Source organism: Streptomyces sp. NPDC051976 (assembly GCF_040680795.1).
Taxonomy (GTDB): Bacteria; Actinomycetota; Actinomycetes; order Streptomycetales; family Streptomycetaceae; genus Actinacidiphila.
Map to the genome: position 1 here is coordinate 173,014 of NZ_JBFAXL010000006.1, position 112,434 is coordinate 285,447.

A 112,434-nucleotide genomic window follows, 5' to 3' on the forward strand; every position below is an offset into this window, starting at 1 on the left:
CCGCCCGGCCATGCCGTGGCCATCTCCTGCAACAGCGGCCAGGACTCGCCGAGTTCGGGGCCCGCGGCACGCCGGGCCACCGGCAGCGGATAGGGATCGTTCAGCCGCCGTACGCGTACCTCGGACTCCCACTGCCCACGCACGGCAACCGCCAACTGGTCAGCACTGGTTTGCGGCGTGTGCCGGGCCGCGGCATCCAGCCGCCCGGACCGGAACGCCGCCCACGACAGATACAACCCGCCCAGCGACGGCAGCACCGCCGCCGCCATCTGCGGCACCCCCAACCCGAACCCGTACGCGACCAGCAACGCCCCGGCCAACCCGCCCACCGCAAGCACCAGATAGACCAGACCGTCCCGCCGGGCCCGCGCATCCGTCCCCATGACCGCGAGTATTCAGCGCCCGCCACCGGCCGGACCCACAACATCCCGCGGCGTCCCACTCCCGAGTGAACACGCGCTGGGCGAGGAGTCGCTTGCCGCGGTTCGCATAGGGTGACTCCGGCTGCCGGCACGTGCGGGCGCCGGAACGGAAGGCAACCCCCGTGAGCGCGCGTTTCGAGGAGATCGACTGGCGCCCGACGCCGATGGGTGTGATCAGCCTGCGCCGCCGCCGCGACCCGGCGACGGGCGAGGACATCCATGAGGTGAAACTCGGCGACGAGTTCCTCATGTCCAGTCTCTTCACGGCAGGCGAGATCGCGCTGACCGACCTCGGCCTGGCGGGCCTCACCGCCACCCAACTGGACGTGGTGGTCGGCGGGCTCGGCCTCGGCTACACCGCCCGGGCGGCGCTGGACGACCCGCGGGTCCGCTCACTGATCGTCGTCGACACCCTCGGCGAGGTCATCGACTGGCACCAACGCGGGCTGGTGCCGCTGGGCGCCGGGCTGTCCGCGGATCCCCGCTGCCGACTGGTGCAGGGTGACTTCTTCGCCATGGCCACCGGCCCCGACGGCTTCGATCCGCAGGATCCGGGGCGCCGCTTCCACGCCGTCCTGCTGGACGTCGACCACTCACCCCGGCATGTGCTGCACCCGCGCCACGCCGCGCTCTACCGGCCCGAAGGGCTGCGCGCCCTCGCCGACAGGCTGCACCCCGACGGCGTCTTCGCCCTCTGGTCGAACGACCCGCCGGACGCGGACTTCACCGCGGACCTCGCCGACGTCTTCCCGGCCTGGGCGGCCCATGTCGTGGACTTCGACAACCCGCTTCAGGGAGGAACGTCGGCCAACACCATCTACGTGGCCCGGAAGGCGGCCACCCCGAACCCACCCGGCACCACCTGAGGCAGGTGCGGCCCCCTCAGCTTCCCGGCTGCCGAAGGGCCGCACACACCGGCCGTACACACCGGCCGTACGGCCGCGGGCAGTGGTCGCACCGACTGCCCGCAACCGCACCACCGGGATCAGCGGACGTGCACCGACACCACGTCAGAAGTGTGCAGGCGTACGGGATGCCGGTCGTTCTTGCTGGTCAGGCCGTACAGCACCGCGCGGAACCGCAGGGTCCCACGGCCCGCGGAGGTGCCATGCGCGACCACTCGCGTGTCGCCCCGGACGACGGCGCTGCAGTTCTCCTGGTGCCACCCCTCACCGAAGCCGTTCTCCTCCAGACACAGCTGATGCAGGTAGCCGGCGCTGTCGTCGCCGCCGTGCGCCGTGACGGTGATCGTCTTACCCACGTGCGCCGTACGGGGCGCCGTGATGTCCACACTGCCCTTCGCGAACGCCGGTACAGCGGCCACCGTCACCGAGGCCAGAGCCAGCGCACCGATCACGGCCCCCCGGCGTCCCCACGCCTTCATCCCGGTCTTCTTCGTCCTGGTCATGGACGTTCCCTCCCGCGGATCTCCCCGACATCGTGAGACCCGCACCCCTTGTGTGCGACAGCGCCCGATTGCGCCCTCGCCGATCATTCAGAGGGGCGTCTCCTGCTGCCCGTTGCGCCCGCCCGGCATCGTTACCGTTCCACGACAATCAGCGGATGAGTGCGATCAGAGCCCGATGCCCCGAAGGGCCGTAGTGGTCTTGCCGGTGCGTTCACGGAGGAGCACGCGCAGGGTGTTGGGGTGCTCGTAGCCGACCTTCCGGGCGATCGTCTCGAGGGACAGTTCGGTGGTGCGCAGCAGGTGGGACGCGCGTTCGATCCTCAGGTCCTGGATGAAGCGGATCGGTGAGGTTCCCAGGGTGCGCTGGACGGAACGCTGCAGTGTGCGGTTGCTGACGCCGATGGACTTGGCGGCGTCGGGGATGCTGATCGGCTCGGCGAGGCGTTCGCGGGCCCACCGTTCGAAGGCCGCGACGGTGGGGTCACTTTGGGCCAGAGCGCTGGGGATGGTGTACGCCGACTGGGACGGGCGTTCGTCGACCACCAGGTAGCGCGCCACCAGATCGGCCAATGCGGGGCTTCCCGCTCGGACGATCGCCAGCGCGAGGTCGACGTGTCCGAAGGCCGCACCCGCGGTGGTGACGCCGTCCGATGCGATGACCATGCGGCTCTGATCGAGCTGGACCTTCGGATACCGCGCACGGAAAACCGGTGCCAGCCACCAGGTGGTGGTGGCGCGCAGGTCGTCCAGGACGCCCGCTTCGGCCAGGAGGAAGGTTCCGGTGCAGGCCGAGGCCATGGCCGTACCGCGTTCGCGGGTGCGCGCGATCAGATTCCGGACGGGAAGCGTCTGATCACCGCCGACCTGGTCGAGCAGCGCCGCGGGGCGGCGTTCCGCAAGGGCGGGCACGATCAGAAGGTCCACCGCCTCGGCGTGCGCGAGGGGTTCGGCGGTGACCAGGTGTCCGGCGCCGGTGCGTACCTGGGGCTGGAGGCCGACCGTGGTCACGTCCCACGACGGAGGTTCGCAGATCCTCTCGCCCATCGCGCCGGCCTCCTCGCCCATCGCGTTGGCGCCGTCCAGTACGTCAAGGATCGCCGCGAGGCCGGAGTCGAACACCCCGTCGCAGACCAGAACCGCAACCTTCATGGCGTAAACACTATCAACGATGTCGTTTCTGCCACTGATGTGGCCACTGACCAGCGCCGTAGGTTCGCTGTGCGCCGGAGATCCGGCGGCTTTCCCACACAAGGAGTGACCACGATGAAGATCGGTCTGCTGGCACGTATCGAGGCCAGGCCGGAGCACGCCGACAAGGTCGAGGCGATGCTGCGCGACGCGGTGGCGTTGGCCGAGCAGGAGCAGCACACGGTGACCTGGTTCTCGTTCCGCCAGGACGCCACCACCTTCGGTGTGTTCGACACCTTCGACGACGAGCGGGGACGGCAGGGCCACCTGGAAGGCAAGATCGCCGCCGCGCTGATGGGAGCCGCGGAGACCATGCTCAGCTCGGCTCCGGTCATCACGCCGGTGGACCTCCTGGGGGTCAAGGTCTCCTGACGGACTCCCCGGCCGGGGCGATAGCTCCGCCAGAGCCGTGTCGCCGATGGTAATTTGCATCCGCGTTCGAGCATGGCCGGGCCATGCGGGTCGGTGGTCGGGACTGCCGAGGTGCCCCGGGTGTTGATCTCCTGGGCCGTCACGACGAGGAGAGTGCCCGTGGTTCCGACGTGGAGGATCGAGGCGTACGTTCGCGCCGGCGCGCCGGTCACCGCCCCGGTCACCAAGTTCGGAGGCCAGCCGGTGTGGCTCTCCGAGCCGCAGTGGCCGGTCAACGACGCATGGGACGAGCCGATGCGCTTCATCTGCCAGATCGAGCTCGGACCAGTGCTCGGCGACGTGGGGCGAGACAGGCTGGCGTACGTCTTCGTGACGCACGCGGAGCACGGCGACGAGACGTTCTTCGACCCCGACATCGCCTTTCCCGAGGAAGGCGCGAACGCGGTCATCGTGCAGCCCGGTGGCATCTACGGTGGTTCAACGCTCCCGAGAGCCACCGGGCCCAGCCTGTACCACGAGGATGGGACCGAGGCCGAGTACACCGTCCGGCTCCGGCCGGACACCGACCCCGACTTCCGTCCCCAGCACGACCACGGTCAGCCGCCGCCCGACGACCACGATCAGTACTGGGACCAGATCACCGGTGACAAGATCGGCGGAACACCGGCGTTCTTCCAAGGCGACGAATGGCCCGACGGCGGCCCCTGGACACTGGCGCTGCAGCTCGACCCCAACTTCCAGCCGTTCCACCTCAACCTCGGCGCCGCGCCTACCGCGTTCGCGTTCGTCTCGCCCGACGCCGAGCAAGGCCGGATGCTCATACAAGACACCTGACCCGGGGAGTGAATCGGGAAGCGCCCATCAGCTCGGCCGGGAGCGTGCTGCGGCCGGGGCCCGCCGGGCCGCCGTACAGGGGAAAGAAGAGGGGCCGACCCGGGACGTGCGGCCCGCCTGAGCGTCAGCCCACCTGACGTCTGATAGGGAATATCCCACGTGCCGCCGTCTTGCCCTCCAGGGGCGGCGCACAGGTGACACCCCGCGTTCGGACCTCGCGGCCCGGCACTGCTCACCAGCGCCGGCCTGGCGTCGTGCGACCGCAGGGCACCGGTCCTCTCCCCCGAACCCCACCGAACGAGGAAGCCCCCAGCCGTGGACATGAAACTCGAGGTCGTCGTGGTGCCCGTGTCCGACGTCGGCCGGGCCAAGGACTTCTACACCGGGCTGGGCTGGCGACTCGACGCGGACGTCGCCCCTGACGACTCGTTCCGGGTGGTCCAGGTGACTCCGCCCGGTTCACCGACATCGGTCATCTTCGGCACCTCGGTCACCGAGCAGGCGCCCGGTTCGGCACGCGGACTGCACTTGGTGGTCGATGACATCGAAGCCGCCCGCGAGGAACTGGCACGCCACGGCGCCGAGCCGGGCGAGATCTTCCATGACGCAGGTGGCGTCTTCCACCACGCCGGTACCGACGCCCGGGTACCCGGCCCGGCATCGGAGCGGACGAGCTACGGCTCGTTCCTGTCCTTCAGCGACCCCGACGGGAACGGCTGGCTGCTGCAGGAGATCACCGAACGCCTCCCGGGCCGGCTGGACCCCGCCACGACGGCTTTCTCCTCTGCCGACGACCTGGCCGCCGCCCTGCGCCGAGCCGCGGCCGCGCACGGCGAACACGAAGCACGCACCGGCGCGGAGGACCCGAACTGGCCGGACTGGTACGCCCGGTACATGGTCAGCGAACAGGCCGGCACGAACCCACCGCTGTGACCCCTCGCGACCACAAGGAGAACGCGATGTCGGATCCGTTGAATGCCGCGCTTTCGGGACAGGCGCCGGCGGCGCTCGCCGAAGACGTCTCTCTCGCGACGCCGCTGACCGCACCGCGTATCGCCGGCCGCGAGGCGGCCTCGGCCGCTCTCAGGGCGTACCAAAAGGCGCTCGCCAAGGGCGAGGCGACAGCCCGGCTCAAGGGCGGCGGGTTGGAGGGGGTGGTGTACAGCGCGAGCGCCGACGGTCAGACGGCGGAGATTCTGGCGCTGGCCGGGTACGACACCACGGGCCTGATTGCCACCGTCGACGTCTACGGTCGGCCGTGGCCGTACATGGCCGCGCTGCGGGAGGTGATCTCGGAAACGGACCCCGCGCTCGCGGATCCCGACCTCGGAACCGGGCCGTATACGCCGGAGGGGCCCACGCCGGTATGGGTCGAACACCCGGCCGTCCCGCCGCTGGCGCAGGATGTCACCCTGTACTCCCCGATCCTGAGCGAGGAGCCAACGGGAAAGGCCGTCGTCGGGCCCATCCTCGAAGCAGCGGCGCGCAGTTACAGCGACCTCAAGGTTCGCGCCGTTCTCGACATCGAGGGCCGATCGGGATTCGCCGTGGTGATCGACGAACTCGTGGACGGCCATGTGCAGCAACTCGTCGAGATGTTCACCCTCAACGCGGAGGGCGAAGTCGGGGAGATCCGCATCTTCACCCGCCCATGGCTCGTGACCGCCCACTTCCGCAAGAGGATGTACGCCCTGCTGAAGACCGATCTCGGACCCGAGTACTGGATGGGGCCCGATCCCGCAGGTCCCTTGCCCGGCTGATGGGTCCGCGTCCCCTACGTCACTGAACGATTCCTTCGTACGCGGGCGCGCGGCTATGCTCGGCGGCCGTGAACTCCATTCCCGACATCGATGACGGCGCCGGGATATCCGCGCGGCCGACCCCGCGCGCGGAGCCCGGCCCGGACACGGGAGGCGGTGTCGTCAGCGGTTCGGGCAGCGGCCGGGCCGGGACGCCGTATCCACTGGCCGTGCGCCTCGCGGCAGCGGTCCTCGGCGTCGCGGCCGCCGCCGTGATGTGCTGGAGCGGGCTCAACCATGATGTGCGGTATGTGCTCGGCGGGATGCGGGCGAGCGGGCGCGGAGGCATTCCGGCTTCGGGGACGTTCGTCCACCGGCCGCTGGCGTACCGCTACTTGCTGTCCTGGCTCGACCACCTCAGCGCCGGTCCCGTCGCCGCACGTGAGGCATGGATCCGGCTGCTGGTGATCGTCGTGACGGCGGCGGTGGTGTGGTGGCTGCGGGCCGGGCTCGCACGTCATCTGCCGCGCCGCGAGGCGAACGCGGTGGCCGGAGGTATCGGACTGGCGCTGCTCTTCGCGCCTGCCTGGGACTTTCTGCAGCCGGAGTGGGTGGCCGTGCTGCTCGCGGTGGCCGGACTCGCCGCAGCGCTGGTGCTCCGGCGCACCTGGGTCGCCGCCGGTGTCGCGGGCGTGCTGATCGCGCTCGTGACGCTGGTGAAATACACGACCGCGCCCACGGCGCTGTTGCCGCTCGGCGCGCTGATCGCGCTGGACCGGCGCCGCGGTTGGTGGACCACGGCGGCCGCCGCCGTCGCCACTCCGGTCGGTTTCGCGCTGGCGATCCTTGTCCAGCCGCGCGAGTGGCGGTGGTTCAACGAACTGTCCGCGCTCAACCCCGACACCCCGTTGCAGCACGGCCTGCACTCCGCCGACGCGCACGCGCTGATCACCACGGTGGGCACCGAGGCCCTGATGAATCCGGTGGTCGCGTTGCTGCCCGCCGCCGTGGTGCTGCTGGCGCGCGGCAGTTCGTCGCGTCGCGCCCGCTGGGCATGGCCACTGCTGACGGCAGCCGGTGTCACGGGCGTGCTGGCGGCGCTGGTGGTGCAGGGCCAGTGGTTCCAGTACCACGTGGCCGCACTGCCGGTGCTGGCCGCCGCGTTGTGCTCGCTCGCCGTCGCCCGCCGCCCGGATCTGCCGCTGCTCGCCGGGGCGTTGCTGCTCGGCCTCACCGTCCCGCTGATCGCCGGGCAGTCCTGGAACTGGCGGCACGCGCACGAGACGGCCGCGTACACGCTGGTCTGCGTGGTCGTGGTGGTCACGCTCATCGCGGCCTGCCTGCGGGGGCGTTGGGGTACGAAGCGGCGCGGGCAACAGCCGGTCCTGCGTGGCGCCTTGCTGCGCTACGCTCCCGCCGTCGCGATCCCGCTCGCGCTGGCGATCCCGGTCTGGCCGACCACACCGTACTCGTACGACACCCGGCACTCGACCTTCACGGCGATCGAACGCGCGCGCACCCGGCACGAGTTGGGTGACTGGATGACAGGTGTCCGGCACCGTATCGGCGCGGACACACCCGTCACCTACCTGGCCTTCGGCGACGTCGGCTATCTGCTCGGCAATCCCACCCACTGCCGGTACCCCACCCCGGACTTCCTCCAGCGCACCCGCTACGACCGGTCGATCACCAGCCAGGTCAGCTACCGGGAGAACCTCCGCTGCCTCGACGACCCCACCTCACGCTACGCGGTACTCGACACCTCCTGGTTCCCCCTGGCGCAGGTCGCGCCCCAGGCCGCCACAGCGATCCGCCACCGCTTCGACTGCGCGCACCCCGTCGCCGCACTGCCCGCCTTCCACCTGCTGATCTGCCCGCGCCGCTGAAGCGCGCCCGGGCACTGAGCCCCCGGCCGACCTCGCGCGAGGACGGCACCGTCGGGCCTACTCTTCGACCGGCAGACCGACCCCGCGGGCGAGCACGCCCAGGCTCCGGCGCAGCCGCTCGCGCTCGGCAGGGGAAAGCCCGGCGGCCAGCTCCGCGTCGATGGCGTGCGCCTGAGCGGCGCACTCCTGCAGCAGGGCGCGGCCGCCCTCGGTGAGAGCGAGCATCTGGCGGCGGCGATCGGCCGGGTCGCGCTCGCGCGCCACCGCGCCCAGCGCCTGCAGCTGGTCGGTCAAGCTCACCACCAGGCTCGGCGCCACGCCCATCGCCTGCGCCAGTTCCAACTGCGAGGAGGCCGCGCCCGCGTCGAGTGCGGCGAGCAGCGCGACGTGCTTCGGCTTGAGACCGCGATCCTCGATCGCGGCGGTGAAGCGCATGGTGGCGACCGTGCCCAGGGTGCCGAGCCGGAAGGACAGCGAGGAGGTCAGCGAAAGGGGGTTGACGGCGCTCATGACACCGATACTATCTCCTCAGAATCATTCAGAGCTCGAATCATTTGAGGCGTGATTGATATGAGTGGGACCGGGACGGCCGCACTGCCGAAGCCCCTGGCAGTGCCGCACTTGGAGACGGCGCGGCGGACCGCCGGGGGTGCGCGGTGACCGGGGGGCTGCGCATGGCCGACGACACGCTCGCCTTCCTGCTCGAACTCGCCGTCTACGCCGCCGCTGTCCGGTTCGCGCTCACCCGGCGGATGGCCCGCCCGGCCCGCTGGGCACTCGCCGTCGCCCTGCTGGCCGGCTACATCGCGGTATGGGCCCTGTTCGGCGCACCCGGTGCGGTCGTGCCGCTGCACGGGGCGGCCCGGGCGGCGCTGGACCTGGTCTGGTTCGGCAGCGCGGCCGTCCTGCTCCGGGCGACGAACCTGCGCCGCGCACCGATGGCATTCGCCGTGATCTATCTGCTGACCACCGCGGTACATCTGACGCTCTGACAGAGCGGAACGGCAGCGCGACCGGCCACGAGCCGGACAGCTCACCTCACTCGAACAGGGCGCAGTTGACCGCGTCCATGAGCAGCGCGCCGGTCTGGTGTTCCTGCTTGGTGAGGGTGGAGGTGGCGAAGAGGAAGGAGGCCGTGCGGTGGCCGGTGGAGTCGGTGACGTTGTAGGTCGCGTAGCCGGGGACGACGCCGACGTGGTCCCAGACCGTGCCGCACGGGGTCGTCGCGGTCTCGATGCCCAGCCCGTAGCCCAGTTGCTCCGGGTCCCCGGGTCCTTCCTCGGGCACGGTGGTGCGCATCTGCGCGAGTTGAGCGGCGGGGAGCAGGCGGCCGGACATCAGTGCGGCGTAGAAGCGGGACCAGTCGCGGGCAGTCGACACGATCGCGGCGTCCGCCCCGTCCGCTGTGACGTAGTCGCCGGTGACGTCCACGTGGTCGTCGTGGTGCGGTCCGGCGTAGTCCCTGAAGTCGGCCGGGACGCCCGGTGGCATGTGGGCGGCGTCGGGTTCGTAGCCGTGGGCGTGCTGGCCGTGCCAGGTGACGCCGGTGGCGTAGAAGGTGTGCCGCAGCCCCAGCGGCCGGGCGATCCGGTCCCGTACCAACGCCGCCAGGCTCTTGCCCGTGGCCTTCTCCAGAACGGCGCCGACGGCGATGTAGTTGGTGTTGCTGTAGGACCACTGCGTGCCCGGGTCGAACAGCGCGGGGTGCCGGGCGACCAGGGCCAGGATCTCCTGGGACGTCCACACATGAGGGTCGTGGCCGGTCAGGGACGGGGCAAGAGCGGGATCGTCGGTGTAGTCGAACAGCCCGCTGGTGTGGTTGAGCAGCATGCGCAAAGTGATCGCTCCGCCGTTCCGCACCTGGCCCGGCAGCCACTTGGCCACCGGGTCGCTGAGCGCGAGCCGGTGCTCGGCGACCAGTTGCAGGACGAGGGTGGCCATCATCGTCTTCGTGTTGGACGCTTCGCGCACCTCGTCGTCCGCCCGCAGCCGGTGGTCCTTCCTCGTCCAGGCGGCTTGCTCCGCGATCTCGATCGGCTTGCCGTGACCGTCGTCCACCCGCACGGTCACTCCGGGCATCCCCTCGCCCACCAATTCCCGTACCAGCGCCCGCAGATGAGCGCGCGTACTCTCCTGGCCGACGTGCGCGACCGGCGCGACCCGCGGGACCGTCCGGGAGCCGTCGGCCGCACTGGACGGAGCCGCCGCGAGGGGAACGGTGAGGGCCGCGGACGCCACAACGGCCAGTAACGCGCGGAGCCCGCTAAGGCGCGGGCGCCGCCGAACACGTACAACGACGCGCATCACATGCTCCTTCGTGAGTCAGTGTCTGTCACCACTGTCGAGCACGATCAGGGCACGCACAGGCGAACGCGGCACCTCGACGCGACGGACCCGTCGGGCCGCGTCGGGCCGCGTCGTCAGAAGGTGATCTCCACGGCGGCGATGGGATGGCGGCGGCGACGACCGGTCAGAGAGGAGAACACGTCGCCCAGCCGGGCCATGAGGTACTTGGCGTTCAGCAGGCGGCGGACCTTCTCCCTGCCGTCGGCGTCGAGCACGCGGCCGGTCCCGACCGCCTCGGCGGCACCGGGCTTGATCCGGCCCCGTACGTCGCAGACGACGACCTTGACCCGCGGGTCGTTGCGCAGCCGCTTGACCTTCCACGAGCCGGCTTCGGTCCACACGTACAGCAGCCCGTCGTCCACCACGTGCCACACCGGTGTGGCCACGGGGGTGCCGTCCCTGCGATACGTCGTCAGGCTGACGTAGCGGGCTCGCGTCAGTGCGCTCAGCGTGGTCGCGTCGAGTGCGGTCATAGGGGGTCCCATCGCGTGTGGAGGACATGCACGAAGCCGAGGGCCTTGTCGCCGACGACGACAAGGGTAAGCGGCCACGACGGCGAAAACGCCGACCACCCGACCGGGCAGGGCGTCAGCGAGCCGTCATCCGCAGAGCGCCGTCCATCCGGATCGTCTCGCCGTTGAGGTAGTCGTGCTCGGCGACCATGGTGACCAGGCGGGCGAACTCGTCCGGGCGAGCCAGCCGCTGCGGGAAGGTCACGCTCGCGCCGAGCCCGGCGCGGACCTCGTCGCTGAATCCGGCCATCATCGGGGTGTCCACGATCCCCGGGGCGATGGTCACCACCCGGATGCCGTGCTGGGCCAGGTCGCGCGCGGCGGTGACGGTCATCCCGGCCACTCCTGCCTTGGAGGCCGCGTAGGCGATCTGGCCCACCTGCGCCTCGAAGGCGGCGATGGAAGCGGTGTTGACGACCAGTCCCCGCTGACCGTTCCCGTCCGGCTCCTGCCGGGCGATCGCCTCGGCGGCCAGCCGCATCACGTTGAAGGTGCCCAGGAGGTTGACCTTGAGGACGGTGTGGAAGAGGTCGAGGTCGTGCGGGCCGCCGCGCCCCAGGATGCGGGCGGAGGGAGCGATCCCGGCGCAGTTGACCGCGAGCCGCAGCTCGGCGCCGTCGTCGGCGATCCGGACCAGCGCCTCGCGGACCGGCGCGTCCTCGGTGACGTCGGCGGCGAGCAGGGTGACGCCGTCGGGCAGCGGGCCCGCCGCGGCCACGGCCTTGTCCAGGTCCAGGCCGTAGACGGTCGCGCCGCGTGCGGCCAGCGCGGCGGCCGTCGCCGCACCCAGGCCCGAGGCCGCTCCGGTGACCAGCGCGGCGGATCCGGCGATGTCCATGTGTCTCCTCGTAGCGTGAAAAGTGTCGGTCGGGACAGCCCTGGGGCGGGCCGTTGTCACAGGCGGCCCGGCGGCCGCCACGGTCAGGAGGCCATCAGGCGGCTGATCACCAGGCGCTGGATCTGGTTGGTCCCCTCGAAGATCTGCATGATCTTCGCTTCGCGCATGTAGCGCTCGACGGGGAAGTCACGGGTGTAGCCGTAGCCGCCGAGGACCTGGACCGCGTCGGTGGTGACCTTCATCGCGGCGTCCGTCGCGATCAGCTTGGCGACGGACGCCTGGCGGCTGAAGGGGCGGCCGAGGTCGCGGCGGCGGGCGGCGTCGAGGTATGTGGCGCGGGCCGAGTCGACAGCGGCGGCCATGTCCGCCAGGAGGAAGCCGAGGCCCTGGTGGTCGACGATCTTCCTGCCGAAGGCGGTCCGCTCGTTGGCGTAGCCGACGGCCGCGTCCAGCGCGGCCTGGGCCAGCCCGGTGGCGCAGGCGGCGATACCGAGGCGGCCGCTGTCGAGCGCGCTGAAAGCGATCTGGAGGCCCTGTCCCTCGGCGCCGATCAGGCGGTCGGCGTCGATGACCGCGCCGTCCCACATGGCGGAGGTGGTCGGGATCGCCTGCAGCCCCATCTTCTCCTCGGGCTTGCCGAAGCTCAGGCCGTCCAGGGCACCAGGCGCCAGAAAGCAGGAGATGCCGCGGCTGCCGGGCGCCGTCCGGGCGAACAGGGCGTAGAAGTCGGCCTTGCCGCCGTGCGTGATCCACGCCTTGTTGCCCGTGATGCGATACCCGGTCAGCTCGCCCCCCGGGTCCCTGACCGGCTCCGCCTTGCAGGTCAGCGCGGCGGCGTCGGAACCGGCCTGCGGCTCGGACAGGCTGTACCCACCGACGCTCTCGCCGCCGAGCATGGCCGGCAGCCAGCGGTTCTTCTGCGCGTCGGTGCCGAAGGCGTTGAGCGGGTGGCAGGCGAGCGTGTGCACGCTGGTGGCCACGGCGACCGCCGCCCAGCGGGCGGCCAGCTCCTCCAGAACCTGCAGGTAGACCTCGTAGGGCTGCTCCCCGCCGCCGAACTCCTCCGGGTACGGCAGCCCGAGCAAACCGGCCTGCGCGAGGGTGGCGAAGAGCCCCTCGGGGTAGATCTCGCCCTTCTCGTGCTGATGCACCCGAGGAGCGAGCTCCTTGTCGGCAAGTTCCCTGGTCAGGGCGATCAGGTCCTCGGCCTCGGAGGTGGGCAACATGCGGTCAACGGGCATCGCTGTCTCCAGACGGTACTTCGAGCGGTACGCCAGTACCGCTTATCGTAGCCTCAATGGCGCGCGAGGATAATGGGCACGTGATCGAAACTGCCGACGCGGTCGGACCGAAGCAGACCGGCCGTGGCGCGGCACGCCGGTCCGAGCTGTTCGGGGCCCTGGTGGACCTGCTCACCCAGGAGGGGTTCGCCCACTTCACCCTCGACGACCTCGCCGCGCGGCTGCACTGCTCCAAGCGCACGCTCTACGGGCTCGCGGGCAGCAAGGAGCAACTGGTCCGGGCCGTCGTGGTGCACTTCTTCCGCAGCGCGACCGGGCGGGTCGAGTCGGCCCTCGCCGCCGAGTCCGCTCCGGCCGCCCGGCTGGCGGCCTACCTGCACGCCGTCGCCGGGGAACTCGCCCCGCTCTCACCCCAGTTCTTCGAGGACGTGGCCGGCTTCGAGCCCGCGGCGGAGGTCTACGAACGCAATACGCGGGCCGCGGCCCGCCGGGTCGAGCAGCTGATCGAGGAAGGGGTGGCGGCCGGCGAGTTCCGCGAGGTGCACATCGCCTTCGCGGCGGATGTCATCGCCTCGGCGATGGTCCGCATCCAGCAGCGCCACGTGGCCGCCGTCACCGGTCTGGCCGACGCCGAGGCGTACGCCTGCCTGGCCGAACTCCTGCTGCACGGTCTCAGCCGCTGAGCCGTCGTCGGCCCGCGCACATCGCGGCGCGCGACCTCGGTATCGCGCCCGGCGCCGCTACTACGGCGGGCGCCCTTGCCGTCGTCACTCGATCCAGCGGGCGGCGGCCTCATAGGTGGTGGCGGGGGTGCTGTTGAACGCGATGGCCGCGTCAGGCGCGTGCCGCCGAATCAGATTGACCACGCGTTCGAGGAGTTCCACCTGGTCATCCGAGTGCCGCAGGCCGCCTCCGACGGTGACGCACTCCCACGCGTGGGCCCGCAGCGCGCTCGCGACGGCCGCGTCCACGTCGTCGCTGCCGTCGAGGCCGATCAGGCAGGTCTCCACACCCACACCGTGCTCGGCGAACTCGGCCAGCCCCGCCTCGATGGCCGCGGCCACCGGCTCGGGATCCCACGGCCCGGGCACCCGATAGGGATCAAGCCCGATCACCAGGACGCGGGGCGAAGCAGGAGTGTCCATGACCGGACGATACGCGCCGACGCGGCCCTTGGCCTTCCTCGCCCCTCCTTGCACGGGCACCGCAGATTGAGCGCACACACCGAGGCCGACCGTGCATGAATTTGACTTGAAGACGCTTGTTTCAAGCATCTATGGACAGAATGAGGGCGCTGCGGGCATGCTCGGGGCCGTGGGCCGGGAGGGACGGCCCGGCCCCACTCTCGACCTCGCAGATGAGCTGCGCACAGCGATAAGGCACGGCAGATGATCGTCACGGTGACGCCCAATCCGGCACTCGATATCACCTACTCCCTCCAGGGACTGCGCCCGCACACGACCCACCGGGTGAGCGCCGTCCATGAGCAGGCGGGAGGCAAGGGCGTCAACGTGGCCCGCGTTCTGCACGCGCTCGCCTGTCCGGTCATCTCCGTGCTCCCGCTGGGCGGATACACCGGAGCGGCCGTACGCGACGACCTGGAGAGCTCGGGGATCAACCACCGCGCCATCGACCTCGGCGACAGACGCACGCGACGCACCATCGCCGTCGCCGACGCGGTCGACGCGACGATGCTCAACGAGCCGGGCCCCGAAGTCGACGCACCCGCATGGGCCGCGCTGCACAACGCGGTCCGCGGCCTGCTGCCCGGCGCCGACGTCCTGGTGCTCTCCGGCAGCCTGCCCAGCGGTGTCCTGTCGGATGCGTACGCTCGACTCATCACGCTCGCCCATGACCACGGCGTCCCCGTCATCCTCGATGCCGACGGCCCGGCACTGACCGCGGCTCTCGACGCGCGGCCCACCCTCATCAAGCCGAACGCGGCCGAACTGACGGCCGCCACCGGTATCGAGGACCCCTTGGAGGCCGCGACGGCACTCCGGAAGGCGGGAGCCGGGACCGTGATCGCCTCGCTCGGCCCGGAAGGTCTGCTCGCCGTCGCACCCGAAGGCGTATGGCGAGCGGCCCTGGCATCCACCGAGACCGTCCGCGGAAACCCGACAGGCGCCGGTGACTCCGTGGTCGCGGCGCTGGCCACCGGCCTCACCGAGCGGCTCTCCTGGCCGGAGGCACTGGGTCGGGCCGTCGCACTGTCGGCCGCCACTGTCCGCGCCCCCTACGCGGGCATGTTCGACGCGGACGCCTACCGCGCCTACTCCTCGTCCGTCCAGGTCGACGCCATCTGACACCGCACCGCCCCCACCCACCGCGCACACACGGGCGGCCGGTCAGCCGCGGGTCCCGTGCTGCCCGTACGTCCGTCGCACGTGGGATGACGTCCGCTACGGGAGGAGTGCGCTGCTCAGGTGGCCTGCGGCAAGGTCCGTCCACTCTTCCGGAGCGGACCGCGTGCGAACGCGGGAGAACCAGTTCGGGGTGCAGCCGGTCACCGCCTTGAACGAGCGGTCGAAGTGCGGCTGGTCGAAGAATCCGGCGTCGAGTGCGGCCTGTGTCCAGGGACGGCCGCTCTCGTGAAGTCGCATGGCCCGCTGCAGGCGCAGGATCTGTGCGACGCGCTTCGGCGACGGCCCTATCTGCTGGCGGAACCGGCGCTCCAACTGGCGGCTGCTCCAGCCGACCGCGCGTGCCAGGGCCGACACGCGCACCTGACCATGGGTGCGGCCCAACTCGCGATAGGCCCGTTCGACTTCAGGGCTGCCGGGCGGACCGGCGGGCATCCGTGCGGCCAACTCCGCGTCCAGCAGGGCGAATCGCGCTGCCCAGTCCCCACAGCCCGCCAGCCGGTCGATCAACATGGCCACCACCTGGGAGCCCAGTAACTGGGCCGGGTGGACCACCAGTTCCGACCAGTCGGACATCGGTGCCCCGAAGAACCGGTAGGCCGCCTGCGGAGTCATCAGCACGGTCACGCACCGGACGGGGTCGCGGTGCTCGGCGACCAGTGCGGTGGTACGGGCCGGGATGAGCAAGGAGGCGCCCGTGAACGCCCGCTCAGGGCATACGGCGTCCGTCAAGAGCACGGGGGAGCCGAAGCCCAACGTCAGCCGGACGACTCCGTCCGGCATCAGCAGCCGACGGCGCGGCGGGCACTGGCCGCCCGCTTCGAACGCCCGATAGCCGAGCACCTGGCCCTGGAGCGCTGCCGCCAGCGGGTGGCCGAACAGGGTGCGTCTGGCACCGTCGCTGTTCGGGCGCGCGGTGGGCACCGGCCTCCCCTGCATGAGATCCTCCCGGTGCGTGGCTGATTCCGGTCTACAGCCGGAGATCCGGTGATGGTCGGCCGTGACGCCGGGGAGACGAGTGCGCCAACCGGCCTGGCTCCCCCCGGCCTGCCTGAGGGGTCAAGGCTGACCACCCTCGTACGGCGGTGACCAGGCAAGACAACCGGCAGAAGGACCGGCAGTTTGCCCGGCAGAACACCTGCGGGGCACGCGCTCACACCTGACGTGCCGTCCGCTACGCGGCGACGGTGCTGGTCACGGCCGTCAAATGAGTGGCTGTGCCCAGCACCGTCGCGTCAGCCCTCAGACGACGTCGAACTCGTTGCCCTCGGGGTCCTGCATGGCGGTGGCGTAGTGCCCCATGTCCGGCTGGTCGTTGATCCGCAGCACGGTGGCTCCGGCTTTGACCAGCCGTTCCACCGTGGCGTTGACCCGCTGGGTGCGGATGTCCAGGGGGACGTCACGGCCCCCGCCGACCTTCAGGTCGAAGTGCCACCGGTTCTTGGCGGTCTTCGGCTCCGGAACCTGCTGGAACCACACCCTCGGTCCGCGTCCCGCGGGATCGATGATCGACTCCGGAACGTCCCCGGCACCGGCGGGCAGTTCCGCCTCGGGCACCCCCATGTCCAGCCAGTAGGCACGCCAGGTGGGGTGCCCGCCCGGCGGCGGCTCGGGCACATAGCCCAGGGCCTCGGTCCAGAAGGCCACCATCCTCCGCGGATCGGAGCAGTCGATCGTCATCTGCAGTGTCATCTCCATGCCCGGAGCATCCCAGGCAGGTCTGACAGCGAGGCCGCCGTTGTCTCCGATGTCCGGGAGGTGTGGCGGTCAGGTGCTGGGGCCGAGGACGCGGACCTCGGCCGCGGAGGACCACGGGCCGCGATTGCCGGCCTCGCTCAGGGCCCTCAGGCGTACGTAGCGGGCGGTGGTCGCGGGGAAGGTGACGGACTTGGGCTGGGGGTCGTCGGCCCAGGTGCCCGTGGCCACCGGCGTGCTCCAAGTGGTGTTGTCTGTGCTGGTGGAGACTTCGTACCTGCCGATACGGCCGTTGGCGTTGCCGTCCTGCCGGGGCAGGTAGTACAGGCCGCTGACGGTCTTGGGGGCGGCCAAGTCGAAGCGGATCTCGTGCGGCAGCGGGGCGGGGGTCGTGCTCCACGCGGTGTGCCACATGGTGGTGGGCACGTCGTCGAGCACGTTGACGGCCGCGCCGTTCTCCGCGGACGTCTCCTGGCTGTCGGCGTAGCTCACGGTGCTGGGGAGTACGCCGACGACGGCGGGGTCGGTGATGGATTCCTGGCCCGTCTCGAGGTGCCCGGCGAAGCGGCGCAGGAAGCCGTCGGTCGTGCCGGCGGTGGCGGTGAGGTCGTACCAGTGTCCTGACGCGGTGAGGTCGAAGTTCTTGGTCGAGGTGGCACCGGCGGCAAGCGGTACGGTCCACGGCCCGTCCGTGCGGTAGGCGTTGGCGGTGATCGTGACCGTGCAGGCGGCGGTGCCGCTGTTCTTCATGGTCAGCGTCAGCAGTCCGGCGGCCGCGTCCAGGCCGGCGGTGACCTCGGGGTTGGCGTTGCCCGCGGTGGTGGCGGTCACGCGGTTGCCGCGGAAGCGGCGGTGGAAGCCGTTGACGCCGATGAGGGACAGGTCGTACGCGCCGGTGGGCGTACCGGCGACGAAGTAGTCGGTGAGCGTCCTGCCGGCCTCGACGGTGTGCCGCCAGGGGCCGTCGGTGCGGTAGGCGTTGGCGTAGAGGTAGACGCACTGGCCGGCGGAGCCGCTGTTGGTCATGTCGATGTAGAAGGTGCCGGGCGTGATGCGGCCCTTCGCCTCGAAGGCATAGGGGATCGGGCGCGCCTTGCGGTGGCCGGCTTCCTGCAGCGGCGGCGACTGCACGGTGGGCACGGTCGGCGCCGGCAGGGTGTCGCACTGGGTGGCGGCGGTGCTGACGTACGTGCTGGTGTCGGGAAATGCCGGCCAGGCCGTGTCGGCGGAGGTGAAGTCGAAGGCGGACAGCAGGTCGCCGGAGACAGCCTTGCGCCAAGCGCTGATGTTGGGTTCGGCGACACCGAACACCTTCTCGCAGAACCGCAGCACCGAGGTGTGGTCGAAGACCTGGGAGCAGACGTAACCGCCGCGGGTCCAGGGCGAGATGATGGTCATGGGGACCCGGAAGCCGAGCCCGATCGGCTTGCCGCCGGAGATCTCGCCGGTGGTGGCGACGGTGGTCAGCCCGTCACTGTCGGAGGCCGGCGGCGACGGCGGCGGCACGTGGTCGAAGAAGCCGCCGTTCTCGTCGTAGTTGAGCAGGAACGCCGTCTTGGCCCACACCGCGGGGTTGGCCGCGAGTGCGGCCAGCAGCCGGGCGGTGAGGTCCTCGCCTGCGGCGGGGCGGTAGTTGGCGTGCTCGGACAGCGCGGTCGGCGCCACGATCCAGCTCACCTGCGGCAGCCGGTCGGCGGCGACGTCGGCACCGAACGCCTGGACGATATCCGCGACCGTGGCCAGTCCTTTGTCGTACAGCGGGTTGCCGGGCCCGGCGGACTTGAACGATGCGAACCAGGCGAGGGCGTTGTCGTCGAAGTTGTCGCTCTCCTGGTAGACCCGCCAGGAGATCCCGGCGCTCTGCAGGCGCTCGGCGTACGTGGTCCAGGCGAAGCCCGCCGGAGGTTCGGTGTTGTCCATCACGGCGGACTGTCCGACCGATCCGCCGTTGCTGCCGCTGAACAGGTGCAGCCGGTTGGGATTGGTCTGGGTGAACGTCGAGGAGAAGTACTGGTCGCAGACGGTGAAGGCGTTCGCCAACTCGTAGTAGAAGTCCAGGTCCTTGCGGGCGAAGTGGCTCATGCCCAGGCCCGGGGTGCGGGCGGTGTTCCACGCGTCGAACACACCGTTGCGGTACATGCCCAGGTCGGTGGGCCAGTCCATGGCAGGCGCGGACGCGCACGTGGCGCTGGTGGTGGCGGTGTTCATCCGGAACGGCAGGGTGTAGTGGTCCGCGGCGGCCGGGTTGGGCTGGTACCAGACCGGCTTGCCTCCGGGCAGAGTGATCGCGTTGCGGTCGCCGAAGCCGCGCACGCCGTTCATGGTGCCGTAGTAGTGGTCGAAGGCGCGGTTCTCCTGCGTGAAGACCACGACGTGCTTGACGTCGGCGACCGTCCCGGTCCCGGCGGGTATCGGGGTGTTCAGCAGGTCGCGCAGGACCTTCGGCAGGGTGCCGGCGGCGCCGACTCCCGCCGCCGCGGCGGCGCTGGTGAGGACGGCCCGGCGGCTCACACCGGGCTGGGATGCGGGGGTCATGGTGGGGCTCTCCTGAGGGGGGAGGGTGCGACGCGGGCGGGGGTCAGTGGCCGATGGCGATCGTCGTCGCGTGGCCCGCGGTCAGTGCGACGGTCCGGGCGTGGCTCCCGAGCGTCGACGGCGTCACCGGGGCGGTGGTGGAGATCGAGGCAATGCCGCGGCGGCTGATCACGGTGAGGGTCTGGTCGACGGCGGAGGTCAGCGTGAGGGTGGCGGTTCGCGCCGCGGTGTCCCAGTGGAAGACGGAGATGCTGACCTGGTTGCGGCCGCGGACGCCCGTGATCGTGCCTCTGGCCCACTGCTCGGGCAGCGCGGGAAGGAGCTCCAGAATGCCCGGGCGGGTGCAGAGGAGGGCTTCGGCGAGGACGGCCGGGATGGCGTGGGCGGCATCGCTGTTGTAGACGGTCAGGTCGGGGTTGTGGGAGGTCATCAGTGACCGCCACACCATGTTGTTGCCGAGGATCTTCAGCAGGTTGCCGTAGACGCCGGCGCCGTCCTTCAGGCGGGCGTGGGCCAGCGCGCGGTGCAGGCTGCCGTGGGCGGAGTAGTTCTCGTCACCGCGCAGTTCGAGGGCGCGGCGTGCGTACGGGACGAGGTCGGGGGTGTCCTCGGGGTTGATCTCGTGGAGGGGCCAGGCGCCGTACAGGTGCTGGATGTGGCGGTGGTCGTAGGAGTCGGTCAGGCCCGGCCAGGACCATTCGGCCAGCGCCCCGTCGCCGTTGACCGTGTAGTCGGGCAGTTTGGCCAGCAGCATGGTCCACCGTTCGACGCCTTGCCCGGGCGCCTGTTCCACCCCGAGGGCGGTGGCGGCGTCGATGGCGGCCTGCAGCGCGTGCCTGGCGGCCATGATGTCGCCGGTGGCGTTGATCGACAGGCACTGGCCGGTGCTGGAGGGGTGGTTCTCCACGGAGTAGGAGGGCACGAAGACCGCTCTGCCGTCGGCGTCGGTGCGGGTGAGGAAGTCCTCGTAGAAGAGGGCGAGTTCCATCAGGGCCGGGCCCAGCCGTTCCTTGAGGAAGGCGTGGTCGCCGGTGACCTGGTAGTGCTCCAGCAACGGGTACAGCAGCCAGTCGGCGCCGCCGGTCCAGCACTGCCCCGGGAAGCCGTCGTCGTCGAAGTGGAGCATGTGGCCGTGCTCGCCGTCGGTACGGGTGGGGGCGAGGAACCTGCGGGCGCCGTAGAGGTGGGTGGCGTTGTCACGCCAGTCCTGCAACTGGCCGAGGACGAGGTCGAAGTAGCCCTGCATCGCGTCGCCGAGAGCGAGAATGTTGCCGCCGGCGACCTGGAGGTTGACGTTGGCGTTGGTCGTCACGTCACCGGCCCACGAGGCGTCCCAACTGCCCGTCCACAGCCCGGTCAGGCGTGGCGGCAGCACTCCGCTGGAGCTGGCGAACAGATAGCGGCCGGAGTCGTACATCCGCTCCAGCAATGCGGTGTCGATCGCCGCGCGGTTGGCTTTCTGACGGGCGATCAGGTCGCCGGTGGACATGCGGCGGTCGGCGGCGGAGACGTCCAGGTCGATGCTCGAGCCGTCGAACAGCGCACGGTGCAGCGGGGTGTGCCGGCTCAGCAGGACGCCGTAGTCGGCGGTCAGACCGGCAAGGGCCGTCTGGAGCGGCCCGGCGTCCCACGCGGTGGGGGTCTCGTAGCGGCCCAGCTTCGTCAGCAGCAGGACCTTGGCGGCCCCGGCGACCACCAGGGTCTGCCCGCTCGCGGTGACGGACGCTCCCTCTCCGTGGACGACGACGCGGGTCGCGCCCTCGTACCCGTACGCGCCTCCCGCGGGATAGACGCCGCGCAGGTCGAGATAGCCGTCGCCGTGGGTCACGCCGGCCCTGGCGGTGAAGGCGACGCTGGACGGGACACCGTCGAGGGCCGTGTTGACGCCGAGGGTGACGTCCACGGTCCGGCCGGGCGCCGCCAGCAGCTCGTGGGCGACGACGTGGTCCGCGCGGGAGACGAAGGCCCGGCGTCGCCAGATGCCGGAGGCGTCGGTCCAGCTGTGGGTGACCTCGCCGGTGCGGAAGTCGGTGGTCCGGGCGTAGCTGTCGGTGGTGATCCCGCCGGGAGTGCTGATCCGCAGTTCGTAGGCGGGGTGGAAGGTCTGCGTCCAGCGCAGGCTCCAGCCGTTGCTGAACGTCGACGCGGCACCGGTGTAGTCACCGGCGAGCGCCTGGTCCTGGGCCTCGGCGAGCCGCGCCGCGTTGTGCGGGGGCGGCACCGTCCGGCTGCCGTTGGGCAGCACGAATCGGTGGTGGTTGAGGACCACCTTCTCCAGGGACGGGACGCCGTAGTAGAGGGCGCCGTACTCGCCGTTGCCGGTGAGGAACCCGTCGGTCCACGCCGAAGCGGCCGCGGTGTCGTAGATCCCCCGCCGCGGAGGGGCGACGAGGGGTGTGGTGGGAGGCGCGCCGGGTGCGTTCACGTGTGTCACTCCGATGTGTGAGGGTGGGGAAGGCGTCGCGCCCTCCGCCCCCGGTGGTGGGGCTCGCGCCGCGTCGGCGCGAGCCCCACTGTCATGCCGCTACGGCAGGTGCCACTGCTGGTTGGTGCCGCCGTTGCAGTCCCAGATCTCCAGCGCGGTGCCGTTGGTCGTGGACTGCCCCGGGTCGTCGAGGCAGCGGCCGGAGTCGGCGCTCTTCAGGGAGCCGTCCTGCTGGGGTGCCCACTGCTGGTTGGGGCCGCCGTTGCAGTCCCACAGCTCGACGAGGGTGCCGTTGTTCTTGCCCGCGCCTGTGACGTCCAGGCACTTGCCGTTGTGGGTGATGCTGCCGTTGGACCAGGTCCACACCTGGGCGGAGTACCCGTCGCAGTCCCACAGCTGCACCTTGGCGCCGTTGGTGCTGGAGTCAGCGTCGTCGTCGACGCACTTTCCTGCCAGGCCCGAGGTGATCGGTCCGGTGTGCGGCGGGGCGGGTGTGCCGGGGGTGAGGGAGAAGTTGTCGAACTGCTCGGTCTGGTAGCCGTGCACGCCCAGACCGGCCTGGCCGTTGGTGAACGACAGGTCGGTGGCGCTGCCCACCTGGGTGCCGTCGACGCCGGCCGAGATCGTGGAGCCCTGCATGGTCAGCGTGACCGTGTGCCAGGTGTTGGTTCCCAGCGCGGTGGTGGTGCCGCTTGCCAGGGTGGTCTCGTTCCAGGAGGTGTCGGTCTTGACCAGGGACCAGGCACCGGTGTCGCTCACCCGGAAGTGGTACGCGTTCAGGCCGTTGTTGTTGCGGCCCTGCGTGTTGACCCGGCCGAGCAGCTCGACGGTGCCGGGCTGTTCGAGCAGGGTGTCGGCCTTGACCGTGTAGTTGGTCCAGGAACCGTCGCCCATGATCGTGTACGGGGAGTCGTTGGGCTCGTCGGTCCAGCGGATCGGGGTGGTGGGGGCCATCTGGCGCACGCAGGTGCCGGTACGGCCGCCGCCGCAGGCAACCGTCCGGAAAGCGCCGTTCATGTCGGTGAAGTACTTCGGCGAGGTGGTGGTGGCGGGGGTCTCGAAGGTGTCGGAGTACGGCAGCGTCATGGCCGCGGCCGCGGGCGGGGTCGCCGTGCCCTTGCCCTGGCCGGTGGTGGTGGTCACGGAGTAGACGTAGCCGGGCTGGAGGGTGAGGGTGTAGGCGGACCTGCTCGGGGTGACGTCCCGCTGGTGGACGAAGTAGTCCGCGGTGCTGCCGGAGTTGAGGTTCGTCGCCCAGACGTGGACCTGCTTGGTGGACAGTCCGCCGGTGATGTGGAAGGTGGCCGTCTGGGAGGCGGTGGCGTCCGCCGTTTCCAGGATCGTGGAGTAGTCGGAGTTGTTGGTGGACTTCAGGGAGACGTAGCTGCCGTTGGACCGGTCGCCGCCGAGGTAGCCGCCAGCGCTGTCGATGTAGTGCCAGCCGGGCTTGGTGAACTGCGTGGTCTGGGCGGTGACCCAGGTGCTCTTGCCGATCGAGTAGTTGCCGCTCCACGGCTGGTTGGCCAGCGACATGCCGTCGGTGGAGAAGAACAGGTTGGGGTAGAGGGCGGCGATGACCGGCCAGTTGATGTAGGCCGTCATCTTCCCGTCGATGTAGTCGCGGTTGATGGCCCGCGCGACGGCGCTCGCCCCGGCGTTGTAGTCCTGCGAGCCGTTCTCGCTGGCCCACAGCGGCTTGCCCAGGGACTGGGCGTTGGCGGTGCTGGGGCACGAACCCTGGTCCGACAGGTAACCACAGGGGTAGTGCACACCGACGATGTCGACCGCCGACTTCAGGGCGGAGTCGGTGGTCATGCTGTCGGCGATGTTCCAGTTGTCGTCCGCGCCGACGACCTTGGTGGTGTAGCCGTGGGAGACCAGGGTGCTCTTGAGGTTCTCGTACCAGGAGGCGTTGTAGCCGCGTTCGTTCCAGCCGCCGAGGTAGTCGATGCCCAGTCCGTGCTGTGTCGCGCAGCCGAACCAGCTCATGAGGTAGTCGATCATGTCCTGGGACCAGAAGTTGCCGTTGCCGATCCAGCCGGGAGCGCCCCACGCCAGGCCGTAGATCTTGATGTTGGGGTTGCGCGCCTTGGCCTGCGCGGCCAGCCACCATTCGTAGCCCTGGTTGCAGTCGACCGTGCCGCGGGTGTGCTCGTGGCTGGCTTCGGCCCCGTCGGTGGAGTTGGTGTCGCCGCCGATCTCGATCTTCAGGATCTGCAGCGAGGCGCCGTAGCCGGGCTTGAACAGGTAGTCCAGCAGCTGGCTGCGCTGCGGTTCGGGGTAGTCGGCCAGCAGCCGGGAGTTGCCGCCGCCGCCGCTGATGGCGCCCACTCCGTCGAAGGCCAGGCCCGTGCCCTTGCCGTCGACGGTGATCGAGGTGGTCGTCGCGGCCTGGGCCGGGTGGGGAACGAGCCCCACGGCCGTGCCCAGCAGCAGGAAGAGCACTGCCAGGAAGGCGGTTCTCGTTCTCGGTCTCGTTCTCGGTCCGGTTCTCGCTGACGAAGGCATAGCGGCTCCTTGTGTTCGGGTGAGGTGAAGGGAGGGGATCGGCGCGCGAGGGTTACGGGCCGGTCTGCGCCCACTGCTGGTTGGCGGCGCCGCTGCACGCGTACAGGATCAGCGGGGTGCCGTTGCCCGTGCCGCCGCCCGAGGCGTCCAGGCACATGCCGCTGAAGGGGCTCAGCGTCTGGGCGGTCGCGTTGTAGGTCCAGTTCTGCCCGGGTGAGGTGCCGCAGGTGGCGAGGGTGACCGGGGTCAGGGAGGCGCTGGACGCCGCGGTCAGGCACTTGCCGAGGGTGCGCAGGGTGCCGTCGCTGTAGTCGGCGAAGAACTGGTTGGCGCCGCCGTTGCAGTCCCACAGATCGGCCTGGGTGCCGTCAGATGTGTTCCCGCCGGGGATGTCGGCGCACCGCCCGCTCGGGCCGTTCTTGAAGACCCCGGTGGGCATGGTGGCGGCCTTCACGGAGATGTCGTCGCAGTAGCCGAGCCCGGAACCGCCCGCCTTGTAGCAGTAGACCGTGGCCTGGGTGTCGGACGGGCCGGTGCGGAAGATCAGGTCCGCGCCGGTGTACGAGGTGCCGGTCACCGAGGTGAGCACCTCGCTGCCGCCGTAGTCCTTCACTCCGATCTGGACCTCCTCCCCCGCGGTGCCGGCCTTCGCCCACCCGGTCAGCTGGTAGGTGGTGCTGGGAGCCAGGGCGATGACCTGTTCCGCGGAGGCCGGTGCGGAGCCGACCTGGAGCGCGTGGGTGCCGGAGTGTGCGTTGCCGGTGGTGACGGAGGCGGAGTTCCAGGCGTACCAGGGGGGAAGCGTTCCGGACTCGAAGCCGCCGTTGTTCACCAGCCCGCACGAGGCGTCATTGGGCGTGGACAGCTGGTCGGCGCCGATGTCGGGGGCGCAGACGCTCGGCACGTGGTGGCCCCAGTAGTCGCGGCCGCCGTTGTCGGGGATGACACGGCCGGCACCGATGGCGGGCGAACCGGCGGTGAGCTGGTAGCCGTTCACCGTACCGATGCCGGTGCCGCCGCTGCCGGGTGACTGCAGTTGCGGGTCCGCGGTGATCTGGCCCGAGGGGATGCCGGAGGTGTTGCCGGTCATGATGTTGTCGGTGAACCGGGTGCCGCTGTAGTCGTAGCCGCCCGAGCCGTTGTTGACGAAGATGTTGTTGGCCACGGTGAGGGAGGAACGGCCGCTGGTGAGGATGTTGGCGGTGGAACCCGCGGGTTCGTAGACGGTGTTGTTGTAGAACCAGCCGTTGTTCTCGCCCGCGTCGCGCAGGACCTGACCGGCGTCGTTCTGGCTGACGTTGTAGCGGAAGACGGCGTTGGTGGTTGATGTCCCTGCGCCGCCGCAGCCGCAGAACATCGCCATGCCGCCTTCGTTGTCGTGGCTGTAGTTGTACTGGTAGACGGTGTGGTCGGTGCCGTAGTCGGCGTCCCAGGCCATGCCGTCGCCGTTGTCGGGCAACTTGTGGGTGTGGTACGCCTCGTTGTACTGGAAGGTGACGTTGTCGGCGTTCCAGTCCCAGATGGCGGCGTTGGAGCCGTACCAGCGTGCGGCCGTGTCGTAGGCCACGTTGTGCTGTGCCACTCCGTCCTGGGTGTACTGCATCACGATGCCGTCGCCGCCGATGTCGTGCACGGTGTTGTTCTGCACGACGAACCCGGTCCACGGGTAGTAGTTCGTCACGCCGCTCTGGCAGGGGGCCGGCCAGCCGATCGATGCCCGGCACTTCCAGGTCGTCGACATGTTGATGCCGGAGCGGTCGACGGTGTGGACGTCGTTGCCGTCGACGACCACGTCGTTGAACTTCGTCTTGACGGCTGTGCCGAAGACGTCGAACTGGATGCCCGAGCTGCCGTTGAGGTCCTTGACGCCGTCGCCGTTCACGTCGTGGACGGTGAGGTTCGTCAGCCGGTAGTGGTTGCCTGTGCCGTAGTCGGTCAGCATGATGTGGACGCCGCGGCGGTTGGCGGCGGTCGCGCCGTGGTTGGTCACCTCAAGGTTGCGGATCTCCCAGTACTGCTGGTTGGTCAGCAGTACCGCGTCCGAGGCGCCGCCTCCGGCGATGATTGGCTTCGCGCCGGTTCCGTACGTGTCCACGACGATCGGCGCCCCGGAGGCGCCGGAGCCCTTGGGTGCGAGGGTGCCGTTGCAGGTGGTGCCGCGCGCGAACAGGATCTGGTCGCCCGCCCTGAAGGTCGTGGCGTTGACCGTGGCCAGCGAGTTCCACGGGCTGGACTGGGTGCCCTTGCCGTTGCTCGCCTTGGAGCAGTTGACGTAGTGCGCGGTTCCCGCCGCTTGTGCGGGGGCGGCCGCGGCGAGGGTCACCATGGCGGCCGGGAGCGACACGGCGGCGGCCAGAGCCGCCAGGCGTCTGCGCCAGCGGGCGCGGGGCGGGTGGTGTGGCGACACGTACTTCTCCTTCTGTGAGGGTGGGACGGGCGGAGCGGAGAACGCACAGGGTCCGCCCGCGGAGGAAGGCATGCGGAGTCCGGCCGATGGCACCACCGGCCGATCGGGCGGGGGCGTACGGTCCCGCGCCCGGTCAGCGGGGAGGCGCCGCGGCGGGCGGCAGGGAGGGCCGTTTACGGGTCCGCGGTCAGCCGGTGAGCCGGCCGGTGAGGGCCTGGGCGACCTCGACGGTGAGCACGGGTGCGTCCCAGCGCTTCACCACGGTTCCGTTCGCATCGCTGAGGACCACGGTCGGCAGATTGTGCACGGCGTGGCGCTGGGCGAGCTTTCCGGTGGGATCCGGCAGCAGCCGGACGGTACCGAGCTGCCAGTCGTAGTAGGTGTTGACGAGGGCGTCCACGGACGCGCCGCTCTCGTCGATGATCTCGGTCGTCAGACCCTTGGCGCCGTACTGCGTCTGCAGGCTCTGGAGTGCGACGGCCTGGCTGCGCGACGCGGTGGCGGCGGTGTCCGGCTGTGTCGCCAGGAACGCCACCAGGTGCAGGGTGCCCGGTGCGGGGGCGCGGTGCAGGACGTCGTACGCCACGGCGTCCTGCGACCGCGTCCCGCCGGCGGCGGGCCATACGGCGGCGGCGATCGTACCGGTGGCCACCGCGGCAGCCGCCAGGACCACGAGGCCCCTTACCGAGGGCCGCTTGAGGAATCGGTGGTGTTGCGACACGTGCCACTCCTCGGCCGGATGTACGGTGCCGCCGCCTGCGGGCGGCTCCGGCATCGTGGATGGGTGATTCGGCGCTACGCGCGGCTCATGTCGTTGACCGGTCCACGTCGCTCAGCGTTGGACGGATGCTAAGTCTGTGTTTCAGAACGCGTCAATGGCCGTGCACCGAGAAATCCTGACTCACGCCATAAATGCGTCCTGACCAGTCAGTATGTCGAGCACTGGCCGCCCCCGGCCCTGCGAAGCAGTGGCATCCCGTAACGGGTGGATTACGAGATTCACGGGAAAGCTTGCCGTTCGACCGGGCGGGGCCCTACCGTGACACCCACGTTCGTGGATCGATAAACGCAGGAGGTTGCTCGTGGTGACCATGGCAGAGGTAGCCGCCCGTGCGGGGGTCACCAAGCAGAGCGTCTCCAACGTGCTGTCGGGCAAGTCGGTGCGGCCGGAGACGGCCGCCAGGGTCCAGGCCGCGATCAAGGAGCTCGGCTACACGCCGAACCTGCTGGCCAGGTCACTGCGGACCGGCGCGACCATGACGGTCGGGCTGTTCGTCCCCTCCGTCGCCAATCCCTTCTATTCCGAGGTCGTCGAGGAGGTGGAGAACGTGCTGGTGCGCCACGGCTACAACCTGCTGCTCGCCACCACGCGCGACGACCCCGAGTGGGCCCGCAAGCACCTGGAGAACCTCACCGCCCGGTCGGTGGACGCCCTGCTCGTCGCCGGTGACACCGGCGTGGCGCAGCAGCTCCCCCTGCTCGCCGAAGCGAAGTTCCCCGTCGCCCTGTTCGCGTGGGAACTGGACCCGCCGCACACCCTGCCGGTGGTGTCCGTCGACTACGAGAACGCCGGCTACCTCGCCGGCCGCCACCTGCGCGAACTCGGCCACAAGAAGATCGCCGTGGTCGCCGACCTGCCCTCGCACGCACCCCGGCTGGCGGGACTGCGGCGGGCGTTCGCCTCCGACGGACTGACCATCGACGACCGCATGGTGTTCAGGAGGACCAGCGACGACGCCGAAGGCGGCTTCGCCGCGGCCACCAAAGCACTGGCCGAGCACCCCGATATCACGGCGATCTTCGCCACCCACGACATCCTCGCGCTCGGCGCGCTGGAAGCCGTGGCCCGCTCCGGGCGCCGCGTCCCCGACGACGTCTCCGTCGTGGGCTTCGACGACATCGCCCAAGTCGGACACGTCGAACCGATGCTGACCACCGTCGCGTTCCCCAAGCGCGAGATGGCCCAGCACGCCGTGGAACTGCTGCTGCGCGCCGTCGAGGCCGGGCAGCCCCCGGTCAACGCCATCTCCCTGCTGCGCCCGACCCTGATCGTCCGGGCGAGCAGCGCCCGGCCGCGCCCCGCGGCCTGACACAAACGGGCGGACGGCGACCCCGTCTCCTCGCGGTTGCGGACCCCCGACGCACGGCAGTCGGCCGGTCCTCGGCTCCGCACACCCTTCAGCGGCCCGGCCCCGACGCCCCCGCCGCCGTCGTCATCCCCGCTTCGGGATGATCCGAGAGAAAGCCCCGCATCATGAACACCTCCGACCCGACCGCATACGTCGACGACCCGTCGCCCGGCAGCGGACGGCTGCCCCCGCGCTCCGCGTTCGCCTCCGACGTCCCTACGATCGCGCTCGACGCCGCGTGGCGGTTCCGCCTGGCACCGGGGCTGGACGAGCTGACCGACGGCTTCGCCGAAGCCGCCTTCGACGACGAGGGCTGGGACCTCCTCCAGGTGCCGTCCTGCTGGCAGATGGCGGGCCTGCCCGGCTCCCAGCGCTACGGCACACCGGCGTACACCAACATCTCCTACCCGTTCCCTGTCGATCCGCCCCGCACCCCCGAGCAGAACCCGACCGGCGAGTACCGCCACCGCTTCGACGTCCCCGCCGACTTCCCCCGCGACCGCGCTGTGCTGCGCTTCGAGGGTGTCGACTCCGCCTTCGCGGTGTGGCTCAACGGCGTCAGGCTGGGCGACGGCAAAGGCAGCCGCCTGCCCACCGAGTTCGACGCCTCCGCCGCACTGCGCCCGGGACGCAACCTGCTGGCCGTACGGGTCCACCAGTGGTCGTCCGGCAGCTACCTGGAAGACCAGGACATGTGGTGGCTTTCGGGCATCTTCCGGCCCGTGTCGGTGATCGCCCGCGGCCTGGAGGACTACTTCGTCCGGGCCGACTACGACCACACCACCGGCCGCGGCAGCCTGTCGGTCACCACCACCGCCCCGGCCACCACCCGCCTGACCGTACCCGGACTGGCACTGCACGAGGTGGACCCGGCCGGACCGCACATCGTCGCCGGCGTCATCCCGTGGTCCGCCGACCAACCCCGGCTCTACACCGGCGAACTGGTCACCGACGACGGCGAGCACATCCCGCTGCGCATCGGCTTCCGCACCATCGCCGTCACCGACGGCGTACTGACCGCCAACGGCCGCCCCCTGACCTTTCACGGCGTCAACCGGCACGAGTGGCACCCCCTGACCGGCAGGACCCTGTCCGAGGCCACCATGCTCGACGACGTCCTGCTGATGAAGCGGCACAACATCAACGCGGTGCGCGCCAGCCACTACCCGCCCGACCGCCGCTTCCTCGACCTGTGCGACGAGCACGGACTGTGGGTCATCGACGAGGGAGACCTGGAGACCCACGGCTTCGAGCCGGGCGGCTGGCGCGGCAACCCCAGCGACGACCCCTCCTGGCTGCCCGCCGTCCTCGACCGCACCCAGCGCCTGGTCGAACGCGACAAGAACCACCCCTGCATCGCCGTCTGGTCGGTCGGCAACGAGTCGGGTACCGGCTCCAACCTGGCCGCCGCCGCCGCGTGGATCCGCGAACGCGACGACACCCGGCTCATCCACTACGAGGGCGACCACGAGAGCTGCTCCTACACCGACCTGTACAGCCAGATGTACACCGGCCTGGAGGAACTCGAACGCATCGGCCGCCACCGCGAACCGCCTACACCGGACCCGGCCGACGACGCCCACCGCCGCTCCCTGCCCTTCATCCTGTGCGAGTACGCGCACGCCATGGGCAACGGCCCCGGCGGCCTGGCGGACTACCAGGACGTGATCGACACACATCCCCGGCTGGCAGGCGGCTTCGTCTGGGAGTGGATCGACCACGGGATCTCCCGCACCGCGCCGGACGGCACACCGTTCCACGCCTACGGCGGCGACTTCGGCGAGGAGATCCACGACGGCAACTTCGTGTGCGACGGACTGCTCTTCCCCGACAGGACACCCTCCCCCGCCCTGGCGGAGTTCAAGAAGGTCATCGAGCCGGTCCGCATCCGCGTCGACATGGCCGAGCGCGTGCTGCACCTCCACAACCGCTACCACGCACGCGACACCCGCCACCTGCGCTTCCTGTGGACCCTGGAGGAGGACGGCCGGCCCGTCTGCGGCGGCGACCTGACGGTGGCACTGCGGCCCGGCGACCGCGCGACCCTGCCCTGGCCGTCCGACCTCGCCGCCGCGGTCGACGCGACGGTCAAAGCCGACTCCGGCTGCGACGCCTGGCTCACCGTCTCCGCGCGCCTCGCCCACGACGAGAGCTGGGCACCGGCAGGACACGAAGTCGCCTGGACGCAGGGCACGGTCACCACCGGCCGCTACGACGAACCCGTCACCTCGGCCGCCCCCCTCGTCCGCTCCGGCTCCCTCACCCTCGGTCCCGGGCAGTTCGACCCCCGCACCGGCGTACTCCGCCGGCTCGGCGAACTCGACCTGCACGGCCCGCAGTTGGAGATTTGGCGCGCGCCCATCGACAACGACCTGATCAATGTGGCGGGCGAACCCCAGATCACCGCATGGCGCCGCGAGGGCCTGGACCGGATGAAGCACAGGACGCTCAACGTCCGGCCGGACAACCACGGCGTCGTCGTCACCGCCCGCCTGGCCGCCGCCGGATCGCAGTGCGGACTGCGCGTCGTCTACCGCTGGACCGCCCCCGACACCGGCAACAGCCCCCAGCCGCACCAGCTGCGCCTCCAGGTGACGGTGACGCCCGAAGGCGACTGGCCCGTCCCGCTGCCCCGGCTCGGCGTCGCCCTGTCACTTCCCGGCGACGACGCCGACGTCGAATGGCTCGGACTGGGACCGGGAGAGGCGTACAAGGACTCCGACACGGCGGCCCGGCTCGGCTGGTACCGCAGCTCGGTGTCCGCGATGCAGACCCCCTACGTCCGGCCCCAGGAGAACGGCAACCGGCGCCACGTCCGGCAGGCCAGGATCGCCCGCGCCGGGCGGTCGGGATTCCTGATCGCCGGAGACCCCCACATCGACCTCACCGTACGGCCGTGGAGCACCGCCGCCCTGGCCGCGGCTAACCACACGCACGAGCTGCGCCGCGACGGCCGCATCCACGTGCACCTCGACCACGACCACCACGGCCTGGGCAGCGCCGCCTGCGGCCCCGAACTCCCCGCCTCCCACGCCCTGCACGCCGTACCCGCCCAGTTCACCCTGCACTTCTCCGTGGACTGAGCACCGCACCACCCCACCCTCACCGCAACGATCGATTCACCGAAAGGCTCGAACGATGCACAGCACCAAGAGACGTACCCGTACCGCTCTGGCGGTCGCCACCGCGGCGGCCTTCGCGCTCACCGCGGCCGCGTGCGGCGGCAGTTCCAGCGACAGCGGCGCCAAGGCCGACAGCTTCACCTACTGGTCGATGTGGCGGGCCGACGAGCCCCAGGGCAAGGCGATCAAGGCCGCGATCGACCAGTTCACCGCCGACACCGGCGTCAAGGTGAAGGTCCAGTTCGTCGGCCGCGACGTCCGCGCGAACATCGGCCCCGCCATCGCCGCCAACCGGGCGCCCGACCTGTGGGACCAGGGCTCCGACGTGATCTACGGCCAGACCGCGTCCGCGGGCCAGGCGCGGGATCTGACCTCCGTACTGTCGCTGCCGGTCCCCGGCGAGGGCAAGACCGTCGGGGACGTCATCCCCGCCAAGTACAGCAAGGTCCTGCCCAAGGACCCGTCCGGCGTGCAGAACTACGTGATCCCGTACATCGTCGACTCGGCCGAACTGTTCTACAACGCGGCCGACCCCGACATCCGGGCCGCCATGCCCACGCCGCCTGCCACCTGGGCGGACTTCATCAAGGTCTGCGACGCGCTCAAGGCCAAGAAGAAGCCCTGTCTGGCGTCCGAGGGCGAGGACGCGTGGACCAACGGTCTGCAGTTCGACTACCAGCTCAACGCGCAGGGCGTCAGCTTCGCGGACCTCACCAACGACAAGACCGGCAAGGCATGGGACAACCCCGCCGTGCTGAAGGCGGCTCAGCAGACCGAGCAGCTGGTCAAGGGCGGCTACATCGTCCCCGGTTACGACGCGACCAAGGCCCCGGCACAGGAGACCGCCTGGGCGTCCGGCAAGGACGCGTTCTGGATGACGGGCAGCTGGGCCACCTCGGAGACGGGCAAGGAGGTCGCAGCGGGCTGGAAGTACGGCGCGATGCTGCCGCCCGGGGTGACCGCCCCCGACTCGATGACCTTCGGCTTCTCCATACCGAAGCGGGCCAAGCACCCCGAGGCCGCCGAGAAGTTCATCGCGTACTTCCTGCAGAAGAAGGTCCTGCAGAACCTGGCGACGAACGCGGACAGCATCACCACCCGCACCGACGTCGCCGCCCCGGCGGACCTCGCCGACGTGCAGAAGGCGCTCGACGGCAACGCGGTCCGGCTGACCTACGACGGGCAGGCCGGCGCCATCATGGACAAGGTCTTCAACCCGCACTTCCTGGACCTGTGGCACGGGAAGATCTCCGCGGAGCAGTTCGTGGCCAAGGTGAAGTCGGACCAGGTCGCCTACTGGAAGACGCAGGGCTGACGCTCCCATGACCGACCTGATGACCGAGTCTCCCCGGGCCGCGCGGCCCGGGCGGGGCTCCCCCCGCCCGCCACGCGGCTCGCAGGCTCCCATGGAGCGCCAGCGGCGTCGCATGTTCTGGCCGTTCGCGGCTCCCGCACTGATCACGTACACCGTCATCTTCCTCGTGCCGATCGGGTACGCGGCCTGGACCAGCCTGTACAAGTGGGACGGGATGGGGCCCAAGCAGTGGCGCGGGCTGAAGAACTATCAGGTCCTGTTCGAGGACTCGTTCTTCCGGTCCTCGCTGACCAACACGCTGGAGATCCTCTTCATCGGCGGCGCGTGCACGTTCGTCATCAGCTTCGCGCTGACGCTGGTGCTCCGCGAGATGTGGGGCAAGCTGTTCGCCCGCTCGGTGATCTTCTTCCCGTGCCTGGTCAACGCCATGGTGTTCGGTGTCCTGGCCGGGTTCCTGTTCTCGCCCGACGGCCCGGTCAACCGGATCCTGCACGGCCTGGGGTTCTCCACTCCACCGAAGTGGCTCTCCACCGACAACCTGTTCCCGATGATCGTGGGGACGCTGGTGTGGACCGCGACCGGCTACTACACGGCGATCATCATGGCCGCCGTCGACCAGATCCCGCCCTACCTCTACGAGGCCGCCGAACTGGACGGCGCGAACGCCTTCCAGCGCTTCCGGCACATCACGCTGCCGCTGGCGTGGGACGTCATCAGTGTCTGCGCGGTGCTGTGGACGGTCAGCTCGGTGAAGATCTTCGAGCTGATCCTCGTGTTCGGCGGCGACAACTCCGGGCAGGCCCCGCCCGCCCAGTCATGGAACACCGCGATGTACGTGTACGAGGAGGCGTTCCCGCCGCAGAGCACTCCCGCACTGGGCATGGCCACCGCGGCGTCCATCGTCAGTCTGGTCATGGTCGCCCTGATCACCGTGGTGCTGCGACGGCTCATGCGCCGCGACGCCATCCAGTTCTGAACCCCACCGAACAAGAAAGGGACGCAAGGCCATGCGCAACAGACGCAACGCCGCGGGCCCGGCGATGCGGGTCGGCACAGGGATCGTGTGGGCTGTCGTGGCCGCCGACATCGTGCTGCTCGCGTGGGTCGCCCTCACCTCGCTGCGCGGCAGCCACGACATCCTCCACCACCCCTTCGGGCTGCCCGGCCGGCCGAGGTTCGGCAACTACGCCAAGGCGTTCGGTGACGGCGGTTTCGGCCAGGCCGCCGTCAACAGCCTCATCAACGCCACCCTCTCCTCGGCACTGGCCATCGCCCTGGCGGCCCCGTGCGCCTACGTGCTGGCACGCCGCCGCACCCGCACCACCTCGGCCCTGACGATGACGTTCGCGATGGGCCTGGGGGTGCCGGGGCAGGTACTGATCGTGCCGATGTTCGTCGGTCTGGCCAAGGCCAACCTGGTCGACACCCACACCGGTCTGATCATCGTCTACACCGGTCTGGCCATGCCCTTCACGGTCTATCTGCTCACCGGGTTCTTCGCCGGTGTCCCCGAAGTCCTGGAGGAGGCCGCGGTCATCGACGGTGCCGGAGCGGTGCGCACCTTCGTCCAGGTCATCGTCCCCGTCGCCCGCGGCGGCCTGATCACCGCGTTCCTGCTGCAGTTCATCGGGGCGTGGAACGAGACGCTGTTCGCGGTCGTCCTCACCCAGAGCCAGGACAAGATCACCCTGCCGGTGGCGCTGAAGGCGTTCCTCGCCACCCAGCAGATCAACGGGCTGGACTACGGCACCATGTTCGCCGGTATCTGCATCATCCTCGCGCCGATGCTCGCCCTGTTCTCCTGGCTCGGCACGAGGATCATCCAGGGCATGACCGTCGGCATCGGCAAGTGAAGGACGCCGAGTGCGGCGGCCGATCTGAGAGGTGAGGCACACATGACCGTCCGCACGGGCGTGATCTACGACCGCGACTGGGCGCCCGAAGGGCTGCCCGGTTTCGCGCGGGAGGCCGAGGAGCTCGGAGTCGACGACCTGTGGGTGGTCGAGGACCTCGGCTGGAACGGCGGCATCTCCGCTGCCGCGATGGCGCTGGGGGCGACGCGGCGGCTGCGGGTGGGCATCGGCATCATGCCCGCGCCACTGCGCAGCCCGGCGCTGCTGGCGATGGAACTGGCGACGCTGACCCGTACGTATCCCGGTCGGCTCGTGGCCGGGATCGGGCACGGGGTTCCCGAGTGGATGGCCATGGCGGGAGTCTCCGCCCGCTCGCCGCTGGCGCTGCTGGAGGAGACGATCGTCTCCGTACGCGCGCTGCTGCGCGGTGAGCGGGTGGACCTGCGGGGCAGGGAGGTACAGCTCGACGGCGTGCGGCTCGTCCATCCGCCCGCCGAACCCCCGCTTGTGGTCGCGGGCGTCGTACGCCCCCGGTCACTGGAGTTGTCGGTCCGGGTCGCTGACGGGACGCTGATCGCCGAAGGGCACGGCCCGCGGGATGTGGCACACGTCCGCGCTCTGGCCCGGGAGCGGGGCAAGGCCGGACACGACGTGACGGTCTTCGCCTTCTGCGGTGTGGGCGACGACACCGAGAAGGTCGCACACCGGCTGAGCCCCGTCACCGAGGCGCAAGGCACCTGGCTCGGACGCCCCGCCGCATCGGTGTTCACCGTCTCCGGCGGCGTCGCGCAAGCCGCCGACGACGTACGGCAGCTCGCTTCGGCGGGCGCCGACACCGTCGTACTACGCGTGATAGGTCCGGAGCCGCTACGGCAGCTCGCGGGCGTCCTGGGGGCGCTCAACGACTGACGGGCGCGAGGGTGGCCGCTTCCCGCCCGCGTACGGTGGCGGCGCCCGCTACCCGCTTCCCACCGCGCTGTCCCAGCCCGCACGGATGACGTCGAGTGCCGTGGCCAGCTGGGCCGTTGACGGGAAGGAGGGCGTGCCCTCGACGGTGGGCAGCTTGGCGGCCGCCTCCTTGTCGAGGGTGCCGTCCTTGGCCATGGAGGCCATCAGGACAGGGCGGGCGTACCCGGCCAGCCTGAGGTTCTGGCCCTCGGTGCTGTGCAGGTACTCCTCCCACAGACGGGCCGCCGCCGGGTGCGGGGCGTCCTTGCTGACGGCCTGGGCGTAGTACTGGGAGAAGCTTCCGTCGAAGGGGATGGACACGTGCCAGTCCACCCCTTGGGCGCGCAGTTCCTGGGTGTGCTCGAGGTTGAGGAAGTCCCAGTCGATGCTGATGGGTGTCACGCCGCGGACGATCTCGTATTCGCGCGAGTGGGTGCGGTTGTAGTTTCCGACCTTGGCCAGGTGGGAGAAGTAGTCCAGCCCGGGTCGCACATTGTCGAAGGACCCGCCGTTGGCGAGCGCCGCCGCGAACACGGCGGCGAACGCCGTACCGGCCGAGGTGGGCGTCCCGTCGAGCGCGACCATGCCCTTGTACCGCGGCTTGAGCAGATCGGCGAAGGAGTTGGGACAGACCTTGACGCGTTTGGCGTCGCAGCCGATGGAGACGTAACCGCCGTAGCTGTTGTACCAGCGGGCCTGGGCATCGCGTTGGCTGGGCGCGAGTTCGTCGAAGGCGGCGAAGCGGTACGGGGCCAGCAGGTTCTGCCGGGCCGCGGACTGCGCGAAGGAGTCGCCGAGATCGAAGACGTCCGGCGCGCGCTCCTGGCCGCGGTACCGCTTGATGTCGTTGATCTCCTCCTGGCTGGACCCGAACGGGTTGCTGTTGACGATCTTGATTCCGTACTTCTTCTCGAACCCGGCCATCAGGCCGCCGTAGTTCGCCCAGTCCGGCAGCAGCGTGGTGGTGTTGAGCCGCCCCTCCCGCTGGGCCGCCTTCACCAGCGCCTCCATCCCGCCGGCGTCGGCCGCCGACGTCGCCCGCGAGGGAGCGACGGGGGCGCTGGGGTGTGCTTGCTGACAGGCACTGATCCCCGCCGTGGTGAGAGCGAGACAGCCGGTCAGCACGACGGTCGACACGGACAGAGCGGTGGGTTTCATAGGTCCTCGTCGTCCCATTGGCCGAGGAGGAGCTCCCCCATGTCGTCCTCGACGATCCCCTTGCCGTGGTCGATCGCCTGCACCGACCAGATGGTCTTGCCCCGCGCGGAGTACCGCGTGCCCCAGCGTTCGGCGAACCGGGCCACGAGGAACAGGCCACGGCCGCCCTCGTCCGTGGCCTTGGCCCGGCGGATGTGGGGAGAGGTGCTGCTTCCGTCGAAGACCTCGCAGACCAGGGTGCGGTCGAGCACCAGCCGCACCCGGATGGGTTCGGCGCCGTAACGGATGGCGTTGGTGACGAGCTCGCTGAGGATGAGCTCGGTGGCGAACGAGATCTCCTCCAGACCCCACTGCGCCAGCTTGCGCGCGCAGTCCCTGCGGACGGGGCCCACGGCGGCGGGATCGCTGGGCACCTCCCACTCCGCGACGTGCGCGGGGTCCAGGCGGCGGGTGCGCGCCACGAGCAGCGCCACGTCGTCGCCGGGCTGGGACGGCAGCAGCGCGTCGGTCAACGTCACGCACACGTCCTCCGGGGTCCGCGCGGGCCCGGACAGAGTCCGGCACAGCAGGTCCAGCCCCTGGTCCAGATCCCGGTGGCGGTCCTCGATGAGCCCGTCGGTGTAGAGCACCAGACTGGAGCCCTCCGGCAACGTCAATTCCGCGGTCTCGAAGGGAACCCCCGCACTCAGCCCCAGCGGCGCGGAGATCGGCGGACGGAGAAGGGTCACCGTCCCGTCGGGGTGAACGGCGGCCGGGGGCAGATGACCGGCCGCGGCGGCGGTCACCAGACCGGAGACCGCGTCGTAGATGACGTAGAGACAGGTCGCCCCGATGACCGGCCGGCCGCTGTCGGTCGCCTCGTCCTGGATGTCGATCTGCTCCACCAACTCGTCCAGACGCCCCAGGAGTTCGTCCGGGGACAGGTCCAGCGCGGAGAAGTTGTGGACCGCGGTGCGGAGCCGGCCCATCGTGGCGGCGGCGTGCAGCCCGTGGCCGACCACGTCACCGACCACCAGCGCGACCCGCGCCCCGGGCAGCGGAATGACATCGAACCAGTCACCGCCCACTCCCGCCTCGGCGGGCAGGTAGCGATAGGCCACCTCCAGCGCGGGCTGCTCCGGTATACCGCGGGGCAGCAGGCTGTGCTGCAAGGTCACCGCCATGGAGTGCTCACGGGTGTAGCGGCGGGCGTTGTCGATGCACACCGCGGCCCGGCTGACCAGCTCCTCGGCGAAGGACAGATCCTCCTCGGCGAAGACCGGGGAGGTGCCGGACCGCCAGAAGTCCGCCAGCCCCAGCAGCACACCGCGGGCCCGTATCGGCACCACCAGCAGCGAGTGGATCCCGGAGTCGATGATCTTCCGGGCACGCTCCGGATCCTGTTCACGCCAGCCGAAGGAATGCGCCAGGTAGGGCTCCATCACCGGCTCGCCCCTCTTCAGACCGGCGGCCATCGGGGTGCTGTCCACAAAGCGGATCGGCGTGCCGACCGCGTACAGCGGGTGCTCCTCTCCCATACCGGCGAGCGCGGCCCTGCGCAGGTCGGTACTCGTCCCGTCCGGCTCCTGACCGCTGAGCACCGGCTCCAGGAGCTCGACGGTCACCACGTCGGCGAATCTGGGGGTGGCGACCTCGGCGAGTTCCTGGGCCGTCGTGGCCACATCCAGCGTGGTACCGATGCGTACACCGGCGTCGTAGAGAAGCTTCAGCCGATCGCGCGCCACCTCGGCGCGCCCGGACACCTCCTCCAGTTCGGTGGTGTCGCGCAGGGTCACCACGCTCCCGTTACGGCCACCGAAGGGTGAGGTGGAGCGCTTGTTCAAAGACAGCAGCCGGTCCGCGGCCAGATGCACCTCGTCTGTGGCGTCCCGGTCGGACAGGAGCAGGTTGGTCGTGCGCGGGTCCAGACCCAGGCCGGCCACGCTCAGCCCCTCGGCCTCGGCGGGGAGCGCGAGCAGCCGCCGCGCCTCGTCGTTGACCAGCAGCAGCCGCCCGTCGGGGCTGACAATGAGCACGCCCTCACGTACGGCGTGCAGCACCGCGTCATGGTGCTCGAACATCCTGGTCATCTGCACCGGCCCCAGGCCGTGCGTGCGGCGCCGCAGTCTGCGGCTCACCAGCCCGGTGCCGACCGACGCCAGCACGAGAGCCCCTGCCGCGCCCAGCAGGAAGAGCGGCAACTGGCGATTGACGGAGTTGTGGACCTTCTCGACGGTGACGGGAGCGGCGACGATGGCGACGACGGAGCCGTGCGCGTCCTTGACGGGCACCCCGGAGATCACCGAGAGCCCGAGGGCTCCGTTGAAGGTGCTGGTGAACGGCTTGCCCTGCGCTGCCTGCGCGTACGGTCCGATGACGTGCTTACCGATGAGCTTCGGATCGCTGTGGGTGATCACGACCCCGTCCGGCCCGTACACGATGATGGCGTCGACACCGGACGCCGCGCTGGCCGCGGCCGCGAGGGGCTGCAGCCGAGCCGACGGATCGGGACTGTTCAGGGCCGCCAGCAGACCCGGGGCATGGGCGAACGACTCCGCGGCGGCGAGCGTCCTGTGCCGGGCGTCGGCCATGGTGTCCCGCCGGATCTGCGCGACCATGGCGACCACCCCGGCCACGACGAGCAGCACCACGAGCACCAGCTGGAGCAGAAACACCTCGCGGGCGACGCTGCCCCCTCTCAGATGAGAGCGAGCCCGCAGTCGCCCGCGCAACCGCCCCCAGGCCGTCCGATCATCTCCTCGGCCGTCGTTCTCTTCAGCCGGAGAGGTGCGCCGGGTACGGTCCCGGAGGTGCATGGCGTCGCTCAGCCCCCGCGCACTGGCATCAACGTGGGCGGGCACACGGCTATAGGTGCGGCAGGGCGAACCGTCTCCGAAGCGGCACTCAAGGCGCTCACCCCCTCACGGGTTGCACGGGAGCTTGATGGCCTGCAGGTTCCTTTCTACCGCAAAAAGAGCGACACCCGGGCAGATCACACTCAAAGCCAATAATTCCGATTTACGCATAATTATGCAGTCGCGCGGTATCGGACGTAGACGACGCCACAGTCGAAGGTGCGGGTCTCGGCGAGTTCGAGATCCACCCGGCGCTCGTGCCGGGGGAAGTACGGAATGCCGCCGCCGACGATCACCGGGTAGACCCTGATCCGGTACTCGTCGATGAGACCCGACTCGGCCGCCTCGGCTGCCAGGGTCGCCCCGCCGATGGCGATGTCCCCCTCCCCCGGCTCGGCTCGCAACCGCTCGATCTCCTCGACCAGGCCGCCGGAGGCCAGCCGGGCATTGCCCTCCACCTCGGAGAGCGTGGTGGAGAACACCACCTTGGGGAGCGACTTCCAGATCGCGGCGAACTCACGCGTGGAGAAGTCGAGCGAGGGAACCTGGTCGACGCTCTCCCAGTACAGCATCGACTCGTATAGCCGCCGCCCCAGCAGGTGGACGCCGGCCCCCCGCACCTCGTCGGTGGCGAGACGAAACACCTCCTCGTCGGGCGCCGACCAGTTGAAGCCGCCGTCCGGCCCGACGATGAAGCCGTCGAGTGAGACGCTCATCGAATAGGTCACGCTGCGCATCAGAAGCCCTCCTCGGTACCGGCTTCGACAGTACGACCGCCGGACGCCGCACGACTCGTCGCCACTCGCGAAACCCCCTGGACCGTGACGTGTGCCGACGACGCCACACGGAAATCTGCCGGGAAACTGCCGGTTCTCCTGCCGGTCGTGCTGCCTGGTCACCCCGCGAGGGCGTGCCGAGAATCGGCACGAAAGCTGCCGACGGGGGGACCGATGACGGCAGTCGGCAACGATTCCACGAGTGGAGCCCAGATGATCCAGCGAAAGGCGGCCGTCAGTCTGGCCGCCCTGGCACTTGGCGCCGGCACCCTGACAGGGCTGGCCGCCGCACCCGCACAGGCTTCCCCGTCCGACTGCCGCGAGACGGTCGGACCGGTGAAGAACCTCAGCATCAACGGCTACAACATCGGCGACTTCTACGAAGGCTTCGACGTCTGCGGCCGCTCCACCTACGCCGAACTCCGCTTCAACGACGGGTGGGTGTCCCAGCAGGCAGTCCGCGCCAATATCGCGATTACGCGGAACGACGGCCTGGCCGTGAAGACCAACGGCGCCCCGAACGGCGTCACCTACTGGGACGCCGGCTTCCTCCCCGTCCCCACGTCCGGTGTCGAAAGCTTCACCGCGTCATTCAGCTTCTCCTGGTGGACGGGATCCAGGACCGCCATGTGCCAGGGATTCAGTAACTGGGACTACCACACCGGCACCGTGCTCGGCGCTGACAGTAAATGCAACTAGGGCCTGTATGACGTCGGCCCCCCGCCCCTAGGCCCTAGGCCCTAGGCCGGGACGAAGACGTCCTCGTCGGCCCCGTCCAGGATGAACCCGTTGTCGAAGCGGACCCGTACGCTCACCCGGGGCGGCTGTTCCTGGAACGCGGTCCACGCGGGTTCCAGCGAGCGGACCTTCTCTTCGAGCTGCTTCCTGCTCTCCGTGGGCATCCCGTCCCCGAAGGCGTCGAGCAGCGACTTGAGCCGCTCGTACTCGCGCACGTCGTCACTCTCGTCCTGGCGGCCGACCACTTGCTCGACGGTCCCGCCGGTGCCCGCCGCCAGGGACAGGAACCCGACGACGACCCCCGACACCTCGACCGCGTCGGTCAGCCGGGTGTCCGCGGCCAGCACCACCCGCTGGCCTGCCTCCAAAGTCATCTGCTCTCCCTCTCCCCTGCATCGACTACGTCCACTACGTCCGCTGCGTCCGATACATCCACGCGCCGCAGGAACGCCTCGACGAGACGGTCGGTGAAAGCCTGGTCGACGGGTTCCGCCGTCACCAGGACGCGGTGGTAGACCGGTCCCACGAGTTGGTCGATCTCCGCCGCCATGTCGAGTCCGGCGGCGAGCTGGCCGCGTTCCACCGCGCGTTCCAGCGGGAGTCGGTCGCGTCGGCGCTGCTCGTCGAGGTACGCGGACCGCAGGGCGGCGGCGAACGCGGGATCGTGCTGGGCGTGCCCGATGAGGGCCCTGAAGACGGCGCCCGCGTCGGACCGGGTGAGGAACAGGGCCAGTTGGCGCAGGTGGGCGCGCAGGTCCGGGGCCAGGTCGCCGTGGTCCGGCGGGGTCAGGGCTTCGGCCGCGTCCTGGAGGAAGGCGTCCAGGAGGATGTCGGTCTTGGACTTCCACCGGCGGTAGACGGTCTGCTTGGCGACGCCCGCCCGGGCGGCGATGCCCTCGATGGTGACGCCGGTGAAGCCCTTCTCGACCAAGAGGTCGTCGGCCGCCTCCAGCACTGCCTGCCGGGCCTGTTCGCTACTGCCGTGCCTGTTGCCGTGGTGGCGTGCCGCCGGCTCCGGCCCGGCCGCCGCGGCGGCCGTACTTCCTCGTCCCATGTCTGCCTCCCGGAGCCAGCGTAGGCCAGAACCTCTAGACGCAACGCAACGGTGCGTCTAGTTTAGATCCATGACACCGACCAATACCCTCGAAGACCCCCGGGTCGCCTCCGCCCTCGACCGGATGTTCCGGCATGCCGAGCAGGACGAGGCGACCAGCAGGCGGGTCCGGGCCGCGTGGCCCCAGGGCTTCTCGCCCCTCAGCCCGCAGGAGCAGGCCGACGCCAAGGCGGAGGTCTACATGCCGATCTCCGCCCAGGGCGGCCGCCTCCTCTACAACCTGATCCGAGCCGGCCGCCCCGCCACCGTCGTCGAGTTCGGCACGTCCTACGGCATCTCCACGCTCCATCTCGCCGCCGCGGTACGCGACAACGGCACAGGGCGGGTGATCAGTACGGAACTGAGCGCCGCCAAGACCGCTGCCGCCCGCCGGACGTTCGCCGAGACGGGACTGGACGACCTGATCACCGTCCTCGAAGGAGACGCCCGCGACACCCTCGCCGACCTCGCCGGCTCCGCGGACTTCGTCCTCCTCGACGGCTGGAAGGACCTGTGCCTGCCCGTCCTGCGACTCCTCGAACCACGCCTCGCGCCCGGCACCCTCGTCGTCGCCGACGATGTCGACCTGGAGGACCTCGCCCCTTACCTCGACTACGTCCGCGACCCCCGCAACGGCTACCAGAGCGTCACGTTCCCCGTGGAGGACGGAATGGAGATCAGCTGCCGCCTCTAGCGGATCGGGACGGGGCCGGACGACCGTCAGATGGCGTGGCAGGCGGCCGGCGTGGGCTGTGAGCCCCGCGCGGTGAGTTCCTTGGCGACCGACGCGATGTTCAGCGAAAGGAGATCCGGCAGGGAGGCGACCTGCGGATAGCCGGGGTAGTCGTGGTTCATGGTGCGTTCGATCGACGCCTTCTCCTTGGCGTCGACCACCGAGCCCGCCGGGGAGTGCGGGGCCGTCGCGGCGCCGACCAGGGCGCGGAAGCGCAGCAGGTACGTGCGCTGCTGGTCCAGGAGCAGGTGGGAGTCGCCGGGCGCTCCGTGTCCTGGGTAGAAGGTGCGGGCGGACGGGAACCGGCGCAGGAGCGTACCGATGTCGACCAGCCAGCCGCAGCTGTGCCCTTCGAGCAGGGCGGGGGTGACGCGGTCGCCTGCCAGGTCGCCGGCGTAGAGCGCACCGGTGGCGGGGTCGTGGTAGACGGTGGCGAAGTCGGACTCGCCCGCGGTGAACTCCGCGGTCTCCAGGCGCAGTCCGCCGATGTCGAGGGTCTGCCCCGAGCGGAAGACATGGTCGGGGTAGGTCAGACGCGGCGGGAAGTCCGAGTGCGGCACGGCCCTGGTGAGCGGGTAGAACCCGCGCGGGTCCTGGCGCATCGTCTTCGTGGTGCCGATCGACGCGTAGATGGGCGCGGCCGGGAACGCGGCGTGCAGGACACCCAGTCCGCCGACGTGGTCGGGGTGCGAGTGGCTGATGAGGATGGCCACGACGGGGCGGCCGGTGTTCCTGATGCGGTCGACGGCGTGCCGTGCGTCTGTCGTCGTGCGCAGCGAGTCGAGGAGGATCAGCCCCTGCGGGGCGGGGATCCAGTACATGTTGACCGAACCGGGGTTGGGCGAGGCGAACCGCCCGACGGCGTCGGTCCGCGCCTTCGCGGTCGTCGTGTCGCTCGGTGCGGTCGCGCTCCGCGCGGGTCCGCCGCCCGAGCCGCCGCAGCCGGTGGCCAGCAGGGTCAGGGCTAAGAGGGCGGCTGCCAGATACCGGGCGCCGCGCCCCCGGTGGGGGCGGACGGTGAAACTCGGTGTCACGGGTGTCCTTCGCTCGGGGTGCAGGTGCCCGGCCCTGATCGAGCCAGGCGGATCGCTTCGTCGGTCGCCCGTCAGGGAGGTCACCGGAAGCTGCGCACGTGCGTACGCGCCCAGTCCTCGTACGTCCGGGGCGGCTGCCCGGTGATCTCCTCGACGGCGCCCAGGACGGCCGAGTCGTCGAACTCGCCGTCCGAGAAGAAGCGGAAGAACGCGTCGACGAAGCGGGCCGGTGTCGTCGCGCTCATCTCGGCACGGGCCTCGTCGTCGGACTGCGCCACCAGCCGCAGCGGGCGGTCCAGGAGGTGGGAGAGGACGGTGAGTTGGTCGGCGGGCAGGAGAGCGGCCGGTCCGCTCAGCGCGTGGGCGAGCCCGTGGTGTTCCGGTCGGCCGAGTACGGCGGCGGCCACGGCGGCGATGTCGTACGGGGCGATCGCGGCGATGGGCACCTGCGCGAACGGTACGCGTACCTCGTCACCGGCCCGGATCTGGCTCGCCCAGCCCAGGGTGTTGGACATGAATCCGCTGGGCCGCAGAATCGTCCAGGCCAGGCCCGAGGCGCGGACCGCGGCCTCGGAGTCCTGGTGCATGGCGACGACCGCGTTGTCCGCGTGACCGCCGACGACCGACCGCGACGACAGCAGGACGACGTGCTGGATCCCGGCGGCCCGAGCCGCCTTCAGCGCCCCTGGCATGTCCGGGAACCCGCCCAGCAGGAACAGCCCTTCGGCGCCTGCGAACACCTCGTTCAAGCTGTCCGGCCGGTTCAGGTCGCCCGCTGTCGTCTCGACCCCCGGCGGTGCCTCGTACGCCCCGGTGTCACGCACCACCGCGCGGACAGCGCGACCCTGCCCGGCAAGCACCCGGACCAGTTCGCCGCCGACATTCCCTGAAGCCCCCGTCACCACAAGCATCTCTGCACCTTCCCATGTTCCTTGGTCAGCGATGTTAGGGAACGATCCCTAACATCGACTACGCTAGGGGTCCCGCAGTGGATCTGACAAGAGGTGACCATGGCCCGCACAGCCGCCGAGACGCGCGAGCGCGTCCTGGAAGTCAGCCACGAGTTGTTCTACTGGCAGGGCATCAAGAATGTCGGCGTGGACAAGATCGCCTCGGCGGCCGGGATCGCCCCCACCACCCTGTACCGGCTCTTCGCCTCGAAGGACGACCTGATCACCGCCTACGTCGTTCGTGCGGGCGACTTCTACAAGCAGTGGTTCGACACCACCGTCGCGGACGACGGCCGGCCCGCCCACGACCGCATCCTCGCGCTGTTCGACGCGCAGACCGACCAGATCAAGCCCGAGCGGTGCCGCGGGTGCCCCTTCCTCATGGCCCTCGCCGAGATCCCCGACAAGAACCACCCCGCCCACCAAGCCGCCGCGGCCACCAAGGACTGGGTCAGAACCCGCCTGACCGAACTCTCCGCGGGTACCGGCTCCGCCGACCCGGACGAGACAGCCGACCAACTCACCCTGGCCCTGGAGGGTGCCTACGCCTCCGTGCAGGCCCTGGGCGCGAACGGCCCCGCCCGCCGAGCACGCCAACTGGCCGCACTGATCCTGCGGGCGGCCGAGACCGAGCGGTGACGACCGGCAGAAGGACCGGCAGTCTCCCCGACGGAACCCGTGTGATGTACTCGGCCACGTAGATGGAGATCATCCCGGGGGGGGCGAGATGGGCGAGGATGAGCTCGGGGCGGTGTTACGCGCCCGGCGCGGCTCGGTAGGGCTGACGCAGGAGGAGCTCGCCGCACTTTCGGGGCTGAGCGTGCGGGCGGTCCGTGATCTGGAGCGCGGAAAGGTCGCCCGGCCCCGCCGGGAGACGGTGCGGCTGCTTGCCACCGCGCTCGGTCTGGGCCACGACGACCGCGAGGAACTCCTTCGCCTTGCCGGCCACGTTCTCCAGTCGGGTCAGCCCTTGCCCGGCAGCGGAACACCGGCCGCTCCCGCCGACGGTGACGATCCGCCTCTCGCCACCGGCCCGCGCGCCGGACCAGCCGGGGCCCCGACGAGAGCGGCGGGCAGCGATCAGACCGCTCACACACGCGGGACAAAGAGCGCGGCCCGCAACGCCGTCGTGCTCGCCGCCCGCAGAACATGGCGTCCCGCTCAGCGCATCTTGCTCACGGTCCTCCTGATGGCGATGGTGTTCCTCACCGCCGACGGCAGCCCGTTCTCCTCAGGCGACAGTCCGATCGCCCCGAGAAGCAAGTTCGCCTATGTCGCCCGGGTCAGCAATGACAACTACTCCTTCGGAACACCCACTTACACCGGGTCAGATCTGGCGCTCATGCACGCCGTTGCCCCGGGTGACGCGCTGGTCGTCACCGTCGTGCTCACCGATTCGGGGCCGGGAACGGTGGCGGTGACCGATTCGGCGGGCAACAACTACGTGACAGCCGCGGACAGCGGCGCCATGGTCAACCGGGATCGCCTGCTGATCTTCGTGCTCGTGAACTCCAAGCCCCTGGACAGCCTGAGCAAGATCTCCATCCGATGGCCGTGGGCCACCGACGACCACATCGCCGTGGACGAATTCCGGGGGATCGACCACGCCGCCGGATCATGGACGAGCGAATCGTCCACCGATCCCGGCTCCGGATCCTTCACCGTCAGCGACCCGCTGCCACGTGGCGAGGACGACCTGATGTTCAGCGCCGTGAGCACTCGTACCACCGGTGCCGCGCCTGGCCTCGGTGACGGCTGGACGCCGCTGGCGGATCTCCGACAGCCCGCAGAGCCCGAACAGCCCAACCACATCTCGCTCACCACGGGCTACCGCACCGTCCCTCCCGGCGGGAGATGCACCATGCGCGTCACGGCACCCGCGCCCTGGCAGGCAACCGTCCTGCGCCTGCGCTGAAAACCGACCCCGTGACGACGATCGCGGCCACCTCTCCGGCCTTGGGGTACGGGGCCCACCGACAACCCCAGCGGGTGGCGATCAGCGGTGCGCGCTGCCCATCGTCTGGGCGAACGCGTTCGCGTCGGTGTCGAAGCCACGGACGAGCTCGTGGAACTCCCACTCGCCGGAATCGTTCCGGGTGAACTCCGCCACGGTCGCGGCCGTGGCACCGGACACGTCGGAGAAGTCACCTCTCGCCAGCTCCGTATGGCCTTCCACGACCCGGAAGTCGGGATTGAGGACCTCGCCGAACACCCGCCGTCCGTCGCGCTGCTGGATGGCGACCCCGACGACCACCCGGCCGTAGGCGTCGCCGATCCGGTCCAGCTCCAGCGTCATCGACTCATCGACGCCCAGCCCCTTGCCGTCGCGGCTGTCCCGGTTCTGGATGATGGTGCCGTCGGGCGACCTGCTGCCGAAGTGCACCAAGTAGGCCGGCTGGCCGCTCGGGTCTTCTACGAGGAAGGTCGCCGCGATGATGTCCAGATCGTCGGGCGGCGTGCCCAGGGGACTCGGGTCCCACCTCAGCTGCACCTCGACCTTGCCGGTCCCCTTGCTGAAGCTGTGCACCAGTTCTCGCCCCCGCAACCTCGTGTCCCTGGCCCCCAGGGCTGTCAGTTTGATTAATCACCTCACGGCGGGTGATGTCCACACCGATCCGGCCGAACTTCCGGCGGAGTGACGCCTTCCGGCCAGTGCGGTCCATCCGTGGGCCGCGAGTTGAGGCAGTCGCCGTGTCAGGTCGTGTAGCCGCCGTCGACGGCGAGGGAGGTGCCGGTGATGTAGCGGCCTCCGGGGCCGGCCAGGTAGGCCACGGCGGCGGCGATGTCCTGCGCCTGGCCGAAGTGGCCGAGGGCGGTGAGGCCGCGCTGGAAGTCCGCGCTGTCGCCGTCGGCCGGGTTCATGTCGGTGTCGATCGGGCCGGGGTCGACGACCGTGGCGGTGATCCCGCGTGGGCCGAGTTCGCGGGCGAGACCTTTGGTCAGGCCGATGAGCGCGGACTTGGCCATCGCCTGGAGCACGAAGTTCGAGCCGGGGACGCGGCCGTTGAAGCACGAGCCGATGCTGATGATCCTGCCGCCGTCGGACATGTGCCGGGCGGCGGCCTGGGCCGCCAGGAAGACCGATCGCACGTCCACGGCAAGGACGCGGTCCAACTCCTCGACAGGCACCTCCTGCAGGGGCCCGTAGGTGAGGAACCCGGCGTTGTTCACAAGGATGTCGAGGCGGCTCAGCTCCCGCACGGTCCACTCGACGGCGTCCACCGCGGCGGTGGGCCCGGTCAGGTCGGACTGGACGGCGAGGGCGCGGCCGCCGTCCGCCTCGATCTCCTTGGCCACCGCGCGGGCCCGGTCCGCGGACCGGGCGTAGGTCAGCACGACCGCCGCCCCGCCGTCGGCCAGCCGCCGCGCCGTCACGGCGCCGATGCCGCGGCTGGCTCCGGTCACCAGCGCCACCTTGCCGGACAGTTCCTTCATCGCCGTTCCTCCCTCGTGGGTGCGTTCGCCGTGCCGGAAGGGTAGAAGCTGACACAGGTTTCAGAATCAAGTCGGTGCGCAACCTGGCGCCACGGACGGGGGGTTGACCGATGCGGATCGGGGAGCTGGCTCGGCGCAGCGGGGTGAGCGAGCGCTCGCTGCGCTACTACGAGGTGCAGGGACTGCTCCGCGCGGGGCGCACCCCGGGCGGGCACCGTGAGTACGGCGACTGGGCGGTGGACCGGGTGGTGCGCATCCAGACCCTCTACGCCGCCGGCCTCAGCAGCCGGACCATCGCCCGGCTGCTGCCCTGCATCCGGGACGTGGACGGCGGCCCGAGCGAGACGGCCACCCCGAAGCTGGTGGGCGTGCTGGCCGAGGAGCGGGAACGGATCGACCGCATGATCGCCGACCTGGTCCGCTCCCGTGCCATCCTCGACGAAGTGATCGACGACGCCTCGGGCCCGGTGCGGACCTCCGCCCGGTAGCCCCAACGGGCCAACAGCCCGCCGCCCGCGCCCCGCCGCACGTCTCGTGCGAGGACGGACGGCGGGGGCACGGGCCTTCCGGGGTCATCCCAGCTGGGACTGGACCTCGGAGGAGATCAGCTCCAGGTGGTCGAGATCGTCGAGATCGAGGATCTGCAGGTAGAAGCGGGTGGCGCCCTGTTCGGCGTAGCGGCCGATCTTGTCGACGACCTCGGCGGGCGAGCCGGCCAGGCCGTTCGCCTTCAGCTCGTCGACCTCCCGGCCGATCGACGACGCCCGGCGGGCGACCTCGGCGTCGTCCTTGCCGACCACGGCGACCAGCGCGTTGGAGTACACCATCTCCCGCGCACCGCGCCCGGCGGCGCGTACCGCCTCGCGCACCCGGGCGAACTGCGTGGCGGTGTCCTCGATCGAGGCGAAGGGCACATTGAACTCGTCGGCGTACCGCGCCGCCAGCTCCGGGGTGCGCTTGGCGCCCATCCCGCCGACCAGCACCGGGATCTTGGCCTGGGCCGGCTTCGGGAGCGCGGGCGAGTCCTTGAGCTGGTAGTGCGTGCCGTCGAAGGAGAAGGTCTCGCCGGGTGGCGTTCCCCACAGGCCGGTGACGACGGCCAGTTGCTCCTCCAGGCGACCGAACTTCTCCTTCGGGAAGGGGATGCCGTACGCCGTGTGCTCGGCCTCGTACCACCCGGCGCCGAGGCCGAACTCGACGCGGCCGCCCGACATCCGGTCGACCTGCGCGACCTGGATGGCCAGGACGCCGGGCAGCCGGAATGTTCCCGCCGTCATCAAGGTGCCCAGTTTGATCCGGCTGGTCTCGCGGGCCAGGCCGGCCAGGGTGATCCACGCGTCCGTCGGTCCGGGCAGCCCGTCGCCGTCGCCCATCACCAGGTAGTGGTCGGAGCGGAAGAAGGCGTCGAAGCCGAGGTCCTCGGTGGCCTTGGCCACTGCCAGCAGCGTGTCGTAGCTCGCCCCTTGCTGGGGCTCGGTGAAGATACGGAGATCCATTCCCCCATCCTGCCCCCACCGCGGGCCTCCACGTCATCCCGCCACCCCCGACAGCGCCCGCCCCCCCGGGCAAAGCCGCCGCCGGTGCCACGTCAGGGGGCGGGTTTCTCCCAGGTCAGCGAGTACCGGCGCAGCACGTGCCGGCGGTAGCGCATGCCGGGCAGCAGACGTCGGGCAGCGGCCCGCACCTGCCCGTAGCTCATCTGCGGGTCGGCGACCGGCATGCCCTGCGGGCCACGCGCGCGTCGCAGCACCTTCGTGACCCGCACGATCGGGGCGAACGCGATCAACGCCGCCCAGTCCGCCGCACTCGCCTCGCGGGCCAGGCCGACCACCACCAACGTGCCTCCGGGCCGCAGCAGCTCACGCATGCGGACCAGGGCCGCTTCGAAGTCCATGTGATGGATCGTGGTCACCGAGCAGACGAAGTCGTACGTCGCGCGGGGAAGGTCCGCGGTGAGGAAGTCGCCCGCGACGAAGGTGAGTTGCGGCTGTCCGGGCGGCGCGGACTCGCGTGCGCGGGCGATCATCTCCGGCGACTTGTCGATCCCGGTGACGTGCTTCGCCCTCCCGGCGAGCTTCCGGGCCAGCAGCCCGTCCCCGCAGCCGACGTCCAGGGCGGCATCGCACCCCGCGGGAACGGCCCGGAGGATGCCCGGGTGCCGGGCGACGTTGGTGTTCCAGTACGGCTCCGCGGCAGTTTGGCGCATCGGATCATCGTAAGGGTCGGCCCCGGTGCTGCGCCGCGCGCCGAAATCCACCTGACGCCGCCACGACCGTGCGACAGGATGTCCGATTGCCGTAATGACGAGCGAAAGGCAGTCCGCATGCCGCGTCCCGCCCAGCAGCCGACTCCGGAACCGACCACAGCGCTCACCGCGGAACTGGTGGTGGACGTTGCCGCAGCCGTGGCACCGGCCATCTCACCGGACGGCCGCCTGGTCGCCTACGGAGTGGTCGCGAACGGCGGAAAGGACGGGCGTCCGCACGGGTCGATCTGGGTCACCGCCGCCGACGGCAGCACATTACCGCGCAGGCTGACCGACGACACGGCCCGTGACCTCGCCCCGAAGTGGGGGCCCGACTCGGCCTCCCTCTTCTTCACCTCCGACCGCGAGCAGCAGGGCACCGCCCAGCTCCAGCGGCTCCGCCCGGAGAGCGGTGAGGGCGTCAACAAGGCCGAGGCGTTGACCAGTTGGCGCGGCGGCATCTCCGGCCACTACCCGCTCCTCGACGGCCGCACCGTCGCCGTCCTCGCCGAGGACGAGCCCACCGGCGAGGACGAGCGCCGGGAAGCCGAGCGCGACGACGCCAAGGTCTGGGGCCGGCACCTTCCCGTCACCCGGCTGCGCCTGCTCGACCTGGAGACCGGCGTGCTCCGCACCGTGGCAGGGCTCGGTGACCGGCATGTGGTCGAGCTGATCCAGCGTCCGGACGGCGGCCCGCTGGCGGTGCTGAGCTGGTCCACCCCTGAGGTCGACCCCGGCTCCTTCACGGCGGAGCTTCATCTCGTCGACCCGGGCTCGGCAGCCGTCCACGCCCTCGGCCCGGTCGGGAGCGAGGCGCAGTCCCCGGCCTGGTGGAACCACGACGGTGTCTGGCATCTGGCCCACGTGGCGGTGACGCCCGCGCATCTGGTCGGCGGGCTCGCCGTGCTCGACACCGTCCCACCGGAGACCGGCCCGGCCGTCGGACACCGCAACCTCACCGCCGGTATGCCCGTCTGCCCGGCCGAGCTGGCGCAGGTCGCGGACGGGCCGCCACTCGCGCTGTTCGCCGACGGACTGGACACCGCGCTGTACCAACTCGCCCCGGATTCGCTGCGGTTCCACCCGTTGTCCTCCTCCCCCGGCATGCTCGCCGGGCTCACCGCGAGTCGCTCCGGGGAAGCCGTCGCCCTGCTGGCGAGCACGGCGTACGAGCCCAGGAACGTCCATGCGGGACCCACCGGCGGACCCCTGGTCCGGCTCAGCGACGTCAGTCCAGAACTGCGCGGAATCCGCTGGGGTGTCCAGGAACGCCTCGGCTACCAGGCCGCCGACGGAGTCCAGTTGGACGGCCTGCTGATCCTGCCCGCCGGCCGGGCCCGGGACGACGGTCCGTTTCCGCTCGTCACCCTGGTCCATGGCGGCCCGTACTTCCGCTGCGCCGACGAATTCGCCCTCACCGTGGTCGACTGCGGCCAGTGGCTGGCGGCCACCGGATACGCGGTGTTCCTGCCCAACCCCCGAGGCGGCTCGGGGCACGGCCACGAGTTCGCCGCCGTGGTCGCGGGCGCGGTCGGCGGCGACGAGTGGACGGACATCCTCAGCGGTATCGACCTGCTGGTGGCACAGGGAGTCGCCGACCCCGAGCGGCTGGGCATCTCCGGATGGAGCCACGGGGGCTACATGGCGGCCTGGGCGATCGCCCGTTCGGACAGGTTCAAGGCCGCCGTGATGGGTGCGGGCATCAGCGACTGGGGCATGCAGGCCGGGACCGGCGACTGGGGCATCCTCGACGCGACGCTCGGCGGCAGCACCGGCTGGGAGGGCCCGGGACCACACGTCCACGACCGCAACAGCCCGATCTCCTACGCCCCCGGGATCCGCACCCCGGTTCTCATCCTGCACGGCGAAGAGGACACCAACGTCCCGCTCGGCCAGGCGATCCACTTCCACCGCGCCCTGCGTCACTTCGGGGTCGAGCACGAGTTCGTCGTCTACCCTCGCGAGGGCCATGGGCTCGACGAGCGCGCCCACCAACTCGACGCCCTCCGGCGCATCCGCGCCTGGTACGACCGCTGGCTGTAGGTTGTCCGCCCTCGGCGCACAGCGTCCAAGTCGATGGCAGGCTGGGCGACGGCGAGGGACGATCGTGAGGGGCGCGGCGCCCTTCTCTCGCCGCACGTGCCCGGACGGCGGCGCGGTGTCGTGCCGACGACGGACTGACGCTCGGCCGGGCCTCCCGGGCCGAGCCGGAGAGGACGCGTGTGTCACTCGCTCTTGAAGACCACTTGGCCATCACCGAACTGATCTCGTTGCATGGCCACCTCGTCGACGACGGAAGCCTTGACCGGTTGGAGGAGTTGTTCACCTCCGACGCGGTGTACGACCTCACCGACTTCGGCCAGGAGCCGCTCCTGGGAGTGGAGGCCATCCGGGCGGCGGCATGGGCGCTGGGAGCCGCCAACCCCGTCGCCCATCACGTCACCAACGTCGTCGTGACGGCGTCGGCGGACGGCCGGGTGCAGGTTCGCTCCAAGGGGCTGGGCGTCCAGGCGGACGGCTCCTGCGGATCCGTCTCGTACGACGACACCGTCCTGCGCACCGTTGACGGCTGGCGGATCAGCCACCGCAAGGTGTCGCTACGGCGTACGCCCCTGGGCGGGAAGACGCAGTCCGGCTGATCACGCACCACCTCGCCCGGGCCCTACCGGTCCGGGCGAGGTGGTGCGGGCGGGAGATGCCTGGCGTGGGGTACCGGCCCAACCTCTAGGCAGCGCCGTCGGGTTCGGCGTCCTCGGGGATGCTGACCAGCCAGCGGGTCTCGCGCCGCGGCCGCAGGTACAGCGCCCAGTACAGGGTGGCGACGGCGGTGATGCCGCCGGTCCACACCAGGTACTCCGTCTCCTGCTGGGTCAGGATGTAGGCGAGTACGACGATGAGCAGCACGGGGACGGCGGGCCACAGCGGCATGCGCCAGGCCGCGGCGTGCTGGTGGGCGCCGCGTCGGCAGAGCAGGGCCGCGACGGCGACCAGCAGGTACATGCCGGTGACGGAGACGCCGGTGACACCGTAGAGGGTGTCGAGGTTGACGAAGCACAGGGCCGCGCCCGGGACGCCGACGACGAGGGTGGCCACCCATGGGGAGCCGAACCGGCCGAGCCGGGACAGGCCCCGGTTGACGGGCTCGGGCCACGCCTTGTCGCGGGCGGAGGCGAACAGGACCCGGGAGTTCTGGATGACCATGACGATGCCCGCGTTGATGATGGCCAGGGCGACGCAGAGGCTGATGAAGGTGCCGACGGCGGAGTTCGACCATGCCTCGACCATGCCGCTGAGGTCGCCGCCGGTGAGGGCCGCGAGGTCGGGGGCGCCCATGGTGATGGCGACAACGGGCACCAGGATCACGGCGGTCGAGATGGCGAGCGTGGCGAGTACGGTCCTGGCCACGTTGCGCCGCGGGTCCTCCAGCTCCTCCGACAGGTACACGGCGGTCGAGAAGCCCTGGGTGATGAAGAGGGCGATGGCGAGTCCGGAGATCACCATCATCGCGGTCACCGTGGAGGGCGCGCCGCCCGAACCGGCCACCGAGCCGTGCAGGACGGCCGAGGCGCCGCGCCGGCTGTGGGAGAACCCGAGCACCGCCACGACACCGGCGGCGATGACTTCGAGGACCAGGAAGATGCCGGTGATCCAGGCGTTGGCGCGCAGGTCGAGCAGACCGGCCAGCGTGGCGAGCAGCATCACGCCGGCGCCGGCGACGGGCGAGGGGATATGGGCGATCGGCGAGAGGTAGTCGGCGGTGCCCATCGCGATGACGGGCGGCACGATCATCACCACCAGCAGCGACAGGACGAACACCAGCCATCCGGCGAGCCGTCCGGCCATCGTCGACACCATGGCGTACTCGCCGCCGGCGCTGGGGATGAGGGTGCCCAGCTCCGAGTAGCAGAACGCCACCGCGATACAGAGCAGCGAGCCGATCGCGATGGTGAGGGCGGTATAGGTGCCGAGGGTGGCGAAGAGGTCGGGCACGACGACGAAAAGCGTCGAGGCGGGCGTCACGCAGGACAGCGTGAGGAGCGTGCCGCCCACCACGCCGATGGAACGCTTGAGCTTCTGCGGGGTGGGGCCGGTCGCGGGGGCGAGTGCCTGGGGGGCGCTGAGCGTGTCCGTCAACGTCTGGTTCCGATCGACTGGTGCGGTTCCGATACCGGGAGCGGGAGGGCCTCCGTGGGCGCGGTGGTCGAGGAATGGGCGGATCCCGGGTGCCGATATGCAATCCTTCGCGGAACCGCAGGTCAATAGCCTCCAACCTACGAAATCCGCACATCAACTCCCACTCGGCAACGATTTTCGGCGTCTAAGGCGTGTCAGCGCAGGCGAATCCGGAGGTACGGGAACCGCAGCGCCCCCTCCGAAGTTCGTCCTCAACTTTCGGCCGTACGGCCCGCTCCGCGCGCGCCCGGCCCCGTGATCAGCGGCGTCAAAGCGTGTGCTTGTGCATCACGTCCAGGTAGTGGCGGTCGCGGTGCGGCACATCGTTGCCGCTGCGCGGAAGGCCGAACACCGCGCAGACGTCGGCGGGCCGCGTGACGATGCTGGACTGCTCGCCGAAGGTGAGAGCGTCGTTCACGTGGTTCTCACAGCCCGCGGCGTCCAGAGCCATGACCAGCTCCTCGCGGAGCACAGCCGCCTCGAAGGACTCCGACGCGGGAAGGACGAGATGCGGCAGGTTCGCGGTCTTTCCGGGCCACAGCCTGATCCAGATCCCGCTGACCGCCCCCTGGGTGACGACCAGCTCCAGTCCGTCCCAGGCATACGGGTACCCGTCGATGTCGGGCCCCTTCATGAGGATGGCGGGGTGCGGACGCCCCGGACCGAGGAGGTCCACGGCCTCCGTCAGCGGCATTCCGCAGTGCAGCGGCCCGATCCGGCCGGTGCGGGCGAAACCGACGAGGACATCCATCAAGGTCACGGCGGTGACTGTGCCACGCGCGTGCACGGCTTCGCACGCGGATATCGGCTCGGCCGGCGGGCAGCGGCGACCGGCAGCCGCACGAGGGATTCTCGGCGGCGTTCCGCCGATGAGTTTCCGGCGGTCGTGGCGTCTACCCCTCGACGAAAGGAGCGCACCGTGCGCCAGATCATCGTTTGCACGTTCCTGACCCTGGACGGCGTCATGCAGGCGCCGGGCGGCCCGGACGAGGACACCCAGAGCGGCTTCGAGCACGGCGGCTGGCAGAAGCCGGTGACCGACGACGAGGTCGGGGCGGCCATCTTCGGTTGGTACGAGCCCTCCGACGCGATGCTGCTCGGCCGCAAGACGTACGACATCTTCGCCTCGTACTGGCCGGACGCCGATCCCGACAACCCGTTCACCCAGCGAATGAACAGCATGGACAAGTACGTGGCTTCCCGAACCCTGACGTCCGTCCAGTGGCAGAACTCCCATCTGCTGGAGGGCGACACCGTCGATGCCGTACGCAGGCTCAAGGCGTCCGACGGCGGCAACATCAACGTCGTGGGCAGCGGCGACCTCGCCCAGACCCTCATGCGGCACGACCTCGTCGACGAGTACCGGCTGACCATCCACCCGGTGATCATCGGCACCGGCAAGCGGCTGTTCGCCGACGGGGCGATCCCCACCTCCCTGGAGCCGGTCAGCGTCACGGCGACGAAGGGCGGCACCGTCGTCGGCGTCTACCGGCCCAAGGGCAAGCCCACCTACGACAGCTACTAGGCGCGTTGAACCGTCGGCCGCGGTCAGGATCCGGGCAGGAAGAGGCAGAACATGTGGCCGTGCGGATCCCGCAGCACCCGGACGCCGTCCTGAGGCTGATGAGCCTCCACACTCGCTCCCAGCGCGACCGCCCGCGACGTCTCGGCGTCAAGGTCGTCGACCAGGAGATCGAGGTGCGCCTGCATCTGCTGCGCACCGGGCCGCTGCGGCCACACCGGCGGCACGTGATCGGCCTCGTACTGGAAACTCAGCCCCGGCCGCTCACGCTCCGGATCCCGCAGCCGCACCCACTCCGGTTCCCGGTCCACCTCCTCCCATCCGAGCAGCGCACGGTAGAAGTCGGCGAGCACGGCCGGTTCCGGCGTCCCCAGAACGACAGCGCCGAAGGTCACGGTCATAGGGGTCCTCCTGGTGGCACGGGCTAAGGGCGGCGGGTCGCGACAAGTGCTGAGGTGGCGGGGGTGGTGAGGACTTCGGTGGCCTCCAGGGCGGGATGGGTGAGGTAGAAGAGGCGGAGCTCGTCCACTTCGCCGCCGAAGCGGGGCGGCCAATCAGGGGAGGGCGTGAAGTCGTCCAGGATGAGGAGGCCACCGGGGGCGAGCAGGTCGACGACCTGCTCAGGGGCGTCGCGCTTGCCTCCGCCGTCGCAGAAGAAGACGTCGAAGGGGGCGTGGCGCTCAAGGAGGTGCCAGTCGCCGGTGAGGACGCTGACACGGTCGTCGTCGGCGAAGACGCCGGCCGCTCGACGGGCCAGCTCCTCATCACGCTCCACGGTGATGAGGCGGGCTCCGGCGCCGAGGCCACTGTGCAGCCAGGCGGTGCCCACTCCGGAGCCGGTGCCGCTCTCCGCGACGACCCCGTGCGGCTTCGCGGCGGCGGCCAGGCTGAGCAGCCTGCCGACTTCCGGAGTGCAGCTCTGCTGGAATCCCGCCTCGACCGCGACAAGCTCCGCCTCCTGCACGCGGGCCGGAACCGCACGTCCTGCCATGATCACGCTCCCCCTTTGCCGGTACGCATGACGCTATCCGCCGGCGATGGCGGCCGCACCGGGTTCGGCCTGCCCGGGGGCCGAGGCCGACAGCGCCACGCCCACGGTTCGGCGGTTGCCGCAAAAGTGCAGTAAATGGAGGTAAGAGGGAAGAAATCACTCATACCCCCCAGAAGGGACCCACCTTGTCCGCTGTACTCGGTGACAAGCTCAAGGAGCTGCTCGACAGCCCCGTCTTCGTCAACATCGCCACCATCCAACCCGACGGGAGCCCTCAGGTGTCCCCGGTCTGGGTGAAGCGCGACGGCAACGACGTGCTGATCTCGACGACCGTCGGACGCCGCAAGGAGGCCAACCTCCGTCGCGACCCCCGCGTCACCGTGCTCCTCCAACGCTTCGACTCCCCGTACGAGTACGCCGAGATCCGCGGCACCGCCGAACTCACCACCGAGGGCGGCCAGGAGCTGATCGACGAGCTCTCACAGAAGTACACCGGCAAGATGTACCGCGAGTTCAACCCCGACTCGGTCAACGACGCCCCACGCGTGGTCGTCCGGGTCACCCCGCGGAAGGTCGTCGGGATGCACTGAGCCCCATCGTCGCCACACACCGCGCCTCGCGACCGGGAAGGTCGTGGGGCGCCGGCGTGGACCACAACGAAGGCGCCGTGCCACGCGACCGCGGACCGGCTCGGGGTCAGTGACTGGACAGGGCGTGCAGCAGGTGCCCGACCTGCGGGGCGGGCAGTGCTCGCGCCACGTCGGCCTGGGCGATCATGCCGATGAGGCGGTGCCCTTCGATGACGGGCAGCCTGCGGACCTTGTGGGCGGCCATCGTCTCCAGGACCTGGTCCGCGGGGTCGTCGGCGCTGATCGTCACGGCCTCGCCCTGGGCCAGGTCCCCGGCCAGGGTGCCGGCGGGGTCCTTGCCCGCGGCGATGACCTTGGTGACGATGTCGCGGTCGGTGAGCATCCCCGTGAGGCGGTCGTCCGCGCCGCGGATCGGCAGCGCGCCGACGTCGAGCTCGGCCATCTTCCGCGCGGCCCGCAGCACCGGTTCGTGCTCGCCGATGCACTCGGCGCCGGGCGTCATCAGGTCACGTGCCGTCTTGGTACCCGGCTTGGACAGATACCGCGGGTTGGGGCTCATGCGCGGCCCCGTCCGGAGACGTCAGCCTTCGGCGGGGCCTGGATCCGGTCGAAGGGTTCCTCCACCCCGCGGTGATCCGGCAGGAGTTCCGCGATGACCTTTCCGCCCAGTCCCATCTCCGTCGCCTTTCGTCTGGCCGCTGTCGTCACGCGTCCGACCGGCTCCGGCCGACCCCGCATCCGTTCCCGGCGCGAGCCGGCCGATAACTCGGCCGTAGGAGGGAGCCGCTACGCGGGGCGCGCGTGCTCCGCAGAGGCGCCTTCGACCAGCGCGTGCACCCCCTCACCGAGCGGCAGAGGTCGTCCCATGCCCGCGGTCACGCCGGGATGGTGATCACCGTCTTGCCGCGCGCGCCGCCGCGCTCCACCTTCTGGAGGGCCTCGACGGTCTCGGCCAGCGGGAAGGTCGTCTCCACGAGCGGCCGGAGTTCGCCGGAGGCGGCCAGGCGGCCCAGCTTGGCCAGTTGCTCGCCGTGCGGACGCATCATGAAGGTGCGGACGTCGACGTTCCACTTCGCCTTCTTGTCGTCCGCGTCGGCGATCGGCAGGATCGACACCAGGGTGCCGCCGGGCTTGAGGACCTGGAAGGAAGCGTCCTGGGCGGGCCCGCCCACGGTGTCGAAGACGACGTCGACGTCGACGTCGGACAGGACCTGTTCGAACCGCTCGGCGCGGTAGTCGATGACCTGGTCGGCCCCCAGGTCGCGGACGAGTGCGGCGCTGTCGGCGCTCGCGGTGGCCACGACCTCGGCGCCCAGGTGCTTGGCGAGCTGGACGGCGACCGAGCCGACGCCGCCGGCACCGCCGTGGATCAGGACCCGGGTGCCGGGACCGACGTCGGCCTGCTCGGTGAGCGCCTGCCAGGCGGTGAGCCCGACCAGCGGCAGCGAGGCCGCCTCGACGAAGGACAGCGTCCCGGGCTTGGCGGCGACCAGCGACTGGTCGACGGCGACGTACTCGGCGAAGGCCCCGCCCACGCGGGGGTCGACCCGGGCGAAGACCTCGTCGCCCACGGCGAAGCCGGTGACCTCGGCGCCGACGGCGGCGACGACGCCGGCCGTCTCGTTGCCGATGACGACGGGCTGCGTGAGCTCCCCGGCCCGCAGGTAGCCCTTGACGATCAGGTGGTCGACCGGGTTGACGCCCGCGGCCCGCGCCTCGATGAGTACGTCTCGCGGCCCGACGGTGGGCTTCGGCGCCTCGGCGACCGTCACGACGTCGCCGACCTGGCCGTACTGCTGGATGACCGCTGCCTTCATGGGAACTCCTTGATCAAAAATCATCTGCACTGGTGGTTCGGGGCTCACGGACCGCGACACGGCAGTTCCGGACCTCTCGTTCCATAACTTACGCGTTCTGGAACGAGAGGTCAAATACTGCTATCTTTGATCCCATGGCCAGACCCCGGACGTTCGACGAGGACGCGATACTCGACCGCGCGATGCTGCTCTTCTGGCGCAAGGGCTACGAGGCCACGGCGATGAGCGACCTGGTGAGCGAGCTCGGCCTGGGTCGCGGCTCGATCTACGCGGCCTTCGGCGACAAGCACCAGCTCTTCATCCGCGCACTCACCCGGTACCTCAACCGCCAGGACACCTTGCTGACCACCGCGCTGGGCACGGAAGGACCGGCCGTCGCCCAACTGCGTGGCGTCCTGGACCGGCTGCTGGCCGCCGACGCGGCCTGCGGGAACGCCGGATGCTTCAGCGTCAACAGCATCGCCGAGCTCCTCCCCCACGACCAGGACGTCGCCGCCCTCGCCCAGCGCAGCCTGCGCATCGCCGAGGAAGCGTTCACCCGGCAGCTCGAACGCGCCGCACACGACGGCGAGCTCTCCTCGCTCATCACCCCCGCCGAAGGCGCACGGCTGCTGATCACCCTGATCCAGGGCATGCAGATCGTCCGCAAGATCGACCCGGACCCCGCGCGCACCGCGGCCTGCCTCGACTCCGCCTTCACCCTGCTCACCAGGGAACCCGCGACCGTGGCCACCGCCTGAGTCCGACCGGCCCACCTCTCTCCGGGCGCTCCTCTCGGCCGACCCGGATTCCCGACCTTCACGGGGACTGCCGGCCGGAAGGAGACGGCAACGGGAAGCGCACCTGCGTGAGGCGTTCCGACAGCTCCCAGAGGCGGCGGCCGGTCTCCGGATCGGCCGCCTCGCCGGACAACCGCACCCGCGTCGGATGGCCGCGCAGTTCGGCGATGCCGTCCGGCCCGATGAACTCACCGCCCTTCGCCTCGGGGGCGGTGGCCGCGTACAGCTGCGGCAGCGCGCCCTTTTCCGGCCGTTGGGCGAGCGGGGCGAGGACGAAGCCGAACAGCACCTTCACCCTGCCGACCGGCGCGCTCGTCTGCAGATTGGTGGCGGTGTAGCCGGGGTGAGCGAGCAGACTGCGTATCGGGCTCCCGGCCGCGGTCAGCCTCCGGTGGAGTTCCCACCCGAAGACGGCGTTGGCGAACTTCGACTGGTTGTAGAACCCCATGGGGGAGTACTTCTTCTCGCCGGAGAGGTCGTCGAGAAAGAGGCGTCCCTGCCGGTGATTGGCCGAACTCACCGTGACCACGCGGGGATCGACGCCATCGGCCAGGAGGTCGAGCAGCAGTCCCGTGAGCGCGAAGTGGCCGAGGTGGTTGGCGGCGAACTGCGACTCGTGGCCCTGGGCGCTCAATGAGCGCGGGGGCGCCATCACCCCGGCGTTGTTCACGAGCACGTCCAGCCGCGGGTGATCCGCGCGTATCCGGTCGGCGAACGCACGCACCGCATCGAGATCCGCCAGGTCGAGCCGCCGTACCTCCAGGCCGGCGCCGGGCTGCTCGGCGGTGATCTCCTCGGCGGCCCGGCGACCCTTCGCCTCGTCCCGCACCGCGAGTATCACGTGGCCACCCCTGCGGGCGAGTGCCCGAGCGGTCGCCAGGCCGAGGCCGCTGTTGGCCCCCGTGACGACGGCCACCCTCGCGCTCTGGTCCGGGATCTGGTCGGCAGTCCATCGTTGATCTTTCTTCATGCGACACACACTGCCAACGGTGTCACTTGGTGTCAAGATGGCACTCAATGACATTCATGGCACGAGATAGAGTGCTCTCGTGACCTCTCCTCTCCCCATGGCCGAGCGAAAGCGCCGGCTCGTCTCCAGCGAACTGAGCGAAGCGGCGCTGCAACTGCTGGCGCTCAAGGGGTTCGACGCGGTCACGATCGACGAGATCGCGGCCGCCGCGGGCGTGTCCAAGCGCACCTTCTTCCGGCACTTCGCCTCGAAGGAGGACGTCGTCGTCCAGTTCCTCACCGACATGGGAGCCGGCATGCGCGCGGAGCTGGCCGCTCGCCCCGTCGCGGAGCCGCCGTCCGTGGCGCTACGGCACGCCGTCTGGGTCTCCCTGGCCGCCTGCGCCGCACATTCCGAGCGGGCGCTGCGCGTGGTCCAGTTGATTCTGCGCACCCCCGCCTTGCGCGCGCGCTTTCTGGAACGCCAGGACCAGTGGTGCGACGACGTGGCGGCGGAGTTGGCGCGGCGCCTGGACCTCGACCCGGACGTCGCTCTCTATCCGGGGCTGGCCGCCCGGATGGCACTCGCCGCGTTCGACACCGTGCTGCAACGATGGAGCGCCAGCGACGGCGCCGAGGACCCGGCCGAACTCACCGACCGGGCCTTCACCACCATCACCCCCGCCTTGGACGCCGTCGCGTGAGCCGCACGCGGCGTCGTCGAGCGACGCCCAGCCGCCGTTGAGGCAGCGGCCGCTGCGCCGCGTGGGCACGGCACCGCCGCCACGGACGCGTCCGGGACACTGCTACGCCCCGCCGTCGCGACCGCTTGCGGGCAGGGGCTGTTCGGCCCAGATGGTCTTGCCGTCCCTCGTGTAGCGGGTTCCCCAGCGTTGGGCGCACTGGGCCACCAGGAAGAGTCCTCGTCCGCCTTCGTCATGGGTGTGGGCGCGGCGCAGGTGGGGGCTGGTGTGGCTGCCGTCGGAGACTTCGAGGATCAGGTTCACGTCCCGGATGAGGCGGAGGCCGACCGGGCCGGACGCGTGGCGGATGGCGTTGGTCACCAGTTCGCTGACGATGAGTTCGGCGGTGAAGGCCATCTCTTCCAGATCCCAGGCGGCGAGTTGCCGGGTGGTACGGGACCGGGCTTCGGCCACGGCGGTGAGTTCGCGGGGCAGGCGCCAGGCCGCGACGTCCGCTTCGTTGAGGGGCCGGGGCCGCGCGACGAGAAAGGCGACATCGTCGCGGGGACGGTCCGGGAGCAGAAGGCGCTCCATGCCGTCGCAGATCTCCTCCAGAGGGCGGTCGGGATACGCCAGCGCGAAGGCCAACCGGGTGAAGCCGGTGTCGATGTCCCGGTCCGAGGACGCGGTGATGAGGCCGTCGGTGTAGAAGGCGAGGACGCTTCCGTCCGGAACCGGTACCTGCGTGCATTCGAAGGGCAGACCACCGAGCCCGAGTGGGGGGCCTGCTGGTACCTCGAGGAACTCGACGGCTTTGTCGGGGTGGGCCATGGCCGGTGGGGGATGTCCCGCGCGCGCTATGTCGGCGGTGCGGGAGATGGGGTCGTACACGCAGTACAGGCAGGTGGCCCCGATCACCCCCGGGCCGTCGCGGCCCGCGGGTTCCTCCTCGTCGAGGTGGCCGACCAGGTCGTCGAGGTGGGAGAGCACCTCGTCGGGCGGCAGGTCCAGATCGGCCAGCGTCTGTACGGCGGTGCGCAGCCGTCCCATGGTGGCGGCCGCGTTCAGCCCGTGGCCGACGACATCGCCGACGACCAGCCCGACGCGCGTGCCGGACAGGGGCAGCACATCGAACCAGTCTCCGCCGACGCCGGCGTAGGTGTCGGCGGGCAGGTAGCGGTAGGCGACCTCCACGGCCGTCGGAGCGGGCAGGTCCTTCGGGAGCAGGTCGCGCTGGAGGGACAGGGCCGCGTGGTGCTCGCGTGCGAAGCGCCGGGCGTTGTCGATGCAGACGGTCGCACGGGCGGCGAGTTCCTCGACGAGGAGCAGGTCGTCGGCGTCGAAGGCGTCAGGATGCTTCCACCGCACCAAGGTGGCCACGCCCATGGTCACGCCGCGGGCGCGCAGCGGGACGACCATGTGGGAGTGGATGCCGACCTCCCGCAGCTTCGCCGAACGCGCCGCGTCCTGGGACAGCCAGAAAGTGGTCAGGTCCACGACGGGGTCCAGCACGGGACGGCCCGTGGCGACGCAGCGGTACTGGGGCGACATCTCGGGGTAGGTGACCGCCGCCCCCACAGGGACCACGGATTCCGGGCGATCCTCCCGGATGGACTGCTCGGCGCGCCGGAGCAGTTCGGCGGATCCGGCCATGAGCGCCGGGTCGAGCTCCTCGCCGTGGACGACGGCGCTCGACAGATCGACGGCGACGAAGTCGGCGACCCGCGGAACCAGGACGTCGGCGAGTTCCTGGACGGTGCGGTCGAGATCCAGCGTGCTGCCGATACGGACACCGGCCTCGTTGATCAGCGCGAGGTGCCGTCGCGCACGGTAGTAGCCGGTGACATCGAGTACGGCCTGGCCCAGGCCCACGGTGTGACCTGCGGGGTCCTGCAGCCTGAAGGACGAACGGGAGCAGACGTGCGGCACATGGGCAGCGGCGTCCCGGGGGTCGACATGGGAGACGACGACCTGTGGCTCACCGGTCTCCAGCACCTCCCGGGCGCGGGCTTCCGTCATCGGGCCCGCCTCTTCGGGGACGGTGTCGCGCAGTGCGCGTCCCAGCCGTAGCCGTGCGGGGACACCGTCCATGCGCTCCAGGGCCGGGTTGATCATGGCGAGCCTCAGTTGCGGGTCCACGACGGCCAACCCGATCGGCGACTGGGTGAACAGTGCGCTCAGGATCGCGTGCTCGCGCTCCCGCACCTGTGAAACGGCGGGGTCGGTGGCCACGACGAGCCAACCGGCCGTGCGATCGGGGCCCAGCGGGCAGATCTGCGCCCTGATCTCCAGACGGTGACCGTCGCGGTGCCGCACGGTGAGCGAGCCCGCCCAGCCGACTCCGAAGCGCCGCTCAGCCGCCATCCCGTGCTCGTCCCACGGGATCGCCAGCACTTCCGTGACCGGGCGTGCCGTCACGTCCGTCGCCGCGTAGCCGAACAGCGCCTCGGCGCCACCGCTCCAGTGCCGCACGAGACCGTCCGGGCCCACCACCACGACTGCGGCATCCGCGGCGTCGAATCGATGACCGTCGGCGCACGCGTCCGGTTCGATTTCAGGTGATCCCACCCCTCAATGGTGCATCCGTTCAGCTCGGCGGACCGAGCAACCGGACGGTATGCCGCGAATGCCGTCAATCGTGGCATACGCACTCCCCGTGAAGCGCGGGGACCGCATGAACTGACTGTGCGTCAGGCTCACTCCGGGCTTTGCGATTCAGCACGTATGCCCGAAATATCCGCGACGTGGCGGACGTCACTCGGTCCGGACCGACAGGGCCAACTCGACTGCGCGACAAGAATTTCCCAGCGGTTTAACGGTGTTTCGACGGCGCCCCGGCACTTGCGGATAAGAGGCGCCTCGCGCAGAGTCCATCACCGGTCAGTCCACCATTTCTCATCTGTTGAGCATGGTTCAGGTGTCGCAAGGGGGGTGAAAGGTCACGCGTACATGCCAATGAATTACACAGCTGGTATTCCGCGCCACCGCCGCCCCCGCGGGGCGCGCACAAAGCTGGGAGTGCTCGCGCTCGCCACTGCCGCGGTCGCCGCGGGCGTCCTCACGCAAACGAACCGGGCGGAAGCAGCCACCACCAATGTCGTGGTGGATTCCCTGTCCGTGTCATCGGCCTCGAACGGACAGCTCAAAGCCACTGCCACCGTGCACAGCGCCAGGGCGGTCAGGTTGCAGGCGCTCACTGTCGCCGTGCGATCGGCCAAGGGTGCCAACTACGACTTTCCCGGAGCCATCGCGCCCACGGTCGGAGCGCAACCCACCACGTACACCTCGGGCGCGAGGGCATTCCCCGCGGGCACTTATACCTATTACGTGGCGTACAAGTACCGCGACAGCTGGCACAGTCTCTCGCCGGTGAAGTCCCTCACCTCCGGCACCGGCTCCAGCACGACGCCGACGGCCACCCCGACGCCCTCGGCGTCGGCTCCCACCGCCCCGGCCACGCCCACCGCGTCCCCCACGCCGACATCGACGCCGACCCCCAGCGCGACGTCCTCCGCGCCGTCCACGGGCGGCGCCGTGCCGGTCGGCATCGGCGGCACGTGGCACCAGGTGTTCAGCGACGAATTCAACGGCTCGAGTCTGGACAGCTCGAAGTGGAATGCGAACTGGTTCGGTTGTTCCGGCTGCACCACCAAGCCGCCGAACACCGCTGAAGGGTCGGCGTATTCACCGTCGCAGGTCAGCGTCAGCAACGGATCCCTTCACCTCAAGCTCGCCGCGCAGTCGACGACCGTCGGCGGGAAGACGTATCCCAACGTTTCCGGTCTGGTGACGACCAACGGCAAGGCGCAGTTCACCTACGGTGCTTTCGAGGCGCGTATCTATACGCCGTCGTCCGGGTCGCAGATGGCCAACTGGCCGTCCTTCTGGGCGGACGGGCAGAACTGGCCGACCGATGGCGAGATGGACGTGCTGGAAGGGCTGGGCGGCTCGGCCTGCTATCACTTCCATTCCACGGCGGGCGGTCCGGGAGCGTGTGCTTCGGGCACCTACTCCGGCGGATGGCACACGTTCGGCGCCGAATGGAAGCCGGGCTCGGTCACGTACTACTACGACGGCAAGCAGGTCGGTCAGATCACTTCCGGGATCACCTCGGCCCCGATGTATCTGATCCTCAACAACGCCATCAACCCGAGCCACAGTGCGACCAACGTGGTTCCGGCCGACATGATGGTCGACTACGTCAGGGTCTGGCAGCACTGACCCCAGATCACGCGCACTGGGCGCCGGCCGCATCCCGCGGTCGGCGCCCATCGCGTTGTCCGCCTCGTCAGCGGCACCCGGCGGGCTCCGCGCGCTCCGGCCGCAGCAGGCGCCACGTCACCCGCGCTGCGAACCGGACCGCCTCGGCCGCGGACGGCAGCGGGTCGTCGCGGCAGAGCCAGGCCCGTTCGGTCGGGCGCTCGCTGCGGAGGTCGGGAGGCAGGCGGCGCTCGTGGCGCAGCCAGGCCGCCGCCGAGGCGAAGTCCAGCTGCCCGGCGACGAAGACCCGGCCCTCGGCCTGGGCACCGTCCGGCACGGGGCGGCCGGTCAGATCGAGGTGCATGGCGCGGACCACGTCGACGCCGTGGACGTTCTCGAAGAGGCGGAACTGGGCGCCGGTGCGCGGGTTGAAGTCGACGAGCTTGTACTGACCGTCCCTGCGGTCGTAGCGCCAGTCGAGGTCCGCCAGTCCGCTGTAGCCGATGCGGCGGCACAGCCGCTCGGCCAGGCGGGCGAGTTCGGGGTTGCGCAGTGCCACCGCCCGCGCGGTCATGCCCGCGTACGGGGGCCACGAGCGCAGTTTCAGGCCGGTGAACAGCACCCGCGGCACACCGCCCGCACCGCAGTAGATGTGGGTGATCCAGTCCTCCGCCTGCTGCCGGGGGATGTACTCCTGCACCAGGACGGGCGGCGGCGCGGCCTTCGGGAAGCGGGCGAGCAGCTCGCGTTCGCCGGAGACGACGGTGGTGGTGCCGCGGACGGCCGGGGTGCGGAGGCGGCTGAACGGGGCGAGGTTCTTGAGTACCAGCGGATAGCCGAGTTCGCGCCCGGCGTCGATGAGGGTGTCGCGGCTGTCAGGGGCGTGTGACCTGGGCGAGGGCACGCCGGTCTCGGCGCAGATCCGGTGCAGGCCGGCCTTGCAGGCCAGCAGGCGCGGCAGGTGGGCGGGCACGGGCGGGATCAGGAAGCATTCCTTCAGCCGGTCGGCGTACTCCGCGAGCAGGATCGCGGCCTCGTCGTCGGTGGGCACCGCCACACACCGGGTGCCGATCTTCCGGCCGATGGAGAGCAGGCCGTCCGCGAGCCGCTCCGGGTCCTCGCAGCCGGTCGTCGGCCATACGATGCCGCTCGTCAGATGGCGGGAGAGGGCGACCGGGGTGAAGCGGTCCTCGACGATGGCGTGGACCGGCACGCCCAGCCGTCCCACTGTGCGCACCACGCCCAGGCTGCCGTGGTGCAGGGGATAGTTGCCGATTCTGGCGAGGAGCACCGGCACCCCGTTGTCCAGCAAGAAGACCACCCGGCCCTCTCCAGGAAGTTCCCCCCGAAAGGGACTAACATGGATCAAGATCCTCTATCTACTCAATGGTGACAGATCGTCCCCATTCATTCTCCCCGGCAAGCGCGGGTCGCGCCGCGGACGGCCCGGCAAGGTCTGGTATGAAGACACCCGCCACGATGTCCTCGCTCTCCGGTCTGCTGCCCCTGTACTTCCCGCGCGCGCTGGCCGGCCTCGACGACCGCCTCCGGGCCCACTGGCTCATGCGCGGCGCCGCCCCCGGGGACATCAGCGTGGTCCGGCGGCCTTCCCTGCCCCAGGCGGGACTGCTGGTGTTCGAGCTGCGCCGCGAAGCGGGAAGCCTGCTGGTCAAACACCCCAGGAACGAGGCCGGGGCCGCCGTCACCGCACGGGAACGGGAAGTACTGCAGGAGCTCGACGCGGACCCACGGCTCGCCCCTTGGCGCGCGCTCCTGCCCCGCGTCGTCGGCTCCCCCGAGCCCACCGGCACCCTCGCCCAGAACATGCTCCCGGGCATCCCGGCGGAGCGGCTGATCCTGGACACCCCCGACGACCCCTACGACGTCATCGCTCCCGCCATGCACCTGCTGGCGGACCTGCGGGCCGCCACCGGGCGCCGCCGTACGGCAGCCGACAAGGCCCCGGCCTGGTGCGAGGCGCAGCTGACGGACCTGTCGGCCGGAATGCCGCGCTACCGGTCAGGGCGGAGAGCGGCCTCCTTCGAGGCCCTGCGCCACCGGCTGGACGCGGCCCTGGCCGGAGCGGAGCTCACCGAGGGCTGGACCCACGGTGACTACCACCCCGGCAACGTGCTGCTCGGCGGCGCCCCTCTCCACGTCACCGGTGTCTTCGACTGGAGCAGCGGCCGGGCCGACGGGCCGTGCGAGATCGACGCCTACTCCTTCGTGGTGGCCCTGCGCAGCACCCTCACCGGCCGCCCGCTGGGCGGCCTGGTCGCCGAGACCTTGCGCACCGGCCGCGTACCGGAATCCGAGCGCGCCCTGCTCGCGCTGGCCGGAGTGGACCCGGACCACGGTGTCCACGACCCGGTGGCGATCCCCCTGCTGAGCTGGCTGTGGCACGTGGCGAACAACGTCCGCAAATCCCCCAGGTTCGGCCGCAGCTACGGGTGGCTCACCCACACCGTCGCACCCGTGCTCGACGAATGCGCCCGCTGGGCCGGTGCGCGGCCGTGAACGCCCCGGCGCGGCCGCCCACCGTCGTCATCGGGACGGGCCCCTACGGGCTCGCCACCGCCGCCTGGCTGAGCGCGGCAGGAACACCACGGCGGGTGTTCGGTGAACCCATGCGGTGCTGGCACACCAACATGCCCGCGGGGATGTATCTCAAATCCGTCCCCGCCGCCTCCTCCCTCTCCGCGCCGGAGCCCGGCTACCGTCTCGCGGACTTCCGTGCCGCGCGGGGACTCGGTCCCGTCGGCGACCGGTATCCCATCCCCGTCGAGGAGATGACCGCCTACGGGCAGTGGTTCCAGCAGCGCCGCGTCCCGGAAGTGGAGCGCCTGCAGGTGAGCGGTGTCGCGCCCGCGGACGGGCTGTTCGCCGTCACCCTGGACTCCGGTGAGGAGTTCCTCGCCGAGAACGTGGTGATGGCCACCGGGCAGGTCCCGTTCGCCCACGAGCCCGCCGAACTGACCGGCCGCCTCCCGCGGGACCTGGTCTCGCACACCAGTGAGCACCATGACCTGACCCGGTTCTCCGGGCAGCGGGTCGCCGTCCTCGGCGGCGGGCAGTCGGCCCTGGAGAGCGCCGCGCTGCTGTACGAGGCCGGGGCCCGTCCCACCGTGCTCGTCCGCGCCGCGTCCGTCGCGTTCGGCAGCCCGCCCGGCACCGACCGGCCCTCCGAAAGGCCGCGCCCGGTACGGATCGTCAAGCCCGGCTCGCCGCTGGGTCCCGGCTGGTCGCTGCTGGCGTGCAGCTACGGCGGCGGCGCCTTCCACCATCTGCCGCAGGAGCTGCGGATGCGGCTGGTGCGCCAGGTGCTCGGCCCGTCCGGCGCCTGGTGGCTGGGCAACCGTGTGGACGGCCACGTCCCCGTGCTGTGCGGCCGTACGGTCCGCTCCGCGAGGGCCGAGGACGGCGCGGTGTGCCTGGAGGTCATGGACGCCGGGCGGCGCACGCAGGTGCTGCGGGCCGACCATCTGCTGCTGGCCACGGGCTACCGGGTGGACGTCGACCGGCTCGCGCTGCTGGCACCCGAACTGCGCCGGGAGGTAAGGACGTTCCACGGCGCACCGCGGCTGTCACCGGGCTTCGAGTCCTCCGTGCCCGGGCTGTACTTCACCGGCCTGGCCGCCGCCCCCACCTTCGGCCCCGTGCTGCGGTTCGTCGCCGGCACCGGATTCGCCGCGCGCCGGGTGGCGCGCTCCGTCGCGGCCGGGACCCGCACCCGGTCATGAGGTCACGGGGAGCGGTGCTGCTCGGTGTGCTCATGCTGCTGCTGGTGGCATGCGGTGCCTCCGGCACCTCGCCCGCGGCCGGGGGAACCCAGCCCGCGGCGCCCGGCAACTGGCGGCTGGTCTTCCATGACGACTTCAACGGCTCACGTCTCGACAAGGGCCGCTGGGCCACGTGTTACGACTGGAACGACCACGGCTGCACCATCACCTCCAACAACGAACTGGAGTGGTACCAGCCCGGTCAGGTGGCCGTGGGCGGGGGGAAACTGACCCTCAGCGCGGAGCGCCGGGCGACCCGTGGCAGCGACGGAAAGGTCTACCCCTGGACGTCCGGCATGGTCTCCACCGGCCGGGACAACTGGTACGCCCAGCCCCGGGAGACCTTCACCTACGGCTACTTCGAGGCGGCGATCCGCATCCCGGCGCAGGGCGGGATGACACCGGAGTTCTGGATGATGCCCGCGAGCCGCTACACCCCGCCCGAGATCGACATCATGGAGTTCCTCGGCACCACGGACCGGCTGGGGATGTTCGTGCACTGGCGCAACGCCGACGGCGACGCCAGGAAGCAACGCGGCACCTTTGCCCACACCGGATTTCCCGGCGGCTACCACGTCTTCTCGGTGGACTGGGAGAAGGACAAGCTCGTCTGGTACGTCGACGGGGTCGAGCGGTTCCGGGTGACCGACCCCGAGCGCATCCCCCACGTGCCCATGGAGGTCCTGCTCAACCTGGCCGTCGGCCTCCCCAGCACCCCGCCCCCGGGCACCAACTCGGCGCAGATGGGCGTGGACTGGGTCCGGGTCTGGCAGCACTGACACACCGTCAGCGGGCCGTGCGCCTACGGCTCTTGCGTCAGGCGGGCAGCGCCCGGTAGGGCCGCCCGGTCATCGCTCTCGCCCGGCGGTACGCGCGCCAGCCCCTGGTCCGCAGTCCCTCGGCGAACGGCGCCACCGGGGCCCCCTCACCACGGGTCCACAGCGCGAAGCGGTCCCGTCCGGTGTCGGCCAGGACCATGAGCCGGCCGAACCGCAGCGGGTCGTCCCGCTCCGAACTGAACGCCGACGCCGACCGGATGGCGGCCGCCGACGTCCACCCGGCCTCCCCCACCACCGCGCGAACAGTACGGCTGGAGTAGCCGTGCGGGTAGGCGAAGGAGTCGACGCGGTGCCCGAGCGCGTCCTCGATCCGCCGCTTGCACCCGGCCACCTCCTCCCGTACCGACGCCCGGGACAGCGTGTCGAGCTGCGGATGCGTGACGGTGTGCCCGCCGATCTCGACACCCGCCGCGTCCAACTCCCTGACCTGGGCCCAGCTCAGTGTCGGCACGGAAGGGAACGGCCCGCCGCCCGGCGGAGCTCCGGCACCTGTCAGGGCGCCCGTGGTCACGTACAGCGTCGAGGGCAGTCCCCGTGCGGCCAGCAGCGGAGCCACCGTGGCGGCGAAGTCCGCGTACCCGTCGTCGAAGGTCAGCACCGCGGACCGGGCCGGCAGCGCGGGGCCGCCGCGCAGAGAGGCGACCAGTCGCCGCAACGGGACCACGCGCAGCCCGCTGTCGGCGATCATGTCCAGCTGCTCCACGAACGTCCGCGGGCTCACCGTGTACGGCGCCAGCCACGGCGGTGAGGTGTGCGACACCGCGTGGTACAGGAAGACGGGTACGACACTCATGGCCGGGCCTTCGTCGTGGGCCGCGCCGCTCCCCGCGGCCCCCGGGACAGGGCCGGTGCGCCCAACGGCCGGACCGAGCCGACGACGTACCCGGCCACGGTCGCGCACACTCCCCCGGACAGCGCCGCGATCGTGCGCAGCGCGCCGGGGCGCCGGATCCGGGTCGCGTTGCGGGCCAGGGCCCGTGGGAGGGTCGACCGCAGGTACGCGCGCTCGCTGGCCAGCGCCGGTCCGCTGCCGCAGCGCCGTGCCACCAGCGCCTTGGACAGCCCTTCGATGTAGCAGCGGTTGCGGAAGTAGGCCCAGCTGGTGCGGGTCGCGGGGACCCGGTGCCGGATCGCGGCGCCCGGCGCGTACAGCAGGACGGCCTCGGGGTCGCGGGCGGCGATCCGCAGGCACAGGTCCGTCTCGTCGCAGCTTGCCACCGGACGGCTCCCCACGCGCCCGAAGGCGTCGAAGAAGCCGCCGACGGCGAGCAGTTCACTTCTGCGGTAGGACATGTTGGCGCCGATGAAGTTGCGGACGCGGGCCGCCTGCCGGGGCTGTCCCCGGTAGGAACAGCCCACCACCCAGTCGAACTCCGGCGGGAACCACGCCGGCCGCCCGGTCACCCACCACGGCCGGACGAACCCGCCGACGCCCACCACACGGGGGTCGCCGTAGGGCGCCAGCAGACGGGCCGTCCACCCCTCCTCCGCGGTGGCGTCGTCGTCGAGGAAGGCCACCACGTCGGTACGGGAGGCCGCCACCCCGGTGTTGCGGCCCCCGGACAGACCGCGCCGCCGCTGGTTGGGCACCACGCGGACGCCCGAGAGCTCCCGCTGGGCCCGCTCCAGGAGGGCCTGGTTGTGGTCGACCACCAGCACGATCTCGTCAGCGGGCGGGTCCTGGACCCGCACCGAGCCGACCGCGGCGCGTATGTCGTCCCAGCGGTCGAGGGTGTAGGCGCAGATGACCACCGACAAGGTGGGCGCGGTGCGTTCAAGGGGCGGTGCGCTGTTCATGATGACCCTTCGTTGACGGGGACGAGCCAGCGGGACCAGGTCAGGAGCAGATAGAGGGCGATCACGGACTGGGTGGCGAGCCAGGCGAGGCCCGCGCCCGAGAGGCCGAGCACCGGCAGCAGCAGATGGGTGAGCCCGAGCACCATGACGCACATCACCGCCTGCAACGTCACGGCCCAGCGCAGGCGCCGGCGCACCCTGGCCACGTCGATGGCCACGCTCAGCAGCAGGTTCGGCAGCGCGGACAGCGCCAGCAGCCGCAGCAGCATGGTTCCGTGGGCCGCGTACGCGGGACCGAAGAGCGACAGGATCTGCGGGGCGGCGACGACCAGGACGACGGTGATGGCACCCAGCAGCAGACCGGAGTGGCGCAGGACGCGCAGGGAGTGCTCCACCAGGCGTTGGGGCCCGCGCATGGACTCCGCGAGCAGCGATGTGCCCATGTTGCGGGCGATCAGGTAGGGCACGTAGGCGACGCCCCAGGCCACGGCGTAGTAGGCGCTCTGCTCGGCGCCACGGTTGTTCAGCACGATCAGCGGTACCACGGTGTATCCGGCGCCCCGGAACAGGGAGCCGAAGTAGTCGGCCGCGGCGTAGCCGAGCATGCGCGGTGGCGGTGGGGCGGTGCTCGCTTCGCGCTCGTGCCGGGGAATGCCTCTGCCCATCAGCACGGAGTTGGCCACGATCAGCGAGACGACGAGCGCTCCCGCCCACGACAGCAGTATCCCGGCGAACAGGCCCAGGGCGGCGCCGAGAGCGAGCAGCAGGATCTTCACGACGGCGAAGATCAGGTTCTCGCCCACGACCCACCCCGGCATGCGGACCGCGGTGAGCGCGCCGTCCTGGAGCACGAAGACGGCGTAACCGGCGGTCGCCACCACGAAGCTGACCGCGGCGACCGGGTTCAGCAGGAACCCCAGCTTCGGCGAGACGAGTGGCACCAGCGCGAGGAACACCACGGCCACCACCACGCTGAAGGCGGTGCTCGCGGCGTAGCAGGTGAGGACCAGCCGGCGGGTGCGGCGGCCGGCGGTCGGCACGAACCGCACCAGGAAGTCGTTCAGGTTGAGCTGCCCGATGTTGGTGAGCAGGAGGGACGCGGACAGTGCCGAGTAGCTCAGGCCAACGGTCCGCTCGCTGTAGAAGTGCGTCGCGAAGGTCCAGAAGAAGAAGCCCAGGCCGGCGTTGACGAGCGAGCTGACCGCGAGGACATGTCCTGTGCGCAGCACGGGTTCGCCGGGGAGCGCGGCGGCGATACCGGCGCGCAGCATCCCTAGGGGGCGCCGTCGCGTTCCGGTGCTTCGCGCACCCGCGCCGGCCGCCCGGCCGGTGTCCAAGCCGCTCACCCACCTCACCTGTCAGCTTCCGCTGCCGGCGCCGGTGAGACGTCCGCGCAGATAGCCACAGGGGCCGTAGACCATCCCCCGCACTTCCAGGAGCGCCAGGCGCCGGGACCAGCCGGCCTCGGGATCGGCGCCGCGGTCGCGGGATCGGGTGAGCACGTAGCGGATGCCGCGCGGCAGCCGCCGCAGCAGGGCGGGCAGCCGGCGGGGGTTTCTCAGCAGCGCGCCGGTGAGATAGGCGCCGAGGCCGGCGCCGTAGCCGAACACCTGCGTGGCCACGGCGTCCTGCGTGCGGTGATGGCAGTGCCAGACGATGGCGCCGGGCTGGTAGGCGAGCGTGTGACCGGCCGTCAGGACCTCGAAGAAGGCCAGCAGGTCGTCACCGCCCCGGCCGGGGGTCCCGGCACCGGTCGCGGTGTCGAAGCCGCCCAGGGTGCGCAGCACCTCGGTACGGAAAGCCATGTTGGCGCCGGAGCCGAAGCGGCCGGCGGTGAACGGGAACAGCGGGTCCTCGGGCGGATCGGCCATCGACCAGCCGCGCGGCAGGTACCCCTTCGCGAAACCGCCCTGCCGTTCGAGGGCGCGCTGGGCGGGGGTCTCCAGTTCGGCGGGCACGATCAGCCCGGTGACGCACCCGATCAGTGGGTCGCAGGCGAACGTCCCGGCCAGCGCGGACAGCCAGCCGGGGTCGACGAGGGTGTCGTCGTCGGTGAAGGCGACCACCGATCCGCGGGCGTGGGCCAGCCCCACGTTGTGGGCGCGGGCCAGTCCGGCGACGGGTTCGCGGACGTAGCGGACCCGTCCGGCGAAGTCGTCGCGGACCAGGGCTTCGGCCGCGCCGTCGGACGGGGCGTTGTCGACCACGAGGATATCGAACTCGGGGTACGTGGAGCGCAGCAGCGAGTCCAGGCAGTGGCGCAGCTTCTCCGGCCGGTCGCGTGTGGCCACGATGACGGTGATGACGGGTGCCTGCTGGAGCGCCGGGTGCCGGACGCGGCCGTCGGAGGGCTCGGCCCTGTCCGCGGCGTGCAGACGGGTGAGCTGTTCGGCCAGTTCTACTTCGGCGGTGTCGGCCAGCGCCCGCCACAGGCCGTCGGGCCCCGAGGAGTCCGCGGCGCTGACCATGCCCAGGGGGCGGCCGTGCAGTCGTACGAGCGCGCGGACCCGTCCGTACGGCCGGACCGGACCCGTGTCGCCGGGCAGCCGGAACTCTCCGGGACGGGCGAGGTCGATGTCGACCACGGTCACCGGGTGCCGGACGTGGGGAGGGCGGACCGCGGCGGAGTTCACACCGCGCTCGCTTCGGGCCGGGCGGCGGAGGAGTGGGCGCTCGGCCGTTCGGAGAGCAGGGTGTGCAGCACCCTGCGCCCGTCGGATATGGCGTGCAGGTTCGAGGCGCCGCTGCGGCGGGGCAGTTCCAGGCTGGGGACCTCGGCGATGCGCAGGCCGGAGCGCAGGGCGTGCACGATCATCTCGGCCTCGATCTCGAACCCGGCGGCGTGCAGGTCGAGTTGGTCGAGGAAGCTGCGCCGGAAGGCGCAGAAGCCGTAGCACAGATCGGTCAGGCAGGCGTGGTACAGCCGGTTGGCGGCGAGCAGGAGCACCTGGTTGCCCATCTTGCGGATGAAGGTGATGTCCAGCGAGCCGCCGCCGGCGATGAACCGCGAGCCCTTGACGAAGTCGTAGCCGTGGTCGAGGAAGTGCACGAAGTGCGGGATCTCCTCCGGCGACATGCTGCCGTCGGCGTCCATCATCACCACGTAGTCGCCCTTGGCCTCGAGGAAGCCGGTACGCAGGGCGTTGCCCTTGCCGCGGCCGCTCTGCCGCACGTTGCGCACGGCCGGCAGGCAGTGCTGTGCCATGGGGACCGTGGCGTCGGTGGAGTCGCCGTCGACGAGGATGACCTCGTCCACACATGCCGGGATCTGCTCGAAGACCCACGCGATGTTGCGCGCCTCGTTCAGGGCCGGGACGACCAGGCTGACGGTGGCGTGAGTCTCAGCTTCTCGCTCGCTACTGATGATCAGGTCGTTGTGCATGGTCATGCATCTCCGAGTGCGCGCCCCCCTCGCGGTATATTTACAGCGTATATATACACATTTGCCCGATCTGCGATTGATGTCAAGTGAACAGCCGATTTTTCGTAATAATCGGGAATGCCCCGGCCAGGCAGGCCGCGGGCCGGGCGTGCGGGACCGCCGCGATGCCCTACACGCGCCGGGAAGCCCCGCGCCGGGGCAGCAGGGCCAGCACGGAGGTGGCGGCGGCGAGGGCGAGCAGCGCCCGGGTGACGGTGAACGCGCCGCCCAGGAACAGGGCCTCCACCACGAGCACCGCCATCGACACCCCGACCGTCACGGACAGGACGCCCGTTTCCAGAACCGCCGTGCGGTCGGTGGCGCGCACCGCGCCCGGCCGGGCCCACCGGGAGGCCGCCAGGCCGGGGCAGACCAGCAGGAACGCCGTCACCAGCACGGTGCGCAGGGCCACGGTGTCCGGCAGGAAGGTCACCACCGCCCAGACCGCCCAGCCGGACAGTGCGAGCCCCCAGCGCAGCGGGGTCATGGTCCCGCTCCCGGGCCGTCGTACCGGTAGACCACCGCGTCCTTGTTGCGGTAGACGGGGACGTAGCCGCGGTTCCTGGCCAGGTCCGAGTCCATGCGCTGCACGGTGTTCGCGGGCAGGACACCTCTCTCGTAGATGTCGGCGGCCTGCGCCCGGCTCAGGATGACGTAGGCGGGCCGCTGCGGGGTGGCGTGCTGGACGAACCCCGCCAGGCCCGTCACCGGGTCGTTCACCAGGCGCCGCCGGTCGTTGAGGGTCTGCGAGTCCAACTGCACCTGGGGGTTCTGGTCGTAGCGCAGGTACAAGCCGGGCACCGCCGAGGTGACGGAGACGATCGTGGACCCGGGAGGAGCGGTGGCCGCGACGTAGCGCCCGGCCGCCACCTCATCCTTGGTGAAGTAGTTCGCCGATTCCTTGCCGTAGTAGCCGAACATGAGCCCGGCGAGCAGGGCGGCCAGCAGCGGATAGACGGCCAGCACGCGCAGGCTCGGCCTGCTCCCCCGCTTGAAGAGCAGGGCCGCGATCAGGAACGCGGCGGCGGGCAGCGCGAACAGATAGGCGCGGAAGATCATCTCTCCGCCGTAGGCGTTCGCCGTCAGGACCGGCAGCGGTGCGAGCACGAGCAGCGGCAGGCAGGTGCGGCGGACCCAGGGGCGGACCAGGACGGCGATGACGGCCAGGAGGATGACCGCGGCGGACAGGCCGCGGTCCACCCAGGCCACCACGACCTCGCCCGGGGCCGCGGTACCGAGGGCGGCCAGCCCGGAGGCGACGTTGGTGTCGGGTTTCAGCAGCGAGCCCAGGAAGTCGCCCAGGTTGGCCGAGAGGTACGGGCGGGCGACGGTGGCGTCCCAGACCACGGCCAGCAGCACCGCACCGGCCAGGACGGGCAGCACCACCCGCCGGTTGCGGCGCGGGAACGACAGCACCACAAGGGCACTGACCAGCATGAGCGGCGTCAGCGGATGCGAGGAGATGATGACGGCGGCGAGCACCATGACCAGCACGAACCGGCCCACGGGCCAGCGGTCGGTGCGGATGTCGCCGGCGCCGTACAGCGCCGAGGTGGGCAACTGCCCCATGACCAGGGCCATCAGCGTCACGAAGAGCAGGAAGGCGAAAGCCTGCGGGGAGAAGTAGTCCTGGCCCACCCAGGAGCACGAGTAGTAGATCCACACCGCTCCCCAGATCAGCCGCCGGTCACGCGTCACCGTCCGGTAGAGCAGCAGGAGCGGGGCGAGGAGTACGGCGTTGAAGACGGGCGGGGTCCAGGTCGCGTAGCCGAGCGCCGAGTGCAGACCGGTGGCCTGCAGGAAGAACGCGTTCAGGTCGAAGAACCCGGGCCACTGGTTGTACAGGGAGAGCTGGCCCGCGCGGGGTACGGCACCGTGGTGGCGGATCACCGCGTCGACGACCGCGACGTGCTTCCACGCCCAGCTGTAGCGCAGTGTCGGGTAGAGCAGCGTGGGGGTCGCGTGGATGACCGCGATCAGGCCGAGCACGTAACCGACGAACCACCCACCGGCGGTGCGCCGGTCGCTCAGCGCGAGGCAGAAGCCGAGGGCGAGCAGGCCGAGAGCGACCCAGAAGAGCACCGGCAGCACCTGCAGCAGACCGTAGTCGCGCATCCCGGCCAGGTGCACATGGCGCAGGGACAGCAGCCAGAGGGCGAGAGCCGCGGGAAGAACGAGGCGTACCGTCCACTGGCGTGCCGTGGCTCGGTCGTGGCGATGCCACTTTCCGGCGGCGGAACGCGATTTCGACCGATATGCGGTGCTCATACCCAACGTGACGATACTCCCGATCGCGGCAAGTGGCAGGTCGTGGCGATCACGAACACCGCGTGTCGAAGCGGCGCCTCGGGCTCACGGGTCCTCGAAGCGGATCAGGCGCTTGACGGCCGTCCGCACCCGGCGCTCGGCCGCGGAGACGGGAAGCCGCTCCCGGACGAAGCGCGGGGAGGCGAAGCTCTCCGCTCCGAACCCGGCCTTGAACGTGGCGAGCGAGGACTCCGGGACGGACTCCCCCATGTCGAACGTCCGGCAGTCCGCCGCGCACGCGTCCTCGATGGCCAGCCGGTACAGCAGCGGGACCGCGTGGACGGGATGGGCCAGTTCCCGGTCCATGGCGCTGCGCCACAGCTTGGCGTGACCACCGTGGCGCAGGATCACACACGCCGCGGCGGGCTCTCCGTCGTGCCAGGCCACCCAGATGGCGCACTCCTCACCGAACCGGGCGGCGACCTCTTCCAGCCGCCGTTCGGGGAACTCCCGCGTCCTGCGCCAGCGGGCCAACGCCAGCGGCTCGTGCTGCTGTTCGGCCCAGCGCACGATCGACTTCTGGTACAGGTCGTAGAAGACGGGGGCGAGCCGGCCGGTACGGTCCACGTCGACCTCGACGTCCGAGCGCTCGGCATGGCGGACCTCCCGCCGCACATGACGGTGGAAGCGGCGCTCCCAGACCGCGCCGAAGCCGCCGTCGAGGTCCACCATCTGCGTCATGTGCGGCTCGGCACGGAAGCCGAGTGCGGCGTCCGCCCAGAGAGCCTGGTCGGCGGGCCGCAGCCGCACGCCGACCCGCAGCGCACGCAGCCGCGCGAGATCGGCGAAGACCACGCGGGCCTCCGCCGGGCTCACTCCTCCCGGGCAGACCGGTCCTCCGATGCCCCACTCCGCCGGCCAGGACTCCTCCGCGTCCAGGACCTGCAGGCGATGCCTTCTGCCGACGAGCGGGAGGACGAGCCGACCGCCCTGCTCGAACTCGTAGAGACGGCTCGCGTCCCGGTACGGCCCCGTGGCGCACAGGCAGTCCATCCACAGCGGAGTCTGCGAGGGGTTGGTGTCGGGGTCCTTCCTCGCCAGCTGCCACCAGACGTCACGTGGCGCCGGTGTGGTGAGGTGCGCGGGACCGGCCGGAGTGTTGATCATGTCATTCGTCCTTGAAACCGATGAGACGCTTCGCCGCTCCCCGCAGCGCTCCGTCGATCGAGGTCAGGGGAAGCACTTCGCGGCGGTAGCCGTACGACGGGTGGCCGCGAGCGCCGAGCCGTTCCTTGAAGACGCTGACGGAGGAATCGGGGACCGAGTCGCCCAGGTGGTAGAAGCGGCAGCCGGCGGCACAGGCGTCCTCGATGGCGAGCTTGTGCAGCAGTGTGGTGGCGCGAGTGGGACCAGCTACTTCCTTGACCATTCCGGCGCGCCAGTACTTCGCGTGCGGCCCGTGCCGGAGCACCATGATGGCCGCCGCGGGCTGCCCTCGGTACGAGGCCAGCCACACCGCGCACGACTCGGCGAACGTCTCGGCGACGGTCTGGAACTTCCGCAGCGGGTCGATCCGGTTCCGGCGCCAGCGCGCCAGCGCCAGGGGCTCGTGCTGCTGCTCCGCCCACCGCGCGATCGAGTGCTGGTAGAGCGCGTAGAAGGCCGGCACCAGGCGCCCGGTGCGGTCGACCTCCACCTCGACCCCCGTCTTCTCGCCCTTGCGCACGGCGGTTCTGACCGACGCTTGGAATTTGCGCGCCCAGACGTCACCGAAGCCGCCGTCGAGGTCCAGGACGTACGTGGTGTGAGGCAGCGTGGTGAAGTCGGCGGGCGCCGCGGACAGCCACGCCGGGTCGGCGCTCGGCCCGAACCGCACGGACACGCGGTTCGCGGGAAGGCGGGCCAGATCCCCGAAGACGGCGCGCGCTTCCCCGGGGCCGGGCGCCTCGGCGGCGACGGGACCTCCGATGCCCCACTCGGAAGGCCAGGCGTCCTGGGCGATCAACTGGCCGGGCCAACGACGCCGCCGGGCCAGCGGCACGACGATTCCGCCGCCATTGTCGAATTCATAAAAGCGACTGGCATCCTCATACGGGTCGGTCGCACAAATACAGTCCAACCAGCCCGGGGTCTGGGTGATCAGCGCCTCGTCGCTCACGTCGACCAGGCGCTGCCACTTGTCCCGGGGGGCCGGACTCGTTATCTCGACATGGTCCCGGGACGACGAGGTTCGCGGGCCCGAAAATCGCATGCCCCTACTTCCTCACGCGTCGCGGACGGTAGGCGTGGTGAACCTGCACTCACTCAAGAGTGCTCTCCCACCGGTGAGGTCGCATCTTGGCTCGTCGCCACCGGCCGGAACGCACGGCAGTCTTCGCTTTCTCCTTTTCGCCGTCGAATTGCGGAATGCCGGACCAAAAGGTATTATTGCATTAATGGTGGCAATATAAAGCAGCCTCAATATCTCCTGTCGACAGAGATACTCATGGATAAATTGAACGGAACCCAGGCTTCCACGCGGATGGTACGCCTCCAACAGCGATTCCCCTCGCGTCGGCTGATGCTCAGCACGCGCCGTAAGTTCGACGACGCGATCGATCTGGTCCGCGTCAAGCTCGACGCACTCCCCGACGGCGTGTACCAGCCCGTACCGGGCGTGCCCGTACGGAAGGCCAAGCGCTCCATCGGCACCGAGTCGCGGTGGGCGGCGATGGAGCCCGTCGTCGAGCGGCTCGGGGTGGGGAGCGCCATGGATGTCGGCGCGAACGTCGGCTACTTCCCGATCAGGCTCGCCCAGCGCGGGATCCCCTCCGTCGTCCTGGAGTCGGACCTCAAGTGTGTGCGGACGGCGACGACAGCCGTACGCCGGAACCACCTGGACAACGTGGCGGTGACGTACCTGGAGTTCCGCCCCGACACCCTCGCCCTTCTGCCGGCGACCGACTGCACCCTGCTGCTGTCCCTGTGGCACCACCTGGTGCGCGAGCTGGGTCTGGACACCGCCACCGACCTGCTGCAAGGGCTCTGGGCCCGGACCGGCAAGGTCATGTTCTTCGACAGCGGCGAGGACGAGATGCCCGAGTCGTTCGGACTGCCGCCCATGCTGCCGACGCCCGACGCCTGGCTCACGGAGTACCTGCGGAAGAACTGCGCCGGCGGACGCGTCGAACACCTCGGCCGGCACCGTGCCTTCGACGCCGACGGCCTCCCCACCGACCGGGCCCTCTTCGCCGTGATCCGCGAAGAGGCACCCGTGTAGGAAGAGGCACCCGTGTAGCAAGATTTCTCCGGGACTGTCGATTCCGATGCCGCCGTGTTCGTCGTACCAGTAGGCGAGCCCACCGGGGCCGCGTACGAAGGGATGACCGACATGGCGAAGTATCTGCTTCTCATTCACGGCGACGAGCGGGAGTGGGCGGCGATGTCCGAGCAGGAGCAGCAGGCGCTCGGCGACGGGCACCGCGCCCTGTTCGCGGCGGCCGGGGCGGCGGTGCTCGACACCCACGCGCTGGAGCCGGCGAGCGTGGCCACCACGCTGCGCGCGGACGCCGAAGGGCGGCTCACCGTCACCGACGGGCCGTTCCTGGAGACGAAGGAAGCGGTGGGCGGCTACTACCTGATCGAGGCCGCTGATCTCGACGAGGTGATGGGGCTGGCCAAGCACCTGTACGAGGCGACCGCCGGCCACAGCGGGGTGGAGATCCGCCCGGTGGTGGAGCACGGATGAGCCAAGAGGTCGTCGCGGCGGTCGCGCAGGCGCACCGCCGCGACTGGGCCCGGGTACTCGCCGCCACCGTCGCCCTGACCCGGGACCTCGACCTCGCGGAGGACTGCACGCAGGAGGCGTACGCACAGGCGCTGCAGGTCTGGCCGGTCTCGGGAGTCCCGGACCGGCCCGCCGCGTGGCTGACGACCACCGCGCGCAACCGGGCCAGGGACGTGCTGCGCCGTCAGCAGTTGTGGCGGCGGTCGCTGCCGCTGCTGGTCACCGACGCCTCGGTGCCAGGACCCGACAGCGCCCTGGACGACGACCGTCTGCGGCTGGTCTTCACCTGCTGCCACCCCGCGCTGTCCCGTGACGCCCAGGTCGCCCTGACGCTGCGGTTGGTGTGCGGGCTGTCCACCGCCGAGGTGGCCCGCGCCTTCCTGGTGCCGGAAGCGACCATGGCCGCGCGGATCACCCGCGCCAAGAAGAAGATCGCCGCGGCCCGCATCCCCTACCGCGTGCCGTCCCCGGACCAACTGGCGGAACGGGTCGGCGCCGTACTCGAAGTCGTCCACCTGGTCTTCGCCACCGGCCACACCGCGCCGGCCGGCACCCAGCTGATGCGCCGCGACCTGGTGGACAGCGCCCTGAACCTCGCGCGCATGCTGCATCTGCTCATGCCGAACGACACCGAGGTCGGCGCCCTGCTCGCCCTCATGCTGCTCATCGACGCACGCGCCGACACCCGGCTGTCCGGCACCGGGCGGCTGCTCCTGCTGTCGGAACAGGACCGCACCCGCTGGGACCGCCGACTGATCGAGGAGGGCGTCGCACTGCTCACCGACGCGCTGCGCCGACGGCCCCCCACGCGCTACGCCGTCGAGGCCGCCATCGCCGCGGTCCACGCCGAGGCGCCCACATGGCAGGACACGGACTGGACGGAGATCGTCGGCCTCTACGACGTCCTGCGCCAGCTCTGGCCCTCACCCGTGGTCGAGCTCAACCGGGCGGTCGCCGTGGGCCTGCGCGACGGCCCCCGGGCCGGCCTCGACGCGCTCGCTCCCCTGTCCGACGAACCCGCGCTGGCGGCCTACGGCTACCTCAGCGCCGCCCGCGCCGACTTCCTCCGCCAACTCCAGCAGTGGCCGCAGGCGGCCGACGCCTACGAGGAGGCCCTGCTGCTCACCGACAACGACGCCGAGCGCGGCTTCCTCACCGAACGGCTCGCCGACGTCCGGCGACACCTGCGGCGCTGAAGGCCGCCCACCGTCACGGGAAGGTCCGTGTTCCGCTCAGCGGAACACGGACTGCGTGACGGTGGGACACCTGCCACGATGAGCGATTGGACCGCAATGTCGCGTTGAGGAGCCCCAGATGACCGAAGCGATGTCCGCACCCGCCGTCCCTCATCCGCCGTCTCCTTCACCGACTCCCTCACCGTCTCCGTCCTCATCGGCAGAGGCGATCGGCCTGCCGCTGCCTCTCCCGACGATCCCGACCCCTCCGCCGCCTCCCCCGCAGGCGCCGTTGCTGGCGCATGCGTCCCGGTCTCTCGACAAGGCGACTCTCGTCCCGCTCAACGCTCCTGCGCCGGTGATCGGGCAGGCCGTCATCAAGGCCGCGTTCGTGCACCAACTGGCCCTGCGGCCAGGCGAGGTGGCGGCGGTGGCAAGCCGTACGCCGGCTGTCAACGACTCCTTACGGGGGCTGGTGGCGCCCTTCGAGACCGGCGTACTGGCCTCGACGCAGCCCGGCGCGGCGGCCTTCGCGACCGTCCCCACCTCGGCGTTGCGGGAGTTCGGGCAGGCGGTGGCCGATCTGCGCCGCGAGGAGGTCGACAGCTGGGGCCGCGCGGCAGCAGACCGGGACCCGCTGGCCAGCTCCCTCGGTGAGGCCCAACACGCCCTGCACAGCGCCGCGGTGGCGCTGCGCGGCCTGGAGGTCAACACCACCGTTCCGCGGCTGGGCTGGATGAACCTGGAGCGCCTGGAGATGGCGCCGAACGGGATCGAGCGCGGCGAGCTCCTGGCGACCATTCCGCTGGCTCCGCTGGAGGAGACCGCGGTGACGCAGAAGGAGTGGTCGGTCCAGAAGAAGGAGTTCACCTCGATCGTCACCGACTCGCTGGAGACCGTCAGCGAGACCGGTGTCACCGACAACACCGAGCTGTCCCAGTCGACGACGTCCGAACAGGAGCACGCCAACCAGTTCAACATCACCGGCACCGTCTCCGGCGGCATCCCGGTGATCTCCGGTTCGGCGTCCTCCGGGTTCACCTCCCAGGGCTCGCAGTCGCAGTCGGCCACCGACAGCAGGAAGCACGCGACGACACTGACGCAGAAGGCGTCCGCCCGCGCCAAGCAGGAGCACAAGGTCACCATCACCACGACCACCGAGACCGGCACGGCGCAGAGCACCACCCGCACCCTGAGGAACCCCAGCAGCACCGACCCGATCCGGATCGACTACTTCAGCCTGATGCGCAAGTGGCGGGTGCGCCTGTACCGGTACGGGCTGCGCCTGACGTACGACATCGTGCTGCCGGAACCCGCGGCGTCGATGCGCCAGGCGTACGTCGAACTGGAGGCCCTCAAGAACCAGTTGGGGCCCTTCGTCTTCAACGTCGCCCACAACGACATCACCGCCGACGTCCGCGACGAGGACCCCGAGCCGCCGGTGACGCACCCGCCGACACAGAAGGAACCGCACTACCTGGTCCTCGCCGACCGGTTCGGCGCCCAAGGCGTACCGCACCCGCCCGGCGACCTGCCCGCACAGACCTACCCGGTGGAATCGGGAGCGCTGCCCAGCGGCCGCGCCGTCACCAAGACCACCCTGAACCTGCCCGCCGGATACGAGATCGTCGACATCACCATCGGCGGCCACATCACCAGCTTCTCCGGGCACTCGGGCCAGTTCACCATCGTCGGCAGCAACCTGTCCTGGGACCCCTTCGGAGAACTGACCTTCCCCCCGGGCACCGTGCTCAAGCAGGACACCGACCCCACCAAGAACTTCATGGAAGGCGCCACCGGCTCCCCCACCCTGGTCCTGGTCTGGGACCAGTGCTCCACCCAGTCCGTGCTGCTCACCGCACGCGTACGCCCGACCAGGCTCGCGGTCGAGCAGTGGCAGTCCGACGTATGGAACGCGCTGTTCAACGCGGCACAGAACCAGTACTACGCCCAGCAGCAGGACATCGCGGGCCGCATCGCCGCACTGGAGACGCGGCTGACGGGCGTGGACACCCTCACGCTGCGCCGCGAGGAGAGCGACGAGGTCATGAAGGCCGTCCTGCGCTACCTGCTGGGCGGCCGCTTCCCCACCATGCCCCCCGAAGTCGCCGCCCAGTTCGCCGCGTTGAAGGTGGACGTGGCACACGGCACCGGCTTCGACAGCAACACCGTCACCGCGGGCACCGCGCTGTGGACCCTGGTGCAGCAGTACGAGGACGTCGTCCGCTTCGTCAACCAGGCCATCGAGTGGGAGAACGTCGTCAGCTTCCTCTACTCCTACTTCTGGGACCTCCCCGAGAGCTGGGCGTTCATCCGCGAGATCCAGCACCCCGACCCCAACCGGCAGGCGTTCCTGCGCGCCGGCAGCGCACGGGTGGTGCTCACGGTCCGCAAGGGCTGGGAGACCCGGTGGGTGAACTTCGTCGAGAACGGGGTGATCGACGACCCCACCCAGCCCCCCTCCCCCTCCCCGTACTGGACCATCGCGCAGGAGATCGCCGCCTACGACGACCGCAACTACCCCGGCATCCCGCCCGCCAACCCGGGCCGCACCGCGACCCGGCTGGAGGACGCGGTCTTCACCACCTGCCCCGCGGCCCTGAACCCCAGCTCCCAGCCGGTCACCCTCCCGGTCGCCTCCAGCGACGGGTTCGTCGTCGGCCTCAGCGTCCTCATCGACTCCGTACGCGACACGCAGGACAACCAGGAAGCGCAAGTGGTCACCGCCATCCCCGACGGCAACCACCTCCAGGTCGCCAGGCTCACCAAGCCCCACGCCGGCACCGCCGCCGCCCCGATCCCCGTCATGCAGCCGGGCGAGAAGGGCGAACTGATCGCCGAGTGGAACGAGTACACCCCCACCTCGGGCACCGACATCGCCGTCACCAGCAATCTGTCGACCATCTCCTGAGGGCGCCGCCATGACCTCCCAGCTCGACATCCAGCGGCTGACCATCTGCCCCGGAGTGGGACAGTTCCTGCGCCAGGGCGGAGCCGGACGCGTCACGGGTACGCAGAAGGGCGAACAGGGCACCATGGAATGGCAGTGGGCCCAGACGGCGATGTTCGGCTACTTCTACGACTACTTCAAGTACCAGTACCCCAGTTGGTCGTTCGTCCTGGCCGAGAACGACTACACCCGCATGCTCACCGGCATCGCCGCCGCCGACGACATGCTCGCCAGGATGACCAAGGAGTTCCGCAAGGACTACAAGGCCGGTGGCTCACTGCGCCCCGACATCATCGGATTCTGCGCCCGCCCGCCCCAGGGGTACGACCTCCTCATCGAGTTCGCCGAGGTGACCACCAACAACCAGGCGGCGCAGACCCTCAAGGAGGACATCAAGTACCGGGTCAGCAAGTTCGAGCAGATCATCAAGGCCATCGACCCTGCCGTGAAGAGCGCGTTCAGCCTCAGCTCCTACAACGTCAAAGCGGGCCCGACCACTTGGCGCCCGCGCGGAATGCTGCAGCGCATCGTGCCCCTGCCGCCGCGTACGGAAGCCAACATCACGTACGTCGAGTGGATCTGCTTCGAGCCGACCTTCTGGTACCCCTACCCCGACGGCACCGACGGCCTGCTCCTCTACGAGATCCACTCCATGCCCCTCGACGCCGTGGCCCTCCCCGTCGTCGTGAAGAAGCTCGTCGAACAGGAACGCCTGCGCCGCCAGGGCACCCGCACCGCATACGGTGTCACTCTCACCCCGTGGCTCAACGACGCCTACCTCAACCGCATCCCCCAGGACCGCGACCTCCTGCGCGCCGCCGCCATCCTCACCGGCGCCGGCCTGCTCGTGGCCCTGGCCGTCTACCTCGCCCCCGTGGTCGCCGGACTCGAACTCGCCGCCCTCCTCCAACCCGCCGCCGCGGGCATCGCCGCCGGAGCCACCGCGGCCGGCGAGCTCAGCGCGGCCACCCTCACGGCCATCTCCACCGGGCTCGCGGCCACCATGACCACCGCGGCCCAATGGATGACCGCCCTCGGCCGCCCCCTCGTCGAACTCGCCCCCTGATCGCACCGCGGACGACGCTCGCCGGACCCGGGGGCAGCCGGCGCCGCCGGGCACGAGACACAGGCCTGGTCTCGGTACCTGGCCACCGAGCGCGGCGACGAGGCACGCAAGAGTTACGTCGAAGACCGGTTCACCGGCGTCGTCTGAGCATGCGGCGGGCGGCGGCCCGGCGCACAGTTGGTTCATGGACGTGTGGGCTCGGGGGGATGGCGAAGAGGGGCCATGGCGGCGGAACGGGTGGCTGCTGCTGTTCCCGATCGCGCTGATCGTCCTGATCGCCGTGATCGACGTCCGTTCGCCCACCGACATCCACCTCGGGCCGCTGCTGGTGATCGCACCCGCGCTGACCCCGTCGTTCGCCGGTCCCAAGGCCACCGCCGCCATCGGGGCCCTCGCGGTGACGGCGCAGGTGCTGATAGCCGTCCTGCACGGCGGACTGACCACCGCGAACCATCTGGCCCAGATCTGCGCACTGACCGTCCTCTCAGTACTGATCGTGATCTTCACAGTGGTACGTGAGCGCCGCCGCCGGGAGCTCGCCCACGCGCAGTCCATCGCCGAGTCCGCCCAGCGTGCCCTGCTGCGCCCTCTACCCGACCGGATCGGTCCGCTGCAGATCGCCAGCATGTACCTGGCCGCCGAGACCGAGGCCCAGATCGGCGGAGACCTCTACACCGCCACCCGGACCGAAACCGGCACCCGCATCCTGATCGGCGACGTCCGCGGCAAGGGACTCGCGGCCGTGGGCGAGGCCGCGCTGCTGCTGAGCGCCTTCCGCCTGGTCGCGGCCCTGCGCCCCGACCTGACCGACGTCGCGCGCATCCTCAACCAGCACGTCCAGCGCTACCTCGTCGACTTCGCCGCCACCGGAGACGAGACCGGCGAACACTTCATCACCGCTCAGCTCCTCGACATCCCCGACGACGAGCCCGTCGCCCGCCTGATCAACTGCGGCCACCCCCCGCCCCTGCTCCTGCACGACGGAACCCTGCACCTCCTGGAGACCGAAGCGCTCCCTCCCCTCGGAGTCCAGGCCCTGGCACCCAGCACCGGCGGCAACATGACGATCGCCTTCGAGCCGGACGACACGCTGCTGCTCTACACCGACGGAGTGACCGAGGCCCGCGACGGCGAGGGCGTCTTCTATCCCCTCCCCGAGCGCGCGGCCCGCTGGACGACCTGCCCCCCGGAGGCCCTGGTCAGCCACCTGCGCAAAGACCTGCTGGCCTACAGCGGAGGGCGGCTCGGCGACGACGCGGCGATCATCGCCATCAGACGCGCCCCGAAGGCGCGCCGCCGGGAAGAGCCGCCCGAACAGGCCGAGCCGCAGGCGAAGCCGTAGCCGTAGCCGTAGCGATGAGTTTGGACGGCGGAACGAGTCTGCCCTGGCATGACACGAACCGTCACTGACATCGCCGTCTCCTCCGACGGCCACACCGCGGCCCTACGACGTCCGGCGGTGAGCCGATGACCACAGTCCAGGCCAACAAGATCGATGTGGGCATCGAGTCCTTCGGTGCCGACGACGCGCCACTGGTCCTGCTCGTGGGCTCACCGACGATGCTCTCCTGGCCCGACGCGCTGTGCGAGCGCCTGGCCGCGGGCGGACGCCGGGTGGTGCGCTACGACCTGCGCGACAGCGGTGCGTCGACGACGGCGGATCCGCAGGCGCCCGCCTACACCCTGCGCGACCTCGCCGCCGACGCGGAGGCGCTCGTGGACGCCCTCGGCGGGCGGCCTGCCCACCTCGCGGGGATAGGCGTCGGCGGGATGGTCGCCCAGGTGGCCGTGCTCGACCATCCGGGCGCGTTCTCGGCGCTCACCCTGGTCGGCACCCGCGCCGTGGCCCCGGGCCCGCCCGACGACGACCTCCCCGACCACGACCAGGCGGCGATGGGCCAGCTCTTCACCCGTCCGATGCCCGACTGGGCCGACCGCGAGGCCGTGGCAGACTTCGCCGCCGCCGGCGCGCTGATCCTCGGGGACGACCCCGCCGCCGCACGCGCGACCGCCGCACGCGTCTGGGACCGTACGCCGGGCACCGCGCCCCCGGTCCAGCTGGCCAACCAGATCGGCACGGTGTTCGCCGCGCTCGACTGCACACCCCGCTGGCGCGAACGCCTCCCCGGGATCGGCGTCCCCACCCTCGTCGTCCACGGCCGCCGCGACCGCTTCTTCCCCGTCGGCAACGGCGAGGCGCTCGCCCGCGAGATCCCCGGGGCACGGCTGCTGGTCCTGGAGGAGGCCGCCACCGCGATCCCGGCCGCCTCGGTCGGCGAGATCGCTCAGGCCATGCTCACGCTCGGGTAGCGGGGAGCGCTCGACGGGTGCGGCCGGGCCGGGCCTCCACCCGGCACCGGCCGCTGGAGGCCAGGCCCCCCGCCGCTAGCCGCGCTGCCGGCCGGGGCTTCTGGGCGACACGCTCGCCGCGTAGTGGGTCAGCGTGGTGTGCACGGCGTCGTACGGGGCCGGGCTGCGCTGGGCGCGGGCGGTGACCATCGCTCCCTCGACGCCCGCGATCACGGCGTTGGCGAGGGTGCGTGCCGTGGGCCGCTCAAGGCCGAACGCGACGAAGTGATAAGTGAGCCGGTCGACCATCTCGGCGAACGACTGGCGGCTCGCCTCGGCCACCTCGTCCGATTCCTGGGCGGCGCCTTCGGTGACCAGCGGGGCGATCCCGCAGCCGCGCGCGTATCCGCTGGCGACCATGCCCTCGCGGCCGAGGCCCACATAGATCTCGACGAGCCGTGCGGCGCTGTCCGCCTGCTCGGCGGCCCGGTCGATCAGCTCCACCTGCTCATGGGCATGCGCCGCGGCAGCCTCGATCGCCAGTTCCGTCTTGCCGCCGGGGAAGTGGAAGTAGACCGAGCCGCGCGGGGCGCCGCTGAGCTTGAGCACATCCGAGAAGGCCGTCGCGTTGTATCCGCGCTCCCGCATGAGCTGCTTGGCCGCCTGCACCATCTTCTGTCTCGCGTCGGACCGCTGCCCCATCGATGTGCCGTCCCGTAGCCATAGAAGGTATGCCAGCTTACATAGTACAGAGCCGATACATCGTGCGCCGAGCGGCCAAACCAGGGCCACATCCCCTGCCCGACTCTGGCGAGCTAGGTATGATGGCATGCATAGTAGAGGCGCTCCGGCTACCCACTCCCTCGGCCCGAGCCGACCCAGGAGAGGACTGATCATGCCTTTCGCCGACATCTCACTCGTCCGCGGCAAGTCGCCCGCGTACCACCACGCGGTGTCCCGGGCGGTCCACGACGCGCTGGTCTCCGCACTCGGCATGAAGCCGGACGACGACTTCCAGCTCATCCACGAGTTCGAGCAGCGCGCGATGGTCTTCCCCCGCGAGTTCCGGGGCGGGCCGCGCTCGCAGGACTGGACGGTCATCCGGATCACCCACGGCCTCGAGCGCGGCCCGCGGGCCAAGCGCCGTTTCTACGCCGAGCTGGTGCGGCTGCTCGGAGTCGATCCGGGCATCAGCCCGGCGGACGTCTTCGTGATGATGACACTCACCCCGCCGGAGAACTTCTCCTTCGCCGACGGCGTCATCGGGACCGACGTCGTCGCGGTCGAGGCACTCGACGCCGCCGCCGCGAATCCCGGCTCACGGGAGGTCTACACGAAGGACGAAATCACCTACGCCCTCACCGAGTTGTTCGCGCACCGCGACAGCAGCCGCCTCCTGCCGATGCTGCGGGACGACTTCGTCATGTCGCTCCCCGAGTCACTGCCCTACGGCGGCGACTACACCGGCCCCAAGGCATTCGAGGACTTCTTCGCCAAACCCCCCGGCGGCACGGACGTGTGGGAGTCGTTCAGCAGCCGGGTCGACCAAGTGATCGAGGCCGAAGGCCACTTCGCGGTCCAGCTGACCAACACGGCCGTACCCAAAGCGACCGGCGTTCCCGTGGTGTTCCACAACCTGTGGCTCTTCGAGGTCGCCAACGGCCGTGTCGCGCGCACCCGGCTGTACGCCGACACGGCCCAGGTGCCCCGCTAGCCCACCGATCAGCGTGGCACGGCGGGTTGGGGGGCGGCTCCCGCGTCGATGGCGTCGGCCAGCCACGCGTACAGAGCCGCGCGGGGAGACGGTGGCTCCTGGCCGTGCATGATGGCCAGCAGCCGACGGTAGCGGTCCAGTCGATCGTCAATTCCCGCGTCCAGCTGAGCCCGCAGGCGGTTACGGACGGCCGTTCGACGCTCGGGGAGGGGATCGCCGAGCAGGCGGTCCACAACCCCGGCGGCTCGGGGCGAGTCCGGCGCGACGCCCTCGCGCATCGCCGCGCCGATCGTACGGTCAAGGTTCTCGGCGAACAGACGGTGCCTGTCCGGCCCCGCCGACGGCCCGGCTCCTCCGCCCTTCGCCCGACCGCCAGTACTCTGCTCCATGGCCCGGCGCGCCATCTGCTGGAACCGCGGATCCCGCACCATCTCCGACAACTCCAGCCACGCGTCCAACTGCTCCTGCGTCGGAGCGTCCGGCAGCCGGTGGCCGCCGCCGCGCAACCGGTCCCGCAAGCGGGGTTCGGCGTCCAGGCCCTCGCAGACACGCGCTGCGAAGTCGTCGATGATCCGCTGCCGCTCCTGCGCCGACAACCGTGCCATACGGTTCAGACGGTCCATGTGCCCTGGCTCCTCTCGATCTCCTGCCGCGATGGCGGACAGCACCGCGCGGCGCAGCCGTAGCGTGGTGATCTGGGCGTCGAGTGCCGTGACATGAACCGCGGCCACCTCGGCCACAGTGCTCTCCCGGTTCAGCACCCTCCCGACCTCGGCGTGGCTGAGCCCCAACTCACGCAAGGTCGCCACCAATTCGAGCCGCGCCACTCCCGCCGCGTCATAGAGCCGGTGCCCACCCGCACTGCGCCTGGCCTCCGGAACCACCCCGGTCTCCGACCAGTACCGGATGGTCCGCACCGCCAGCCCGGTCCGCCGGGCGAGCTCACCAATCGTCAGCAGCGGGGCACCTGCTTGTACGCCGTCCATGCCCCAGAGTCTGCGACCTCCACCCGCTGGAGGTGCAAGCGGCGCATTCAGGTCCGGTACACGCCCGCGACGTTGTCGCGCGGCGCGGGGCGGGTTGTCGCGGCCGGGCCCTCGGCGAAGGCGTGGAGTACGTTCTCCGTGGCGCGGGTGACGAACGTGCGGGTTCGGGCGTCCATGCCGTGGTCGCGTCCGTCCTGGCCGGCCCCGGCCATCAGGGCCTCGACCCAGCGCATCGTCCCGCTCGCGAAGACACCGGCGCCGCTGGGTGCCGTGTAGTAGGCGGAATCCGAGTGGGTCTGCCGCCCCTCGCAGACGACGGGCGAGTGGGCCACGATCTCGAGGGGGCCAGGGAGCGGATATCCGGTGTCGACCCGGTCGTACTCGGCGCCGACCAGATGGTCGAAGGAGTCCCCGCGGGCCACACCCGTACCGGCGAACAGCCAGTGGTCGGGGCTCTCGACGACGTAGGGCGCGTCGACCGGGTAGCCGTCGTAGAGGACGCCCGTGAGTGAGGACTCCGGGTCCGGGGCGGGTGGGCTGCGGAAGTCGGTCGTGGGCATCGTGGGGTGCTGCGCGAGATACGGATCCGCCGGGTAGTCGGACTTGTAGCAGACCACCGTGCGGTCCGCGCCGAGCGGTCCGGCCTGGAGGCGGATCCGCCGGAAGCAGGTGTTGGCGCCGAGGAAGGCCAGGTTCGTCCCGGCGTCGCGCGCCTGCGTCACGGACCGCCGCTGCTCCGGGGTCCAGTACTCGTCGTGGCCCAGCGCCACCGCGGTGGTCGCACCGCGAAGCACTGACGGTGAACGGTGGACATCGATACCGGTCGTGTAGGCCAGCGGGATGCCCAGCCGTTCCGCGAGCACCACCGCGGCCCGCTCGTAGACGAGGAACTTCTCCGCGCCGTTCCCGTCGTACGGGCGGTCGAAGGACACCATGCGCGACCGGGTCGCGTACGAGCCGTCGCCGCCGCGGTAGAGGCCGCCCCAGGCGTTGTACGCCTGCCAGGTCGCCGGGGCGTGCATGATCAGCGTCCTGCCGACCGCTGTGGTCGAACGGACGACCAGCGGAACATATCGCTGGCTGCCGTCCTCGGCGTCCAGGCGCAGCAGGTAGGCGCCTTCCGGCCAGCCCTCGGTCCGCACGGTCAGGCCGCGCTCCCAGCCCGCCCGTACCGTCCGGGTCGCGTCCAGCTGTTCGCTTCCGGCGCGCCGCTCGCCGCGGATCCGGTCGGACTCCCAGATCAACGCGGCCTGCTTGCCGCCGTACCACCCCACCCGGAAGGCCGCCGCCCGGAAGCCGGGCGCGAGCGTGGACACGTACAGCCCGAACTCCTCGCCCGGGACCACACTGACCTTGTCGCAGTACCCCTCGATCGCCTCGGGCGCCCCGGTGCGGTGGATCCGCCAATCGGCGTCAGCCGTTCCCCGGGCGGCGCCGGTGGGGAGCACCCCCGTGACCCTGGTGCGGCTCCGGTCCGCAGCTGTGTCACATCCGGCGATCGCGAGAGCCGCGGCGCCGAGGGCGCCACCGGCCACCGCACCGAGGAGACCGCGGCGATCGAGGCCCGCCGATCCCCCTCGCTGCTTGCCGCTGTCCACCACACCGACCCTGCCACGGAAGGAGTCCCCGCGCCCCCCGGCACCCCGGCGCCGAGAGGGGCCGCACGCCGCCGACACGACCACCTCCGGTTGGTGACTTTCTGCAACCAGTAACGCACAGTGAGTATCGCGTCGAGGTCGGCGTTCCGGTGAAGCGGCTGTTCGGACGCCGCGTACTCCGGCCGCCGACGACGCCGAAGCGGTATCCACGGCACCATGAGGAGGCAGAAGTGGCTATGGCAGAACGCGGTGATGTCACCCCCGCACACGGGTGGCTGACGAATCCCCGCTCGCGCGCCGACATCGAGTTCAATGGCGGCTGGCCGTCCAACGGGATCGAGGCGGGCAAGTTCTTTCCGGCCCGGCAGGTCGGGCTGGCGGACCCGGACGCGCCGACGGACAACCCGAGTGGGCCGAAGCCGGTGCCGCCGGACGGGCAGATCGCCAGTGGCGGCAGTGAGCCGGACGCGGCGAAGCTGGACGAGGTACGGGACTGGCCGAAGGTCGATCTCCGTGCGGGCGCGGAAGTCCCCTTCCAGTGGAACTTCTCGCAGAAGCACAGGACGCGCCGCTACAACTACTTCGTGACGAAGGCGGGTTGGGACCCGAGTGAGCCGCTGAGCCGCGATCAGTTCGAGTCGGAGCCGTTCGCGACCTACAAGCCGTACGGCAACATCCCGCACTGGGAGATGCCGGACGCCTCCACGGACCCGAACCTCGAGAAGCCGCACACGATCAGGTTGCCGGAGCGTTCCGGCTACCACGTGATCCTCGGGGTGTGGGAGGTGGCCGACACGGGCCATGCCTTCTACCAGGTGATGGACGTCAACTTCACCCAGTAGCACCTGGCGGCTCCGATCTCCGCCGCGGTGAGGCGAATGGCGCAGTCGTCGGCGCCTTGTCCGAGCCCGTGTTCACCCATCGTGCGGATGGGAATGTATAGCCTTCGCCTTTCATGGGCGTTTCGCTCAGGTTTATTCCCATAATCAGTCGTAATGTGCCGCTCGCGACCCGGCCGCACTTCGCGGTTCGTGGCTGTCGAGAACTGGAGAGGCATATGTCCCTGCGTACTGTCCCTGCCCGACGTGGTGTGAGGCGCACCGCCGGCGCCCTGGTCGGAGCCCTCGCCATGGGTGGCGCCCTGTTCGCCGCGGCTCCCGCCCAGGCGGCCCCGGCCCTCCCGTACGGTACGGTCACGTCGCCGGTCGGGCTGAACGTGCGTCAGTTCCCGAGCACGGACTCCTCCGTGGTCGGCTTCCTCGCGAACAACGCGCAGGTCGGCCTCACGTGCAAGGTCCGCGCCCAGGACATCGACGGCAACACCATCTGGTACCTGGAGCGCGGCGCGAGCCACGAGCGCTGGATCAGCGCCCGTTACGTCGCCAACACCGGCACCGTGTCGTACTGCAACACCGTCCTCACCTCGGCCCTCAGCGCCCAGCTGCAGAGCCAGCACCCGCACGCCAAGGGCTGAACCGCGGCACACCTCAAGCCGTGGCCGGGGAGGTTTCCCGGCCACGGCTGACGTGTGTCCGCGGCGGGCCTAGGCGGTCGCCGCCGTCACGAGGGCGCGCATCACGCGGGTGTCGTCGCCCATCTCGGGGTGCCACTGGACGCCCAGGACCCAGGGGGTGCCGGGGAGTTCGACGGCCTCGACCGTGCCGTCGGCGGCGTGGGCGGAGGCGGTGAGCGGGGCGGCGAGGCGGTCCAGGCACTGGTGGTGGTAGGTGGGGACGGCGAAGGTCTCGGGGACCACGGAGGCGTACAGGGTGCCCGGGACGGGGATCACCGGGTGGGAGCCGAAGACGCCGACGTCCTCGGTGTGTCCTTCGAGGTGCTGGGTGAGGGTGCCGCCGAGGGCGACGTTGAGGAGCTGCATGCCGCGGCAGATGCCGAGCAGGGGTGTGCCGGACTCCAGTGCCGCCTCGATCAGGGCCAGTTCCCACGTGTCGCGCGCCAGGTCGGGCGGGCCGGTCCGGGGATGCGGCTGCGCCCCGTACCGCGACGGCTGCACATCGGGTCCTCCGGCGATGACGAGCGCGTCGAGGCGCGCGACCGCCTGCGCTGCCGCCGCCGGTTCGTCCGGCGGCAGCATCGCCGCGAGTCCCCCGGCGGCCTGCACCAGCCGGGGGTAACCGGCGGGCAGCAGCGCCGCGGGCAGGTGCCACACGCCCCACCGTACGCTCTGGTCGAGATACGTACTGATGCCGATGAGGGGCTTGGCCACGGGGCCGTTCCTTCCTGTCGCTGTGCCGATCCCGCGCCGGGCGGGGTCAGAAGTCCAGTTCGTGTTCCAGGGCCGCCAGTTCCTCGGCGGTGCCCTGCACCTTCGGGCCGGTGAACCAGTTCTTCGCCGACACCAGCCACCACACTCCGGCGAACCCGAGGACCGCGAGGACGGCGAGCGGTGTGTAGTTGAAGGTCTTGGAGGTCACCGGGCTGGTCGTGGGCAGCATGAACAGCACCGTGATGATCAGGGTCCAGGCGATGGCGATGACGCCGACCGGCTTGCTCCAGCGGCCCAGGTGCCAGGGGCCGCGTTCGAACCGGTCGCCCTGCAGCAGCCGCAGGAAGACGGGCAGCACGTAGGCGATGTAGAGGCCGATGACGGCGATCGAGGTGACGGCGGCGTAGGCGGTGGCGTTCCAGAGGTAGGGCAGGCCCAGCAGGAAGGCGCCGCCCGCGGCCAGCCACACCGCGTTGGTGGGGGTCTTGGTCCGCTTGTTGATGCGGTGCCAGACCTGCGAGCCGGGCAGCGCGCCGTCGCGGGAGAAGGCGTAGATCATCCGGGAGTTGGCGGTGACCGAGGACATCCCGCAGAAGAACTGGGCGCCGATGACGACCAGGAGCAGCAGCTTGCCGCCGGTCGCGCCGAGCGCGTCGATGAAGATCTGCGCCGGGGGGACTCCGGTCTTGCTGGCCAGGGCGCCGTCGTAGCTCTGGATCGCGAAGGTGATGCCGATGAGCAGCACCCAGCCGGCGGCCAGGGAGACGAGGATCGACATCACGATGCCGCGCGGCCCGGCGTTCGCGGCGTCGTGGGTCTCCTCGGTCATGTGGGCGGAGGCGTCGTAGCCGGTGAAGGTGTACTGGGCGAGCAGCAGTCCCAGCAGGCCGACGTAGAAGCCGCTGTGCCAACCGGTGCCGTTGACGAAGTGGGTGAAGACGAACGACGCGGACTGGTGCTTGGACGGCACTATGACCAGCGTTCCCACGATGACCAGCACGCCCAGGACGTGCCACCACACGCTGACGTTGCTGAGGAACGAGACCAGCTTGACCCCGAAGGTGTTGAGCAGGCCGTGTGCGACGAGCACCAGACCGAAGATCAGGATGGTGTGGCCGGGAGTGGCCGAGAAGCCGAACTGCAGGTCCAGCAGCGCGTTCATGAAGAAGGCGGCGCCGAAGTCGATGCCCGCGGTCACCGCCACCTGGCCCAGGAAGTTGAACCAGCCGGTGAACCACGACCAGGCGGGTCCGTGCGAGGGAGCCAGCCGCGCGGCCCAGTAGTACAGGCCGCCCGCCGTGGGGTAGCTGGAGCAGACCTCGGCCATGGCCAGGCCCACGAACAGCGTCATGAGGCCGACCAGCGGCCAGCCCCAGGCGATCAGGGCCGGTCCGCCGGTGACCATGCCGAAACCGTAGAGCGTGAGGCAGCCGGACAGGACGGAGATGATCGTGAAGGAGACCGCGAAGTTCGAGAACGCCGACATGGAGCGGTCCAGCTCCTGGGCGTAGCCGAGTTCGTGCAGGCGCTGTTCGTCACTGGTCGCCGCCGTGCCGTGGCGCTCATCCTCCGGCTCCGTCAGGTGCTTGTCGATCGACATACCCGCCTCCTCGTGCTGGGGCCTCCGCCGCTGGCAGGGGTTCGGCGAACCGCCTGTGTCCACGCATCAAAGGTTTGGGGCGATACCTTTGCTGTTCGGCGGGGGGAGCGCAAGACCCCGTGCGCATTTTGTGGCCGAACACGTCACGGGGTACGTCGCGGGGTGGGTCCCGTCAGGTCAGGAAGCCGCGCAGCAGGGCCGCGGTGCCCGCGCAGTGCTCCCGCATCACCTCCCGGGCCGCGTCGGCGTCACCGTCCAGCACCGCCTCGACCAGCGCTTCGTGCTGGTGCTGGGAGTGTTCGAGGTTGCGCACCAGCAGCGGGATGCAGTCCAGCAGGTCGTTGACGGTGGCCCGTACCGCCGCGTACCGCGCCGCCAGCGACGGGGAGCCGGACAGCTCGGCGATGGTCAGGTGCAGCAGGGTGTCCAGCCGCCGGTACTCCGCCAGCGGCGAGTCCCGCGTCGCCTCCAGCGCCTCCCGCAGCCGGCCGGCCGCCGCCGCGTCCAGCCCCTGGGCGGCGCACAGCCCGGCGGCGCCCACTTCGAGCACCTCCCGGAAGCGCAGGGTGTCCTCCACGTCCACGGCCGCCACCCGCCGCCGCAGCTCCTCCGTCATGTCCGCGCCCTCGGCGGTGTCGGCGCGCTGGCGCACGAAGGTGCCGCCGTACCGGCCGCGTCTGCTCTCCACCAGGCCCTGGTCCTGGAGCACCTTCAGCACCTCGCGCAGGGTGACCCGGCTGACGCCCAGCCGCTCGGCCAGATCCCGCTCGGCGGGCAGCCGCTCGCCGGGCGCGACCAGCCCGAGGCGGACGATCTGGAGTATCTGCTCCAGCGCCTCCTCGAAGCCGTTCCCCGCCCTGACCGGGCGCAGTACCGGCGCCAGCCGGTCCACGGAACCGACGGAACCGAACGGCACGACCACCTGCAGGCTCTCTTCCATGACCCCCACTTTCGTCGCCATGAGCTCTTCCCAATCAATGGTTCATGCGCATACCTTAAAACAACTCGGCTGACCGAAGCCCGAAGGAGGCACTCCCGTGCCAGACCGCACACCCCCGCTCAGCGTCGAGGACCTGCGGGCCCTCGTCGACAGTGGTGAGATCGACACTGTCGTCCTGGCCTTCCCCGACATGCAAGGGCGGCTGCAGGGCAAACGGTTCGCCGCCCGCTTCTTCCTCGGCGAAGTCCTGGAGCACGGCACGGAGGGCTGCAACTACCTCCTCGCCGTCGACGCGGACATGAACACCGTCGACGGCTACGACATGTCCTCCTGGGACCGCGGCTACGGCGACTTCGCCATGCACCCCGACCTGGGCACTCTGCGCCGGGTGCCGTGGAATCCCGGCACCGCGATGCTCGTCGCCGACCTGGCCTGGAACGACGGCTCGCCGGTGGTGGCCGCGCCCCGCCAGATCCTGCGCCGCCAGCTCGACCGGCTGGCGGAACTGGGCTACACCGCCCAGGTCGGCACGGAACTCGAGTTCATCGTGTTCAAGGACACCTACGAACAGGCCTGGGACGCCGGCTACCGCGGCCTGACCCCGGCCAACCAGTACAACATCGACTACTCCGTCCTGGGCACCAGCCGCGTCGAGCCGCTGCTGCGCCGTATCCGCAACGAGATGGGCGCGGCCGGGCTCACGGTGGAGTCCGCCAAGGGCGAGTGCAACCTCGGCCAGCACGAGATCGCGTTCCGCTACGACGAGGCCCTCGTCACCTGCGACCAGCACGCCATCTACAAGACCGGCGCCAAGGAGATCGCAGCGCAGGAAGGTGTCTCGCTCACCTTCATGGCCAAGTACAACGAGCGCGAGGGCAACTCCTGCCACATCCACCTGTCACTGACGGACGCCGACGGCCGCAATGTGATGGCCGCAGACGGCCCCGACGGCATGTCGGCGGTGATGCGGCACTTCCTGGCCGGGCAGCTCGCCGCGCTGCGGGACTTCTCCCTGCTCTACGCCCCCCACATCAACTCCTACAAGCGGTTCCAGCTGGGCTCGTTCGCCCCCACCGCCGTCGCGTGGGGCCATGACAACCGCACCTGCGCCCTGCGCATCGTCGGCCACGGCCCCTCCATGCGCTTCGAGAACCGGCTGCCCGGCGGAGACGTGAACCCGCACCTTGCCGTCGCCGGGCTCGTCGCGGCTGGCCTCTACGGGATCGAGCACGAGCTGGAGCTGCCCGAAGCCTGTACGGGCAACGCGTACACCGCCGGCTACGCGCATGTCCCCACCACCCTGCGCGAGGCCGCCGAGCTGTGGGAGACCAGCCCCCTCGCCAAGGCCGCCTTCGGTGACGAGGTCGTCGCGCACTACCGCAACATGGCGCGCGTCGAGCTCGACGCCTTCGACGCCGCGGTCACCGACTGGGAACTCCGCCGCTCCTTCGAACGCATGTGAGGCAGTACGTGCACGAGCACCAGGTACTCAACCCGGCCACCGAAGAGGTCGTCGCCACGGTCCCCGCGGCCGCCCGTGAGGACGTCGACGCCGCCGTCGTCCGCGCCCACGCGGCCCAGACCCGCTGGGCCGCGCTGACCCCCGGCGGCCGCGCCCGGCTGCTGCGCCGGTTCGCCGCCGCCGTGGACGAGCACCTCGAGGAACTGGCGCAGCTGGAGGTCCGCGAGGCGGGGCACGTCATCGGCAACGCCCGCTGGGAGGCGGGCAACGTCCGCGACCTGCTGGACTTCGCCGCCGGAGGGGTGGAACGCCTGTCCGGGCGCCAGATCCCCGTCCCCGGCGGCCTCGACATCACCCTCCTCGAACCCCTCGGCGTCGTCGGCGTCATCGCACCGTGGAACTTCCCGATGCCGATCGCGGCGTGGGGCACCGCTCCCGCGCTGGCCGCGGGCAACGCCGTCATCCTCAAACCGGCCGAGACCACACCGCTGACGGCCCTGCGGCTGGCCGACCTCGCCCGGGACGCGGGCCTGCCGGAGCACCTCTTCCAGGTGCTGCCCGGCGCCGGTGCGGTGGCCGGGGACGCCCTGGTCACCCACCCCGGGGTCGCCAAGATCGTGTTCACCGGCTCCACCCGGGTCGGCAAGCAGATCATGGCCAAGTGCGCGGACCAGGTGAAGCGCGTGACCCTGGAGCTCGGCGGCAAGAGCCCCAACGTCGTCTTCGCCGACGCCGACATCGAGGCCGCCGCGGCCGCCGCCCCGATGGCGTTCCTGGACAACTCGGGCCAGGACTGCTGCGCCCGCACCCGCATCCTCGTCCAGCGCTCCGTCTACGACCGCTTCCTCGGCCTGCTGGCCCCGGCCATCGAGTCCGTCGTCGTCGGCGACCCGTCCGACGAGCGCACCCAGATGGGCCCGCTGATCTCCCGGGTCCAGCTGGAGCGCGTACGGTCCTACGTCACCGGCGACCTGAAGACGATCACCGGCACCGCGCCGGACGGACCCGGCTTCTGGTTCCCGCCGACCCTCGTCACCGACGTCGACCCGGACGCCCCCGTCTCCGTCGAAGAGGTCTTCGGGCCGGTGGCCGTCGTGCTGCCCTTCGAGGACGAGGCCGACGCCGTACGCCTGGCCAACGCCACCGACTACGGCCTGTCCGGATCGATCTGGACCCGGGACGTCGGCCGCGCCCTGCGGGTGTCCGGCGCCGTCGCCGCAGGCAACCTGTCCGTCAACTCCCACTCCAGCGTCCGCTACTGGACCCCGTTCGGCGGCTACAAGCAGTCGGGGCTCGGCCGCGAACTCGGCCCGGACGCACTCACCGCTTTCACCGAGACCAAGAACGTCTTCATCAGCAACGCTTCGTCCGCCACGGACACCACGGACAACCCGGAGGCCTGAGCACCCATGACGACCACACCCAGCAACGTCTGCCGCCGCCTGGTCGGCCGTACCGCCGTCATCACCGGCGCCGGCAGCGGCATCGGCCTGGCCGCCGCCCGCAGGCTCGCCTCCGAGGGCGCGCACGTGGTGTGCGCCGACATCGACGAGGCCAGCGGCAAGGCCGCCGCCGAGGAGGTCGGCGGACTGTTCGTGCGGACCGACGTCACCGACCCCGAGCAGGTCGAGGCGCTGTTCAAAGCCGCCTACGACACCTACGGCAGCGTCGACATCGCCTTCAACAACGCGGGGATCTCCCCGCCCGACGACGACTCCATCCTGGAGACCGGCCTGGAGGCGTGGAAGCGCGTCCAGGAGGTCAACCTCACCTCCGTCTACCTCTGCTGCAAGGCCGCCCTCCCCTACATGCGGCGCCAGGGCAAGGGCTCCATCATCAACACCGCCTCGTTCGTGGCGCGGATGGGCGCGGCCACCTCGCAGATCTCGTACACGGCCTCCAAGGGCGGTGTGCTCGCGATGTCCCGCGAACTGGGCGTGCAGTTCGCCCGGGAGGGCATCCGCGTCAACGCCCTGTGCCCGGGGCCGGTCAACACCCCGCTGCTGCAGGAGCTGTTCGCCAAGGACCCCGAGCGGGCGGCGCGCCGCCTGGTGCACATCCCCGTCGGCAGGTTCGCCGAGGCCGACGAGATGGCCGCCGCTGTCGCCTTCCTGGCCAGTGACGACTCGTCCTTCGTCAACGCCACCGACTTCCTGGTGGACGGCGGGATCTCCGGCGCGTACGTCACCCCCATGTAGCCGGTCCTGCGGACACGGCGGCCGGCAGAGCAGACATCTCCCGGCCGCCGCCCCCCTCGTGTGAGCGTCCGCCTCACGTCTTCGCCGCACGCACCTCGCAGGCCAACCCCCCACACTCCCCGGCCGAAAGGCGTCCGCCATGAGTGAGCTGAGCCGAAGAAAATTCATCGCGCTGTCCGCGAGCGCCGCCGTCACCGGGTCGGTGGGCGGCGTCGTCGCCGCCACCGGAACCAGCCAGGCGGCCGGGACGACCGGCACCCTGGCCGACGCCCGCCACATCGTGGTCCTGATGCAGGAGAACCGCAGCTTCGACCACTACTTCGGCATGCTCAAGGGCGTACGGGGCTTCTCCGACCGGGCCACGATCATGCAGCAGAACAGCACCGGCCCGAGCACCAGAACCGTCTTCGACCAACCCACGTCCACCGGGCACCAGTTGCCCTGGCAGCTCAGCGCCACCAGCTCCGGCGGCACCAACTCGGCGCTGCTCGCGCAGTACGACGCCGATCTGCCGCACGCCTGGGCCGACCAGCACCAGGCGTGGAGCGGCGGCAGGCTGGACGCCTGGGTCGCCGCCAAAGGCGTCGGCTCGCTCGGCTACCTCACCCGCGCCGACATCCCCTTCCACTACGCCCTGGCCGACACCTGGACGGTCTGCGACGCCTACCACTGCTCGATCCTGAGCGCGACGGGCCCCAACCGCACGTACCACTGGAGCGGCAGGACCAGCGCGGACGCCAAGGACGGCGGTGACGAGCTCGGCAAGAACCTCTCCTGGCAGACCATCGCGGAGGGCCTGGAGAACGCCGGGGTGAGCTGGAAGGTCTACCAGTCCACCGACAACTTCGGGGACAACGCCCTGGAGTACTTCGCGAACTTCGCCAACGCCCCGGCCGGCAGCGCCCTGGCGGTCAAGGGCAAGTCCACCGTGCCGCGGGGCACCACCAAGCCCGGTGACACCGCCGACGACATCGCGGACGCGCTGGCGGCCGACGTCAAGGCGGGCAAACTCCCCCAGGTGAGCTGGCTGGTCCCGAACCAGGCGTACTCCGAGCACCCGGCCGCCACCCCCGGCAACGGCGCCTACTTCGTGCACCGGGTGATCAACGCGCTGGCGGCCGACCCGGACACCTTCAACTCCACCATCCTGATCATCAACTACGACGAGAACGACGGCTTCTTCGACCACGTCCCGCCGCCGGTCCCACCGTCCTCCGAGACTGACGAGTGGTTCGGCTCCGAGCACATCGGGCTGGGCTTCCGCGTGCCGCTGATCGCCGTATCGCCCTGGAGCCGGGGTGGTTGGGTCAGCTCGGAGACCTTCGACCACACCTCGGTGCTGCGCTTCGTGGAGCAGTGGACGGCCGCCATCGGCAAGCCCGTCAGCGCCCCGAACATCTCCGACTGGCGGCGCTCGGTCTGCGGCGACCTCACCAGCCTGTTCGACTTCGCCAACCCCGTCTACGGCCTGCCCACGACGCTGCCCGCCACCCCCCAGACCGCCGCCAAGCCCGGCGGATCGCTCAGCCCCGGCACCAACTCCCTGCCCACCCAGGAGAGCGGCACCCGCCCGGCCCGCCCGCTGCCCTACCAGCCGGACGCCAACCTCGCCGCCTTCGACCCCGCCTCCGGCAGCACCCTCGTGGCCTGGATCGACATGAGGAACACGGGCAGCTCAGCGCTCTGCCTCTCCTCGTACGCCAACGCCCACCGCTCCGGCGGCCCCTGGCATTACACCCTGGACGGCGACGGCGGCACGGACCGCGACTACTTCTACGTCGGCTCCGGCTTCGGCGAGGGCGCCTACGACCTCAGCGTCGTCGGCCCCAACCGCTTCCTGCGCCGCTTCACCGGCGACGCCACCAAACCCGGCATGGACCTGCTGGTCACCACCTCCTACGTGACCGCCCCCGAAACCGGCAAGCTCGCCATCCAGTTCACCCTGGCCAACAACTCCCCCGCCGAGACGACCTTCACCATCACCAACAACAACACCGCGTACCGCTCCGACGGCCCCTGGCACTACACCGTCGCAGCGGCCGAGACCGCCACCGACCACTTCAACGCCGTCCACTACAGCAACGGCTGGTACGACCTCACCGTCACCGCCGACTCCGACACCACCTGGTCCCAGCGCTTCACCGGCCACCTGGAGACCGGCCAGAACAGCGTGAGCGGCTGAAGGTTCACCGGGCTGCCGCCGGCCGGTCCAGCCCGCACTGGTCGAGCAGGGCATGAAGGCGCTCGGCGGGGATGCGGGGGTTGGCCGCGGCTCCTTCGGCGTGTTCCGGGGCTTCCAGGAGCGAGGTGACGAGGTCGAGGGGAAGCAGGGGGTTCGCGGCGGCGGCTCGGCGCACGCCCGGGTAGGGGTCGGCGAGCAGGTGGGCGGGTGCCCGGCCCAGGGTGGTGTCGGCGGCGGCCAGCGCGCGGACGTCGGGGTCCCCGTGGTCCAGGAGGTGGTCCAGCCCGGTGCGGGGCAGGCGGGGAAGGGTGAGCAGGTAAGGGCGTTGGGTCGGCGTGGCGATGAAGGCGTCGAGGAGGAGCGTGGGTGGCGCGAGCGGGTGGTTATACGCCAGGAGGTGGCGCACATCGGCGTCGGGATCATCGGCCAGACGGTGTACCCATTCCTCGGGCAGACGGGAGCAGGTCGCCGCGACGCGGCGCAGCTCGGGGTGCTCGGACGCGGCGCACGACGCGTACCAGCTCGTCTCCGGTTCGACGAACATCTCCTCGACCGGGCCGATCGTCTCGGCCGTGCCGCCGATGACCCGGTCGAGGGCGGCACGCTCCGGCCAGGTCCGCGGAAGTGGTTGCAGCAGGGCGCGGGTCCGCACGCGGCCGTCCGGGTCCTGGGCCAGTTCGCTCAGGAGCGACGGGTCCAGATCGGCCCGGGCGGCGACGCGTTCACGCACCTGGGGATCGCGATCGCGCGCGAGACGGGCGACGACATCGCTGGGCGTGTGGGGGTTGTGGGCGAGCGACCACACGTCGCGCCCTTCCGCGAGACACCGCTCGGCCACCGTGCGGGAGACGGCGTAGTTGACCAGCAGCAGGGAACGCTGGTGGCAGTCCCGCTCGGGCAGGTCCGCTTCCATCTCCGCCGGATCCAGAATCCGGTTGTTGACCCGCGCGGCCTCGCGCACCGCGGGATCGGGATCGGCCAGGAGCGCTTCGCGCTGTCCAGGGGTGAGCCACAGCCACGAACCGGTGGCCTGGGCGCGTAGTTCGGGGTTCGGGTGACCGGGCATCCGGCGGCGGAACGACGGCGGGATCTGGCCGGAGAACGCCAGTTCCTGCCGGATCTCGTCCGCGGTGAGCAGCTGGCCGTGGCTGCTGTCGTCCCTCGCGGTCAGCAGGTGTTCCAGGACGTGGTCGGGCAGCGCTTCGGCCCGGCCCAGGCGCGGGCGGGGGCCCGAGGCGACGTCCGCGCGCACGAGCGAGTCGGCGTCGTCGGCCAACCGGCCACGCTGCTCGGGAGTGGCGTGCCGATTGCGGGCGAAAGCGCGGCGGACGGCCCGTTCCGGGTGTGCGACCACCGCGTCGACCACGTCCGCGGGGAGGGCCCGCTCCCCGCACAGCCGCGTCCAGGCAGCGCGTGCGGGCTCGGTCAGCAGACGCAGCAGCACGTCCGAGGGCGCGGCCGGGTTGGCCGCCACACCCCGCAACCACAGCTCCAGCACCATCAGATGTAGTCGGCGGTGCTCCGCACCTCACCGAAGCGCGGGAAGACGCGCGCCACGGAGAACTCGTGGTCCTCCGCGGCCTGTGCGGACATCGCGTCGGCGACGAACTCGATCTCGTAGCCGTGGTCGGCCGCGGCCCTCGCGGTGGACTCGACGCCCATCGTGGTGACGAGTCCGGCGAGCACCACCGTGTCGACACCACGCTCGCGCAACTCATCGTCCAGACCGGTGCCGTAGAACGCTCCCACGGTGTGCTTGACCACCACGACATCGCCGTCGTGCACCAGGTCGTCGGCGAAGCCGCTGCCCGGGGGTTGCTCGGTGACGTTCGGCCGGTCCACCCGGACCGCCACGACCGGACGACCCGCGGCCCGGAACGAAGCGGCCAACTCCCGGCAGCGCGCGAGCACTTCATCGCCGGAGTACGGTGCGAGCGGCTGGGCCACGATACGCGGCATCAGGTCGATGAGGATCAGCGCGGACGTCATGCGGAAGATCGTAACCCCGCCCGTCGTGCCCGCATCCGTCAGCGCGCGCCGAGGAGTTCGGGCCCGCGACAGCGTTGACTTGGACACGCCAACCGCGCGATTCTCCTTTCGCCTGCTTCGGCGGCGGACGCTCCCGACGCGGAGCGCCCGCCGCGCCCCCCGCGAAGGAAGGAACGCCATGCACCAGGTCTTACGCCGCCGCGGCGCCGCAAGGGCCGTCGCCCTGACCGCCGCGAGCGCCACCGCGGCCCTCCTGGCCATCGCCGCGCCACCGTCTCCAGCGGCCGCGGCAGCGGCACCCGCCCACGCCGCGCCCGCACTCCCCCGCACCCACCTGGCGGCAGCCGCCGCCTCCGTCTGCGACACCTACTGCGACGGCCGCGACCCCGCCCTGGCAACGCAGGAACGCGTCCCCGTAACAGCCACCATCAGCGGCCGAACGATCCGACTTCATGTGTCCGACAACGATGTCATGGGGTGGGCGTCCACCGATGACGGGAGCGCAGGGGACGAGGTGTGGCTGGACCGGTCCTTCGACGGGGGCCGGAGCTGGGGTTCGGGCAGCAAGATCGGGGACACCTCGGTGCCGGCCGGCCACACCGGCTGGCGCAGCGCGATGTTCAACGTGGACGACTGGAACAACCAGGGCGTCGGTGCGCTGCGCGCCTGCGGGCAGCCGGCCGGCCAGAGCGGGATCGCGTGCACGGCGTGGGCGCGGGTGAACCGCAACGCCTGGAGCCGTCCGACCGCCGCCGCGACCGGCATGATGACGTTCTACAACCGCGGCACCGGCCTGTTCGACACCGCCGGGTGGTGGAACTCCGCGAACGCGCTCACCGCGATCATCGACAACGCGCGGGTGACGGGCATGCCCAGCTACGAGTACGCGCTGTCGACCACCTACGCCGCCCAGGGCGGCAACAACTTCCGTACCGACGCCCTGGACGACACCGAGTGGTGGGGTCTGGCCTGGCTGGACGCGTACGCCCTCACCGGCGACAGCAGATACCTCAACACCGCTCGCGCCGACGCCGACTACCTGGCGACGTACTGGGACGGCACCTGCGGCGGCGGGGTGTGGTGGAGCACCGCCAAGACGTACAAGAACGCCATCACCAACGAGCTGTACCTTCAGCTCACCGCCGGCCTGCACAACTACCTGCCCGGTGACACCACGTATCTGAGCCGGGCGCAGCAGGAGTGGTCATGGTTCCGCGGCAGCGGCATGATCAACGGCTCGCATCTGATCAACGACGGCCTGAACTCGGCCAATTGCGCGAACAACGGCCAGACCACCTGGACGTACAACCAGGGTGTGGTGCTCGGCGGCCTGGCCGAGCTCTACGACGCCACCGGTGACGCGAGTGTGCTGACCGCCGCCCGGCAGATCGCGGACGCCGCGACCACCTCGACGTACCTCAACCCCGGCGGCACCCTGCGCGAGCCGTGCGAGGACGGTGGCTGCGGCGGGGACGGCATCTCGTTCAAGGGCGCGTTCGTGCGCGGGCTGGCGAAGCTCAACGCCGCGGTGTCCGGCCACCCCTACACCGGCTATCTGCAGCGGCAGGCCGACACCGCCTACGCCGCCGACCGCAACAGCCTGGACATCTACGGCCTGCACTGGGCCGGGCCGTGGGACCAGCAGGAGGCGGGCCGCCAGCAGAGCGCGCTCGACCTGATGAACGCCGCGGTCGCGCCCGCCGACCGCACCGGGCCGATCTCCGGCTACGGCAGCCTGTGCGTCGACGACGCCTCGTCCTCCACCGCCGACTCCAACCCCGTGCAGGTGTGGACCTGCAACAACACCGGTGCCCAGAGCTGGACGGTCGGCGCCGACCGCACCCTACGGGCGCTCGGCAAGTGCCTGGACGTCCACTCCGCCGGGACCGCCAACGGCACCAAGACCGATCTCTACACCTGCAACGGCACCAGTGCACAGGTCTGGGTTCCCCAGCCGGGCGGCGCACTGCTCAACCCGCCGTCGGGCCGCTGCCTGGACGACACCGGCTGGTCCACCACAGCGGGCACCCAACTGGAGATCTGGGACTGCACGGGCGGGGCCAACCAGAAGTGGAACCTGCCCTGATGCTCCGTCAGGTGAGGTAGTCCGCGCGGCCCTCGTCGTCGAGTTCGAAGGGGCCCTCGGGGATGACGCAGAACTCGTTGCCCTCGGGGTCGGCCATCACCAGGAACCCGCCCTCGTCGTACTCCGCCAACCGCCGTCCGCCGAGTGCCTCGACACGCTGCTGCTCGGCGGCCGGGTCGGGCGAGGTGACGTCGAAGTGCATACGGTTCTTGCCCGACTTGGGCTCGCCGGTCCGCTGGAAACCCAGGCCCAGGCCGTTCTCGCGCCGCAGCCACACGTAGGGTCCCATGCGGCCCACGACCGGCCTTCCCAGCACCTCGGACCAGAACGCCGCGAGGCGCTCGGGGTCGGTCGCATCGACGATGAGGGCATTGATCCGCACAGGTGAGTCCGCCATGGCCTGATTCTCGCAGGGCGCAGGGCACCGGGCACGGGCGCAGGGCACAGGGCGCAGGTGCAGGGCACCGCTCACCGTCCTCGGGGCGCGTTCCGGCGCTTCGCTAGCATGGGCGTCATGAGGCGTGCCTGGTTCTTGCCGGTGCTGGTGGTGGTGTCCGGCTCGGCCGCTGCCGCGGGGCTGTTCTTCCGCGGGTCCCCCGGCGCGGCCGCAGGGCTCCTGGTGGTGTTCGTGCTGCTCGCCGGTCTGAACTCGACGCTGATCTTTCCGAGGTCGATCGACGCGTCGGAGGCGGAACGCCGCAGTGCGATCGACGGACGGCCGGTCGTGTTCTGGCGGCCGGGTTGCGCTTACTGCCTGCGGCTGCGGCTGCGGCTCGGCCGTCGCGCCCACCAGTTGCACTGGGTCGACATCTGGCGTGACCCGGCCGGGGCCGCGGCGGTGCGGGCGGCCAATGACGGCAACGAGACGGTGCCCACCGTCGTGGTGGCGGCCCGGCCGCACACCAACCCGGACCCCGCGTGGGTACGGCAGCAGCTCTCCCGGCGCCCGTGAGCTCTAAGGTCCTTCCTGTGGTGGATCACCAGAACGAGACCAGGGCGGCCTACGACGGGGTCGTCGAGCTGTACGCGTCGCTGTTCGCGAATCGGCTGGAGACGCAGCCGTTCGCCCGGGCCATGATCGGCACCTTCGCCGAACTGGTGCGCGCGACAGGCAACCCGCGGGCGGCGGACGTCGGGTGCGGGCCCGGGCATCTGACGGCGATGCTGCACGAACTGGGCCTGGACGCCTTCGGACTCGACCTCTCCCCGGGCATGGTCGACCACGCCCGGCGAACCCATCCGGCGCTGCGCTTCCAGGAGGCGCGGATGGAGTCCTTGCCGGTCGAGGACGGCGCCCTCGGCGGCGTACTGGCCCACTACTCGATGATCCACACCCCGCCGGAGGAACTGCCGGAACTCCTCGCCGAGCAGGTGCGCGTCCTGGCCCCGGGCGGTCTGCTCCTGGTCTCCTTCTTCGGCACCGACGGCCCGGACCCGATCCGGTTCGACCACAAGGTGACGCCCGCCTACAGCTGGCCGGTGGACCACCTCGCCGACCTGATGACCGCTGCCGGACTCGCCCCCTTCGCCCGCCTGCTCCACGACCCGGCCTCCGAACGGGGCTTCCTCGACGCCCACTTGCTGGCCCGCCGTCCGTAAGTCCTGTCGGGCAGGCAGGCGCTGGTACTAGCCTTCGCCAATGAATTTTGCCTGTGCGTGCACTTCGACGGCGCACACCGGCATGCGGACATCGCCAGCGCGGGCCACCCTCTCCCGCATGCAGCCGTCTGACTGATCGTCAATCCAGCGGGCTCGTGGGGTCGGACTGCCTTTCCAGCGTGAACCAGGGGCCGCGGTCCAGGCGGTCCTGTACGACTTCGCGTGCGTCGGGGTCGGTGATGCGGTCGGTGAGGTGTTGGGCGCGGGCTTTGAGTTCGCCGGCGTCCGGTGAGCCGGTGGCGGCGGCGGTCCGGGCCCGGATCTCGGTGGCGAAGGCCTGGTCCCAGTCGGTGAAGTCCTCGGGGTTCTCGGCGATCAGTTCCGCGTAGCGCGGGGCGTGGTGGGCGGCGATCTGTGGGCGGCCGATGGCCAGCGCGGTCTGGGCGATGGTGTATTCGCCGCGACCGTGGTGGGCCACGGTGCCGGCCTCCAGCCAGTGGTAGCAGGCCGCGTAGGCCTGGTAGAGAGCGCGGTCCTGCTCGACGGGTGGGGTGTCCGGGGTGAGGTCGAACAGCAGGTCTCCGAGCGCGTTGTTGAGCTCGATGGCGAACCAGCGGTGGAGATCACGCTCACGCGGTTGCCGATTGCCGAACGCGGAGACCGCGTCCTGCCAGCGGGCGAAGCCGTGTTCGCGGGCGATGACATGCTGCGCGTCGCGTAGGGAGAACCCTTCCCGGTCCACGGGGCCGGCCTTGGCCGCGCGCTCGGCGGCGCCGGGCTTGCCGTGCCGGACGGCCAGGCGGAGGTCCTTGGCCTGGTTGCGCAACTGGGACAGGTCGACCTGGGCAGGAGGAGTGGGAAGGGTGGGGGTGGGTCCGGTCATGGCTGTTGTTCTCTCAGGTCGGGAGTGAGGGTGCCGGGCGGGTCACCAGAAGCGTGGTTGGGCGGGGATGGCCTCCAGGTCGGTGAGGAGCAGTTCGCGGTCCTCGTCCAGCGCGATGTCCTCGGCGGCGGCCAGGGCCTGCTCGGTCCAGGCGCGGGCCTGGTCCTCGTCGCCGGCCACCGCGTGGGCGCGGGCCAGGGACTCGTAGGCGTAGGCCAGGTCCCAGTCCGCGATACCGTTCGCCTGGCAGATCTCCAGGCCCCGTCTGGCATGGTGCAGGGCGGGCTCGGCCCGCCCCAGTACGGAGTAGACCCGTGAGCACTGCCACTCGCCGCGGCTGAGGTTCACCGGGACGCCGACCTGGCCCCAGTGGTAGCGCGAGGCGTGCGCCATATGCAGCATCCGATCGTCGTCCTCGACGCTGCGGCCCTCCCTCTCCAGCAGTCGCCATACCTCGTTGAACAGGTCGACGGCCAGTCGCCGCTCGTCTCCGGTGGCGGTGTCGGTGCTCTGCTGATCCTGGTCGCTCATCGCTGTGGTGACTCCGTCCTCGATGAGATGGTCGATGCGGTGGAGGTCGCCGCGGACCCGGTCCAGGCGTGCCTGGAGGCGGCGCCGGTGCTGGATCAGGACCTGCTTGATCGCGGCCTCGTCCTCCGGCGCGGCCAGACACGCGCGCACCTGGTCCAGCGGGACGTCGACCGAGCGCAGAATCCGCACCAGCCGCGCGGGCGCGACCTGCTCGGCGCTGTAGAGCCGGTAACCCGTGCCCGGGTCGACCACAGCGGGCGACAGCAACCCCACGCGGTCGTAGTGCCGCAGGGCCTTCGCGGTCAGGCCGACATGGCGTGCCAGC

The 112,434-nt window shown here is 70.6% G+C and carries 103 protein-coding genes and 1 pseudogene (2 of these 104 cut by a window edge); 48 read left to right on the plus strand and 56 right to left on the minus strand.

Features of this window, described 5'->3' with window-relative positions; translation table 11 throughout:
* Window positions 1-383: the beginning of an NACHT domain-containing protein gene (locus tag AB0M29_RS09470; RefSeq protein ID WP_365381358.1), read on the minus strand. It extends 2,299 nt beyond the left edge of the window; 383 of the gene's 2,682 nt are visible here — the first part of the coding sequence; the start codon lies at window positions 381-383; its stop codon lies off the left edge, out of view.
* A 161-nt stretch (window positions 384-544) separates the two neighbouring features.
* On the opposite strand from AB0M29_RS09470, the gene AB0M29_RS09475 reads away from it, so the two are divergent.
* The gene (locus AB0M29_RS09475; protein WP_365381360.1) at window positions 545-1,288 is read left to right on the plus strand and encodes a spermidine synthase; all 744 of its coding nucleotides are present in this window, start codon (window positions 545-547) and stop codon (window positions 1,286-1,288) included.
* A 119-nt stretch (window positions 1,289-1,407) separates the two neighbouring features.
* On the opposite strand, the gene AB0M29_RS09480 is transcribed toward AB0M29_RS09475, so the two are convergent.
* Both AB0M29_RS09480 and AB0M29_RS09485 read right to left on the minus strand, forming a co-directional pair.
* Window positions 1,408-1,830: a hypothetical protein gene (locus AB0M29_RS09480; protein WP_365381363.1), complete on the minus strand. Its 423-nt coding sequence runs from the start codon at window positions 1,828-1,830 to the stop codon at window positions 1,408-1,410.
* 165 nt (window positions 1,831-1,995) lie between these two features.
* Entirely contained in the window at window positions 1,996-2,979 is a 984-nt protein-coding gene (locus tag AB0M29_RS09485; RefSeq protein WP_365381366.1) for a helix-turn-helix domain-containing protein, read from the minus strand.
* Between the two features lie 114 nt (window positions 2,980-3,093).
* On the opposite strand from AB0M29_RS09485, the gene AB0M29_RS09490 reads away from it, so the two are divergent.
* From AB0M29_RS09490 to AB0M29_RS09510, 5 genes are all read left to right on the plus strand, one after another.
* Window positions 3,094-3,390, plus strand: a complete 297-nt coding sequence (locus tag AB0M29_RS09490; RefSeq protein WP_365381369.1) for an antibiotic biosynthesis monooxygenase — start codon at window positions 3,094-3,096, stop codon at window positions 3,388-3,390.
* A gap of 159 nt (window positions 3,391-3,549) precedes the next feature.
* On the plus strand, window positions 3,550-4,224 hold the full coding sequence (locus AB0M29_RS09495) for a hypothetical protein (RefSeq protein WP_365381370.1): 675 nt from the start codon (window positions 3,550-3,552) through the stop codon (window positions 4,222-4,224).
* A gap of 321 nt (window positions 4,225-4,545) precedes the next feature.
* On the plus strand, window positions 4,546-5,157 hold the full coding sequence (locus tag AB0M29_RS09500; RefSeq protein WP_365381577.1) for a VOC family protein: 612 nt from the start codon (window positions 4,546-4,548) through the stop codon (window positions 5,155-5,157).
* 26 nt (window positions 5,158-5,183) lie between these two features.
* On the plus strand, window positions 5,184-5,984 hold the full coding sequence (locus AB0M29_RS09505; RefSeq protein ID WP_365381373.1) for a hypothetical protein: 801 nt from the start codon (window positions 5,184-5,186) through the stop codon (window positions 5,982-5,984).
* A gap of 68 nt (window positions 5,985-6,052) precedes the next feature.
* Window positions 6,053-7,849: a hypothetical protein gene (locus AB0M29_RS09510; protein WP_365381376.1), complete on the plus strand. Its 1,797-nt coding sequence runs from the start codon at window positions 6,053-6,055 to the stop codon at window positions 7,847-7,849.
* Between the two features lie 57 nt (window positions 7,850-7,906).
* Here the strand turns inward: AB0M29_RS09510 and AB0M29_RS09515 are convergent, their stop codons facing one another.
* A complete protein-coding gene (locus AB0M29_RS09515; protein ID WP_365381378.1) occupies window positions 7,907-8,359 on the minus strand; it encodes a MarR family transcriptional regulator in 453 nt (150 codons plus the stop codon).
* Window positions 8,360-8,523: 164 nt separating this feature from the next.
* Between AB0M29_RS09515 and AB0M29_RS09520 the strand changes: the two genes are divergently transcribed.
* On the plus strand, window positions 8,524-8,841 hold the full coding sequence (locus tag AB0M29_RS09520) for a YrdB family protein (protein ID WP_365381381.1): 318 nt from the start codon (window positions 8,524-8,526) through the stop codon (window positions 8,839-8,841).
* 46 nt (window positions 8,842-8,887) lie between these two features.
* On the opposite strand, the gene AB0M29_RS09525 is transcribed toward AB0M29_RS09520, so the two are convergent.
* From AB0M29_RS09525 to AB0M29_RS09540, 4 genes are all read right to left on the minus strand, one after another.
* A complete protein-coding gene (locus AB0M29_RS09525) occupies window positions 8,888-10,087 on the minus strand; it encodes a serine hydrolase domain-containing protein (RefSeq protein ID WP_365381383.1) in 1,200 nt (399 codons plus the stop codon).
* A 182-nt stretch (window positions 10,088-10,269) separates the two neighbouring features.
* Entirely contained in the window at window positions 10,270-10,668 is a 399-nt protein-coding gene (locus tag AB0M29_RS09530) for a PPOX class F420-dependent oxidoreductase (protein WP_365381386.1), read from the minus strand.
* A 115-nt stretch (window positions 10,669-10,783) separates the two neighbouring features.
* Window positions 10,784-11,545, minus strand: a complete 762-nt coding sequence (locus AB0M29_RS09535; protein ID WP_365381389.1) for an SDR family NAD(P)-dependent oxidoreductase — start codon at window positions 11,543-11,545, stop codon at window positions 10,784-10,786.
* 83 nt (window positions 11,546-11,628) lie between these two features.
* Window positions 11,629-12,786: an acyl-CoA dehydrogenase family protein gene (locus AB0M29_RS09540; RefSeq protein WP_365381391.1), complete on the minus strand. Its 1,158-nt coding sequence runs from the start codon at window positions 12,784-12,786 to the stop codon at window positions 11,629-11,631.
* Between the two features lie 80 nt (window positions 12,787-12,866).
* On the opposite strand from AB0M29_RS09540, the gene AB0M29_RS09545 reads away from it, so the two are divergent.
* Window positions 12,867-13,469 carry a TetR/AcrR family transcriptional regulator gene (locus tag AB0M29_RS09545; protein ID WP_365381394.1) on the plus strand — a complete coding sequence of 201 codons (603 nt, stop codon included), beginning with the start codon at window positions 12,867-12,869 and terminating at the stop codon, window positions 13,467-13,469.
* An 84-nt stretch (window positions 13,470-13,553) separates the two neighbouring features.
* Here the strand turns inward: AB0M29_RS09545 and AB0M29_RS09550 are convergent, their stop codons facing one another.
* Window positions 13,554-13,931, minus strand: coding sequence for a hypothetical protein (locus tag AB0M29_RS09550; RefSeq protein WP_365381395.1), 378 nt, complete (start codon window positions 13,929-13,931; stop codon window positions 13,554-13,556).
* A gap of 243 nt (window positions 13,932-14,174) precedes the next feature.
* Here AB0M29_RS09550 and AB0M29_RS09555 point away from each other — a divergent pair, with 243 nt between their 5' ends.
* Window positions 14,175-15,092: a 1-phosphofructokinase family hexose kinase gene (locus AB0M29_RS09555; protein WP_365381397.1), complete on the plus strand. Its 918-nt coding sequence runs from the start codon at window positions 14,175-14,177 to the stop codon at window positions 15,090-15,092.
* A gap of 96 nt (window positions 15,093-15,188) precedes the next feature.
* Here AB0M29_RS09555 and AB0M29_RS09560 read toward each other — a convergent pair whose 3' ends face one another.
* The 7 genes from AB0M29_RS09560 to AB0M29_RS09590 all read right to left on the minus strand — a co-directional run bounded on the left by AB0M29_RS09560 (window position 15,189) and on the right by AB0M29_RS09590 (window position 27,440).
* A complete protein-coding gene (locus tag AB0M29_RS09560) occupies window positions 15,189-16,073 on the minus strand; it encodes a helix-turn-helix domain-containing protein (RefSeq protein ID WP_365381398.1) in 885 nt (294 codons plus the stop codon).
* Between the two features lie 318 nt (window positions 16,074-16,391).
* On the minus strand, window positions 16,392-16,847 hold the full coding sequence (locus AB0M29_RS09565; RefSeq protein ID WP_365381400.1) for a VOC family protein: 456 nt from the start codon (window positions 16,845-16,847) through the stop codon (window positions 16,392-16,394).
* A gap of 69 nt (window positions 16,848-16,916) precedes the next feature.
* Window positions 16,917-19,379 carry a phosphocholine-specific phospholipase C gene (locus tag AB0M29_RS09570; RefSeq protein WP_365381401.1) on the minus strand — a complete coding sequence of 821 codons (2,463 nt, stop codon included), beginning with the start codon at window positions 19,377-19,379 and terminating at the stop codon, window positions 16,917-16,919.
* Window positions 19,380-19,422: 43 nt separating this feature from the next.
* The gene (locus AB0M29_RS09575) at window positions 19,423-21,804 is read right to left on the minus strand and encodes a glycoside hydrolase N-terminal domain-containing protein (RefSeq protein ID WP_365381403.1); all 2,382 of its coding nucleotides are present in this window, start codon (window positions 21,802-21,804) and stop codon (window positions 19,423-19,425) included.
* 99 nt (window positions 21,805-21,903) lie between these two features.
* Window positions 21,904-24,312, minus strand: a complete 2,409-nt coding sequence (locus tag AB0M29_RS09580) for a ricin-type beta-trefoil lectin domain protein (protein WP_365381405.1) — start codon at window positions 24,310-24,312, stop codon at window positions 21,904-21,906.
* A gap of 52 nt (window positions 24,313-24,364) precedes the next feature.
* On the minus strand, window positions 24,365-26,719 hold the full coding sequence (locus tag AB0M29_RS09585; protein ID WP_365381407.1) for a ricin-type beta-trefoil lectin domain protein: 2,355 nt from the start codon (window positions 26,717-26,719) through the stop codon (window positions 24,365-24,367).
* A 187-nt stretch (window positions 26,720-26,906) separates the two neighbouring features.
* Window positions 26,907-27,440, minus strand: coding sequence for a hypothetical protein (locus AB0M29_RS09590; RefSeq protein WP_365381409.1), 534 nt, complete (start codon window positions 27,438-27,440; stop codon window positions 26,907-26,909).
* Between the two features lie 370 nt (window positions 27,441-27,810).
* Between AB0M29_RS09590 and AB0M29_RS09595 the strand changes: the two genes are divergently transcribed.
* From AB0M29_RS09595 to AB0M29_RS09620, 6 genes are all read left to right on the plus strand, one after another.
* Window positions 27,811-28,809, plus strand: a complete 999-nt coding sequence (locus AB0M29_RS09595; RefSeq protein ID WP_365381579.1) for a LacI family DNA-binding transcriptional regulator — start codon at window positions 27,811-27,813, stop codon at window positions 28,807-28,809.
* A gap of 164 nt (window positions 28,810-28,973) precedes the next feature.
* A complete protein-coding gene (locus AB0M29_RS09600; RefSeq protein WP_365381411.1) occupies window positions 28,974-31,931 on the plus strand; it encodes a glycoside hydrolase family 2 TIM barrel-domain containing protein in 2,958 nt (985 codons plus the stop codon).
* 55 nt (window positions 31,932-31,986) lie between these two features.
* A complete protein-coding gene (locus AB0M29_RS09605; RefSeq protein WP_365381413.1) occupies window positions 31,987-33,285 on the plus strand; it encodes an extracellular solute-binding protein in 1,299 nt (432 codons plus the stop codon).
* Window positions 33,286-33,304: 19 nt separating this feature from the next.
* Window positions 33,305-34,261, plus strand: a complete 957-nt coding sequence (locus AB0M29_RS09610) for a sugar ABC transporter permease (protein ID WP_365381414.1) — start codon at window positions 33,305-33,307, stop codon at window positions 34,259-34,261.
* Between the two features lie 31 nt (window positions 34,262-34,292).
* Window positions 34,293-35,138, plus strand: coding sequence for a carbohydrate ABC transporter permease (locus AB0M29_RS09615; protein ID WP_365381415.1), 846 nt, complete (start codon window positions 34,293-34,295; stop codon window positions 35,136-35,138).
* A gap of 42 nt (window positions 35,139-35,180) precedes the next feature.
* Window positions 35,181-36,047 (plus strand): LLM class flavin-dependent oxidoreductase, encoded by an 867-nt coding sequence (locus AB0M29_RS09620; RefSeq protein ID WP_365381417.1) that lies wholly within the window; start codon window positions 35,181-35,183, stop codon window positions 36,045-36,047.
* Window positions 36,048-36,095: 48 nt separating this feature from the next.
* Here the strand turns inward: AB0M29_RS09620 and AB0M29_RS09625 are convergent, their stop codons facing one another.
* The 3 genes from AB0M29_RS09625 to AB0M29_RS09635 form a co-directional block, all read right to left on the minus strand.
* Complete coding sequence (locus tag AB0M29_RS09625; RefSeq protein WP_365381419.1) at window positions 36,096-37,244, minus strand: extracellular solute-binding protein; 1,149 nt, start codon at window positions 37,242-37,244, stop codon at window positions 36,096-36,098.
* Window positions 37,241-40,039 carry a SpoIIE family protein phosphatase gene (locus AB0M29_RS09630; RefSeq protein WP_365381420.1) on the minus strand — a complete coding sequence of 933 codons (2,799 nt, stop codon included), beginning with the start codon at window positions 40,037-40,039 and terminating at the stop codon, window positions 37,241-37,243. Before AB0M29_RS09630 ends, AB0M29_RS09625 begins: the two co-directional genes overlap by 4 nt.
* Before the next feature lie 212 nt (window positions 40,040-40,251).
* Window positions 40,252-40,815, minus strand: a complete 564-nt coding sequence (locus AB0M29_RS09635) for a dihydrofolate reductase family protein (RefSeq protein ID WP_365381422.1) — start codon at window positions 40,813-40,815, stop codon at window positions 40,252-40,254.
* A 252-nt stretch (window positions 40,816-41,067) separates the two neighbouring features.
* Here AB0M29_RS09635 and AB0M29_RS09640 point away from each other — a divergent pair, with 252 nt between their 5' ends.
* Window positions 41,068-41,553, plus strand: coding sequence for a hypothetical protein (locus AB0M29_RS09640; RefSeq protein WP_365381423.1), 486 nt, complete (start codon window positions 41,068-41,070; stop codon window positions 41,551-41,553).
* Window positions 41,554-41,594: 41 nt separating this feature from the next.
* Here the strand turns inward: AB0M29_RS09640 and AB0M29_RS09645 are convergent, their stop codons facing one another.
* A complete protein-coding gene (locus tag AB0M29_RS09645; RefSeq protein WP_365381425.1) occupies window positions 41,595-41,966 on the minus strand; it encodes a hypothetical protein in 372 nt (123 codons plus the stop codon).
* Window positions 41,963-42,646: a TetR/AcrR family transcriptional regulator gene (locus AB0M29_RS09650; RefSeq protein WP_365381427.1), complete on the minus strand. Its 684-nt coding sequence runs from the start codon at window positions 42,644-42,646 to the stop codon at window positions 41,963-41,965. The genes AB0M29_RS09645 and AB0M29_RS09650 overlap by 4 nt, the downstream gene beginning before the upstream one ends.
* Window positions 42,647-42,716: 70 nt before the next feature.
* On the opposite strand from AB0M29_RS09650, the gene AB0M29_RS09655 reads away from it, so the two are divergent.
* Window positions 42,717-43,379, plus strand: a complete 663-nt coding sequence (locus tag AB0M29_RS09655) for a class I SAM-dependent methyltransferase (protein WP_365381429.1) — start codon at window positions 42,717-42,719, stop codon at window positions 43,377-43,379.
* Window positions 43,380-43,405: 26 nt separating this feature from the next.
* Here AB0M29_RS09655 and AB0M29_RS09660 read toward each other — a convergent pair whose 3' ends face one another.
* Window positions 43,406-44,452: an MBL fold metallo-hydrolase gene (locus AB0M29_RS09660; protein ID WP_365381431.1), complete on the minus strand. Its 1,047-nt coding sequence runs from the start codon at window positions 44,450-44,452 to the stop codon at window positions 43,406-43,408.
* 80 nt (window positions 44,453-44,532) lie between these two features.
* Window positions 44,533-45,363 (minus strand): NAD(P)H-binding protein, encoded by an 831-nt coding sequence (locus AB0M29_RS09665; RefSeq protein ID WP_365381433.1) that lies wholly within the window; start codon window positions 45,361-45,363, stop codon window positions 44,533-44,535.
* A 99-nt stretch (window positions 45,364-45,462) separates the two neighbouring features.
* Here AB0M29_RS09665 and AB0M29_RS09670 point away from each other — a divergent pair, with 99 nt between their 5' ends.
* Together AB0M29_RS09670 and AB0M29_RS09675 are read left to right on the plus strand one after the other, a co-directional pair.
* Window positions 45,463-46,041, plus strand: a complete 579-nt coding sequence (locus AB0M29_RS09670) for a TetR/AcrR family transcriptional regulator (protein WP_365381434.1) — start codon at window positions 45,463-45,465, stop codon at window positions 46,039-46,041.
* An 88-nt stretch (window positions 46,042-46,129) separates the two neighbouring features.
* Window positions 46,130-47,317, plus strand: coding sequence for a helix-turn-helix transcriptional regulator (locus AB0M29_RS09675; RefSeq protein ID WP_365381436.1), 1,188 nt, complete (start codon window positions 46,130-46,132; stop codon window positions 47,315-47,317).
* An 81-nt stretch (window positions 47,318-47,398) separates the two neighbouring features.
* Here AB0M29_RS09675 and AB0M29_RS09680 read toward each other — a convergent pair whose 3' ends face one another.
* Complete coding sequence (locus AB0M29_RS09680) at window positions 47,399-47,929, minus strand: TerD family protein (RefSeq protein WP_365381438.1); 531 nt, start codon at window positions 47,927-47,929, stop codon at window positions 47,399-47,401.
* 167 nt (window positions 47,930-48,096) lie between these two features.
* The gene (locus AB0M29_RS09685) at window positions 48,097-48,837 is read right to left on the minus strand and encodes a 3-oxoacyl-ACP reductase family protein (protein WP_365381440.1); all 741 of its coding nucleotides are present in this window, start codon (window positions 48,835-48,837) and stop codon (window positions 48,097-48,099) included.
* A 110-nt stretch (window positions 48,838-48,947) separates the two neighbouring features.
* Here AB0M29_RS09685 and AB0M29_RS09690 point away from each other — a divergent pair, with 110 nt between their 5' ends.
* The gene (locus AB0M29_RS09690; protein WP_365381441.1) at window positions 48,948-49,325 is read left to right on the plus strand and encodes a MerR family transcriptional regulator; all 378 of its coding nucleotides are present in this window, start codon (window positions 48,948-48,950) and stop codon (window positions 49,323-49,325) included.
* An 84-nt stretch (window positions 49,326-49,409) separates the two neighbouring features.
* Here the strand turns inward: AB0M29_RS09690 and AB0M29_RS09695 are convergent, their stop codons facing one another.
* A complete protein-coding gene (locus AB0M29_RS09695; RefSeq protein WP_365381443.1) occupies window positions 49,410-50,333 on the minus strand; it encodes an LLM class F420-dependent oxidoreductase in 924 nt (307 codons plus the stop codon).
* 92 nt (window positions 50,334-50,425) lie between these two features.
* On the minus strand, window positions 50,426-51,043 hold the full coding sequence (locus tag AB0M29_RS09700; protein ID WP_365381445.1) for a class I SAM-dependent methyltransferase: 618 nt from the start codon (window positions 51,041-51,043) through the stop codon (window positions 50,426-50,428).
* A gap of 117 nt (window positions 51,044-51,160) precedes the next feature.
* Between AB0M29_RS09700 and AB0M29_RS09705 the strand changes: the two genes are divergently transcribed.
* Window positions 51,161-53,125 carry a S9 family peptidase gene (locus AB0M29_RS09705; RefSeq protein ID WP_365381446.1) on the plus strand — a complete coding sequence of 655 codons (1,965 nt, stop codon included), beginning with the start codon at window positions 51,161-51,163 and terminating at the stop codon, window positions 53,123-53,125.
* 179 nt (window positions 53,126-53,304) lie between these two features.
* Window positions 53,305-53,721, plus strand: coding sequence for a nuclear transport factor 2 family protein (locus AB0M29_RS09710; RefSeq protein ID WP_365381448.1), 417 nt, complete (start codon window positions 53,305-53,307; stop codon window positions 53,719-53,721).
* Between the two features lie 85 nt (window positions 53,722-53,806).
* Here AB0M29_RS09710 and AB0M29_RS09715 read toward each other — a convergent pair whose 3' ends face one another.
* Both AB0M29_RS09715 and AB0M29_RS09720 read right to left on the minus strand, forming a co-directional pair.
* Window positions 53,807-55,216 (minus strand): APC family permease, encoded by a 1,410-nt coding sequence (locus AB0M29_RS09715; protein WP_365381450.1) that lies wholly within the window; start codon window positions 55,214-55,216, stop codon window positions 53,807-53,809.
* Window positions 55,217-55,523: 307 nt separating this feature from the next.
* Window positions 55,524-56,015: a hypothetical protein gene (locus AB0M29_RS09720; RefSeq protein WP_365381451.1), complete on the minus strand. Its 492-nt coding sequence runs from the start codon at window positions 56,013-56,015 to the stop codon at window positions 55,524-55,526.
* A gap of 159 nt (window positions 56,016-56,174) precedes the next feature.
* On the opposite strand from AB0M29_RS09720, the gene AB0M29_RS09725 reads away from it, so the two are divergent.
* On the plus strand, window positions 56,175-56,780 hold the full coding sequence (locus AB0M29_RS09725; protein ID WP_365381453.1) for a dihydrofolate reductase family protein: 606 nt from the start codon (window positions 56,175-56,177) through the stop codon (window positions 56,778-56,780).
* A 23-nt stretch (window positions 56,781-56,803) separates the two neighbouring features.
* Here AB0M29_RS09725 and AB0M29_RS09730 read toward each other — a convergent pair whose 3' ends face one another.
* Together AB0M29_RS09730 and AB0M29_RS09735 are read right to left on the minus strand one after the other, a co-directional pair.
* On the minus strand, window positions 56,804-57,178 hold the full coding sequence (locus AB0M29_RS09730) for a VOC family protein (RefSeq protein ID WP_365381455.1): 375 nt from the start codon (window positions 57,176-57,178) through the stop codon (window positions 56,804-56,806).
* A gap of 23 nt (window positions 57,179-57,201) precedes the next feature.
* Entirely contained in the window at window positions 57,202-57,774 is a 573-nt protein-coding gene (locus tag AB0M29_RS09735; protein WP_365381457.1) for a class I SAM-dependent methyltransferase, read from the minus strand.
* Window positions 57,775-57,953: 179 nt separating this feature from the next.
* Between AB0M29_RS09735 and AB0M29_RS09740 the strand changes: the two genes are divergently transcribed.
* A complete protein-coding gene (locus AB0M29_RS09740; RefSeq protein ID WP_365381459.1) occupies window positions 57,954-58,358 on the plus strand; it encodes a PPOX class F420-dependent oxidoreductase in 405 nt (134 codons plus the stop codon).
* A gap of 106 nt (window positions 58,359-58,464) precedes the next feature.
* Here the strand turns inward: AB0M29_RS09740 and AB0M29_RS09745 are convergent, their stop codons facing one another.
* Together AB0M29_RS09745 and AB0M29_RS09750 are read right to left on the minus strand one after the other, a co-directional pair.
* A complete protein-coding gene (locus tag AB0M29_RS09745) occupies window positions 58,465-58,917 on the minus strand; it encodes a CBS domain-containing protein (RefSeq protein ID WP_365381460.1) in 453 nt (150 codons plus the stop codon).
* 316 nt (window positions 58,918-59,233) lie between these two features.
* On the minus strand, window positions 59,234-60,175 hold the full coding sequence (locus AB0M29_RS09750) for an NADP-dependent oxidoreductase (protein ID WP_365381462.1): 942 nt from the start codon (window positions 60,173-60,175) through the stop codon (window positions 59,234-59,236).
* 134 nt (window positions 60,176-60,309) lie between these two features.
* Here AB0M29_RS09750 and AB0M29_RS09755 point away from each other — a divergent pair, with 134 nt between their 5' ends.
* Window positions 60,310-60,915, plus strand: coding sequence for a helix-turn-helix domain-containing protein (locus AB0M29_RS09755; RefSeq protein WP_365381464.1), 606 nt, complete (start codon window positions 60,310-60,312; stop codon window positions 60,913-60,915).
* A gap of 58 nt (window positions 60,916-60,973) precedes the next feature.
* Here AB0M29_RS09755 and AB0M29_RS09760 read toward each other — a convergent pair whose 3' ends face one another.
* Window positions 60,974-61,924: an oxidoreductase gene (locus AB0M29_RS09760; protein WP_365381465.1), complete on the minus strand. Its 951-nt coding sequence runs from the start codon at window positions 61,922-61,924 to the stop codon at window positions 60,974-60,976.
* A gap of 97 nt (window positions 61,925-62,021) precedes the next feature.
* On the opposite strand from AB0M29_RS09760, the gene AB0M29_RS09765 reads away from it, so the two are divergent.
* The gene (locus AB0M29_RS09765; RefSeq protein WP_365381581.1) at window positions 62,022-62,606 is read left to right on the plus strand and encodes a TetR family transcriptional regulator; all 585 of its coding nucleotides are present in this window, start codon (window positions 62,022-62,024) and stop codon (window positions 62,604-62,606) included.
* Between the two features lie 102 nt (window positions 62,607-62,708).
* Here AB0M29_RS09765 and AB0M29_RS09770 read toward each other — a convergent pair whose 3' ends face one another.
* Window positions 62,709-65,153 (minus strand): SpoIIE family protein phosphatase, encoded by a 2,445-nt coding sequence (locus tag AB0M29_RS09770; RefSeq protein WP_365381467.1) that lies wholly within the window; start codon window positions 65,151-65,153, stop codon window positions 62,709-62,711.
* 363 nt (window positions 65,154-65,516) lie between these two features.
* Between AB0M29_RS09770 and AB0M29_RS09775 the strand changes: the two genes are divergently transcribed.
* Window positions 65,517-66,806, plus strand: a complete 1,290-nt coding sequence (locus tag AB0M29_RS09775) for a glycoside hydrolase family 16 protein (protein ID WP_365381469.1) — start codon at window positions 65,517-65,519, stop codon at window positions 66,804-66,806.
* A gap of 67 nt (window positions 66,807-66,873) precedes the next feature.
* Here the strand turns inward: AB0M29_RS09775 and AB0M29_RS09780 are convergent, their stop codons facing one another.
* On the minus strand, window positions 66,874-68,106 hold the full coding sequence (locus AB0M29_RS09780) for an ATP-grasp domain-containing protein (protein WP_365381471.1): 1,233 nt from the start codon (window positions 68,104-68,106) through the stop codon (window positions 66,874-66,876).
* Window positions 68,107-68,246: 140 nt separating this feature from the next.
* Between AB0M29_RS09780 and AB0M29_RS09785 the strand changes: the two genes are divergently transcribed.
* From AB0M29_RS09785 to AB0M29_RS09795, 3 genes are read left to right on the plus strand one after another with little or no spacing between them, the layout of a single operon-like run.
* Window positions 68,247-69,302: an aminoglycoside phosphotransferase family protein gene (locus AB0M29_RS09785; protein WP_365381472.1), complete on the plus strand. Its 1,056-nt coding sequence runs from the start codon at window positions 68,247-68,249 to the stop codon at window positions 69,300-69,302.
* On the plus strand, window positions 69,299-70,525 hold the full coding sequence (locus AB0M29_RS09790; protein WP_365381474.1) for an NAD(P)-binding domain-containing protein: 1,227 nt from the start codon (window positions 69,299-69,301) through the stop codon (window positions 70,523-70,525). The genes AB0M29_RS09785 and AB0M29_RS09790 overlap by 4 nt, the downstream gene beginning before the upstream one ends.
* The gene (locus AB0M29_RS09795) at window positions 70,522-71,343 is read left to right on the plus strand and encodes a glycoside hydrolase family 16 protein (RefSeq protein WP_365381476.1); all 822 of its coding nucleotides are present in this window, start codon (window positions 70,522-70,524) and stop codon (window positions 71,341-71,343) included. Before AB0M29_RS09790 ends, AB0M29_RS09795 begins: the two co-directional genes overlap by 4 nt.
* A 37-nt stretch (window positions 71,344-71,380) precedes the next feature.
* Here AB0M29_RS09795 and AB0M29_RS09800 read toward each other — a convergent pair whose 3' ends face one another.
* From AB0M29_RS09800 to AB0M29_RS09840, 9 genes are all read right to left on the minus strand, one after another.
* Window positions 71,381-72,196 carry a polysaccharide deacetylase family protein gene (locus AB0M29_RS09800; protein WP_365381477.1) on the minus strand — a complete coding sequence of 272 codons (816 nt, stop codon included), beginning with the start codon at window positions 72,194-72,196 and terminating at the stop codon, window positions 71,381-71,383.
* Entirely contained in the window at window positions 72,193-73,200 is a 1,008-nt protein-coding gene (locus AB0M29_RS09805; RefSeq protein ID WP_365381479.1) for a glycosyltransferase family 2 protein, read from the minus strand. The genes AB0M29_RS09800 and AB0M29_RS09805 overlap by 4 nt, the downstream gene beginning before the upstream one ends.
* Window positions 73,197-74,546, minus strand: coding sequence for a hypothetical protein (locus AB0M29_RS09810; protein WP_365381480.1), 1,350 nt, complete (start codon window positions 74,544-74,546; stop codon window positions 73,197-73,199). The genes AB0M29_RS09805 and AB0M29_RS09810 overlap by 4 nt, the downstream gene beginning before the upstream one ends.
* A 12-nt stretch (window positions 74,547-74,558) precedes the next feature.
* Complete coding sequence (locus AB0M29_RS09815) at window positions 74,559-75,833, minus strand: glycosyltransferase (RefSeq protein ID WP_365381482.1); 1,275 nt, start codon at window positions 75,831-75,833, stop codon at window positions 74,559-74,561.
* Window positions 75,830-76,588, minus strand: a complete 759-nt coding sequence (locus tag AB0M29_RS09820; RefSeq protein ID WP_365381483.1) for a glycosyltransferase family 2 protein — start codon at window positions 76,586-76,588, stop codon at window positions 75,830-75,832. Before AB0M29_RS09820 ends, AB0M29_RS09815 begins: the two co-directional genes overlap by 4 nt.
* Before the next feature lie 163 nt (window positions 76,589-76,751).
* Window positions 76,752-77,108: a hypothetical protein gene (locus AB0M29_RS09825; RefSeq protein WP_365381484.1), complete on the minus strand. Its 357-nt coding sequence runs from the start codon at window positions 77,106-77,108 to the stop codon at window positions 76,752-76,754.
* The gene (locus AB0M29_RS09830; protein WP_365381486.1) at window positions 77,105-78,889 is read right to left on the minus strand and encodes a glycosyltransferase; all 1,785 of its coding nucleotides are present in this window, start codon (window positions 78,887-78,889) and stop codon (window positions 77,105-77,107) included. Before AB0M29_RS09830 ends, AB0M29_RS09825 begins: the two co-directional genes overlap by 4 nt.
* Before the next feature lie 84 nt (window positions 78,890-78,973).
* Window positions 78,974-80,035 carry a GNAT family N-acetyltransferase gene (locus AB0M29_RS09835; protein WP_365381488.1) on the minus strand — a complete coding sequence of 354 codons (1,062 nt, stop codon included), beginning with the start codon at window positions 80,033-80,035 and terminating at the stop codon, window positions 78,974-78,976.
* Between the two features lies 1 nt (window position 80,036).
* Window positions 80,037-81,119 (minus strand): GNAT family N-acetyltransferase, encoded by a 1,083-nt coding sequence (locus AB0M29_RS09840; RefSeq protein ID WP_365381490.1) that lies wholly within the window; start codon window positions 81,117-81,119, stop codon window positions 80,037-80,039.
* 309 nt (window positions 81,120-81,428) lie between these two features.
* Here AB0M29_RS09840 and AB0M29_RS09845 point away from each other — a divergent pair, with 309 nt between their 5' ends.
* The 7 genes from AB0M29_RS09845 to AB0M29_RS09875 all read left to right on the plus strand — a co-directional run bounded on the left by AB0M29_RS09845 (window position 81,429) and on the right by AB0M29_RS09875 (window position 90,135).
* Window positions 81,429-82,127 (plus strand): hypothetical protein, encoded by a 699-nt coding sequence (locus tag AB0M29_RS09845; RefSeq protein ID WP_365381492.1) that lies wholly within the window; start codon window positions 81,429-81,431, stop codon window positions 82,125-82,127.
* A 111-nt stretch (window positions 82,128-82,238) separates the two neighbouring features.
* Complete coding sequence (locus AB0M29_RS09850) at window positions 82,239-82,595, plus strand: YciI family protein (protein ID WP_365381494.1); 357 nt, start codon at window positions 82,239-82,241, stop codon at window positions 82,593-82,595.
* Complete coding sequence (locus AB0M29_RS09855; RefSeq protein ID WP_365381495.1) at window positions 82,592-83,830, plus strand: sigma-70 family RNA polymerase sigma factor; 1,239 nt, start codon at window positions 82,592-82,594, stop codon at window positions 83,828-83,830. The genes AB0M29_RS09850 and AB0M29_RS09855 overlap by 4 nt, the downstream gene beginning before the upstream one ends.
* Window positions 83,831-84,167: 337 nt before the next feature.
* Complete coding sequence (locus tag AB0M29_RS09860; protein WP_365381497.1) at window positions 84,168-86,720, plus strand: hypothetical protein; 2,553 nt, start codon at window positions 84,168-84,170, stop codon at window positions 86,718-86,720.
* Between the two features lie 10 nt (window positions 86,721-86,730).
* The gene (locus AB0M29_RS09865; protein ID WP_365381499.1) at window positions 86,731-87,825 is read left to right on the plus strand and encodes a hypothetical protein; all 1,095 of its coding nucleotides are present in this window, start codon (window positions 86,731-86,733) and stop codon (window positions 87,823-87,825) included.
* Window positions 87,826-88,009: 184 nt separating this feature from the next.
* Window positions 88,010-89,167 (plus strand): PP2C family protein-serine/threonine phosphatase, encoded by a 1,158-nt coding sequence (locus AB0M29_RS09870; RefSeq protein WP_365381501.1) that lies wholly within the window; start codon window positions 88,010-88,012, stop codon window positions 89,165-89,167.
* 125 nt (window positions 89,168-89,292) lie between these two features.
* Entirely contained in the window at window positions 89,293-90,135 is an 843-nt protein-coding gene (locus AB0M29_RS09875) for an alpha/beta hydrolase (RefSeq protein ID WP_365381503.1), read from the plus strand.
* A gap of 75 nt (window positions 90,136-90,210) precedes the next feature.
* On the opposite strand, the gene AB0M29_RS09880 is transcribed toward AB0M29_RS09875, so the two are convergent.
* A complete protein-coding gene (locus AB0M29_RS09880; protein ID WP_365381505.1) occupies window positions 90,211-90,816 on the minus strand; it encodes a TetR/AcrR family transcriptional regulator in 606 nt (201 codons plus the stop codon).
* A 193-nt stretch (window positions 90,817-91,009) separates the two neighbouring features.
* On the opposite strand from AB0M29_RS09880, the gene AB0M29_RS09885 reads away from it, so the two are divergent.
* Window positions 91,010-91,828, plus strand: a complete 819-nt coding sequence (locus tag AB0M29_RS09885) for a tautomerase family protein (protein WP_365381507.1) — start codon at window positions 91,010-91,012, stop codon at window positions 91,826-91,828.
* An 8-nt stretch (window positions 91,829-91,836) separates the two neighbouring features.
* On the opposite strand, the gene AB0M29_RS09890 is transcribed toward AB0M29_RS09885, so the two are convergent.
* A complete protein-coding gene (locus tag AB0M29_RS09890) occupies window positions 91,837-92,814 on the minus strand; it encodes a MerR family transcriptional regulator (protein ID WP_365381508.1) in 978 nt (325 codons plus the stop codon).
* 47 nt (window positions 92,815-92,861) lie between these two features.
* Window positions 92,862-94,262: a N,N-dimethylformamidase beta subunit family domain-containing protein gene (locus AB0M29_RS09895; RefSeq protein ID WP_365381510.1), complete on the minus strand. Its 1,401-nt coding sequence runs from the start codon at window positions 94,260-94,262 to the stop codon at window positions 92,862-92,864.
* Between the two features lie 386 nt (window positions 94,263-94,648).
* On the opposite strand from AB0M29_RS09895, the gene AB0M29_RS09900 reads away from it, so the two are divergent.
* Entirely contained in the window at window positions 94,649-95,254 is a 606-nt protein-coding gene (locus AB0M29_RS09900; protein WP_365381582.1) for a lytic polysaccharide monooxygenase auxiliary activity family 9 protein, read from the plus strand.
* Between the two features lie 248 nt (window positions 95,255-95,502).
* A complete protein-coding gene (locus AB0M29_RS09905) occupies window positions 95,503-95,886 on the plus strand; it encodes an SH3 domain-containing protein (protein WP_365381512.1) in 384 nt (127 codons plus the stop codon).
* 69 nt (window positions 95,887-95,955) lie between these two features.
* Here the strand turns inward: AB0M29_RS09905 and AB0M29_RS09910 are convergent, their stop codons facing one another.
* The 3 genes from AB0M29_RS09910 to AB0M29_RS09920 all read right to left on the minus strand — a co-directional run bounded on the left by AB0M29_RS09910 (window position 95,956) and on the right by AB0M29_RS09920 (window position 99,179).
* The gene (locus AB0M29_RS09910) at window positions 95,956-96,639 is read right to left on the minus strand and encodes a gamma-glutamyl-gamma-aminobutyrate hydrolase family protein (protein WP_365381513.1); all 684 of its coding nucleotides are present in this window, start codon (window positions 96,637-96,639) and stop codon (window positions 95,956-95,958) included.
* Window positions 96,640-96,685: 46 nt separating this feature from the next.
* Window positions 96,686-98,239 (minus strand): amino acid permease, encoded by a 1,554-nt coding sequence (locus AB0M29_RS09915; protein WP_365381515.1) that lies wholly within the window; start codon window positions 98,237-98,239, stop codon window positions 96,686-96,688.
* Window positions 98,240-98,411: 172 nt separating this feature from the next.
* Entirely contained in the window at window positions 98,412-99,179 is a 768-nt protein-coding gene (locus tag AB0M29_RS09920) for an FCD domain-containing protein (RefSeq protein WP_365381517.1), read from the minus strand.
* A gap of 97 nt (window positions 99,180-99,276) precedes the next feature.
* Between AB0M29_RS09920 and AB0M29_RS09925 the strand changes: the two genes are divergently transcribed.
* From AB0M29_RS09925 to AB0M29_RS09940, 4 genes are all read left to right on the plus strand, one after another.
* Complete coding sequence (locus AB0M29_RS09925) at window positions 99,277-100,641, plus strand: glutamine synthetase family protein (RefSeq protein WP_365381518.1); 1,365 nt, start codon at window positions 99,277-99,279, stop codon at window positions 100,639-100,641.
* An 8-nt stretch (window positions 100,642-100,649) separates the two neighbouring features.
* Window positions 100,650-102,044, plus strand: a complete 1,395-nt coding sequence (locus AB0M29_RS09930) for an aldehyde dehydrogenase family protein (RefSeq protein ID WP_365381520.1) — start codon at window positions 100,650-100,652, stop codon at window positions 102,042-102,044.
* Between the two features lie 6 nt (window positions 102,045-102,050).
* Window positions 102,051-102,839 (plus strand): 3-oxoacyl-ACP reductase, encoded by a 789-nt coding sequence (locus AB0M29_RS09935; protein ID WP_365381522.1) that lies wholly within the window; start codon window positions 102,051-102,053, stop codon window positions 102,837-102,839.
* A 139-nt stretch (window positions 102,840-102,978) separates the two neighbouring features.
* Entirely contained in the window at window positions 102,979-105,021 is a 2,043-nt protein-coding gene (locus tag AB0M29_RS09940) for a phosphocholine-specific phospholipase C (protein WP_365381523.1), read from the plus strand.
* 4 nt (window positions 105,022-105,025) lie between these two features.
* On the opposite strand, the gene AB0M29_RS09945 is transcribed toward AB0M29_RS09940, so the two are convergent.
* Both AB0M29_RS09945 and AB0M29_RS09950 read right to left on the minus strand, forming a co-directional pair.
* Window positions 105,026-106,522: a hypothetical protein gene (locus tag AB0M29_RS09945; protein WP_365381525.1), complete on the minus strand. Its 1,497-nt coding sequence runs from the start codon at window positions 106,520-106,522 to the stop codon at window positions 105,026-105,028.
* A complete protein-coding gene (locus tag AB0M29_RS09950) occupies window positions 106,522-107,010 on the minus strand; it encodes an isochorismatase family protein (RefSeq protein ID WP_365381527.1) in 489 nt (162 codons plus the stop codon). The genes AB0M29_RS09945 and AB0M29_RS09950 overlap by 1 nt, the downstream gene beginning before the upstream one ends.
* A 178-nt stretch (window positions 107,011-107,188) precedes the next feature.
* Between AB0M29_RS09950 and AB0M29_RS09955 the strand changes: the two are divergent.
* Window positions 107,189-108,700 (plus strand): annotated as a pseudogene (locus AB0M29_RS09955) (glycoside hydrolase family 76 protein); the annotation flags it as partial.
* Complete coding sequence (locus tag AB0M29_RS09960) at window positions 108,689-109,096, plus strand: ricin-type beta-trefoil lectin domain protein (RefSeq protein ID WP_365381584.1); 408 nt, start codon at window positions 108,689-108,691, stop codon at window positions 109,094-109,096. The pseudogene AB0M29_RS09955 and the gene AB0M29_RS09960, both read left to right, overlap by 12 nt.
* 7 nt (window positions 109,097-109,103) lie before the next feature.
* Here the strand turns inward: AB0M29_RS09960 and AB0M29_RS09965 are convergent, their stop codons facing one another.
* Window positions 109,104-109,493, minus strand: coding sequence for a VOC family protein (locus AB0M29_RS09965; protein WP_365381529.1), 390 nt, complete (start codon window positions 109,491-109,493; stop codon window positions 109,104-109,106).
* Between the two features lie 117 nt (window positions 109,494-109,610).
* Between AB0M29_RS09965 and AB0M29_RS09970 the strand changes: the two genes are divergently transcribed.
* Both AB0M29_RS09970 and AB0M29_RS09975 read left to right on the plus strand, forming a co-directional pair.
* On the plus strand, window positions 109,611-110,048 hold the full coding sequence (locus tag AB0M29_RS09970; protein WP_365381531.1) for a glutaredoxin domain-containing protein: 438 nt from the start codon (window positions 109,611-109,613) through the stop codon (window positions 110,046-110,048).
* Window positions 110,049-110,065: 17 nt separating this feature from the next.
* Window positions 110,066-110,695 (plus strand): class I SAM-dependent methyltransferase, encoded by a 630-nt coding sequence (locus AB0M29_RS09975; protein WP_365381533.1) that lies wholly within the window; start codon window positions 110,066-110,068, stop codon window positions 110,693-110,695.
* 139 nt (window positions 110,696-110,834) lie between these two features.
* Here the strand turns inward: AB0M29_RS09975 and AB0M29_RS09980 are convergent, their stop codons facing one another.
* Complete coding sequence (locus AB0M29_RS09980; RefSeq protein ID WP_365381534.1) at window positions 110,835-111,578, minus strand: hypothetical protein; 744 nt, start codon at window positions 111,576-111,578, stop codon at window positions 110,835-110,837.
* A 42-nt stretch (window positions 111,579-111,620) separates the two neighbouring features.
* Window positions 111,621-112,434: the 3' portion of a MerR family transcriptional regulator gene (locus AB0M29_RS09985; RefSeq protein ID WP_365381536.1), read on the minus strand. 17 nt of this gene lie beyond the right edge of the window; only the last 814 of its 831 coding nucleotides appear in the window; its start codon lies beyond the right edge, outside the window; the stop codon is at window positions 111,621-111,623.

What these genes read in the sequence shown, in the direction of transcription:
- AB0M29_RS09655 (WP_365381429.1), top strand. Translation starts at nt 42,717, where the DNA reads ATGACACCGACCAATACCCTCGAAGACCCCCGGGTCGCCTCCGCCCTC.
- AB0M29_RS09685 (WP_365381440.1), bottom strand. Translation starts at nt 48,837, where the DNA reads ATGAAGGAACTGTCCGGCAAGGTGGCGCTGGTGACCGGAGCCAGCCGC.
- AB0M29_RS09765 (WP_365381581.1), top strand. Translation starts at nt 62,022, where the DNA reads ATGGCCGAGCGAAAGCGCCGGCTCGTCTCCAGCGAACTGAGCGAAGCG.
- AB0M29_RS09625 (WP_365381419.1), bottom strand. Translation starts at nt 37,244, where the DNA reads ATGAAACCCACCGCTCTGTCCGTGTCGACCGTCGTGCTGACCGGCTGT.
- AB0M29_RS09835 (WP_365381488.1), bottom strand. Translation starts at nt 80,035, where the DNA reads ATGATCAACACTCCGGCCGGTCCCGCGCACCTCACCACACCGGCGCCA.
- AB0M29_RS09675 (WP_365381436.1), top strand. Translation starts at nt 46,130, where the DNA reads ATGGGCGAGGATGAGCTCGGGGCGGTGTTACGCGCCCGGCGCGGCTCG.
- AB0M29_RS09615 (WP_365381415.1), top strand. Translation starts at nt 34,293, where the DNA reads ATGCGCAACAGACGCAACGCCGCGGGCCCGGCGATGCGGGTCGGCACA.
- AB0M29_RS09610 (WP_365381414.1), top strand. Translation starts at nt 33,305, where the DNA reads ATGACCGAGTCTCCCCGGGCCGCGCGGCCCGGGCGGGGCTCCCCCCGC.
- AB0M29_RS09965 (WP_365381529.1), bottom strand. Translation starts at nt 109,493, where the DNA reads ATGGCGGACTCACCTGTGCGGATCAATGCCCTCATCGTCGATGCGACC.
- AB0M29_RS09485 (WP_365381366.1), bottom strand. Translation starts at nt 2,979, where the DNA reads ATGAAGGTTGCGGTTCTGGTCTGCGACGGGGTGTTCGACTCCGGCCTC.
- AB0M29_RS09795 (WP_365381476.1), top strand. Translation starts at nt 70,522, where the DNA reads ATGAGGTCACGGGGAGCGGTGCTGCTCGGTGTGCTCATGCTGCTGCTG.
- AB0M29_RS09840 (WP_365381490.1), bottom strand. Translation starts at nt 81,119, where the DNA reads ATGCGATTTTCGGGCCCGCGAACCTCGTCGTCCCGGGACCATGTCGAG.
- AB0M29_RS09920 (WP_365381517.1), bottom strand. Translation starts at nt 99,179, where the DNA reads ATGGAAGAGAGCCTGCAGGTGGTCGTGCCGTTCGGTTCCGTCGGTTCC.
- AB0M29_RS09645 (WP_365381425.1), bottom strand. Translation starts at nt 41,966, where the DNA reads ATGACTTTGGAGGCAGGCCAGCGGGTGGTGCTGGCCGCGGACACCCGG.
- AB0M29_RS09500 (WP_365381577.1), top strand. Translation starts at nt 4,546, where the DNA reads ATGAAACTCGAGGTCGTCGTGGTGCCCGTGTCCGACGTCGGCCGGGCC.
- AB0M29_RS09530 (WP_365381386.1), bottom strand. Translation starts at nt 10,668, where the DNA reads ATGACCGCACTCGACGCGACCACGCTGAGCGCACTGACGCGAGCCCGC.
- AB0M29_RS09865 (WP_365381499.1), top strand. Translation starts at nt 86,731, where the DNA reads ATGACCTCCCAGCTCGACATCCAGCGGCTGACCATCTGCCCCGGAGTG.
- AB0M29_RS09745 (WP_365381460.1), bottom strand. Translation starts at nt 58,917, where the DNA reads ATGAGCCCCAACCCGCGGTATCTGTCCAAGCCGGGTACCAAGACGGCA.
- AB0M29_RS09490 (WP_365381369.1), top strand. Translation starts at nt 3,094, where the DNA reads ATGAAGATCGGTCTGCTGGCACGTATCGAGGCCAGGCCGGAGCACGCC.
- AB0M29_RS09695 (WP_365381443.1), bottom strand. Translation starts at nt 50,333, where the DNA reads ATGGATCTCCGTATCTTCACCGAGCCCCAGCAAGGGGCGAGCTACGAC.
- AB0M29_RS09650 (WP_365381427.1), bottom strand. Translation starts at nt 42,646, where the DNA reads ATGGGACGAGGAAGTACGGCCGCCGCGGCGGCCGGGCCGGAGCCGGCG.
- AB0M29_RS09820 (WP_365381483.1), bottom strand. Translation starts at nt 76,588, where the DNA reads ATGACCATGCACAACGACCTGATCATCAGTAGCGAGCGAGAAGCTGAG.
- AB0M29_RS09855 (WP_365381495.1), top strand. Translation starts at nt 82,592, where the DNA reads ATGAGCCAAGAGGTCGTCGCGGCGGTCGCGCAGGCGCACCGCCGCGAC.
- AB0M29_RS09630 (WP_365381420.1), bottom strand. Translation starts at nt 40,039, where the DNA reads ATGCACCTCCGGGACCGTACCCGGCGCACCTCTCCGGCTGAAGAGAAC.
- AB0M29_RS09520 (WP_365381381.1), top strand. Translation starts at nt 8,524, where the DNA reads ATGGCCGACGACACGCTCGCCTTCCTGCTCGAACTCGCCGTCTACGCC.
- AB0M29_RS09805 (WP_365381479.1), bottom strand. Translation starts at nt 73,200, where the DNA reads ATGAACAGCGCACCGCCCCTTGAACGCACCGCGCCCACCTTGTCGGTG.
- AB0M29_RS09515 (WP_365381378.1), bottom strand. Translation starts at nt 8,359, where the DNA reads ATGAGCGCCGTCAACCCCCTTTCGCTGACCTCCTCGCTGTCCTTCCGG.
- AB0M29_RS09540 (WP_365381391.1), bottom strand. Translation starts at nt 12,786, where the DNA reads ATGCCCGTTGACCGCATGTTGCCCACCTCCGAGGCCGAGGACCTGATC.
- AB0M29_RS09970 (WP_365381531.1), top strand. Translation starts at nt 109,611, where the DNA reads ATGAGGCGTGCCTGGTTCTTGCCGGTGCTGGTGGTGGTGTCCGGCTCG.
- AB0M29_RS09535 (WP_365381389.1), bottom strand. Translation starts at nt 11,545, where the DNA reads ATGGACATCGCCGGATCCGCCGCGCTGGTCACCGGAGCGGCCTCGGGC.
- AB0M29_RS09845 (WP_365381492.1), top strand. Translation starts at nt 81,429, where the DNA reads ATGCTCAGCACGCGCCGTAAGTTCGACGACGCGATCGATCTGGTCCGC.
- AB0M29_RS09700 (WP_365381445.1), bottom strand. Translation starts at nt 51,043, where the DNA reads ATGCGCCAAACTGCCGCGGAGCCGTACTGGAACACCAACGTCGCCCGG.
- AB0M29_RS09635 (WP_365381422.1), bottom strand. Translation starts at nt 40,815, where the DNA reads ATGCGCAGCGTGACCTATTCGATGAGCGTCTCACTCGACGGCTTCATC.
- AB0M29_RS09665 (WP_365381433.1), bottom strand. Translation starts at nt 45,363, where the DNA reads ATGCTTGTGGTGACGGGGGCTTCAGGGAATGTCGGCGGCGAACTGGTC.
- AB0M29_RS09750 (WP_365381462.1), bottom strand. Translation starts at nt 60,175, where the DNA reads ATGAAGGCAGCGGTCATCCAGCAGTACGGCCAGGTCGGCGACGTCGTG.
- AB0M29_RS09940 (WP_365381523.1), top strand. Translation starts at nt 102,979, where the DNA reads ATGAGTGAGCTGAGCCGAAGAAAATTCATCGCGCTGTCCGCGAGCGCC.
- AB0M29_RS09480 (WP_365381363.1), bottom strand. Translation starts at nt 1,830, where the DNA reads ATGACCAGGACGAAGAAGACCGGGATGAAGGCGTGGGGACGCCGGGGG.
- AB0M29_RS09950 (WP_365381527.1), bottom strand. Translation starts at nt 107,010, where the DNA reads ATGACGTCCGCGCTGATCCTCATCGACCTGATGCCGCGTATCGTGGCC.
- AB0M29_RS09945 (WP_365381525.1), bottom strand. Translation starts at nt 106,522, where the DNA reads ATGGTGCTGGAGCTGTGGTTGCGGGGTGTGGCGGCCAACCCGGCCGCG.
- AB0M29_RS09550 (WP_365381395.1), bottom strand. Translation starts at nt 13,931, where the DNA reads ATGGACACTCCTGCTTCGCCCCGCGTCCTGGTGATCGGGCTTGATCCC.
- AB0M29_RS09690 (WP_365381441.1), top strand. Translation starts at nt 48,948, where the DNA reads ATGCGGATCGGGGAGCTGGCTCGGCGCAGCGGGGTGAGCGAGCGCTCG.
- AB0M29_RS09605 (WP_365381413.1), top strand. Translation starts at nt 31,987, where the DNA reads ATGCACAGCACCAAGAGACGTACCCGTACCGCTCTGGCGGTCGCCACC.
- AB0M29_RS09900 (WP_365381582.1), top strand. Translation starts at nt 94,649, where the DNA reads ATGGCAGAACGCGGTGATGTCACCCCCGCACACGGGTGGCTGACGAAT.
- AB0M29_RS09875 (WP_365381503.1), top strand. Translation starts at nt 89,293, where the DNA reads ATGACCACAGTCCAGGCCAACAAGATCGATGTGGGCATCGAGTCCTTC.
- AB0M29_RS09850 (WP_365381494.1), top strand. Translation starts at nt 82,239, where the DNA reads ATGGCGAAGTATCTGCTTCTCATTCACGGCGACGAGCGGGAGTGGGCG.
- AB0M29_RS09555 (WP_365381397.1), top strand. Translation starts at nt 14,175, where the DNA reads ATGATCGTCACGGTGACGCCCAATCCGGCACTCGATATCACCTACTCC.
- AB0M29_RS09890 (WP_365381508.1), bottom strand. Translation starts at nt 92,814, where the DNA reads ATGGACGGCGTACAAGCAGGTGCCCCGCTGCTGACGATTGGTGAGCTC.
- AB0M29_RS09505 (WP_365381373.1), top strand. Translation starts at nt 5,184, where the DNA reads ATGTCGGATCCGTTGAATGCCGCGCTTTCGGGACAGGCGCCGGCGGCG.
- AB0M29_RS09960 (WP_365381584.1), top strand. Translation starts at nt 108,689, where the DNA reads ATGAACGCCGCGGTCGCGCCCGCCGACCGCACCGGGCCGATCTCCGGC.
- AB0M29_RS09830 (WP_365381486.1), bottom strand. Translation starts at nt 78,889, where the DNA reads ATGAGCACCGCATATCGGTCGAAATCGCGTTCCGCCGCCGGAAAGTGG.
- AB0M29_RS09755 (WP_365381464.1), top strand. Translation starts at nt 60,310, where the DNA reads ATGGCCAGACCCCGGACGTTCGACGAGGACGCGATACTCGACCGCGCG.
- AB0M29_RS09825 (WP_365381484.1), bottom strand. Translation starts at nt 77,108, where the DNA reads ATGACCCCGCTGCGCTGGGGGCTCGCACTGTCCGGCTGGGCGGTCTGG.
- AB0M29_RS09570 (WP_365381401.1), bottom strand. Translation starts at nt 19,379, where the DNA reads ATGACCCCCGCATCCCAGCCCGGTGTGAGCCGCCGGGCCGTCCTCACC.
- AB0M29_RS09785 (WP_365381472.1), top strand. Translation starts at nt 68,247, where the DNA reads ATGAAGACACCCGCCACGATGTCCTCGCTCTCCGGTCTGCTGCCCCTG.
- AB0M29_RS09705 (WP_365381446.1), top strand. Translation starts at nt 51,161, where the DNA reads ATGCCGCGTCCCGCCCAGCAGCCGACTCCGGAACCGACCACAGCGCTC.
- AB0M29_RS09935 (WP_365381522.1), top strand. Translation starts at nt 102,051, where the DNA reads ATGACGACCACACCCAGCAACGTCTGCCGCCGCCTGGTCGGCCGTACC.
- AB0M29_RS09870 (WP_365381501.1), top strand. Translation starts at nt 88,010, where the DNA reads ATGGACGTGTGGGCTCGGGGGGATGGCGAAGAGGGGCCATGGCGGCGG.
- AB0M29_RS09670 (WP_365381434.1), top strand. Translation starts at nt 45,463, where the DNA reads ATGGCCCGCACAGCCGCCGAGACGCGCGAGCGCGTCCTGGAAGTCAGC.
- AB0M29_RS09915 (WP_365381515.1), bottom strand. Translation starts at nt 98,239, where the DNA reads ATGTCGATCGACAAGCACCTGACGGAGCCGGAGGATGAGCGCCACGGC.
- AB0M29_RS09600 (WP_365381411.1), top strand. Translation starts at nt 28,974, where the DNA reads ATGAACACCTCCGACCCGACCGCATACGTCGACGACCCGTCGCCCGGC.
- AB0M29_RS09885 (WP_365381507.1), top strand. Translation starts at nt 91,010, where the DNA reads ATGCCTTTCGCCGACATCTCACTCGTCCGCGGCAAGTCGCCCGCGTAC.
- AB0M29_RS09580 (WP_365381405.1), bottom strand. Translation starts at nt 24,312, where the DNA reads ATGCCTTCGTCAGCGAGAACCGGACCGAGAACGAGACCGAGAACGAGA.
- AB0M29_RS09800 (WP_365381477.1), bottom strand. Translation starts at nt 72,196, where the DNA reads ATGAGTGTCGTACCCGTCTTCCTGTACCACGCGGTGTCGCACACCTCA.
- AB0M29_RS09980 (WP_365381534.1), bottom strand. Translation starts at nt 111,578, where the DNA reads ATGACCGGACCCACCCCCACCCTTCCCACTCCTCCTGCCCAGGTCGAC.
- AB0M29_RS09760 (WP_365381465.1), bottom strand. Translation starts at nt 61,924, where the DNA reads ATGAAGAAAGATCAACGATGGACTGCCGACCAGATCCCGGACCAGAGC.
- AB0M29_RS09595 (WP_365381579.1), top strand. Translation starts at nt 27,811, where the DNA reads ATGGCAGAGGTAGCCGCCCGTGCGGGGGTCACCAAGCAGAGCGTCTCC.
- AB0M29_RS09880 (WP_365381505.1), bottom strand. Translation starts at nt 90,816, where the DNA reads ATGGGGCAGCGGTCCGACGCGAGACAGAAGATGGTGCAGGCGGCCAAG.
- AB0M29_RS09565 (WP_365381400.1), bottom strand. Translation starts at nt 16,847, where the DNA reads ATGGAGATGACACTGCAGATGACGATCGACTGCTCCGATCCGCGGAGG.
- AB0M29_RS09620 (WP_365381417.1), top strand. Translation starts at nt 35,181, where the DNA reads ATGACCGTCCGCACGGGCGTGATCTACGACCGCGACTGGGCGCCCGAA.
- AB0M29_RS09640 (WP_365381423.1), top strand. Translation starts at nt 41,068, where the DNA reads ATGATCCAGCGAAAGGCGGCCGTCAGTCTGGCCGCCCTGGCACTTGGC.
- AB0M29_RS09730 (WP_365381455.1), bottom strand. Translation starts at nt 57,178, where the DNA reads ATGACCGTGACCTTCGGCGCTGTCGTTCTGGGGACGCCGGAACCGGCC.